We start from the raw sequence: 115,343 nt of genomic DNA, 5'->3' as shown, positions 1-115,343 counted from the left end.
TTCCACCGCCGATGCGATCGTCGAAGCGATCTCGGACATCCGGCCGATGGTGTCCCCGATCTCCTTGATCGCACCAACCGATTCCTGCGTCGCCGCCTGGATGCCGGAGATCTGCGTCGAAATCTCGCCGGTGGCTTTCGCCGTCTGCTCGGCCAGCGCCTTCACTTCCGATGCCACCACCGCGAAGCCACGACCGGCCTCGCCGGCACGCGCTGCTTCGATAGTTGCGTTGAGCGCCAGAAGATTGGTCTGGCCGGCGATGTTGTTGATCAGCTCGACGACGTCACCGATGCGAGCTGCCGCACTGGCAAGTGCGCTGACGCGATCGTTGGTCAGGCGTGCCTGATCGACGGCCTGATTGGCGATGCTGGCCGATTCCTGCACCTGACGGCTGATTTCGTTCACCGACGAGGCCATCTCCTCGGTCGCCGAAGCAACCGACTGCACATTGGTTGAGGCTTCCTCCGAAGCGGCTGCCACGGTCGTTGTCAGCTCCTGCGAACGTTCGGCGGTCGCAGTCAGCGTGCTGGCAGAGGCTTCCAGTTCGGTCGAAGCCGACGACACCGTCTCGACGATCTCGCCGATCATCGTTTCGAATTCGCGGGTGATGCTATCGACGCGGCGACCGCGCTCGATCTTGGCTTCTGCATCAGTTGCTGCTGCTTCGTCCGCGGCACGCTTGTCGATCAGCGCCTGCTTGAAGATCTGCAGCGCGTCTCCCATCGTGCCGATCTCGGTCTTCATGCCCTGATGCGGCACGACGGCGGTCAGATCGCCCTGGCCCAACGCCTGCATCGGCTTGACGATCGATGCGATGCCGCTGGAGACGTCCCGCACGAGATAAATGCCAATACCGATGCCGAGCAACGCCGAGACGACGAGGATTGCGACAACCATCATGAAGGCAGCATCGTAATTGGCCAGGGCGTCTGCACCGGCAGTGTCGGAGCCCCTGAGATTGAGCTCGATGTCCTTGTTCAGGACTTCGTCAGCTTTCAGGCCGATCGGATTCACAGTTTTCGTGTTCAGCGCATTGGCTTCCTGCGGCATCTTGCCGGCGCTCTTGCGCGACAGATCCATCACATCGAGCGTGCCCTTCTTGTAGCTGTCCCAGAGCTTGCTCCATTCCTCGTAGAGCGCGCGCTCTTCCGGCGAGGTGATCAGCTTCTCATACTTCGCGCGGATAGCGGTGTTGCTCGCTACCACCGTCTCGAGCGTTTTCTCATTGGCCAGCTTCTCCTCCAACGTCTCGGACAGCATGTGCTGACGGATCACGTTGCGATAGGTGATGACGCCGGAGCGCAGATCGCCGAGGAAACGCACGCTTGGCAGCCAGCTGGTCTGGATATCCACCGCATTGGCGTTGATCGCCTGCATCTTGCGAACCGCGACCAGGCCCAGACCCGTCATCGCAAGCAGCAAAAATGAAAGAACAATGGTGATCTTGGCGCGAATAGACAGGCTGGCGAGCATGACGAAGGGTCCCTCGGTTTTCGACCGTTGGTCCGCAATGTGCGGGGTGTCGTGGAAATGAAGCAGTCAGCAGAGGTGCAATTGGCAGAGCGACGAACACGGGGTTTGATGACTTTCTTGTTATCAAGTCCCGTTCCTGCAATTTGTAGGTATTATGTAAACTGTTGGTAAAGGTGCGACATTCTGACTGAACAAAAGTGAACTGAAGCTCTCTTTTTCGATGGCCTGCAATATCAGCCAGTTAGCAACGAGTATCTGAGGTTGACAGCCACAACTCCACTACTTGTGGAGGCGTGCCGGCGTAAGCTAGCGACGACGTAGTGCCGTTGGGTAAAGTAGCGAATCAAAATCGCAACTTTTGGTTCCAGCCGCCGACATACCGACCTGAAGTTTATCCGTCGCTCGACGTGGGGACGACGCGGCGTGCGAACACGACTGAGCGTGCCGGCTGGAGAATCAGGAGCAATCTGGTCCGGATATTTTCCAGTCAGATTATAGCCGCCCAATTGCATCTCAATCCGAAGATAGTAGCTGCGCCCCGTGCCGGTTGATTTGGTAGGTCTGGGACGACATGCAGCTGGGACACCGGAACGTCCTCCGATCGCCGGGCAGACTGGCTCTGGGCTGTGCCACAATCTTGATAAGAGTGCGTGCCCCCCCGCAACGGCGGCACAGCAACAGATCGACTGCTGGTAGTTTCGTTGCTCTCACATCGATACCTCCGCGGAGTGAAGTCATCGACTCAAGTCCGGTTGTCTTACTCCGTTCCACAACTTTTACTATGCGGTACTCCGTTGCAGCGCTCCTGATGATCGCCCGGCAGCTTTCAAAGAGTTCCTTCGCCTCAGCTTGGAGCGGGCCCGGTCATTGGTGAAGGTGCGGCCCTCAAGCACCTTTCTGAACATGTTCCGGACGACATACTGCACCAGTCGTCATTACAGCGCTGGGCATTCATATCGAGCTGGTGTTCACAGCGCCTGGCTTGCTACTTTCCAGCAACACGGAACCAAGCGCCTCGATCATCGCGTGCTCGTGAGAATGAGCAGCAATCCCGCCGTGCCAACCCGGGATGATCGCGGAAATCAATGAAGCTCAGCGGCAGCGCCACCGCGACATAATGGCACACCGTTGTCCCATCTGTCGGCGACGTCCTTCAAACGCAGGATGTCGAAATTTCCATGCCCGGCGATAACAAGCTTTAGGCTCGGCAGGTGACCTATGGCTCGGACTTATCTCCAACCAGAAGTGGTGGAACGACCGGCCGACCCGTTCGTCAACCAGAGGCTGCGGCCCTCATGGGCGCAGGGACGCGAGCCGACGATCTATCAAATCGTGCGGGATGCCCAGTCCACGAGTTTCAACACCCCCAAGATGCCTGGAACCTCGGAGGAAGCCGACGATTTATCAAGGCTGCAGCGGTGCATTCAGGAAATAGAGAGCGCCACCGGGCTGGAGCTCTCGGTCGCACACTTCGCGCTCGATATGACAGCCGCGGAGATGGTCAAGGCGATTGTGTCCGGGAAGGCAACCGCCAAAGCCGTGGGCGTGCAAGCCGATCTGCGTCCCATCCTGTTCCTGTTGCCAGGGTCCCTCGGTTACGGTCCGAGCATGGCCGCTTTTGCAGCGGGGCTCGGCAAGATCGCCCGGATCGTCCCGATCAAATACCCCGACCTGGGGAGCATCCTCGCCGGAAACAACACGGTCGCCTCTATGGCAGATGCCGCGGTGGAGCAAATCCGCCGGAGCCAACCTGTCGGACATGTTCGCCTTCTCGGCCATTCCCTTGGTGGTGTGGTGGCATTCGAAGTTGCGGCGCGGCTGCTGGAAGCACGGCGGTCCATCAAGTTCCTGGGGATTCTCGATACAGCGATTATCAACGAGGGCCGCGATTACCGGGAGACGCTCGCCCGAACGTTGCGGCGGCTCCGCGCCAATCGTGTGAACATTTCGCGGATAGCCTGCCGAGCACTCGCAAAGGTTACGGCAGCAATCGGTGGCGAGGCCCCCCTTACCTGGATGCTTCATCGCTATGCTCGAGGGAAGTTCAACGCCACCTGCTTCCGAATTAGGCTTGAGCTGCAAGAGGTGTTGCGGTCGCGAGCTTTCTACCAATGGCTGGCGTCGCCCAGGCCGTCTTTGCCGATCGGAGCTACACTGTTTCGCTGCAACCGAGATGGAGCGCCGCAATCGCTCGGCTGGGATTGCTCACTCGCAAGCCTGGACGTGATCCCCGTCGCAGGCACGCATATCGAGCTCGTCGTCGAGCCCTACCTCGCCACCAACCTCCCCTTGGTCGAGAGTGCGGTCGTGCAAACCTACACGCCGGCCGAATTTTGCAAGCGGAAAGCGCTGTCATGACCCTTGCTGCGCACATTCCGACTGCGCGGGAGTTTGGCAACAACGTATTGGCGCTCGATCCCGCTGCCGAAGTCGAGAGGATTGTCCAGACGCTACGCCAACAGGTCTTGGGCGTGTTAGGGCGCCGCGGCGCCGTCGTTGGTCTTTCCGGCGGCATCGACAGCTCCGTCGTCGCGGCGTTGTGCGTGCGTGCATTCGGCAACGACAAGGTCTTGGGCATCTTCATGCCCGAGCACCATTCTTCGGACGACTCGCTGAGGCTCGGCCGCAGCTGGGCGGCACAGCTTGGCATCGATACTGTGTTGGAAGACATATCGGCCGCCCTCGAGGGGCTCGGCGCCTATCGCCGGCAGATCGAGGCAATCCGGACCGTCGTTCCCGAATATGACGACGGCTGGAAATGCAAGCTGGTGCTACCGTCGGTTTTCGCGAGCAACGGATTGAATATCACCCGTCTCACGGTTCAGAGCCGCGACGGCAGCACCCGCACCGTTCGTCTTTCGTCAAACGCCTATCTCCAGATCGTCGCCGCGACCAATTTCAAGCAGCGCGTCCGCAAGATGACGGAGTACTACCACGCCGACCGCCTCCGATACGCGGTCGCCGGCACACCGAACCGTCTCGAGCACGACCTGGGCTTTTTCGTCAAGCAGGGCGACGGAATTGCGGACGTGATGCCGATCGCCCATCTCTACAAGACACAGGTCTATCAGCTCGCGGAATATCTCGAGGTCGAGGAGGAGATCCAGCGCAGGCCACCGACCACGGATACGTTCTCGATGCCGCAGAGCCAGGAGGAGTTCTATTTTGCGCTGCCTTATCACCAGATGGATCTGTGCCTTTACGCGGTGAATCACGGGATTCAGTCAGACGAAGTCGCAGAGGCTATCGGACTGACAGCAGCCCAGGTCGATTTAGTATTCAGGGATATTGACGCCAAGCGTCGTGTCACGCGCTACCTCCACGCACGACCCCTGCTCGTCACTCAAGTGTTCGAGGACTAACCTGCATGTGCGGTGTCGCGGGCATAGTGTCAGTAACCGCCGCCGCAGGGGCCCCCTCCCGCGAAGCCTTGATGCGCATGCTCGGCGCGCTGGCCCATCGCGGCCCGGACGAGCGCGGCCTATACCGGGACGAACGCGCGGGATTGGCACATGCCCGCCTGTCCATCATCGACATTTCGAGCGGTCAGCAGCCTCTCGCGGACGCGAGCGGCACGACGTGGATCGTCTTCAACGGCGAAATCTTCAACTACGTTGAGTTGCGTGAGAAGCTGATCAGGCTTGGCTACAGGTTCCGAACCCGCAGCGACACGGAGGTCATCGTCAACGCCTATCGGGCCTGGGGCGAGGACGCCTTCGAGCGGATGACCGGTCAGTGGGCGCTCGCGATCTGGGACTCGGTAGCCCGTCGTCTGGTGCTGGCGCGCGATCGCACCGGCATTTGCCCTTTGCATTTCTGCGAGCGCGAAGGTCGACTGTATTTCGCCAGCGAAGTGAAGGCCATCTTCGCGGCGGATGCAGCGATTCCCCGCACCTTCGATCCAGTCGGCATCGATCAGACATTCACTCTCTGGACCGTTGTGCCGCCGCAGAGCGTGTTTCAAGGGATCAAGGAGCTCGTCCCGGGACATTTCCGCATTTATGAAAACGGAAACATTCGCGAGAAAGCGTTCTGGAAGCCGCGATATCCCCAATTGTCCAGCTCGCGCGACGGCCAGTTTGCCGGTTCACTCGACGATGCCGTGAAGCAGGTGCGCAGCGCTTTGGAATCCGCGACGTCGCTTCGAATGGTACGCTCCGACGTAAGCGTCGGCAGCTATTTGTCCGGCGGGCTCGACAGTTCACTTATTGCGGCAATGGGATGCCACTTTGCCGGCGAACGCTTCCAAACTTTCTCACTGCGTTTCGCTGACGCCGAATATGATGAGACCGACTTCCAGCGACTGGTCGCCCGTGTCACCGGGAGTGAGCACCATGAAGTGGTGGTCTCGCGCAGCGACATCGCCGAGATTTTTCCGCAGGTCATCTATCACACCGAGCGTCCGATCTTGAGAACGGCGCCGGCGCCGTTGTTCCTGCTGTCGCGCCTGGTGCGCGCCTGCGGCGTCAAGGTTGTGCTGTCCGGCGAAGGCGCCGACGAAATGTTTGCCGGCTACGATCTCTTTCGCGAAGGCAAGGTCCGCCGGTTCTGGGGTCGGCAACCCACGTCGACACGCCGCGCGCGGCTGCTTGAGCGTCTCTACCCTTATCTCACACGCTCGCCGGTACGGCAGCAAGCAATGGCCCGGCAGTTTTTTGGGCGCAATCTGTCGGAGCACGCCGCGCCGGGCTTCGCGCATGACACCCGCTGGCGAACGACCAGCGGCATCAAACGACTGTTCTCCAGCGACATGTGCGCGGAGTCGGCAAAGCACGATGCGGTCTCCAATTTGATCGCCAGTCTACCTCCGGAATTCACGCAATGGAGCTCCCTTGCGCAGGATGAATATCTTGAAATCCAGACACTGCTGTCGGGATACCTCCTGTCTTCTCAGGGCGACCGAATGCTCATGGCGCATTCAGTTGAAGGACGCTTTCCTTTCCTTGACGAGGATGTGGTCGCGCTGGCGAATTCGCTGCCGCCCGCCTACAAGCTCCGCGTCCTTGACGAGAAGCACGTTCTGAAGCGCGTTGCAGAGCCGATCGTGCCGTCGGAGATCATCGCCCGCAAGAAGCAGCCATTCCGCGCGCCCGACGCTCTCTGTTTCGTTGGCCGCGATACGCCCGCCTATATCGACGACGCGCTTTCGGAAACGGCTATTCGCGAAGCAAACGTCTTCGATCCTGACGCGGTCGCGCGCCTGCGGAGCAAGTGCCGGACACAGGCCGCAACCGGCAACGGCGATCTCTCCAACTCCGACAACATGGCGATGGTCGGCGTGCTATCGACCCAGCTCCTGCACCAACAATTCATCGCAAGCCGTCCTGGTGGGCGCCACGCTCTGGAGCTGACCGTCGATATCGATCGCGAGCACCGGGTTGAGGGAGCCCTTTCCTGATGCATGGTCCTGTACCGCTCCTGCACGATTACCTCATCCACTCCGCCCGTCATCTCGGTGGAAAGGTGGCGCTGGTGTGCGGCAAGCATCGCGTCAGCTATGGTGAGATCGAGGCACGCTCCAACGCAATCGCGAATTATCTGGTCGCGAGCGGAGTCGAACGTGGCGATCGGGTGATTATCTTCGCCGACAACACTGTCGAGACCGTCGTCAGTTTCTGGGCCGTGCTGAAAGCGAATGCCGTGGTGTGCATCGTCAATCCGCTCACCAAGCGCGACAAGCTTGGCTACCTGCTCAATGATTGCCAGCCGACGGCGCTTATCACCGACAAACATCTCTTGCCGATATTCAAGGAGCCCGCGCAGGCATGCCCGTCATTGCGCCGAGTGATCGTTTCCGGGCCCGTCGACGATGTCGAACTGACGGGGCTGCCCCATGCGGTACGCTGGAGCGAGGCAGGCGCCGCCAGCCACGACGTAGCTCCCGCGCGCCACTGCATCGATATCGATCTCGCAGCCATCGTGTACACCTCCGGATCGACGGGCGATCCCAAGGGCGTGATGCTGACGCACCGGAACATGTTGACCGCGTGCACGTCGATCGCATCATATCTCGCGCTATGCGAAGACGAGGTCATTTTGAACGTCCTGCCGCTCGCCTTCGATTACGGCCTGTATCAGATGATCATGGCGTTTCGCACGGGCGCGCGGCTGGTCCTCGAACGGTCGTTCGCTTTTCCGGCACAGATTCTCGGGCTTATCGCCGAGGAGCGAGTGACCGGCCTGCCCGGCGTGCCGACGATCTTCTCGACGCTGTCGGGGCTCAAGTCGATCAAGGAGCACGATCTCTCGAGTATCCGCTATGTCACGAATACCGGAGCTGCACTGCCGATGAAGCATATTCGTCTGCTGCAGGATCTATTCCCGGATGCCCGCATTTATTCCATGTACGGCCTCACCGAATGCAAGCGCTGCACCTTTCTGCCCCCGGAGGATATCGATCGAAAGCCGCTGAGCGTAGGGATCGCCATCCCGAATACCGAGATGTGGATTGTCGACGAGCGCGACAGACGCGTGGGGCCCGACGTGGTCGGCCAGCTTGTCATTCGCGGCGCGACGGTGATGCGAGGCTATTGGGGCAAGCCAGAGGCCACGGCCAGAAAACTCAAGGCTGGTCCGCTGCCAGGCGAGCAGGTTCTGTACACCGGCGACTACTGCCGGATGGACGCGGAAGGCTACCTCTACTTCGTTGGCCGCAGCGACGAGATCATAAAGTCCCGAGGCGAGAAGATCGCTCCCAAGGAAGTAGAGAACGTGCTGATGGATATTCCGGGCGTGAGGGAAGCCGCGGTCATTGGCGTTCCCGACGAGCTCCTTGGGCAGGCGGTTAAGGCGTTTGTCGTTATCGAACAGGGAACAACACTGAGCGAGAAGCAGATTCAGAAAGAGTGCCAGCGACGCCTCGAAAGCTTCATGGTGCCGAAGTGTATTGTGATCGTGCCTAGCCTGCCGCGAACGAATACAGCGAAACTCAACAAGAGAGCACTGCAGGAGTCGATTTCCGAATGATCCGATCGTGACTTTTCTTTACGCATTGGAGTTGAAACATGTTGCTAGTCAGGGAACCACTCGAGACCTATCGAAGGCAAGTTCGCGATTTCTTGCTGTCGAACTTCTACATTGCTGAAGCCAACTCGCTCGAGGTCGACACATCGCTGCTCGATCAAGGCATCATCGACTCGACCGGAGTGCTCGAGGTCATCGGGTTCATCGAGGAGACCTTCGGCATCACGGTCGAAGATAGCGAGCTCTTGCCTGAGAACCTGGATTCCATCGAGGGAATTTCACGCTTCGTCATGAGCAAGAAGAGCTGATGTTTGTCTGCAGCGTCCAGACCGCGTCGCGAACGCCACCGTAGCGGTTCAGGTTGTTGCGCCTTTGCGGTATCCCATAACGACGCGGCCTTCGCCCGTTTCGTTCGTCACCACCCTGATGCTCTCGTAGCTCTTGTTGCGCTCAAGAAGGGTTGTCACCTGCCGCTCCTGACCGGAGCCGACCTCGAACAAGAGGATGCCGCCCGGCCGCAGATATCGGACTGCGTCCTTCGTAACCCTCATATGGATGCTCAGCCCGTAAGGACCGGCTGCGAATGCCTCACGTGGTTCGAGTTCGAGCAAGGGGGCCCGGTCGCCTCTGAGCCGCGTTTCCGAAATATAGGGTGGGTTGCAGACGATCAGGTCGATGGTCCCATCCAGCGACAGACCTGAAAAAGCGTCGAACAGATCGCCCTGAAGCACCGACATGCGTTGCGTGAGTCCGTGATAGGCGACATTGCGACGCGCGACAGTGACACATCCATCGGTTAGGTCGCTCGCCCAGACGCGTGCGTCGGGGATCTTGAGAGCGATGGCGCATGCCAGATTGCCTGCACCGCAGCACATGTCGATCACCCGCGGCTCCGCCACGTTTAACTGACGCAGAGCATCGACAGCGCTCGCGCAAAGCAATTCGGTTTCCGGCCGGGGGACGAGCGCACCGGGCGCGACCAGCAGCTCTATTCCCATAAACAGAGTGCGTCCCTCATCGTAAGCTTTGGCGACGTTGATCACTTCGCTCATTGCGGTCACCCTGCCTGGACGTTGCGCGACAACTGTTGCATGCGGCGTGATCATGCACCGGACAGAACCATGCCCTGTCCATGTGGCAATGGCGGTAGTCACAATGAGGTAGATGGGCCGATAGCGGCAATGCAGTTGTTTTCGGCAGCGCTCCTTACGCATTTTGGCGATGCGGCAACCCACCGGCTGCATGGTCATCCGACGACGCAGACCTCGCTCTGACTTCGGCCAGTTCGAGGCTGAGTGGTATTTGTCTGTTCTGCTTTCGAGTTCTTATGAACGGGGCCGCGGCGATCCGGCACCCTGTCCGGCGAGCTAACGATTCGTGACGATGGCTTCGTTGGCCGTTTGCTGCTATGGCGTTCTTGGTATCAACGAGGCTGAGGCCTTACGTTGTTTTTTATATTGTCCAAGACTCTTGGCAACGCACTTGCGCCGGTCAATTTCCTGGTCGGCCTCGGTGTGCTCGGCGCGGTTCTTTCGGCAACACGGCTTTCTTCGCTTGGCCGCGGGCTTATGATCGCAGCCGCCGTGCTGCTTGCGGTCGCCGCGTTTTCACCGGCTGGAAGATTGCTGCTCTATCCGCTTGAATCGCGCTTCCCGCCCTGGGATCCGGGACAGCGTGCGCCTGACGGCATCATCGTGCTCGGCGGCTCGATCGACGCCGATGTTTCGCTTGCGCGTGACACGCCGGTCGTCCGTCGCTCGCCCGACCGCATCATCGCAGCCGCAGCGCTGGCGCGACAGTATCCGAATGCACGCGTGGTGTTCACCGGCGGCAGTCCGAGGCTGGTGTCGGATGCCAGGGAGGCCGATTACGCCGCCGCGCTCTTCGAAAGCCTTGGAGTCGACAGGTCGCGATTGATCATGGAGCGGCAATCGCGCAACACGCATGAGAACGCCGAGTTCACCAAGGCGCTCGTGGCGCCGAATCCGGGCGAGCGCTGGGTTCTGGTGACATCAGCGTTCCATATGCCGCGATCGATTGGCCTGTTTCGCAAAGCCGGATTTCCGGTCGAGGCTTATCCAGTCGACTGGTGGGTCGGCGGTCGGCGCGCCGCACTTTCCTTCACCACCCTCGCCCTTGACGGGCTGTCGCGGACCGACATTGCGGTGCGCGAATGGTTCGGGCTCATTGCCTATCGAGTCACGGGGCGGATCGATGACTTGCTGCCGAGGCCGATGCACATTGATTCTCCGGGCCCGAGATAAGGCAAGCGCCGCAGGCCGTGGGAAGCCAAAAGCCATCTATGGCCACGCCGTCGCAGGTAATGCCCGGACGCCATTCGAGCCCGGTGTGGACCATTGTTGTGGACCACCGGATTTTCTCGAAAAGGCTGCGGGTTAGAAGTCTTTGATCTACGAAGGGAAATTCGAGTGTGGCTGGGGAACTAGGATTCGAACCTAGACAAACAGAGTCAGAGTCTGTTGTGCTACCGTTACACCATTCCCCAAACGATTCAGAGACTTACAGAAAAATCCAGTCTGGAATCGGTCGGAACAGAGATGCGCATCTCGTTCGGGCGCGTTCTAGCCCGTCCGCCGGACAAAGCGCAAGGCCTCTGGACGGAAATGACGGCTCATTGACACCACTGGCAATGGACAGGCCACGCCGAGCGCGGCCTGCCCGGTCGCCTCGCCCTATTCGCCCGGCCCACCGACCGGGATGGCCATCGGCTCCGGCGCCAGGCGCCTGTTGAGCGCCAGATAGACACCGCCGCCCACGACGATGCCCGCCAGCCAGCTCAGATCCGCGCCGCCGAGAAGGTTGATCGAGATCGGCCCCTGCAACGCGGGCACCAGGCCATCCTGGAACAGCCAGGTGGCGATCAGGCCGGCGAAGAACGCGATCATGCCGCTCCAGTTGATATCGCCATAGATGCTGGTCTCCGGCGACTTGTAGAGTTCGGCGATGTCGATCTGGCTCTTCCGCCTGACGAAGAAGTCGGCCAACACCACGCCGGCATAGGGGCTCATCCACATCAGCAGGCTGATCAGCCAGTTGTCGAAGGCCTTGGCAAAAGACGGCGCGAAGATGAAATACACCGTCACCGCATAGCCCGCGATGCCAACGATCAGCGCCAGCGCCGTGCGCGAGAAGCGGACACCCATGCTGAGCGCCGCCAGCGCCGACGAATAGACGTTGAGGATGTTGGTGGCGATCGGCCCGTGCAGCACCAGCAGCAGCACGAGAATACTGGCGATGCCACCGAACACGGCCGAGACCATCTTGGCCGGATCGGTATCGAGCGTCACCGACGCAATGGTGGCGCCGAGAATGGCCAGCCACACCGACGGCACGAACATGCCGACATAGCTGTACCAGAACACGGCTTTCGACGAGGTCGAGCGCGGCACGAAGCGCGAATAGTCCGACGCCCAGGTCACCCAGGAAATGCCCCAGCCAACGCCGACGGCAGTCATCAGCAGTGACAGCATCGCCAGATGCGGCCCCGGCGGCAGCGACGTCGTGTGATTCCAGTTGACGACGCCGGGCTGGCTCCAGGCCAGCACGCTCATCAGCACCATGATCACCACCGTGACTGGCACGGTGTATTTCTCGAAGGTGCGGATCGCATAGAAACCGTAAGTGCCGATCACTACCTGCGTCACCATCACGATGGTGATGACCACGAGATTGGCAAACCAGCTATCGGCGATGCCGAACTGGCCGAGGATGGCCATGGAGATCTTGACCGGGAAATAGGTGTTCACGCCGATCCAGCCGAGCGTCATCAGGAACATCAACAGGCTCGGCAGATAGGCGCCGCGGCGTCCGAAGGCCGAGCGCGCGAGGACCATCTGGTTGACGCCGGTCTTGTGGCCCATGACCGTGAAAGCCGCGAAGATCGCCGAGCCTGCGGCATTGCCGATGACGATGACCGCGATGGTTTCCCACAGACCGAGCTTGAGAATGATACCAAGGGCGCCGAGCGCCCAGTTCACCGGCGCGATATTGGCGCCGGCCCAGATCCACATCTGCTGCGGCCCGGTGGAATCCCGGTCGGCATCGGGGATCGGTTCGATACTGTGGATGTCTGCCCGCAACTCAGAGTTAGTCATGCTCGCCCCCACGTCAGAAACAACCTGAGGTCAACAAAGCAAGACGCGTACCAATCCCGGCAGAGCGGCTTGCTACTTGTGGGGCACCGGCGGCGTGCCGTGGGTGTGGAATGACTCGATGGTCTTGAGGCCCCAGGCCTGCCCCTTCTTGCGCTCCTCCTCGGTCCAGACGATAGGCTTCCAGTCCGGCGCCAGGATCAGCCGCGCGCCGGCATTCGCGACTTCGACGCGGTTGCCGCCGGGCTCATAGACATAGAGGAAGAAGGTCTGCTGGATCGCATGTTTGTGCGGGCCGGTCTCGATGAACACGCCGTTTTCCAGAAAGATATCAGCCGCGCGCAGAATGTCTTCGCGGCTGTCCAGCGCGTAGGTGACATGGTGGAAGCGTCCCTTGGTGCCGGAGTGATCGCGCGAATAGGCGAAGTCGTAGCTCTTGTTCGACATGGTCATCCACATCGCGGCTTCCGTGCCGTCATTGAGCACGATCTGCTCGGTCAGGCGAAGCCCCATATAGTGCTCGAAAAACTCGCGGTTGGCCTTGATGTCCACCGCGAGGCAATTGAGGTGATCGAGCCGCCGCACATTGATGCCCCGCCCCGGATAGCGCTGCGCCTGATTTTTAAGCGCCGGCTTGAGTTCCGGCGGCGCCTCGTACCATTCGGTCTCGTAATAGAGTTCGACGATGTGCCCGTCGGGATCGCGGCAGCGAAATGCCGGCCCATGCCCGAGATCGCCGTCGGTCCACCCGATATCGTAGCCGGAGCCTTTCAGCGCCGCCACGCGGCGCTCCAGCGCCTGCGGGCTGCGTGCGCGCAGCGCCATATGCTCCATGCCCGACGTGTTCGACGCCGTCAGCTTCAGCGAATAGCGCTCATAGTCATCCCAGCCGCGCAGATAGACCGACTCGCCCTGCCGGCCGGACACGGTCATGCCCATCACGTCGACGAAGAATTTGAGACTCTCGTCCGGCTTCGGCGTCAGCAATTCGAGATGGCCGAGATGCGCGAGATCGAAAATGGGTTCGGGAGTCATTGGTCGTTTCCTCCAGTATTCTAGTCGAGCTTACTCGATCCCCTCATGGTGAAGAGCGCGTCTTCGCGCGTCTCGAACCATGAGGAATTGGGCGCTCATCCTCGAGACGCGGTCGAAGACGACCGCTCCTCAGGATGAGGGCGACGGCGCGCTATCGCAACGCGCGCGTCACGTCGTCGAACAGCTCATCAACGCTGAACCTGCGCGGGATCAGCCCCTGCTGCGCAGAATAGTCTGTAATGAGAGCCAGCGAACGATTCATGGCATCCGCATCGAAAGACAGGCTCTTGCCGACTGCCGCCGCCCTGCTCGCCTCCAGCATACGGTGGACTTCGCGCACCACATCGGGGCGCGTATCGGACAATTGCTTGCTGACCACCACCATGTGGTTGATCGGCACCACGCCATGCCTGGCAAGCCAGGCTTTCTCTGCAGCGGCCACGTCTGGGAACAACTGCGCCACCCGTGGATCGTCGCTCTTCTCGCCGAGCACGGCGTCCAGTTCGCCGTCGAACAACATCTGCATGATCGCCTTGCCGGCAGGCGCCTTGGTGGTGCTGTCGACATATTCGGCGACATGCGGATCCTCGAAGGTGATCCATTCAATCGCGTCGAGATTGACGCCGTAGTCATTGGCGAGCATACCGCGCAGCCACACGCCCGTCGTCGTCGTAAACGATCGAATGCCGACGCGCTTGCCTTCCAGATCCCGCGGCTTGGCAATGCCGGCCGCCGGGCTCGTGACCGCAAAACCAAATTGATGCCGCGCCATCATCACATCAGGCAGCAGCACCATCGGCTTGTCGTAACTCCTAGCCATCAGATAGGTGACGATGGCCATTTCGGCGATGTCGAAAGCCCCGTCGCGCACCATAGGCTTGAAGCCCTTATTTGTGGGCTTGTAGTCCGCGAAGTCCAGTTCGACGAGATCAGACGTGATCGCGCCGGATTTCAGCGCTGCCGTATGCGGATGATCGCCGAGCAGAATACGAAGCCGCATGCCAGCCTCCTCCCCGCTCAGGCCTGATCGGGATCGTCGACGTAAACCAGGCCCGCTTTGGCGAGCGGCTCCCGCATATTGTACATGTCGAGGCCGAGAATGCCGGAAGCCAGCTTCTGGCGCTTGGCGTCTTCTTCCGCGAAACGCTTCTCGCCTTTCACCGCAACCTCAGCAGCATCTTTGCGCGGGATCACCACAACGCCGTCTTCGTCGGCGACGATGACGTCACCCGGCACCACCTGCGCGCCGGCGCAGACCACCGGCACGTTCACCGCACCGAGCGTCGCCTTGACCGTCCCCTTCGCCGAGATCGCGCGTGACCAGACCGGAAAGCCCATCTCGCGCAGGGTTTTGATGTCGCGGCAGCCGGCATCGATGACAAGACCGACGCCGCCGCGCGCTTTCAGCGAGGTCGCGAGCAGATCACCGAACATGCCGTCGGTATTGTCCGTCGTGCAGGCCACCACCAGCATGTCGCCGGGTTTGCACTGCTCGATGGCCACATGCAGCATCCAGTTGTCGCCGGGCTGCGCCAGCACCGTCACGGCGGTGCCTGCAGCCTCCGCGCCGGACCACACCGGCCGCATATAGGTCTTCATCAGACCGAAGCGGCCATAGGCCTCGTGCACCGTGGAGACACCGAGCGCGCCGAGCCGCTGTACGACGTCGGCATCCGCGCGTTGAATATTCCTGACGACGACGGGTTTCATGCCAGCGTCTCCACGGTCATCGGGAACAGGCGCTGATAGGCCTCGCCATAGGTCATGGCCGCGCCGGTGTTGCGGCCGCCCTGCATGCCGCGCTGCAAAGCCACCCGCTCGTAATAGGCCCAGAGATGCTTCTGAGCGGCCAGGATCTCGAACGTCTTGCGCTTGATGTCCCAGACCTCATCGATGTTGAGGATCACCTGCGGCTTGAAATTGCACATCTCCGGCTGATGCGGCTCGAACAGGAACACCGGCGGCGCGGAGTAACTGTATTCCGCTTCAGGCTTGTGCCCCATCGCCTGCGCGATGATGCGGGCTTCCTGTGCGGCGGCGGTCGCCGCGGGATGATCGACATTGTAGGGATCTTCGAGCGAATGCGTCAGTACGAAGCTTGGATTGAGCTCCCGATAGATATCGATCAGCCGCTCCTTGTGTGCTTCGGTCAGATGCAACGGATAGTCGCCGGCATCGAAGAATTCGATCTCGGCGCCGAGCGACGCCGCCGCACGCTCGGCTTCGTCTTTCCGGCCAGCCTTGACCTTGTCGAGCGTCATGCCAGCCTGCTTCCAGGCAAATTGCGACTCGCCGCGTTCGCCATATGCAAGACAGACGATCTTCACGCGATAGCCCTTCTTGGCATGCAGCGCGATCGCGCCGCCGGCGCGCCAGACGAAATCGCCGGGATGGGCGGAGACCACGAGGCCGGTCTTGGCTTTGGACATCGGATGTTTCCTATCGCTTAGGTATCGAATTCGAAGAGACGCGCGGGATTGTCGACGAGGATCTTCTGCTGGATCACCGGATCCGGCGCGAAGAGCGGGATCAGATCGACCAGATCGCCGTCGTTCGGCATCGCCTTGACGTTGGGATGCGGCCAGTCGGTGCCCCAGATCACGCGATCGGGCGCAGTCTCGCAGATTGTCTTCGCGAACGGCACCGCATCGGTGAAAGGCGGCCCCAGCGAGGTGACGCGCTCGCAGCCGGAGACCTTTACCCAGCATTTCTCGTCGCGCTTCATCAGGTCGATCAGGGTGCGGAGCGGCGGCTGCTCCAGGCCATCGGCGGCCTTGACGCGCCCCATATGATCGATGGTGTAACGCACCGGCAGCTTTGCCAGCAGGTCGGCATAGTCAGGCAGATCGACCGCATCGAAATGCAGATCGACATGCCAGTTCATCGGCGCGATCATGTCGATGATGCGGTGAAACACTTTCATGTCCGGCGTGCCGCCAAGATGCCGCACGAAGTTGAAGCGGCAACCACGGAAGCCACCTTCATGCAGTTCGCGCAGCCCCTTCTCCGTGATCGTGCCATCGATATTGGCCACCGCGCGGTAACGCCCGCCGCTCACCGCAATGGCATCGAGCGCCACGCGGTTGTCCGTGCCATGCACGCTGGCATTGACGATGACGGCGCGGCCGATGCCGAGCTTCTTGTGCAGCGCCTGGAAGTCCTCCAGCGGCGCGTCCGGCGGAATGTAGGAGCCGACATATGGGTACTTAGCGCCGGGGCCGAAGATATGCGTATGCGCGTCGCAGGCCAGCGGCGGCAGCTTGAACTTCGGCGTTTTAGTATGCGGATCGGGACCGGGAACGGTTGGCTTCGTCATTGTTTCGGAATTCCTGCCTTATCGATGACGGCGGTCCATTTCGCGATGTCGTCGACCAGCCGAGCCTTCAATTCCTCCGGCGAGCTGGCTTTCGCCTCGATGCCGAGATCGAGCAACTTTTGCTTCACATCGGGCATCGCCAATACTTCGCGCAGGCCCGCATTCAACCGCGCAATCGCTTCGGGCGGCGTACCTGACGGTGCGAACAGCGCATTCCATGACACGACGTCATAACCCTTCACGCCGCCCTCGATCATCGTCGGCACGTCCTTCAGGATCACCGAACGGGATTCGCCCGTGGTCCCGACGGGACGCATCTTGCCATCCTGCAGCGCGGATTTCATCCCGACATAATTGTCGATCATCACATCGATGTCTTCGCGCAGCAGCCCGACAATGACTTCCGGCGTTCCGCGATAGGGCACGATCTGGAAGTTGATCCCGGCGGTGGATTTGAGCAATTCGGCCGACAGGTTCTGGGTGCTGCCCACGCTGATGGTGCCGACATTCAATTTGCCGGGATTGTCGCGCGCGAACTTGATGACGTCGGCCAGCGTCTTGTGTTGCGAATTCGTATTGGTGCCGACAATGAAATCGAAGAAGCCGATGCTGGAGATCGGCGCAAAGTTCTTTACGGGATCGAATGGCAGGTTCTTGAACAGCGGTACGCTGACGGCGGTGCCGTTGCTGAGCAGCGCCAGCGTATAGCCATCCGGCTGCGACGACAGTACTGCGCGCGCCGCAACGACTCCGCCAGCGCCCGGCATGTTCTCGATCACGAGACGCTGGCCGAGATTGTCGCCGAGTTTTTCGGCCACGATCCGGATGGTGATGTCAGCGACACCGCCGGCCGCAAACGGCACGATCACGCGAATGGGCTTGGTCGGATAGCCGGACTGGGCCTGCGCCACAGGTACCGCGTTGGTGAGGAATATCGCACCGAGCGCCAAATGCGCGGCGCTCAGCAGATGCTTGAGCCTGGTCGGGAAGCGGAGCGTCATGATGGATTGAAGACGCCTGATGCGTCCACCCTTGCCGTTTTTATGTCGGTACCCGTGGCCGTCACGTCATCGCGACAGGGCTATGGACCGTTCTGCTCCCGCAGTAGCCAATTCCGATATATGAAACAAATGAGAAATCTGGGATAATCGTGCAGTCTCCTGCATATATCCTGCCGGGCGGACTATCCCGCAGCCTGGAAGTATTTCCGGGTCAGGTCGATCAGCGCCTGCGCCGGCTTGCTCACGGGCTGTCCGCGCTTGACGATGATGCCCACCGTGCGGCTGACGCTGGGATTACGCAGTGGCACAGCGACCAGTCCGGCAGTTCCCTGCGTCGCCACCGCGATGCTAGGCACCACGGCGATGCCGAGCTTCTCGAACACCATGCCCACCGCCGTCTGCAGATGCTGCACCTCGTAGCGCCAGTTCAGCTTATCGCGGCGATGGCCGAGCGCGTCGTCGATCAGGGCCCTATTGCCGGCCTGCGGACTGATGCGGATCAGCGGCATATCCTCGAGATGCGACCAGGCTACGAACTTGCGCTGCGCAAAGGCATGGTCCTTGGTGCACAACAGGACGAAGCGCTCCTTGATCAGCGGGGTCACAGCCAGATCCCATATATTGGTCGCCGTGATCGTGATGCCGAACTCCGCCTGGCCGGACTGCACCAAAGTGGCGATCTCGCTAGCTGAGTTATCGTGGATCTTGATCGAAATCCCCGGGTGCACCGCATTGAACTGCTTCAGCACCCGCGGCAGATGATAGGCGGCGATGGTCGGCAGGCAGCCGAGCGCGATGTGCTCCTGCCGCTTGCGGCCCCGCGCCCGCAGCAGATCGATGGAATCGGACAACTCCCCGATCATCCGCCGCGCAGTCGGCAGCAGTTCCAGCCCGGCGGGGGTCAGTGCCACCTGCCGCGTGGTCCGGGCCAGCAGCTGAAAGCCGAGATCCTCTTCCAGTTTCTTGATCCGGTGGCTTAGCGCCGTCTGCGACAGATTGAGGTGTGCGGCCGCGCGCGAAAAGCTGCCCCGCTCCGCGATGCTCAGAAACGCCTGCAGGCCGGGAAAATCGATGCGCATGAGAGGTCCGTGCACGGCCGAAGACGACCGCGCTGAGATAACGCGGCGACGACGACCCATGCAAGGTCAGGACACCAGCCTATGCCGACCTCGCGGGCTGGTTAAAACCGCGTAAAGCCAGATCGCCAGCCACGAGCGACAAGGTATCCAGTGCCGGAGTTTCCGCGTTCCAGTGCGGAGCTAATTCCGCAATGCAAGTTTGACGAGCAGAGCCCACCGATAGCCCGCGGACGCGCCTTAACAATTTGTCCAGTCCCTGACCTGCATAGTCGGTCCAACCGGGGCGTGAGACGCGAATTCATCAATGACCAGTTTAAACGCAGCGGCGTCGTTCGGGCGCATTATCTCAGTCCGCGGCTCGCTGGCCCGGGTCGGCTTGCTCGCCGTGAACCCGATGACACCCTCGGAGATGCGCGGCACCGTCGGCCGCTTCGTCAGCATCCGTTGCGCCTCCTCGACCATCATTGCCATGATCACGGAAGTGTCCGCTGAGAACATGCATGCATCGGACATGTATATCGCGAGTGCCTCGGTCGATCTGCTCGGCGAAATCATGGGGCACGGAGACAAGGCCAAATTCCAGCGCGGCGTCACCAACTATCCCACCATCGACGACATCGTCGATCTGATCAGCAATCACGATCTGCGCACGGTCTATGCGCCGTCCGGCTCCGAGCAGATCAACGTGGGCACGCTGCAGCAGGACAAGTCGGTCGCCGCTTATGTCGACGTCGAGGAAATGCTGAGCAAGCACTTCGCGGTGCTCGGCTCCACCGGTGTCGGTAAATCCACCGGCGTGTCGCTGCTGCTCAATGAAATCCTGAAGTCGCGCCCGCATCTGCGCATTTTCCTGCTCGACGTGCATAACGAATATGGCCGCTGCTTCGGCGATAAGTCGCTGGTGCTGAACCCGCGCAATCTGAAACTGCCGTTCTGGCTGTTCAATTTCGAGGAAATCGTCGACGTGCTGTTCGCCGGCCGCCCCGGCGTGCCCGAAGAGCTCGAAATCCTCTCGGAAGTCATCCCGATCGCCAAGGGCGTCTACACGCAATACCAGAACGCCGACCGCATTGGCCTCAAGCGCATCGATCCCAAGACCATCGGCTACACCGTCGATACGCCGGTGCCTTATCGCCTGGTCGATTTGATCTCGCTGATCGACGAGCGCATGGGCAAGCTCGAGAACCGCTCGTCGCGCATCCAGTATCACAAGCTGATCTCGCGCATCGAAGCGGTGAAGAACGATCCGCGCTACGCCTTCATGTTCGACAACGCCAATGTCGGCGGCGACACCATGGCGGAAGTGATCAGCCATCTGTTCCGCCTGCCCGCCAATGGCAAGCCGATGACCATCATGCAGCTCGCCGGCTTCCCCGCGGAAGTCGTCGATAGCGTGGTGTCGGTGCTTTGCCGGATGGCATTCGATTTCGGCCTGTGGAGCGACGGCGCCTCGCCGCTGCTGTTCGTCTGCGAGGAAGCGCATCGCTACGCCTCCGCCGACCGCAATATCGGCTTTGGCCCGACCCGCAAGGCAGTGTCGCGCATCGCCAAGGAAGGCCGCAAGTACGGCGTCTATCTCGGCCTCGTGACGCAGCGTCCGGCAGAACTCGACGCCACGATCATTTCCCAGTGCAACACACTGTTCGCCATGCGTCTCGCCAATGAGCGCGACCAGGCGCTGCTGCGCTCCGCGGTGTCGGATGCCGCTGCCAACCTGCTGTCCTTTGTGCCGTCACTCGGCACGCGCGAAGTGCTCGCCTTCGGTGAAGGCGTCGCATTGCCGACCCGGCTTCGTTTCAAGGAAGTGCCGCCGCATCAGCTACCGCGCTCCGAAGCCACCATCGCGACGGTGCCGTCGGTGGCTGCCGGTCACGACATGCAGTTCGTCAGCGCGGTGCTGGAACGCTGGCGCGGCGCCACCTCGCATCGCGAGGTACCGAACGATCCCGGCTTCATCGAACGCCCGCTGGCGACGCCGAGCCGCAGCGTCGAAGCCCCAATGCTGCAACCCTCGCTCGGCCTCGATCCGGATCGCTTCTCGCTGCTCAAGAAGCCGCTGCGCTAATCGCATCGGCATGCATTGCCGCAAGCGCTTTGCGGTGACGGTGTGATCGCCTATGGTCTCGTGAAACAGAAACGTTCACGGGAATGCCAGATGACCCAGCCGATTGCGCAACGCTTTCCGACACCCGCCCTCGACAAGCTGCCCGAGGACATCCGCACGCGCATTATGGGCGTGCAAGAAAAGTCCGGCTTCGTGCCGAACGTGTTCCTGTCGCTGGCCTATCGCCCCGACGAATTCCGCGCGTTCTTCGCCTATCACGACGCGCTGATGGACAAGGACAGCGGGTTGACCAAGGCCGAGCGTGAGATGATCGTGGTCGCGACATCAGCTGCCAACCAGTGCCATTATTGCGTCATCGCGCATGGTGCGATCCTGCGCATTCGCGCCAAGAACCCGACCATCGCCGACCAGATCGCCGTCAACTACCGCAAGGCCGACATCACGCCGAAGCAGCGTGCGATGCTGGATTTCGCCATGAAAGTGAGCCGGTCCGCCGAGACCATCGGCGAGCAGGATTTCGCCGAGGTCTCCGGCCACGGCTTCAGCGACGACGATATCTGGGACATCACCGCGATCTCGGCCTTCTTCGCGCTGTCGAACCGGATGGCCAATGTCACCAACATGAAGCCGAATGACGAATTCTATATGATGGGCCGGCTGCCAAAGTAACGGCACGGGGTTTAGAAGGATCTCGCATTGCTCGACTGGTCGGACATCATCCTACGTCTCGGCATCGCCGCCCTGGTTGGCGGAGCCATCGGCCTCAACCGCGATCTGCACGGCAAGCCCGTCGGCGTACGCACGCTGGGGCTCGTCAGCCTGGCCACCGCGATGATCGTGGTGCTGGCCGATCCGCTCGGCAAAGGCGGCTTCACGGATGCCGGGAGCCGGGTCATTCAGGGCATACTCACCGGCGTCGGCTTTCTCGGTGCCGGCGTGATCTTTCATGCCGAGCGGCATTTCCGTGTCCGCGGCCTGACCAGCGCCGCCTGCGTCTGGCTGACCGCCTGTGTCGGCATCATGTGCGGCGCCGGTCACTGGCGCATCGTCACCGTCTCGGTGGTGATCGCCTTCCTCGTGCTGCTGCTCGGCGGAAGGATCGAACGCGCCCTGCATCGCGTGCTCGGCGGCAAAGGCGACCCCGCTGCGATCCCGATGGATGCGCCTCAGTCGTCGGACGCCGGTCCGCACCAGCCGGGCAAATAGATCGCATCCTTGCTTTTGGCGATCGCCAGCGCTTTCTCCAATGCCTTGGCGAAATCTGCATCGATCTCCTTGGTGGAGAGCCGGCTGCGAAACAGGTCCGCCCACAGGAATTCGCTGAACGGCGTGGTGTCCTTGGCATAGCCGCCGGCGCGGCGAATTTCGCCGGCCAGACTGCGGAACGGATCGTCCTTCAGGCCCGTCACCGATTTCGGAATATCCTTGAACTGTCGGCGCTCGCCCTTGGCGTCATAGGGATAGGCCCAGCGGCGGTGATCGAGCACGCCCCAGAAGGCTTTCATATCGACCATCGTAAGATCCGCGATCACGGTGACGAGCACATCCTTCACGCCTTCGTCATGCAACGCACGTGCGAGATGATGGTGATCGACCACGTAGTGACGCTGATCCGGCCCCAGCACCACGGGGATCATGTGCTGGCCGAGCAGTTCGGCCTGTTTGCGCTTGGACTTATGGGCGCGCCAGCGTTTGCGCTTCTCCTTCACCTCGCGCATGCCCACCGTCATCTGCGTTGGCCGCAGCGACAGGATCGGGACCGGATGCAGCAACGGTTCGCGTGTGTTCGGCATGTGGCCTCCCATCTATCCGACGTTTCATCGGAGCGAAGTATGGCATGGCCGCCGCGCCGAGGCGGATCAGTTCCACGTCATTTCTGACGATTGCCGCATCCGTGCCATGCGGACTTTATCTGCGCGAAGCAGCCGCCTCGTGGTACACTGCGACATTGCATGCGCAGACCCACGACCATGAAGACCCAGCAGCCGATTATCAGAGAAGATGACGAGCACCGCGTGCTTCGCTTCGTGCCCCGCACCTCGGCTACGCTGCCACACCATCCCACCGCTCCTGCCGACCAACCGCGCCGCCGCCAAACCACCGGCGCCAGCGACCTGTCCCGCTATCAACAGGCACAGGACGACCCCGACGACTTCCGCCACCGGATGCTGGCCAATAGCGCAGCCTTCGGCTTTACGGTGATCCTGGTGGGTGTCGGGATCTGGCTCGCGGTTAGCATCGCGGATCTCCGCAAAACCCAGGATTGCGTGTTGATGGGCCGCCGCGACTGCGCCCATATTGTTGCGCCGCACGGCTGAGGCGCGCCAGCCCCTCTTTCCACAGCCCACAGGGGCTGGTGAGCGGGCGCTCAACTGCATTGAACTGCCGCCCCCGCTCCGATATACGGGCAATCGACTCTATACGGCGGACCGGGACTGCCCCGGGGCGAAGCCCTGTCTTTGCGCGCGCCGATCGAACATTATCTTCAATATATCAAAGGCTTAGTAATGTCCTCCACATTCGATCAGGTCGCCACAATCATCGCCGAGACTTGCGACATTCCCCGCGACACGATCACACCGGAAAGCCACGCCATCGACGATCTGGGGATCGACAGCCTCGACTTCCTGGATATCGCTTTCGCGATCGACAAGGCGTTCGGGATCAAGCTGCCGCTCGAAAAATGGACCCAGGAGGTCAATGACGGCAAGGCGACCACCGAGCAGTATTTCGTCCTGAAGAACCTCAGCGCGCGCATCGACGAATTGGTCGCGGCCAAGGGCGCGTAACGCCCCGCCATGAACCTCGAATATTTTCACCTGATCGACCGCATCACCGACCTCAATGTCGGCGAACGGACGATCACGGTCGAAGCCAACGTCCCCGAGACCAGTACCATCTTCGAGGGCCACTTCCCGGGCTACCCGCTGATGCCCGGCGTGCTGCTGATCGAGTCGATGGCGCAGACTTCGGGCTGGCTGCTGATCGCGCTGATGAAGTTCGAGCGTATGCCCTTCCTCGCCGCAGTGAAGGAAGCCAAGATGCGTACCTTCATCACGCCCGGCACGAAGCTGGACATCACCGCCAGCGTGCTGCACGAGGGCGACGGCTTCTACATGACCACTGTCAAGATCAAGGTCGACGGCAAGCTGACCTGCAACGCGCAGCTCACCTTCAAGACCGTCCCGTTCCCCCATCCGGATCTGCGCGGGCACATGGACATCGTGGCCGAGCGCATCGGATTTCCCCTACAGGCAATCACCAATGGCTGAAACCCGACCGATGACATCCGAGCCGGTGGAAGCGTGGATCACCGGCATTGGCCTCGCAACGTCATTGGGCGAAGGCCCTGACGCGCATTGGGATGCGTTGAACAACAAGCGCATCAATGTCGATGAAACCGGCTTCGCTCCGAACATCGTCCACCCCCTCGCGCCGGTCTCATACGACGCGCAGATCCCCAAGAAGGGCGATCAGCGTCAGATGGAAGCCTGGCAGCGGATCGGCACCTATGCCGCCGGCCTCGCGCTGGATTCAGCTGGCGTCAAAGGCAACAAGGACATCCTGTCGAGGATGGACATGATCGTTGCCGCCGGTGGCGGTGAGCGCGACCTGGCCGTCGATTCCGGCATCCTGAATTCGGACGGCTATGGCGCTGCGACACCGGGCCTGCTCAACGAAAAACTGCTCAACGACCTCAGGCCGACTCTGTTTCTGGCGCAGCTCTCCAACCTGCTCGCCGGCAATATCGCCATCGTGCACGGCGTCACCGGTTCGTCCCGCACCTTCATGGGCGAGGAAGCGGCTGGCGTGGACGCCGCGCGCATCGCACTGGCCCGCATCGCTGACGGCCAGAGCGACATCGCGCTGATCGGCGCCGCACATAATGGTGAGCGCAAGGACCTGCTGCTGCTGTACGAATTCGACGACTTCAACCTGAAGAACAAGTTCGAAACCGTCTGGGCGCGCGAGAAGAATTCCGGCTTTGCGCTCGGCTCTGCCGGCGCATTCCTCGTCATTGAATCCAGGGCGCATGCAGAAGCGCGCGGTGCCAAGCCTCTCGCACGTCTCAAGAGCGTGGTCGCCGATCATGCCCGTCGCAAGACTCCCGGCGAAGTCACCGCTTCGCTGCAGGGGTTGTGGTCGAAGCTCGGCGCGAGGAGCGACGCTGCGATCATCACCGGCGCGACCGGTGCGGAACCCGTGACAGCGGAAGAGCGCGCCTTCCTGAAGGATCATGCGGATGTCGCCATCCGCGGCACCGGCACTCTCTTCGGTCATACGCTCGAAACCCAATTCCCGCTTGGCCTCGGCCTTGCGGCGTTGGCGATCTCGCGCGGCGCAATGTTTCCGCCGAACGATTCAACCGGCCTCGAGATTGAAAAGTCCGGCAAGCCCACCCAGATTGTGGTGATCGGCGCCGGCCACTGGCGCGGCGAAGGCATGGCGCTGGTTGAAGCCATCTAGAACCCATCTGGGCTCTAGATTTTTCTTATGTTTGAGCAAGATCTTATCCGAAAACCGGCATCCACTTTTCGGGATCATGCTCAAGTTAAGCGGTCGACGCGGCCGACGGAGAGAGCATGACTGCAACGCGCGATAAATTCGGCCGACCGATCGTTGTCGTCACGGGCATGGGTGTTGCGACATCGCTCGGCGCCGGCAAAGAGGACAACTGGGCCAAGCTCACCGCTGGCGAGTCCGGCATTCGCACCATCACGCGTTTTCCCACCGACGGCATGAAGACGACGATGGCAGGAACGATCGATTTCGTGCCGGTCGAGCCGTTTTCCTCCACCGACCTCTCCGAGAAGCTCGGCGAGCTCGTCACCGAGGAAGCCATCGCGCAGGCCAATATCGGCAGCAAGGGCGACTTCCCGGGCCCGCTGTTCCTCGCGGTTGCGCCTGTCGAAGTCGAGTGGCCGCAGCGCCAGGTGTTGGCCAAGGCCGCCGGCGCCAATAGCGATATCAATTACGACACACTGCTGCGCGTCGCCGGCGGCGGCAAGTTCGTCCAGTATCACCGCCGCTTCCTGTTCGGCTCGGTTGCCGACCATCTCGCGGACACGTTCGGCACCAAGGGCTCGCCGATCTCGCTGTCCACCGCGTGTGCCTCCGGCGCGACTGCGATCCAGCTCGGCGTCGAAGCGATCCGCCGCGGCGAAGCCGATGCGGCGCTGTGCGTGGCCACCGACGGCTCGGTGAACCCGGAAGCGCTGATCCGTTTCTCGCTGCTATCGGCACTCTCGACCCACAACGACCCGCCACAGAAAGCTGTCCGTCCCTTCGCCAAGAACCGCGATGGTTTCGTGATGGCCGAAGGCGCCGGTGCGCTGGTCCTGGAAAGCCTGGAAGCCGCCACCGCGCGCGGCGCCAAGATCCTCGGCATTGTCGCCGGTTGCGGCGAACTCGCGGACTCGTTCCACCGCACCCGTTCCAGCCCGGACGGCAAGCCGATCATCGGCTGCGTGAACAACGCACTGGTGGATGCCGGTCTGACGTCGGACCAGATCGACTACATCAACGCCCACGGCACCGGCACGCCGGAAAACGACAAGATGGAGTATCTCGGCATTTCCAGCGTATTCGGTGAGCGCGCCAAGGAAATTCCGGTCTCGTCGAACAAGTCCATGGTCGGCCACACGCTCTCCGCCGCCGGCGCTGTTGAGGCGGTGTTCTCGCTGCTCACCCTGGAACACCAGCGGATCCCGCCGACGATCAATTACGATGTTCCCGATCCGGCCATTCCGTTCGACGTGGTTCCCAATACCGCCCGCGATGCACGCGTGACGGCCGTGATGTCGAATTCCTTCGGCTTTGGTGGCCAGAATGCCTCGCTGATCCTCACCGGCGAGCCCGTTTAAGGCTCCCCGGCCCCGTTGGCCGCCCCTCGCCGGTTGACGTCATGACGTGAACCGGCGATACGCAGGCCATCCGAAATCAACCTTTCTTGCCGGAGACGCGGTTCATGCGTGCGCTCAATCTTGTTGCCGATCGTGAGCTCGTCGTCGTCGACGTGCCACCGCCCCCGCCGCCTGGTGCCGGCGAAGTGCAGATCCGCGTCAAGGCTGTCGGCCTGAACCATATCGACGTCTGGGGCTTCCGCGGCATGGCCTTCGCCAAGCGCAAGCTGCCGCTGTCGATCGGCGCCGAAGCCTCGGGCGAAGTCGCTGCGGTCGGTGAAGGCGTCACCCATGTGAAGCCCGGCCAGAAGGTCGTGATGTATGGTGCGCTGACCTGCGGGCACTGCAAGGCCTGTCAGGAAGGCCGCGACAATTTCTGCGAAAATGTCGGCGGTCTCTATGGCTTCCACATCGACGGCTTCTCGCGCGAACTGATGAACATGCCGGCGCGTCTGGTGATCCCTGTCCCTGACGGCATCAGCTTCCGCGACGCCGCCTGCGCCCCGATCGCCTTCTCTACCGTGCAGCACATGCTGTTCGACAATGCCAAGCTGCAGCCCGGCGAAACCATTCTGGTCCATGCCGGCGGTTCCGGCATCGGCACCGTGGCCATCATGATGGCCAAGAAGATCGGCTGCACCGTCATCACCACCGTGGGCGACGATTCCAAGATCGAGGGTGTGAAGGCCCTCGGCGCCGACCACGTCATCAACTATCGCAAGGATCGCTTCGAGGGCGAGACCCGCAAGATCACCAAGAAGAAGGGCGTCGATGTCGTGTTCGAACACGTCGGCGCTGACACCTTCAATGGTTCGCTGCTGGTGATGAAGCGCGGCGGACGTCTGGTCACCTGCGGTTCGACCTCGGGCCCGACCACGACGATCAACCTGATGCAGCTGTTCCAACAGCAATACCGCATCTTCGGATCGTTCGGCGCCACCATGAAGAACATTGCCGAGAGCCTCGACAAGATGGCTGACGGCATGCTGCCGGTGATCGATACCGAAGTGCCGATCAGCGATGTCGAGACCGCGCTGAAGCGGATGGAAACCCGCCAGGTGTTCGGCAAGATCATCGTTCACTTCTGATGCTTCGCCTGCTGCTTCGCACCAAGGCGCGCATTCGCGATGCCCTGAAGCCTGCAGGCGACGCTGCTGTCGGCGCACTGACGATCGGCATCCTGCGGACCACGCGCTATTTCGATCCGGTCAAAACCGCCAACCGGTTCGGCAAGATCACTCAGCGCATCGGCCCGCTGTTTCGCGAAGACAAGATCGGCCGCGCCAATCTCACCGCCGCCTTCCCCGAGAAATCACCGGAAGAAATCGAGAAGATCCTCGCGGGTGTCTGGGACAATATGGGGCGCATCGGTGCGGAATTCGCCCATCTCGACAAGATCTGGGACTATGACCCGGCCAATCCGACCAAGCCGAGCAATGTCGAATTCTCCGCGCGCACCGGCGAGATTTTCGATCAACTGCGCGACGACGGCAAACCGGCACTGATTTTCGCCAGCCATCTCGGCAATTGGGAAATTCCTGCGCTCGCCGCCGTGGCCCACGGCCTCGACGCCGCCGTGCTCTATCGCCGGCCGAACAGCGCCGCCGCAGACCGCGCCATTCATCAGACGCGCGCGATCAACATGGGCAATCTCATCCCGGCCAGCCATGACGCACCGCTCAAGCTCGCGCACGCGCTGAACGAGGGCAAGCACGTCGCCATGCTGGTGGATCAATGGTTCACCAATGGCGTCCCGGTGGATTTCTTCGGCCGCAAGACCAATGCCAATCCGATGCTGGCGCGGCTGTTGCGTCAGGTCGATTGCCCGATCCACGGTGTTCGTATCATCCGCCTGCCCGATCATCGCTTCCGCATCGAAGTCTCCGAAGAGGTGAAACCGGTGCGCGATGCCAATGGCAAGGTCGACGTTCAGGGCACCATGCAGGCGGTGACGTCCGTGCTGGAAGGCTGGATCCGGGAATATCCCGAGCAGTGGCTGTGGCTGCACCGGCGCTGGCGATAGCGCTCAGCGCCCCGTCTTTACCTTCGTCCACAGCCGGTTGATCACGCGTTGCGTCGCCGGATCGCGTGCGGTGATGACGAACAGCTTCTGAAGCATCGCCTCATCCGGATAGATCGTTTTGTCGTTCAGGATCTTCGGATCGATCAGCTTCTGGCTGGCGAGATTGCCGTTGGCATAGCCGAGGAAGTCCGAATTCTTCGCCGCGACATCCGGCCGGTAGAGGTAGTTGATCAGCTCATAGGCTTCATTGACGTTCTTGGCATCGGCCGGGATTGCCAGATTATCGAAGAACATCTGCGCGCCCTCCTTCGGCACGGCATAACCGATCTCGACGCCGTTCTTCGCTTCATCCGCCCGCGCACGCGCCTGGATGATGTCGCCGGACCAGCCGACCACCAGACAGATCTCGCCGGTCGCTAGCGCGCTCAGATATTCCGAGGAGTGAAACTTGCGAACATTGCCTCTGATCTTGCCGACGAGATCGGCGGCCTTTTCGAGATCCGGCTGCTTGGTGGAATTGGGATCGAGACCCAACGCATTCAACGCCGCCGGCAGAATGTCATCGGCGGAGTCCAGCATATGGACGCCGCAATCCTTGAACTTCGCAAGGTTCTCCGGCTTGAAGACGATATCCCAGCTATCGATCTTCGCGTCGGGCCCGAGGATTTTCGCGACCTGCTTGACGTTGTAGCCGATGCCGGTGGTGCCCCACATGTAGTTCGCGGCAAACTGATTGCCGGGATCGTAGATCGCGAGGCGCTTTGTCACCTCTGGCCAGGCATTGGCGAGGTTCGGCAGCTTCGCCCTGTCGAGCTTCTGGAACACCTTTGCGGTGATCTGCCGCTGCAGGAAATAAGCTGTCGGCACCACGACATCGTAGCCGGATTTGCCAGCCAGGAGACGCGTCTCCAGCGTCTCATTGGCATCGAAGGTGTCGTAGACGACCTTGATGCCGGTTTCCTTTGTGAACGCCTCCAGCACGCCGGGCGCCATGTAGTTCGACCAGTTGTAGAAGTTGACGACGCGCTCTTGCTTCTGGTCTTGCGCCTGCACGGGCAAGGACCACAGCAGCGCCGCTCCGACGACCCACGCGATCCCCTGCTTGCCCATGCGCATCAATTTCCCCTAGCGGCGATGAACGGCGTTGTGCAGACGCTCCAGCGCCGTATCGAGCGTTGCGTCGTTCTTGGCGAAACAGAAACGCACCACCGAGGTCACCTTGTCCTGCTCATAAAAGGCCGACACCGGAATGGCCGCGACCTTGTAGTCGTAGACGAGACGCAGGCAGAATTCCTCGTCGGTCTCGTTCAGTCCCAGCGGCGACAGATCGACGGTGAGGAAGTACGTGCCCTGCGACTTGATGACGGGAAAGCCGATACTTTCCAGACCTGCGGCCAGACGATCGCGGCTACGCGCGAGATCGGCGCGCATCGTCTTGAAGTAATCGTCGGACTTGCCGAGACCATAGGCCACCGCAACCTGCAGATTTGGCGCCGTCGTGAAGGTGAGAAATTGATGCACCTTGGCGCAGACGCGCAGGAGATGCGGCGCGGCGCAGACGAAGCCGATCTTCCAGCCGGTGAGCGAGAAGATCTTGCCGGCGGAGCCAACCTTGATGGTGCGATCGCGCATGCCGGGAATGGTGATCAGCGGGATATGGTCGTGGCCGTCGAAGGTCACATGTTCCCAGACTTCGTCGCAGATCGCGATCGTATCGAATTCCTGACAGAACTTCGCCAGCAGTTCGAGATCCTCGCGCGGCGACACCACCGCAGCCGGGTTGAGCGGGCTGTTGAACAGCACGGCCTTGGTCTTGTGATTGAAGACCGCGCGGAGATCTTCTTCCGTGAGACGCCAATGCGGCGGCTTGAGGCTGACCAGACGCGGAATGCCGCCGGCCTGCCGGATGATCGGCAAATAAGAATCGTAGACCGGCTGGAAGCACACGACTTCGTCGCCGGGCTCGACCACCGCGAGGATCGACGAGGTCAATGCCTCGGTACCGCCGGAGGTCACCATGACCTCCGTCATCGGATCAAGCGAGAGCTTGTGCCAGTGCTGGTAATGCGTGGCGATCGCCTGACGCAGCTCCGGGATGCCCATCATCGACGGATACTGGTTATAGCCGTTCAGCACCGCATCGGCGGCCGCCTGACGGATATCGTCGGGACCGGGATGATCGGGAAAGCCCTGCCCGAGATTGATGGCGTTGTGATCGCGCGCAAGCTGCGACATCGCCTCGAACACCGTGACGGGCAGCTCAGAGAAGATCTTGTTCATCGAGCGATCAGCCAACCTTTGTCGGCAGGCCTGCGGCCTTCCATCCAAGGATTCCACCGGCGAGGTGCTTGTCATAGGCAAGGCCATCGGCCTGGGCGGCCAGCGAGGCCGTCACCGAGCGCTTGCCGGAGCGACATGCGAAGACGATCTGCTTGCCCGCAGGATCGGGCAGATCGGCGCTATCGAAGCCCGACAGCGGCACCACGACGGCATCCGGATAGGCCTCAACCGCGACCTCGTTGGGTTCGCGCACGTCAACCAGCAAATACTTGCCTTCAGTGATCCCCTTGGACACTTCCTCGGGCGTCAAATCGTGAACGGTATGAGCTTCGCCTGCCACCACAACCTCCTGCCGCCCCGGTGTCCGGAGCGAATGCGAAGGGGCGGAAACGCCCCTGTTTTCGGGCGCCAACGTCGCCTCTCGCGCGGCGAAAATCAAGCGTTGGAAGAGCTTATTGTCGGGCCTGATCTTGCCCGAAAACCGCAAGCCCACTTTTCGGGATCAGGCCTAGATAGTCACCTGCGTACCCACCTCGACCACCCTCCCCGTGGGGATCTGGAAATAGTCGGTCGCGTCATTGGCAGTGCGGCTGAGCGCGATGAACAGATGATCCTGCCAGCGCGGCATGCCGGAATGCACCGCAGGCTTCAGCGCCCTGCGCGACAGGAAGAACGAGGTCGACATGATGTCGAACTGCCAGCCGGTCTTGCGCGCAATCGCCAGGGATTTCGGCACATTCGGCGATTCCATGAAGCCGAAGCGCAGCGTCACTTTCGAGAAGGTCGCGCTGATCTCTTCCATGCGCACCCGCTCACTGGGGTCGATGCGCGGCGTCGGTGCGGTTTCGATGGTGAGAATAACGTTCTTCTCGTGAAGCACTTTGTAGTGTTTCAGACTATGCATGAGCGCCGTCGGCGCACTCTGCGGATCGCTGGTGAGAAATACCGCCGTGCCGGCCACGCGCTGCGGCGGACGTTTCTCCAGCATGGCCACAAGATCGGCCAGCGGAAACTCCAGCTTGCGCGACTTCTCGAACAGCAGGCGGCTGCCGCGCCGCCACGTATACATCATGAGAATGATCACGCCGCCCATCACCAGCGGCACCCAGCCGCCGTCGAACACCTTCAAGAGGTTCGCGGTGAGGAACGTGACGTCGATCACCAGAAACGGCACGATCAGTGCCGCAGCCGCGATCGGCGACCACTTCCAGCCGCGCCAGATCACCACAAAGCCCATCATCGCAGTGACGACCATGGTGCCGGTGACCGAGATGCCATAGGCCGAGGCCAGCGAGCTCGATGACTTGAACAGCACGACAAGCACGATCACTGCGATGAACAGCAGCATATTGACGCGCGGAATGTAGATCTGGCCGGAATGCGACTCCGATGTGTGCCGGATTTCGAAGCGCGGCAGCAGGCCAAGCTGGATCGCCTGCTGCGTCAGCGAATAGGCGCCGGTGATCACGGCCTGACTGGCAATCACGGTGGCAGTCGCCGCGAGGATCACCATGGGGATCAGCGCCCAGTCGGGAAACATCAGATAGAACGGATTTTCCAGCGCAGTGGGATCATGCATCACCAGCGCAGCCTGGCCGAAATAGTTGATGGCCAGCGACGGCAGCACGAGAAACAGCCAGGCCAGCTGGATCGGCTTTTTGCCGAAATGGCCGAGATCGGCATAGAGCGCTTCGGCGCCGGTCACGGCGAGAAACACTGCGCCCAACGTCACGAAGGCGATGATGCCGTGATGGAACATGAAGTAGATCGCATGCACGGGATTGAGTGCCGCGAGCACTTCAGGATGCTTCACGATCTGCGGAATGGCCGCTACCGCGATCACGATGAACCATAGGCACATGATCGGTCCGAAGAACGTCGCGACCTTCGCAGTGCCACGCGATTGCACGGCGAAAAGCGCCACAAGGATCACGATGGTGAGCGGTACAACATAGGGATCGAAGGCGGTGGTGACGAGCTTGACGCCCTCGATGGCCGAGAGCACGGACAGCGCCGGCGTGATCACCGCGTCGCCATAGAACAACGCCGCGGCGATGATGCCGAGCATCACCACCACCGGCCCGCTCGATCCGATCGCGCGCTGGGCCAGCGCCATCAGGGCCAGCGGGCCACCCTCGCCGTTATTGTCGGCGCGCAGCAGCAGCACGACATATTTGAGCGTCACGACGATGATCAGGGCCCACAGGATCAGCGAGAGGACGCCCAGGATTGCTTCATTGTCGATGCCGGGCGCCTTGTGGCCCCCGGCCGCGACCAGCGCCTCACGGAGCGCGTAAAGCGGGCTGGTGCCGATGTCGCCATAGACGACACCGATACTGCCCATGACGAGCGAGCCGAAGCTGGCCGTCGAGTGCCCATGGGTAGGGTCCGCCGGGGATGCCGCGGCGGGAGATGCGCTATCGATGGTCATGGAAACGGCCTCGAAGACTTCTGAATCGCAGGTCTCTGAACAGCGGGGCAGCGAGGCCGTTCCCGGCCCCAATGATCACACTCGTTATAGCGTAAATCGGGGAACCGGACATGACAAAAGATGCTTAGATCGTCACCTGAGTACCGACCTCCACCACGCGTCCGGTGGGGATCTGGAAATAGTCGGTGGCGTCGTTCGCCGAACGGCTGAGCGCGATGAACAGATGGTCCTGCCACAACGGCATGCCGGATTGCGCCGACGGCTTCAGCGAGCGCCGCGACACGAAGAACGACGTCGCCATGATGTCGAACTGCCAGCCGAGTTTACGCGCGACGACGAGCGCCTTGGGGACGTTCGGCGATTCCATGAAGCCGAAACGCAGCTTCACCATCGAGAACTTATCACTGATATTCTCCATGCGGACGCGTTCTGCCAGATCGACCTTCGGCGTCTGCGCGGTCTCGATGGTCAGGATCACATTGTGTTCGTGCAGAACCTTGTTGTGCTTCAGATTATGCAGCAGCGCCGTCGGCACGAATTCGGGATCGCTGGTGAGAAACACCGCGGTGCCCTTTACGATATGAGGTGGGCGCTTTTCCAGGCTCTTGATGAGATCGCGCAGCGGCACTTCGATACGGCGCGTCTTGGTGATCAGGATCGCCGCGCCGCGGCGCCAGGTCCAGATCATGCCGGCCATCAGCACGCCGAACAGTAACGGCACCCAGGCGCCTTCCAGCAGTTTCAGGAGATTGGCACTGAGGAAGGCCAGATCGACGAACACCAGCGGCGCGATGATCGCAGCGGCAGTCGCGGCTTTCCAGTTCCACAGCTTCCAGATCACCACAAAGCCCATGATGCCATCGGCGACCATGGTGGTGGAGACTGCGATGCCATAGGCCGACGCAAGACCGCTCGACGATTTGAACAGCAGCACCAGCAGCAGTACGCCGATCAGCAGCAGACGATTGACCCGAGGCAAATAGATCTGGCCGGCATGGGTCTCGGAGGTGAAGCGCACTTCGAAGCGCGGCAGCAGCCCAAGCTGCACCGCCTGGCGCACCAATGAATAGGCGCCGGTAATCACTGCCTGGCTCGCGATCACGGTGGCGGCCGTCGCCAGCGCGATCAACGGCAACAGCATCGATTCTGGTGCCATCCGATAGAACGGATTTTCGATCGCGGCCGGGTTCGACAGCACGAGCGCGCCCTGCCCGAAATAATTGATCATCAACGCCGGCAGCACGAAGAAGAACCAGCCGTATTGAATTGGTCTGCGACCGAAATGGCCAAGATCGGCATAGAGCGCCTCGCCGCCGGTCACGGCGAGGAAGACTGCGCCCAGGGTCACCAGACCGATGGTCCCGTGGGTCAGCATGAACTGCACGGCATAGTACGGATTGATCGCCTTCAGCACCGTCGGATCATCGAAGATATGCGAGGCGCCCATTAGCGCGAGCGCCGTGAACCAGATGATCATCACCGGACCGAAGGCGGAGGCCACCTTGGCGGTGCCAATCCGCTGCACCGAGAACAGCACGACGAGAATCGCGACCGTGACCGGCACGACATAAGGTTCGAGCGCAGGTGCCTTGAGCTTGAGGCCTTCCACTGCCGAGAGCACCGAGATCGCCGGGGTGATCATGGAATCGCCGATGAACATCGAGGCGCCGATCACGCCCAGTACCATCAGCGGCAAACTCCGCCGACCCAAGGCACGCTGGCCGAGCGCCATCAGCGACAGCGTTCCACCCTCGCCATTGTTGTCGGCGCGCAGTAGGAACAGCACGTATTTGGCTGTCACGACGATGAACAGCGCCCACAGGATCAGCGAGAGCACGCCGAGCACGATGACGGGCGTGACCGGGGCGCCATGAGATGCGCCGTGTACCGCCTCACGGAATGCGTAAAGCGGCGACGTTCCGATGTCGCCGAACACGACGCCGATACTGCCGACCGTGAGCGACCAGAAGCCGGTATGAACCGGAACTTCGATCGGTCCCTCGCCTGTTGTTTCCGTAACGGCCATTCTGCTCGTAACGCCTCTGGACAATCCGGACCCGGCTATGGCGCGCCGGGCAATGCCAGTCAACCGGGACACTAGCCTATCCTGCCGCAGATCGCTTATCGGGAGCGCAGCAAAAATCGGCATTGCCCAGCAAAAAAAGAGGCTGGAGCAGTAAAAAAGGAATTGACTGTTTTACGGCTTGAGGTTTGGCGGCAGCGGCGGGTCTTCCCGCATCAGCGTAATGGTCACCCGCCGGTTGGCAGCCATGGTCGGATCATCGGGGAATAGCGGCTGGCTGTCTGCCTTGCCCGACACCGAGAAGATATGGGACGACGGCAAGCCTTCCCGTTCGAGAATCTGCCGAACGACATTGGCGCGATCGGCCGACAGATCGAATGCATCATATTCGCTGCGCGCCGGCACGAAGCCCGCGGCGGTGTGACCGACGATAGCCACGCGCAGCGGCGTTGCCTTCAGCGGTCCGGCGAGTTTCTGCAGCAACAGGCGGGTGCGCTCATAGGGAACCTTGGATCCGTCAGCAAACATCGAGCGGCCGTTCTGGTCGATAATTTCCAGATTGAGGCCCTGCTTGGTTTCCTCGAACATGATGTTCTTGGAGATCTCGTTGATCTCCGGCATGTCCTGCAGCGCCTGCCGCAGTGATGCCGAGGCGAGCGCGAATTCGCGGTCCATCTTCAGCTTGGCGCCCGCGGGACGGCCGCCCTTCTCGCTCGGACTGGTGATGTTCGACGCATCGTCCGGCGACACATGGTCCTTGTTCTTCGTCTGACCGCGCGTCGGCAGACCATCGGATTCGATCACACCTGAGTAACGCGCATCGGATTGCACGCCGAATGCTTCGCGAACCGAGCCGGCAACGATCTTGAGTTTGGCGCCATCAGGGCTGGAGAATGCCACCAGCATGACGAAGTAGCTGAGCAGCAGCGCCATCAGGTCGGCGAAGGTCACGAACCAGCCATGGCCGCCGTGTGCTTCTCCGCGTTTTTTCTTCGCCATCGGACGTGCTCCGAGCCTGCCTCCAGTGTGTTACGCTGGGACCGGCTCACTTTCGTCATGGCGGTGCTTCTCGGGCAGATAGGCCAGCAGCATTTCGCGGACCAGCGCCGGGCTCTTCGAGTCGCGGATCATCAGGATGCCGTCGATGATGAGTGTGCGGTTGGTTTCCTCATCGAGCACCTTGACGTGCAGCTTGTCGGCAATGGGCAGACAGATCAGGTTGCCGACGATCGCACCGTACAATGTGGCGAGTAGCGCGACAGCCATGAAGGGGCCGAGCTTGGACGGATCGGACATGTTCGAGAACATCTGCACCATGCCGAGCAGCGTGCCGATCATGCCGAAGGCCGGCGCGCAATCGCCGATGGCGCGGTAGATCTTCGAGCCTTCGTCGAGATGCATGAGGAAATTGTCGCGGTCGCGCTCGAGATTGTCGCGGATGAATTCGAGATCGTAGCCGTCGGCAACGAAGCGGATTCCCTTGGCAAGGAATGCGTCATCAGTTTCGACTTTTTCGAGTCCGACCGGTCCCTGCTTCCTCGCGATTTCCGCGATGCGGGCGAGTTCGTCAACGAGGTCACGCGCGTTCAGGCGGCTCAGCGTGAATGCAAATTTGGCGCCGAGCGGAATGCCATGAAGGATGGACGAGAGCGGAAAGCGGATCAGAGTCGCAGCAAACGAACCGCCGAAAATGATGATGACGGCGTGGATGTCGTAGAACATCCCGAAGCTGCCGCCCATGAGGACCAGGGTACACAGCACAATGATGCCAGCGACAAAACCGACGAGTGTTGTGATATCCATGTCAACTCCGACGCTATACACGTATCGAACGACGCCCGTCCTGGACGGCGGCACGCCTCGAGATCAGGCCGCGCGAAGGTACCTTAGCGATACTGCGATTAAGGACGCGTTACCGCTTCACGGTTCATTAACGACAGATTAATGACGTGCGAGCACGCGTGGAACGATACGGAAAGTTCGTTCAGCAGACCGATTGAGGATGATTGTGCGGCGTCAAACAGCGCGCTGGACGACCACGAAGGTACGTGACCCCGGCGCGTGGGTCGGGTCATCGAGAAACTCGATCGGCTTGAGGCCGGCGGCCACGCAGAAGTCGGCGATCGTATTCTTCGGCAACGGCTTTGCACCCCGCCACGACGTATCCGCCGTCAGCGGATCCTTGCCGAGCAGCGCCTTGATCCTCTGGATGACAGGTGTCGGGACGAACTTGGCGATATGCCAGAGGATCGTCGGATATTCGTGCGCAGTTCGGAAGTGAATGAGTCCAAGCGCGGATGGACGCAGGATGCGGGCAACCTCGACCAGATTGGCCTTCACGACGTCATGCGACGGCATGTGCTGAAAGACCTCATATGACCACACGAAGTCCGCGGTCTCGGACGCACACGGAAACACGACGCCATTGCCGGCGAGGAAGTCGAGATTGCTGAACGCCGCTGCCGCCGCCTTGGCCTTTTCCACCATGACGTCGGACACATCGATGCCAACAGCCCTGGTGAAACGCCGGCCAAGCGCCTGCGTGAAACGTCCGACACCGCAGCCGATATCGACCGCCGTCTTGCCGACGGGATCAACTGCATATTTTGCGAGAACAGGATCGATCAGCAGCGTCGCGCGTTCACGACCGAGTGCGAAGAATTTTTCGGGATCGTGATCCCACAGCTCGGTCTCGACGTAAAAGAACGGGTCACGATTTGCACGCTCATTCCAGGCTTTCTTCATATCCTTGGTCTGAGGCAATACCGTCTCCAATGTCCGTTTTAACGGCGGAACCGGCAGTTAGCCCGAAGCCCTCCGGCCGCGCAAGCAACCGGAGCTGGTTCGGGTTGATCGGCATCTAACCTTTATCGTTAGTCTTAATAGCCCCGGATTTCAGTGTATTTCCGACGAGCGCGCCATCGCCTCTTTCAGCTTCTCGAGCGTGAATGACGGGCTGCGCGCGATATCGAGAATGGGTGTCTCGCGCCGCCCGCATAGCTCTGCCGCTTCCGGCAGTTTCGCGGCGACATCGAGCGGGATCACAACCGCGCCGTGTTGATCGACATGGATCAGATCGTCCGAACGGACACTCATGCCAGCCACGCGGACCTCATGACCGAACTCGCTCACATGCACATGCGCGTGCGACGGGCCGATCGTGCCGGCGAGCGCCTGGAAGTCCGGCGCCCATTGGGGGATATCGCGGATCGAGCCATCGGTGACCACACCGAGGCAACCGAGCGCCCTGTGGACGGCGCTGTTCACCTCGCCCCAGAACGCGCCATAGCCCGCGTCGGGCCCGTCGATATCCTGGATCACGCTGATGCGCGGACCGATGCCCGTGCCGACATAGTCGTAGTAAGCGAGCCGCCGCGCCTTCTGCTCCGCGGCAGGCAGGCCGGAGGCTATGGTCGCGCGAATGGTCGCGGTGCGCGCATAGCCGACGATGGGCGGCAGATTGGGAAACGGACAAACCAGCGGACGCGTGGTGTAACCGATCAACCGGCGCTCGGGGGCGACGATCTCCATCGCATTGCAGATGGTCGGCGTGTCGTAGCGGCCCAGTGCTTCCAGAACGGATGCGGGCAGCGGACCGGTCGCGGAATTCGTCACGGCGTTTCTCCTGTGGGTGATTATCGCATCCCGTCTTCGCGGGACGTCGTCGTCGCTGAGTGACTCCGGATATAGCCGACTTCACTGCATGCCCAAAACGAAATGCAGCCGCTTTCGTCGGGGCTGCTATCGCAGGGGAAAGCGGCTGCATGAATTGTTCGCGAGATGGACAATCAGTTCAGGCGTGCGGGCCGATCATCCGGTGCGATCTCGGGTGCACCCGGCGTATAGGGCGGCGATGCATGGGGCGCCGCCGGATCGACAGGGACCACCGACTGCGCGGTCAGCGCACGTTCCTGATCGCGATACGATTTCCAGCCCAGCGGAAGGCTCAGTAGATACATGATGGAGAGCGCCGACAGGATGTGCCAGGGGTAACCGATCAGCAGCGCGATGAAGAGCACGACGCCGACGAACACTGGCAGCACCAGCTCGCGGGGCACCCGCATGTTCACGGCTTTGCCGGAGAACACCGGCAGCCGCGACACCATCAGGAAGCCAACCAGCAGCGTGTAGAGGGTCGTCAGGATGGCCGGCGGCATCGGCATGCCCAGGAAGCCCAGATAGATCGGCAGCATCACGGTGAGTGCGCCCAGCGGCGCCGGCATGCCCGTGAAAAAGTTCGCGGCAAAGGCCGGCTTGTCCGGATCGTCCATGGTGGCGTTGAAACGCGCCAGCCGCAGACTGCCGGCGATGGCGAACACCATCGCGGCGATCCAGCCGGCATTGCTGAGATCGTGGAGCTGCCAGAAATACAGGATCAGGCCGGGTGCCACGCCGAAATTGACGAAGTCAGCCAGGCTGTCGAGTTCGGCGCCGAATTTGGACTGGCCCTTGATCATGCGGGCGACACGGCCGTCGACACCATCGAGCACGGCGGCGAACACGATGGCCGCCACGGCCAGTTCCATCCGCCCCTCGGTGGACAGGCGGATCGCCGTCAGGCCGGCGCAGATCGCCAGCAGCGTGATCATGTTCGGCACCAGCATCCGGATCGGAATGGTCCGGAACCGGCGGCGGCGCGTCTCGGGAGACTGGTCAGGAGGCATTTGCATGGCGTGATCCTAGCAAATCCCACCCTGCTCCGCCATTGTGGCGTCCTGCCGCCCAAACCGGCAGGAAATCGGGGTTAATCGACGCGGTAGGTGCGGCCGCCGTCACCGATCCTGAAATCGGCCAGCACGGTCTCGCCGGCAATCGCGGTCTGCCCCACGGCCACCAGCGCCTTGCTGCCTTCCGGCAGGTAGATATCCAGCCGGGAGCCGAAACGGATCAGGCCAAAGCGCTCGCCGGCGCTCAGGGTCTGGCCCTCGCGCACGAAGGACACGATCCGGCGCGCCACAAGCCCGGCGATCTGCACCACGCCGATCCGGCCGCCGGGGGTCGAAATAACCAGCGAATTGCGCTCGTTGTCCTCGCTGGCCTTATCCAGCTCGGCATTGATGAACTTGCCCGGCCGATAGGCAATGCGCTCGATCCGGCCAGCCACCGGGCTGCGGTTCACGTGGACGTTGAAGACGCTCATGAACACCGAAATGCGCAGCAGCGGCTGATCGCCGAGGCCGAGTTCAGCCGGTGGCAGCACCGGCTGCACCATCGACACTTTCCCGTCGGCGGGCGACACCACGACACCCTCGCGGGTCGGGGTCACGCGGACCGGATCGCGGAAGAACAACGCGCACCAGACCGTCAGCACCGTGCCGATCCAGCCCAGCGGCGTCCAGATCCAGAACAGCACCAGGCTCGCCAGCGCAAAGGCGCCAATGAACGGATAGCCTTCCTTGTGGATCGGCGGGATCTGGCCACGGATAGAATTTGCGATGGACATTTAAGCTCTATCTTTCTTCCCCTCTCCCCCAAGCAGCGAAGCTGCGCAGGCGGGAGAGGGTGGCGCGACGCGCAGCGGCGTGCCGGGAGAGGGGGCTGGCGCGGAATGGCCAAGATGTTCAACGATCACCTCAAGCACTCCATCCGTGTTGTTGAACACCTCATTATTCCAGAACCGCAGAACGCGAAACCCTTGTTGTTGAAGCCATTGGTCTCGGGTTTGATCCGGTTTGCTGTCAGCATGCTGCCCGCCATCGACCTCAATGACGAGGCGCCGTTCAAGGCAGACGAAATCAACGATGTATCGCCCAATCGGCACCTGACGCTTGAATTTGAAGCTCTGAAATCGGTGGGCGCGCAGCCGATACCAGAGCTGCCGCTCGGCATCCGTCATATTGGCGCGCAAAGCTTTGGCCTGATCCCTCGCCATGCCCCCTCTCCCGTCTCGCCCGCTAACGCGGGCGATCCACCCTCTCCCGCCAAGCGCAGCTTCGCCGCGCTCGGGGGCGAGGGAAAGAGAAAGAATCACTCCGCCGCGTCAGGCGTCATCAGGCGATCGTCGTCGACCGGCGGCGGGGTGCGATTGGGGGCGATGGCATCGTCGCCGATCTGGGCCAGCCGCTCACGGGCCTCCTGGGCCTCGCGCTGCCGGTTCCACATGCTGGCATAGAGACCGCCCGCGGCCAGCAACTGGCCATGGGTACCGCGCTCGGCGATCCGGCCCTGATCGAGCACGATGATCTCGTCGGCGCCGACGATGGTGGACAGCCGATGCGCAATCACCAGCGAGGTGCGGCCCTGCGAAACCTTCTCCAGCGCGTCCTGGATCTCCTGCTCGGTATGGCTATCGAGCGCCGACGTCGCTTCATCGAGCAGCAGGATCGGTGGCGCCTTGAGCACGGTCCGCGCAATGGCCACGCGCTGCTTCTCGCCGCCGGAGAGTTTCAGGCCGCGCTCACCTACTTCGGTCTCATAGCCCTTTGGCGACATCCGGATGAACGGGTCGATCTGCGCCATCCGGGCGGCTTCCTCGACCTCCGCGTCGGTTGCGTCCCAGCGGCCATAGCGGATGTTGTAGCGGATGGTGTCGTTGAACAGCACGGTGTCCTGCGGGACCATACCGATTGACTGGCGCAGCGAGGCCTGCGTGACATTGCGAATGTTCTGGCCATCGATGGAGATCGTGCCACCGGACACGTCATAGAGCCGGAACAGCAGCCGCGAGATCGTCGACTTGCCGGCGCCCGACGGGCCGACGATGGCGACGGTCTTGCCGGCCGGCACCTCGAAGGAGAGCCCCTTCAGGATCGGCCGCTCCGGGTCATAGGCGAAACGCACGTCGTCGAAGCGCACAGCGCCTGATGTCACCAGCAGCGGCTTGGCGCCGGAGATATCCTTCACCTCCGGATTGCGGTTCAGGACACCGAACATCTTCTCGATGTCGATGATCGCCTGCTTGATCTCGCGATACACCATGCCCATGAAATTCAGCGGCTGGTAAAGCTGGATCATCATGGCGTTGATCATGACGAAATCGCCCACCGTGTGGGTGCCGTTGCGCACGCCGACCGCGCACATCAGCATCGTTGATGTCAGACCGAGCGTGAAAATGATCGCCTGCCCGGTATTGAGCACGGCCAGCGACGTATAGGTCTTGACGCTGGCGCGCTCGAAGCGTTCAACCGTCTTGTCGTAGCGTTCGGCCTCACGCGTTTCGGCGCTGAAATATTTGACCGTCTCGTAGTTCAGCAGCGAGTCGATCGCCTTGGTATTCGCCTCGGTATCGGACTCGTTCATGTTGCGGCGGATCGCGATGCGCCACTCGGTCGCGAGATAGGTGTAGTACATGTAGACGACCACGGTGATCGCCACGACCAGCACATAGCGCCAGTCGAACTGCCACAGCAGCACGCCCATCACCAGCAACAGCTCGACGATGGTCGGCACCAGTTGCAGGATCACCATGCGCACGATGACTTCGATGCCTGCGCGGCCGCGTTCGAGCACACGCGTTAGGCCACCGGTCTTGCGCTCCAGATGGAAGCGCAGCGACAGTTCGTGCATATGGACGAAGGTGAGATAGGCCAGCTTGCGCACCGCATGCATCGCCACCTTGGCGAAGATGCCGTCGCGCCATTGCGTGAAGATCGCCATCAGCACGCGGATCGCGCCGTAGCTGACGGTCATGGCGACCGGCGATGCGATCAGCCACAGCGTCCAGTTCGAGGACTGGACCGGAGCCGTATCGGCACCGGTCAGCGCATCGATCGCCCATTTGAAGGTGAACGGCACTGTCAGTGTGGCCGCCTTGGCGACCAGTAGCAGCAGCATCGACCAGACGACGCGCATCTTCAGGTCGTCGCGGTCGCCCGGCCAGATATAGGGCCACAAATGGGCGAGCGTTCCGAACAGCGTGCCGCGTTCGATATGGGCCGGGTTAGGAACTGTCTCGTCGTTCAGCGCGGGATCGGAATCAGACATGCACGGCGCCTGGAACGAACGGAGCTGCGGCCCGGGGCCGGCTCAAAATGGAGGTCGATTTCATTAGAATGCATATAGGCGCTTTGCCGGAACGTCGCACCCTCGCAGAGCATTCTTTTCCCTGCGGAGAGGTGTCCCGGGCAGGAATTTCCCGTATCACGTTCATTCCGTGTCTTGACGCTGTTATCCCGCAGTGCCACATGGAATCTATGAGCACAATTAAAACGATCTGCGTCTATTGCGGCTCCGGCCCCGGTACCAATCCCAGTTTCGTCGAATCAGCGGTCGCGCTCGGCAAGATCATGGCCGAGCAAGGCATCGGCTTGGTCTATGGCGGCGGCTCCATCGGCCTGATGGGCGCGGTCGCCAAGTCCGTGCTGGACAATGGCGGCCGGGTCACCGGCATCATCCCGGAATTCCTGACCAAGCGCGAAAACGCGCTGACCGCCGCCCAGGAACTGATCGTTACCCACGACATGCATGAGCGCAAACGGCTGATGTTCGAGCGATCGGACGCCTTCGTCGCTCTGCCCGGCGGCATCGGCACGTTGGAAGAGCTGGTCGAACAGCTCACCTGGCAGCAGCTCGGCCGCCACAGCAAGCCGATCCTGATGGCCAATATCGATAACTTCTGGGAGCCGCTGCTCGAGCTGCTCAAACACATGCGCTCGACCGCCTTCATCCGGCCGACACTGCCGCTGGACGTGCTGACGGCCGACCGTGCCGAAGACATCCTGCCCCGGCTCCGCACCGCTGCGGCGCTGGCTTCCGACGAAGCCAAGAAGCTGGCTCCGGACGTCGCGACGCGGCTCTGAGACCTGCTACGACGTGGTGGCGTCGTCCTTCGGGAACGTCACCACCTCGATGCGATTACCATCGGCATCGGCGATGAAAGTCGCATAGTAGCGCACGCGATCATGCGGCCGCAGCGAGGGCGCGCTTTCCGAGACGCCGCCAGCGGCCACGGCTGCCGCATAAAACGCATCCACTTCATCCGTCGTCCTCGCGCGCAGGCAAAGATGCACGCCGCTATCAAGCGGCAGCGGCACCATGCCTGCACGCAGATTGAGCCAGACTTCCGGATAGGTCTTGCCGAACCCGACCATTGCCGGACGTGTTACCAGTCGGGTCATGCCAAGCGGCGCGAAGCTGCGCTCGTAGAATGGCACGGCCCGTTCGAGATTGCTGACCGCGATGGAGATGTGATCGATCACCGGTCTTCCTCCCCTGCCTTCTTCGATTTAGGACGCCCCGGATTCACCCAGCGTCTTCTGCATCGTGGTGTTGGCAAGCCACTCGTCATTAACAGGCACGCTGTTGCGCTGTGTCGGGATATACCCCCGCTTCTTGAAGAAGGGCTCGGCGGTGTCGCTGGCATCGACGGTCAGCAGCTTTGCGCCGCGCGCACCGGCCAGCCTCTCGATCGCATCGATCAGCAGTGATGCCACACCCCGAAGGGCGGCATTGGGATGCACGTAAAGCAGGTCGATGTGATTGGCGCCCTTCAGCGATGCAAAGCCGACCGGCACGCCGTCCAGCGTCGCAATCAGCGTGAGTTGCGACGCCAGCCGCTTGCCGAAGGCCACTTCGTCATCGACCGTAGCGGCCCAGGCTTCCTGCTGCGCTTCGCTGTAGTCCTCGCCCGTCAATTCCTCGATGCTGGCCACGTAGATCGCAGCCGCAATCGCGGTGTCATCCGGCAGGAACGGCCGCAATGCCGGTTTCGCCTCGCCCATCGCGCTCACCAGAAATCCACCAGCTTCAGCGCCAGCGCGATGGCGCCGATGATCAATGCCCACTTGAGGGCGATGTAATATTTCCAGTGCTTTGGAAACGGTGTGTCGGGTCGGCTCATCGCGCGATCTCCCAGGTGGTGCCTTCCTTCGAGTCTTTGATGACGACGCCCATGGCGGCAAGTTCGTCGCGAATACGATCCGACTCCTTGAAGTCCTTGCGGGCCCGTGCGGCTGTACGATCCGCAATCAAACCATCGACCTTTGCTGCATCGATCCCGCTGGCCTGTTGTTTGCGTCCATTCCACTCTGCTGCCGTTTCCGACAGGAAACCGAGCGCACGCAACGACGCTGCAAACTGGCTGCGATCGCCGTCATTGCCTGCGGCCGCACTGTTGCGAAGACCGTGCAGCGCTGCAACAGCCAGCGACGTATTCAGATCGTCGAACATCGGCTCCATCACCTTGTCGGAGACGTCGCCACCTGTTGCATCCGCTGCGACCCAATACCAATCATCGAGCGTCTTGGCGCTTTCTTCCAAACCTTTCACGGTCCAGTCGATCGGCGAACGATAGTGTGTCTTCAGCATGTTCAGGCGCAGCACTTCGCCCGGCCAATCTTGCAGCAGTTCACGGATCGTGAAGAAGTTGCCGAGGCTCTTCGACATCTTCTCGCCTTCGACCTGCAGGAAGCCGTTATGCATCCAGTAATTCGCCATCGCATGCGTACCGTGCGCGCAGCGCGACTGGGCGATTTCGTTTTCATGATGCGGGAAGATCAGGTCGAGGCCGCCGCCATGAATGTCGAAGATCGTGCCGAGATAGGCCTCCGCCATCGCCGAGCACTCGATGTGCCAGCCCGGACGGCCCCTGCCCCACGGACTGTCCCAGCCGGGCTCTTCCGCGGATGACTGCTTCCACAGCACGAAGTCGGTCGGATGCTTCTTGTGCGCATCGACGGCGACGCGCGCACCGGCCTGCTGGTCTTCAAGTTTGCGGCCGGAGAGTGCGCCATAGTCGGCCATAGACTGGGTGTCGAACAACACTTCGCCCGCAGCCTCATAGGCGTGGCCGCGCGCGATCAATTCCCTGATCAGCGTCACCATATCGGTCTTGCCGTCGGGTCGCGGCAGCACGAAGTCCGTGGCCCGCGGCTGCACCGTCGGCGACAGGCAGCCTAGCGCTTCGACGTCGGCCTGAAACTGATTGGCCGTGGTCTCCGTGACCCGGCGGATCGCCTCGTTCAGGGGCAGGCCCGGAAAGTCGCGCAACGCGCGATCGTTGATCTTGTCATCGACGTCGGTGATGTTGCGGACATAGGTGACTTTGTCGACTCCGTAGACGTGTCGCAGCAGCCGGTACAGCACGTCGAACACGATGACCGGGCGCGCATTGCCGATATGGGCGAAGTCGTAGACCGTCGGCCCGCAGACATACATCCGGACATTGTCGGCATCGATCGGCGTGAAGACGCGCTTCTCGCGGGTCAGAGTGTCGTAAAGGCGCAGTTCCATGGATGTCCGTCCCTAGCGGCCGGGCGTCCTCTCATCCCTCTTGAGATTGATCTCGTGTGAGAAAAGACGGCCTCAGCCAGCGAATCGCTAGCTCTTAATCTCGCGGCAAATGCCACAAATGGCGAGAGAACCGTTCATCGGGGCACCATGGGGCAACCCCAGGTGGCCCGTCAAGGGTGTGGAACTATGCCGCAAAGGGCTGATTTCGGCCTCAATCCATCGCTACGCCGCCCATGGTTAATGATTATTAATCTTTGGGGCGTATCGAATGAGGGCGAATTTCCTCATTCATTCGGTGAGTTATGAAATCCATTTCAGTCGTTCTGACGGCGGCATTTGTTCTGGCCGCTTCCTCGGCCTTTGCCGATTCCCGCGTCTTCATCATCGCCAACCAGTCTGACGGTTACGGTATCGACCAGTGCCTCGCCCGCGGCGAGAAGTGCGGCGCGCATGCCGCCCTGTCCTATTGCAAATCGCGCGCCTTCGACCAGGCGGTGGCCTATCGCCGCGTCGATCCCGATGAAGTGACCGGCTCGGTCCCGACGTCAGGCAGCGCCTGCCATCACGGCAAATGCGACGAATTCGTTGCGATTACCTGCCAGCGCTGACATCCCCCTGCCTGCGACTTTCTCGCGTCACGCTTGCGGCCACAGTGAGGCCCCGGAAACGACGTGACCCTGCCGCGAGAAGCAGCTATGGAAAGCCGCGTTCGCCGCCGCATTTTCATCGCGCGCGTCTGGCAACGTCAGCGAGAGGTTGGCGGCGGTATCGACGCGCGATGCCGCACCCACCCCGCTTGTTTCTGTCTCGCTCGCTTCTGACTCGCGCATTGGCCGGATATGTCTGACACTGTGACTGCTTCCCTTTCTCGCTGGGCTTTCGTTGGTGCCGCACTGGTTGGTGCGCTGTCGCTGGGCACTCCTGCATCGGCGCAGAACGGACCGCCCCCGGGCTATCCCGCGCAGCAGGTCTATCCACCAAGCCAGGCGCAGCAACAGGGCTCTGCCAATCCGATGTGCGGGCGCCTCGAGGCGCAGCTGGCGACCATCGATCGCGGCAACGGCCTCGATCCCGCGCGCGCCGAACAGCTTCGCCGCTATGAGGACGCCGCGTCCAAGCAGCAGAGCGAGCTCGACCGCGTCTCGGCGCAGGCCAAGCGGATGGGCTGCGACAGTTCCGGCTTCTTCTCGCTGTTCAACGGCCAGTCGCAGCAGTGCGGCCCGGTCAATAACCAGATCCAGCAGATGCGCGGCAATCTGGATCAGATCACCAGCAATCTCGAACGCCTGCGCGTCGGCACGCCCGGCAGTTCGGACCGTGATACCCAGCGCCGCTCGGTGCTGCTGGCCCTCGCGCAGAACAATTGCGGCCCGCAATACTCCGCCGCTGCGCAGCGCGCCGCGCCGCAGAACTCAGGCCCCGGCGGCTTCCTGAGCAATCTGTTCGGCAACAACGAGCCAAGCCCCGGCGCACCGCCGCTGGACGGCAATATGTCGCCTGTTCCGTCCGGCACCTATCGCACCGTCTGCGTGCGCACCTGCGATGGCTTCTATTTCCCGATCTCGTTCGCGACAATCCCGGCGCGTTTCGGCGATGACGAGCGGACCTGCAAGAATCTCTGCCCGGCCTCCGACGCCAACCTGTTCACCTATCGCAATCCCGGCGAGGATATGAACTCGGCCGTCTCTGTTTCGGGACAGCCCTATTCGTCGTCGCCGAACGCTTTCAAGTATCGCACTGAATTCAATCCGTCGTGCTCCTGCAAGGCGCAAGGCCAGACCTGGTCCGAAGCGTTGAAGAATGTCGACGACAAATCGGCAGCGGAGAATGGCGACATCATCGTCACCGAGGAACGTGCCAAGCGGATGTCGCAGCCGCAGGCCAAGGGCACACCCGCCGCATTGAAGAAGGGTGCGGCGACCGATGCGCCTGCAGCAGCTACGCCCGCGCAACCGGCGGCGCCGTCCACTCCTGGCCAGATCCGGACCGTCGGCCCGCAATTCCTGCCAAATAACGCGCCGCGGTAGGCCCCATGACGTCGCCCAGCCAGACAGGGCGACGAGCGCACGGCCCCTGCGTCCAGCTTCGGACAACCTACGAACGGTAGGCTCACGCCAAACCGCGAGGGTGTTCGGATGGTCTCGACTTATCTCAATTATAATATCGTCTCCCGCAATCTCACCCAATCGCTGACGCGGGTCTCGCAACAGGCCACCGTCTCGCGGGATACGGCCTATTACAAAGAGAACATCGGCAAGGTGAAAACCGTCGATGATCTCCTGAACGACTATCGGCTCTATACCTATGCGACCACGGCCTATGGTCTGGAGGACATGGCCTATGCCAAGGCCTTCCTGCGCAAGGTGCTGGAAAGCGATCTCTCCGACGCCAACAGCTTCGCCAACAAGCTGAGCGACAAACGCTACCGGGATTTCGCGGCGGCCTTCCCCTTCGGGACCACTAGCAGCGGCACCAACGCTGCCCAGTCCGAGAACCAGACCGACGACATGATCGGTCTGTACACGGCCGTAGCGAAGCGCGGGGTCGATGCTATCGACGCGAACAAGAACTACTACAATCTCGCGATCGGAAAAATCACCAACGTCAATGACCTGCTCGCCGACGACAAGCTGCGCGATTATGTTTTCTCGGCCTTCGGCATCGACAAGAATCGCTGGTCCCACGACACGATCAGCAAGGTGCTGAGCAGCGATCCGTCCGATCCGAACAGCTATGTCAATTCCGTTTGGGTGTCGCAGAAGGACGACATCAATGCGAATATCACCAAGGCCCAGGCAGCGATGCTCGATGCCGCCGGCAAGATCGACACATACATGGCGGCATTGAAACAGCCGGGCGCCGATATGGCCGATCTGCGCCGGAAGATCGATCTGGAGCGCACGCGCGGATCGATGAATGAGGTCAGTATCCTCAGCTATAAGGATGCACTCAAGACGATCGACAGCTATGTGGCGCTTGCCGGCGCTTTCGAGTTCTCGCCCGACGGCACATTGCCCACCGGAACGTCTGCCCAGACAGCCGCGCAGCTGAGCGACACCCATACCAAATATGTCAACAGCCAGGGCGCGGCCTATCTCGCAGCGGATGAAAATTACGCGGCATCGCTGATCAAGCAGTATCGCGCGGGCATCGCCAATGTGACTACGGTCGATGCCTTTCTCAAGACGCCAAACGTCTATAATTTTGCTCTGAAAGCATTTGGCCTTGATCCCGAAGAGGTGTCGCCGACAATCATCAAGAACGTGCTCAAAAGCGATCCGGACGATCCGACGAGCTACGTAAACAAGCTGCACGACGACCGATACGTTCAGCTCGCTCGGGCATTCAATTTCGACAGCAGCGGACATATCACGACGCCTGTGGTGGCGCAGGACGCGGCGGAAGTCACCCTGGTGATGAAGGACTACATCATCGCCAAGACCCGTTTCACGAGTGGCAAGGAACAGACCGAGCTGCGCAAGGCGGCCGACAAGGACGCTGTCTATTATCAGAACAACATCGCCAATATCGAGAGCGTGAAGGATCTGCTTGCCGACAGGAAGCTCATCGACATCGCGCTCGTCGCCAAGGACCTCGACCCCGCCAAGGTGACCACCGCCGATCTGCGCAAGATGTTCGATTCCGACCTGAACGATCCCAAGAGCTTCGTCAACACGCAGAAGGATCCGCGTTTCGCGGAGCTGGTGGCCTCGTTCAATTTCGACGACGACGGCGAGATCGCGCGGCTACCGAAATTCGGGCCGCAGACCCGCGACCAGTTCATGGAAACCGAGCACAAATATCTGCAGCAGACGCTGGAGACGCAGCAGGGCGAAAGCAATCCCGGCGTGCGGCTCGCGCTCTACTTCGAGCGCAAGGCGCCGAGCATCACGTCGGCCTACGACCTGCTTGCAGACAAGGCGCTGGCGGAAGTGTTCCGCACCATCTTCAGCCTGCCGGATGAGGTCGGCGCCATGGATATCGATCAGCAGGCCAAGGTGGTGGAGAAACACCTCAATCTGAAGGACCTCGCCGATCCCACCAAGCTGGCCAAACTGCTGAACCGTTTCTCCGCGCTGTATGACATCAAGAACGACACCAGCACCGCATCCTCATCCGTCGTTACCCTGTTTCAGCGCGGTGGCCTTTGAGCCAATTGACCTTTTGCGGCGGTGGCCAAAACGGCGCGTTGACATGATCACGCGCTAATACGCGACGAGTTTGTAAGGCGTCATTCGCCCTACAGTTTCACTCAAACGCTTCGCTAGTACCCTTGCCGGGCCGAGTCACCAAGTCCTCATCGGGCTTCGGCAATGGATTGGCCAGATCGCGAAACTTGTTGGTGATCGGATAGCGGCGATCCCTGCCAAAGTTCTTCCGCGTCACTTTCACGCCCGGTGCCGCCTGCCGGCGCTTGTATTCGGCGATGTTGAGCAGCCGATCGATGCGCGTCACGACGTCTTTCTCGTAACCGGCCGCGACGATCTCCGACAGCGGCTCTTCGCGTTCGACGAGGCGTTCGAGAATGCCATCGAGAATATCGTAGGGGGGTAGCGAGTCTTGGTCGGTCTGGTTTTCGCGCAGTTCGGCCGTGGGCGGACGGATAATGATGTTGTTGGGGATCACTTCGCCATCAGGACCGAGCGCGCCTTCGGGCTTCCATGAATTGCGCAAGGTCGAGATACGGAACACCTGGGTCTTGTAGAGATCCTTGATCGGATTGAATCCGCCATTCATGTCGCCATAGAGCGTGGCATAGCCGACCGACATTTCCGACTTGTTACCTGTCGTGACGACCATCGCGCCGGTCTTGTTGGAGACGGCCATCAACAGCGTACCGCGGGTGCGCGCCTGCAGGTTCTCTTCGGTGATGTCGCGCGCGAGACCCTTGAAGGTATCGGCAAGGATCTTCTCGAAGCCGTTGACCGCATCGGCGATGGGCAGGATCTCGTAACGGAAACCCAGCGCCTTCGCGAGCTTGTCGGCATCGTCGAGCGACACCTGCGCGGTGTAGCGGAATGGCAGCATGATGCCGCGCACGCGGTCGGCGCCGAGCGCATCCACGGCGATCGCGGCGCAAAGCGCAGAGTCGATACCGCCGGAGATGCCCATCAGCACGCCGGGGAAGCCGTTCTTGTTGACGTAATCGCGCAAGCCAAGCACACAGGCGGCGTAGTCGCCCTCGTCGCCTTCCGGTACCGGTGCGATCGGTCCGTCGCAGCGCCAGTGGCCGTCGATCTTCTCGAATGTCAGCGTCGTGATGCTCTCGGTGAAGGACGGCAATTGTGCCCCCAGCGAGCGGTCGGCATTGAGCACAAAGCTCGCGCCGTCGAACACTAGTTCGTCCTGACCGCCGACCTGATTAAGGTAGATCATCGGCAGATGGCTCTCGGTAACGCGGGCGACCTGCACCGACAAGCGCAGATCCGTCTTGCCGCGGGCATATGGCGAACCGTTCGGCACGATCAGGATTTCGGCGCCGGTCTCGGTCAGCGTCTCGACCACGTCTTCGTAGTCGGCGGACTCTTCCATCCAGGTATCTTCGCAGATCGGCACGCCGACGCGCAGGCCGCGGATGGTGACGGGTCCCGAGACCGAGCCGCGCGCGAAGACGCGCTTCTCGTCGAACACGCCGTAATTCGGCAGATTGACCTTGAAACGGATCGCGCTGATGCGGCCGTCGTCGAGCAGCGCGCAGGCATTGTAGAGCTTGCCGCCATCGACCCAGGGCGAGCCGATCAACACAGCCGGACCCCCGTCCGCGGTCTCGCGCGCCAGCTCCTCGATGGCCGCACGGCAGGCCGCCTGAAAGGCCGGTTTCAGCACCAGATCTTCCGGTGGGTAGCCGGCGATGAACAATTCAGGAAACACGATCAGCGTCGCGCCGTCGGCTTTGGCCTGCGCCCGCGCAGCGCGCGCCTTGGCGGCATTGCCGGTGATGTCACCGACGATGGGATTGAGCTGGGCGAGTGTGACCGTGAAGCGCGTCAATTCTGTCATGGAAACATCCAAGCCTACCGGCTCATCCTTCGCAACTGCAGGATTAGAAGATGCCTATGCGCTCACCGAGCGCATACAGCCAGGTCATGCCGGCGATCACCAGCGCGACGCCGACGGCCGCCGATCCCATGTCCTTCACACGCCCGATCTGCGGATCGTGTTCGGTGGTGAGCCGGTCGGCCAGTTTCTCGATGGCAGTGTTGAGCAGTTCGACGGTGAGCAGCAGCAAAACCACCGCCACCAACTCGAGCCGACGCGCTGCGGTGGTGCCGATGAGAAACGACAAAGGCACCGCGAGGAGCAGTGCAAACAGCTCCTCGCGAATGGCCTGCTCCGATCGCGTCGCGAAGGTCAGGCCATTCCAGGTGTTGATGCAGGCCCGCCAGAGGCGCGACAAGTTTAGAGACCCGATGCCACCGGCAGCGGCTCCGCCCTGTCGACGCGGGACGTCTTCAGCAATTCGGCGATCAGGAACGCCATGTCGATGGACTGCTCGGCATTCAGACGGGGATCGCAGACCGTGTGGTAGCGGTCGTTGAGGTCCTCGTCCGAAATGGCGCGCGCGCCACCGGTGCATTCCGTCACGTTCTGGCCGGTCATCTCCAGATGCACGCCGCCCGGATGGGTGCCTTCGGCGGCATGGATCTGGAAGAACGACTTCACCTCGGACAGGATGCGGTCGAACGGTCGGGTCTTGTAGCCCGAATTCGACGTGATGGTGTTGCCGTGCATCGGATCGCACGACCATACCACCGAGCGCCCTTCCTTCTGCACCGCGCGGATGAAGCCCGGCAGATGCTCCCCAACCTTCTCGTGGCCGAAGCGGTTGATCAGCGTCAGGCGTCCGGGCTCATTGTCCGGATTGAGGACGTCGATCAGCTTCAGCAGTTCATCCGGCTTCAGCGACGGGCCGCACTTCAGGCCGATCGGATTCTTGATGCCGCGGAAATATTCCACATGGGCATGATCGAGCTGCCGCGTACGGTCGCCGATCCAGATCATGTGGCCCGAGGTCGCGTACCAGTCGCCCGTCGTGGAATCGACGCGCGTGAAGGCCTGCTCATAGCCGAGCAACAGCGCTTCGTGGCTGGTATAGAAATCCGTCGACCGCAGTTCCGGGTGGCTTTCCAGATTGAGGCCGCAGGCGCGCATGAAGTTCAGCGCGTCCGAGATGCGGTCAGCCAGTTCCTTGTAACGGCGCGACTGCTGCGAATCCTTCAGGAAGCCGAGCATCCACTGGTGCACGCTGCCGAGATTGGCGAAGCCGCCGGTCGCGAAAGCGCGCAGCAGATTCAGCGTCGCCGCCGACTGGCGATAGGCCATCAGCTGGCGCTGCGGATCGGGCACGCGGGATTCTGGCGTGAAGGCGATGTCATTGATGATGTCGCCGCGATAGCTCGGCAGTTCGACGCCGTTGAGCTTCTCCATCGGCGACGACCGCGGCTTGGCGAACTGACCGGCGATACGGCCGATCTTCACCACGGGCAGCGCGCCGGCATAGGTCAGCACCACCGACATCTGCAGGAAGGCGCGGAAGAAATCGCGGATATTGTTGGCGCCGTGTTCGGCAAAGCTCTCGGCGCAATCGCCGCCCTGCAGCAGGAAGGCTTCGCCGGCGGCCACGCGGGCGAGCGACTTCTTCAGATTGCGGGCTTCGCCTGCAAAAACCAGCGGCGGAAACGTGGCAAGCTGCGCCTCGACATCGCCAAGGGCCTTGAGATCCGGGTATTCCGGCATTTGCAGCACGGGCTTGCCGCGCCAGCTATCGGGCGTCCACCGCTCGGACATCACTTCTCTCCTGAAAACCGCGCTTTATGGCTGCGGAGGCCGCGTTATACACAGCACAGATGGGGATCGCCAGTTCGAAATCCACATTGCGCCCCAAGCCCTTGCAGCCAAAGCCGAATTCGCATTTGCTAGGCCCGGGTAAGGAACATATGGGACACCATGGGAGAAACTGCGGTGTCGGAGGCTGCACTGGACGACGCTTTTGCCGATGACATCACCTTCCAGGCGACCGACGGCTATTCGTTGGGCGCGACGCTATACCTGCCCCGCGGCGCCCGTACCCACGCGGTTCTGATCAATTCCGCAACCGCCGTTCCCCGCAAAATCTACAGAGGCTTCGCCAGCTACCTCGCCAGCCGCGGCTGCGCCGTGCTGACCTATGACTACCGCGGCACCGGGGATTCGCGGCCCAAGGCCGATCCCCTGTCCGGCCGGTCGAACGCGCTGGTGGGCTTCAAGGCGTCCATGACCGACTGGGCTGCGCTCGATGTTACCGCCGCGGTGACTTGGATGCGCGAGCGCTACAAGACGATGCCGCTCGCCTTTGTCGGGCATTCCTTCGGCGGTCAGGCGCTCGGCCTGATCCCCAACAATTCCGAAGTATCGCGCGCCCTGCTCATCGCGGCACAGGCCGGCACCTGGCGACTGATGACGCCGCCTGAGGGCTACCGCATCTATGCGCTCATGAAATTCGTCGGCGCGCCGCTGGCGCGCGTCATCGGCTATGCGCCCGGCAGGATCGGCCTCGGCTACGATCTGCCACGCGACGTGTTTCTGGAATGGGCGGGCTGGGTCACCAGCGATCGCTACTTCTTCGACGACAGCAAACTGCGGGCACTCGTGAATTTTCCACGTTACCGCGGCGAGATGCGGGCGCTGAGCTTCTCGGACGATCCATGGGCGACACGCGCCGCCGTCGAAATGCTCTGCGCCGGCTTCACGTCGATCAAGCCGGAGATCGACAGTATCCGCCCCATCGAGGCCGGCTCGAAAAAGGTCGGCCATTTCGGCTTCTTCCGGCCGGAGCACCGCGACACACTGTGGCGCGGCGCCGCCGAATGGATCCAGATGGAAGATTAGGGGCACATCATTGAAGCCGCAGATCATCGATCCGCCCTCATCCTGAGGAGCGGTCGTCTTCGACCGCGTCTCGAAGGATGGCCACAAACACCGATACGTTGCATCTCATGGTTCGAGACGCGCGCAAGGGCGCGCTCCTCACCATGAGGGCTGGTGTTACTCCGCGGCTTCGCGCACGTAGCGTGCGGTGGGCGTGCGCATCGTCACCAGCTCCTCGGCCGCACTCGGATGCACAGCCACGGTGGCGTCGAAGTCAGCCTTGGTGGCCTTCAGCTTCACGCAGATGCCCAGCACCTGGATGAGTTCGGCCGCTTCCGGTCCGACTATATGGGCGCCGACCACGATATCCGTCGCACCGTCGACCACCAGCTTCATCAGCACGCGGCTTTCGCTGCCTGAAATCGTCGATTTGATCGACCGGAAATTGGTCTTGTAGATATCGACGTGGCTGAAGATGGCGCGCGCCTCTTCTTCGCTCATGCCGACAGTGCCGACTTCCGGCTGGGTGAACACCGCGGTCGGGATATTGCTGTGATCGACCTTCACGGTCTTCTTGCCGAACACCGTATCGGCAAAGGCATGGCCTTCGCGGATCGCCACCGGCGTGAGGTTGACGCGATTGGTGACGTCACCGACCGCGTAGATATGCGGCACATTGGTTTGCGAGAACTCGTTGACGATGATGCCGCCATGGGCGGGCTTGAGCGCAACGCCAGCCTTCTCGAGGCCGAGATTGGCGGTGTTCGGATTGCGCCCGATCGCGAACAACACCTGATCGGACGCGATGCTTGCGCCGCTGGACAGATGCGTCGTGAATTCGTGCCGGTGTTTCTCGACCTTGGTCACCGTGCAGCCGGTCAGGATGGTGATGCCATCCTTTTCCATCTCGCTGCGGACATGGGCGCGCACGTCTTCATCGAAGCCGCGCAGGATGTTGTCGCCGCGATAGATCACCGTCACGTCGGAGCCCAATCCTGCAAAGATGCAGGCAAATTCCAGCGCGATATAGCCGCCGCCCTGGATCACGATGCGCCTCGGCAGTTCAGGCAGATGAAACACCTCGTTGGAGGAGATCACATGCTCGATGCCGGGAATCGCCGGCCCATGATTGGGCGCGCCGCCGGTCGCAATCAGGATATGCTTGGCGTTCACCGTCTCGCCGGTGCCGAGGCGCAGCGTGTGCGGATCCTCGAACACTGCGCGGGTCTTGACGGTCGTCGCGCCGGTCTTCTCCACATTGGACTGATAGATGCCCTCAAGCCGGGCGATCTCCTTGTCCTTGTTGGCGATGAAGGTCGACCAGTCGAATGTTGCCGTCGGAATGGTCCATCCGAAACCGGCGGCATCGTCGATCTCGCGCTGGACATGCGAGGCATAAACCATCAGCTTCTTCGGCACGCAGCCGCGGATCACACAGGTGCCGCCGAAGCGATATTCCTCGGCCACCATGACCTTTGCGCCGTAGCCGGCCGCGATACGGGCGGCGCGCACGCCGCCCGAACCACCACCAATGACAAACAGATCGACGTCGACGTCAGCCATGATCGCTCCGAACTGCGGACTGAGGCCCGGGATAGCGGGCCTCAGCTTACGCCCTTAGATTTCCTTGCCGCGCTTGCGCATTTCAGCGCGGAACAGGCCGTTGACCTGCTCCGAAAACTGCTGCGCCCACTGCTGCATATAGGTCATGCTGGCGGAAATCGACTGGGGCTCCTGCACCAGAAGTTTCTGGCCGAGCGGCGACTTGTAGAAGGTCGCAAGATCCTTCAACTCCGCCTCGGTGAAGTCGCTGGCATAGATCTTCGCCATCTGCTCGGTGATCTCCTTGTCGCGCCCGGCCATCGTCTGCGCGATGGTGATGGCGACCTCATTGAGATCTTTCTGATAGTTCAGATTGCTCTGCAGCAGCGAATCCTTGACGCGCTGAACCATGTTCGGCACGGCATTGGCATACATCGCGCTGGCGTTCTTCATCGCCAGAATTTCCTTGGCGTAAGCGATCGCAGCTGGCGACGCCGGCTTGATCGGCCGCGCCTGTCCTTCCGGAGACGCCTGCTGCGCGGAGACCGGCAGCGCGATCACTGCAACGCTGAGCGCTAGACCAGCGGACAGCAGCATGTGCGAGAGCTTCTTCATTCCAATTCTCCTTGATTGCGCCGTTACGGACGCTCGAAAACGCGAATTCCCTGCGATCCTGCCAGCATGGCGGTGCTTGCCAGGCCGATAAACAAACCGTGCTCGACCACGCCCGGAATGGCGCCGAGCAGCCCGGCCAGTCGGGGCGCATCGGTGATGGTCCCGAGCCGGGCGTCGATGATCCAGTGGCCGCCATCGGTGACGAAAGCATGACCGTCCTTGCCGCTGCGAATGGCCATTTCGCCGGATAGGCCGCACTTGGCGAACACATCGGCAATCGCGCGGCGCGTGGCCGACAGGCCGAACGGGATCACTTCCACAGGCAGCGGGAAGCGGCCGAGGGTCGGCACCCATTTGGAATCGTCGGCGATGACAATCATGCGGTCGGACGCCGCCGCCACGATCTTCTCGCGCAGCAATGCGCCGCCGCCGCCCTTGATGAGATTCAGCGCCGGATCGACTTCGTCGGCACCGTCGACCGTGAGATCGAGCCGATCGACCTCGTCGAGTGTGGTCAACGGTACGCCGCAACGCTGCGCATCGGCCCGCGTGGCCTCAGACGTCGGAACGCCAATAACCTTGAGACCGCCCGCCACGCGTTCACCGAGCAGTTCGACGAAGTGCTTCGCTGTCGATCCCGTGCCGAGTCCGAGCTTCATGCCATCACGCACATGTTCGAGCGCCTTGGCGGCAGCCTGTCGTTTCAGCTCGTCCATATTCATCGGCGCGGCGGTCCTTGCAGTTCAAAAACGGTCCCGCGGACGGGATGAGCCGCATATCTAGCGACGTTTGGGGGCAAGGAACAGGGCGAAGGACGTGCTTTCCCTGGGAATGCAGGCCTGCATTCCCAGGGGGATGCTGGGCTACGTCCGCCCCCCTTGCGGGATCGGCCGCGGACCGGTAGCGATCCCTGCATGACAGATGCTTCCCCTGCTCCCCTCGTCGTTTTCGACCTCGACGGCACCCTCGTCGATACCGCCCCTGATCTCATCAGCGCGCTGAATCATGTGCTTCATCAGGAGGGGTTGGCCCCCGTCCCGCTGGAATCCGCAAGGAAAATGATCGGCCAGGGCGCCCGGCGCCTGATCGAACGCGGGCTCGAGCTCGAAGGGCGCGAAATGAGCCCGGATGAGGTCACACGCCTGACCGAGGATTTCATCGCTTATTACGCGGAGCATATCGCCGACGAGTCGCGCCCCTTCGAGGGCCTGATTGCGGCGCTCGACGAAATGGCGGGGCGTGGCTACCGCTTCGCGGTTTGCACCAACAAGCTGGAATGGCTGTCGAAGCTGCTGCTCGAAAAGCTGGAGCTGACCAACCGATTTGCGGCGATCTGCGGCGCCGACACGTTCGGCGTCGCGAAGCCCGATCCTGTCATCCTGCAGCAGACGGTAGCGCGTGCCGGTGGCGTGATGTCGTCCGTTGTCATGGTCGGCGATGCCGGCCCCGATGTCGGTGTGGCGCGGCGGGCCAATGTCCCGGTGATCGGCGTTACATTCGGCTATACCGATGTCCCGATTATCGAGCTCAAGCCCGACATCGTGATCGACCATTTCCGCGATCTACCGGCGACTGTCGACCGCCTGTTGCCCCGCCGCCTCGCCTAGCCTGTTCAGATAATTGAGTTTCTCAGGTTGTCTGGCGACTTCATTAACCATCAATTAACTATAAGCGGCCTGCGTGTTGCGTCATATGTGCGACGCTCCTATGGTTGCCCGGGGATGGCGGCTAGCCGCAAAACGTGACGGATATACCCATGCGTAGAGTAATAGTTTTGGCAGCGGCAGGCCTGAGCCTGGCCGGTTGCACGTCGTTCTCCATGGACGCATTCAAGTCGGCACCGGAACCGGTTACCGTGCAATTCGACTCGGTTCCGCCCGGCGCAGAGGTGGTCACGTCCATTGGCCCGAGCTGCAAAACCCCCTGCTCGCTGCCTCTGGCAACGGAAACCGGGTTCAGCGCGACCTTTACCCTCGCAAAATTCCAGCCGATGACGGTTCCAGTGACCGTTACCCGCGTTCCCGGGGATTTCACCTCGCCGGCACGGACAACGGTCGATCCGAGCCCGGTCGTTGCCGAGCTTCAACCCGCAACGCCGCCGCGCCGCGCCCGCAAGGCCGCCAAGCGCGCAGCAGCGCCTGCCGCGGCCCCGGCCACCGCAGCTGCGGCGGGCTCGCCGTTCCCGGCACCTCGCTGATCCACCAAACATATACGTTGGCGTGATTGTGCCAGCTGCAACCCGTGACTAGATTGAACGTGCGGCGTTTTTCGCCGCGCGAGCAATTCATGTTTTGCAGTCAGGCATCTGAATGACCGTCTCCGAGCTGAGCCCTGCCCTGGCCTCCTCTGCCATGACCGACCCGTTCGGCCGGCGGATCAACTATTTGCGTGTCTCGGTGACGGACCGCTGCGATCTGCGCTGCTTCTACTGCATGTCGGAAGACATGACCTTCCTGCCCAAGGCCGACCTGCTGACGCTGGAAGAGCTCGACCGGCTCTGTTCCGCATTCATCGCCAAGGGCGTTACCAAGCTGCGGCTGACCGGCGGCGAGCCACTGGTCCGGCGCAATGTGATGGGCCTCGTGCGTTCACTGTCGCGCCACCTCAAGACCGGCGCGCTGAAAGAGCTGACGCTGACCACCAACGGCTCGTTGCTCGCCAAGTATGCCGATGAACTGGCCGATTGCGGCGTGAAGCGCATCAACGTCTCCCTGGACACGCTCGACCCCGCGAAATTCCGCGCCATTACGCGCTGGGGCGACCTCAACAAGGTGCTGGCCGGTATCGACGCGGCGCAGGCTGCGGGCCTGGCCGTGAAGATCAATGCCGTCGCCTTGAAGAACATGAATGAGGACGAGATCCCCTCATTGATCGAATGGGCGCACGGCCGCGATATGGCGCTGACGCTGATCGAAGTGATGCCGATGGGCGATATCGGCGAAGGCCGCATCGACCAGTATGTGCCGCTGTCTATGCTGCGCGCACGCCTGGCCAGTCAGTTCACGATGACCGATCTGCCCGACGATACCGGCGGTCCTGCCCGCTATGTCCGCGTCGCCGAGACCGGCGGCAAGATCGGCTTCATCACGCCGATGACCCACAATTTCTGCGAATCCTGCAACCGCGTCCGCATTACCTGCACCGGCACGATCCATACCTGTCTCGGACACGAGGATGCATCCGACCTGCGCAAGCCGCTGCGGGCTTCCGCCGACAACGACCTCCTGAACGCCACGATCGACCGCGCCATCGGCCTGAAGCCGAAGGGGCACGATTTCATCATCGATCGCCGCCACAACCGGCCGAGCGTCAGCCGGCATATGAGCGTGACCGGGGGGTAACCCACCGGCGGTGCTCCGTCCTTTCCCTCGACCAATGGCCTGCGACAAACCGTCAATTTCCGATTGACGATTGCATGACGCGCTGAAATGGTGCCGCCGAATTCTTTCGCCCAGCGGAAAAAGCTGCGCTTTCTCAGTGAGAAAGACGTGATGAGCGGACAGCGGGGCGACTTTCGGGGGGAACTGTGGACGTACTCAAATTCACACGTGCGATCGATGCACTGAGCGATGTGTTCGGCTTCATCGCCAAGTGGCTCGTGCTGCTCGCCTGCCTCGTCAGCGCCGGCAACGCCACGATCCGTTATCTCTTCAACTATTCGTCGAACGGCTGGCTCGAAATCCAGTGGTACATGTTCGCGGGCATCGTGTTCTTCGGCGCGGCGCAGACACTGCGCCTCAATGAGCATGTGCGCGTCGATCTGCTCTATTCGGCGGTCTCCGATCGCGCGCGGCTGTGGATCGATATCATCGGCCTCTGCATCTTCCTGCTGCCGGCGATGACATACCTCACTTACATGACGTTCCCGTTTTTCCTGAATTCATGGAATTCGCAGGAGGTCTCCAGCAATGCGGGCGGCCTGATCCTGTGGCCGGTGAAACTGGTGCTGCCGCTCGGCTTTGGTCTGCTGCTACTGCAGGGTGTGGCCGAACTCGCCAAGCGCATCGCCGCGCTCGCCGGCGTCGTCAAGATCGACACCCATTACGAAGCGCCGCTGCAATAGCGGCGTTCGCTTTTTCAGCCTCTCGCATTTCGACCAATCCGTTCGATAGAACCAGTTCGATAGTCAGGACCACCGATGTTTTCCTACGGCGTGTTCCCCCCGCTGATGTTCGGCACCATGATCTGCTTCATGGTGTTCGGCTTCCCGGTCGCCTTTTCGCTGGCCGCGGTCGGCCTGTTCTTCGGCATTCTCGGCATCTTCACCGGTCACTTCGATCCGTCCTTCCTGCAGGCGCTGCCGTTCCGCTTCTACGGCACGATCTCGAACGACCTGCTGCTGTCGATCCCGTTCTTCACCTTCATGGGCGCGATCCTCGAGCGCTGCGGCCTTGCTGAAGATCTGCTCGAAGGCACCGGCCAGTTGTTCGGCAAGATCCCAGGCGGTCTCGCTTATGCGGTAATCCTCGTCGGCGCCGTGCTCGGCGCCATCACCGGCACCGTTGCTGCTTCGGTCATCGCCATGGGCGTGATCTCGCTGCCGATCATGATGCGCTACGGCTACGACATGAAGCTCGCCACCGGCGTCATCGCCGCATCGGGCACCATCACGCAGCTCATCCCCCCGTCGCTGGTGCTGATCGTCCTCGCCGACCAGCTCGGCCGTTCGGTCGGCGACATGTATCTCGGCGCCATCGGCCCCTCGATCATCCAGGTCGTGATCTTCATTCTCTACATCGTCGTGTTGTCGATCCTGAAGCCGAGCGCGATGCCGCCGATCCCGGAACATGCGCGCGAGCCCATGAACTGGAAGCTCATCAGCCGCGTGCTGTGGGGCATGATCCCTTCGATCGTCCTGATCTTCCTGGTGCTCGGCACCATCGGCCTCGGCCTCGCGACGCCCACCGAAGCCGGCGCCATGGGCGCGGTCGGCGCAATGGTGCTCGCCGCACTGCATCGCCGCCTGACCTGGCCGCTGATCGACCAGGCGATGACATCGACCATGCGCCTGACCTCGATGGTGGTGTTCATCCTGATCGGCTCGACCTGCTTCAGCCTCGTCTTCCAGGGCATGGATGGTGCGCGCTGGATCGAGCATCTGCTCACCGGCCTGCCCGGCGGCGCGATCGGCTTCCTGATCTTCGTGAACATCTTCGTGTTCTTCCTGGCGTTCTTTCTCGACTTCTTCGAGATCGCCTTCATCATCATCCCGTTGCTGGCTCCGGTCGCGGCCAAGCTCGGCATCGATCTCGTCTGGTTCGGCGTGCTGCTCTGCGTGAACATGCAGACGTCATTCATGCATCCGCCGTTCGGCTTCGCACTGTTCTATCTGCGCGGCATTGCACCGCCCGAAGTGAAGAGCCGCGATATCTATCTTGGCGCCCTGCCATGGGTCGGGATGCAGATCATCCTGGTGATCATCGTGATCTACTGGCCCGGTCTCGTGACTTACTGGATCGACAACACGGCTGTGGATACGTCCAACGTGAAGATCGAGATCCCGCAGATCGAAATGCCGGCGATGCCGGACTTCGGGCCCCCGAAGTAACGGGAAAGTCGGGCTCAGCCGTCGAACACCACTTCGGCTTCGCCCAGCCCCTCGAACCGGACGGTGCACCGATCGCCCGGTTTGAAGAACGGCAGTCCGGTCCAGCTGCCTGTGGTCACGACCTGGCCGGCCTTCACGCCGTCGCGCATCATGTTCACCAGCGCGACAGCGCCTGCGATGGGATCGTCGGTGGGGTGGCCACCCTTGCGCGCAATCTGCGTCTCGCCATTCACGATAAAGGTCATCTGCAGGTTCGGCAGATCGAGATGCGACCAGTCGGTGCGTTCGGGACCGGTGACCAGCCCGGCATTGATGCCGCAATCGGCAAGCTGCTCCATCTTCGGTCGACTGAGCGGATCGCGGAAGCGGCTTGAAACCACTTCGATCACCGGAAGCACCGCGACGGCCTTCACGACCTCGTCGCGCGTGTAGGGCACACTGCGCGCCGGCAGATCGCGGGTAAAGCGGAAGGCGACCTCGCCCTCGACGCCGAGATGCGGGACTTCAGCCACAGACATATGTGCCGGGCTCGAACGGATCATCCGGGCTTCGATCAGACCGCGTGTCGGTTCGCCCTCGGGCGGCGCACCGGCTTTGAAGGCACCGATGGACTCCCCGACCAGCGCAGCAACCCGATCCTGAATCTCGTGCGCCTCCGCAACCGAAGATGGCGTGACCGGAAGTCCCTCAATCTGCATGCCGCTGCGGCGCGCTTGGGCGAGAATTTCGGCAGCTACGGCGATCTCGGGTTCGGTCATGACGGCATCTCTCAAGGACAAAAGCTCTGCGGCGTCCATGAGACTTAGCGGATTTCCGTGCCCGGCAATACCGCGCGGCATGCGTGCGTGCCCCAACAAAAAGCCCGACCTTCTCGCGAAGGCCGGGCTTTATGTTTGATCGAGGCTTAAGATCAGCCGCGGGTACGCGAGCGGATCATGAAGCTGTCGAAGGTGTATTCGGCGACCTGCCACCACAGATATTCGTCCGAACGATAGGCCTGCATCGCGTCGATCGACTTCTTGAAGTCGGCGTTCTTCGCGGAGATTTCAGCCCAGAGTTCGTTGGTGGCCTTGAGGCAGGCGTCCAGAACTTCATTGGTGAACGGACGCAACTGCGTGCCACCCGCGACGAGCTGCTTCAACGCCGCCGGGTTCTGCATGTCGTAACGAGCGGCCATCCAGCTGTTGGCATTGGCGCAGGCATTGGTGAGGATCGCCTGATAGCTCTTCGGCAGCGCGTTGTACTTCTCGAGGTTGGTGAAGGCGTGGACCGTCGGGCCACCTTCCCAGAAACCTGGATAGTAGTAGTACTTCGCGACCTTCTGGAAGCCGAGCTTCTGATCGTCATAGGGGCCGACCCACTCGGCAGCGTCGATGGTGCCTTTTTCCAGCGACGGATAGATGTCGCCACCGGCAAGCTGCTGCGGCACGACGCCGACCTTCTGCAGCACCTGACCGGCGATGCCGCCGATGCGCATCTTGAGGCCGGAGAGATCGGCAACGGTCTTGATCTCCTTGCGGAACCAACCGCCCATCTGCGTGCCCGTATTGCCGCAAGGGTGACCGATGACGCCAAATTTCTTGAAGAACTCGTTGCCGAGCTGCTCGCCGCCGCCCTGGTACCACCAGGAATTCTGCTGACGTGCGTTCAGGCCAAACGGCACCGACGCATAGATCGCGAAGGTCGGATCCTTGCCGACATAGTAGTAGGACACAGTGTGGCACATTTCGACGGTGCCGTTCGAGGTCGCATCGAGCGCCTGCAGACCGGGGACCAGTTCTCCGGCCGCGAAGACCTGGATCTGGAATTTGTTGTCAGTCATTTCGGCGACCTGCTTCGCCATCATCTCGGCGCCGCCATAGATGGTGTCGAGCGACTTCGGGAAGCTCGATGCGAGGCGCCATTTGACCTCGGGCGCGGACTGCGCGATCGCCGGCGAGGCAACGGCGGCCACCGCGGCGCCGGCCGTCGAAACCTTCAAAAACTCACGACGCTTCATTCAAGCTCTCCTTTTGCGGGCGTTTTCCCTAGAATTCCTTTGAGCATATTCAGCGGCAAATCGTTGCGCGATTCAACCGAAGACGCTCTGGTGCAGAGGCTGTCTAACACGGTTATTCGACCGCGGAAAACACGACGAACGTCGTTGCCAGCCCAATTGAACGAAAGTTCTATGCGACATCTCGGCCCCGGCCACCGGCCGGGTTACGCTGCCGCAATAACGCCCTGCAACCGGTCGCGGATCTGCGTGCCGATGGCCCGATAGATCGCGGCGTGCGGGCCGTCGGGCTCGCTCACGACCACCGGCGTGCCGGCATCCGACATGGCGCGGATGGACATATGCAGCGGCACTTCGCCGAGGAACGGCACCTTGAGCCGCTCGGCCTCATGACGGGCGCCGCCATGGCCGAAAATGTCGGAGCGCGTGCCGCATTCCGGGCACTGGAAATAACTCATATTCTCGATGATGCCGAGCACGGGCACATTGACCTTGGTAAACATCGCAAGGCCGCGCCTCGCATCGATCAGCGCCAGATCCTGCGGCGTCGAGACAATCACAGCGCCCTTCAGGGGCACGTTCTGCGCCAGCGTGAGCTGTGCATCTCCGGTGCCGGGGGGCATGTCGACGATAAGGACGTCGAGCGTACCCCAGGCGACATCGCGCAACATCTGGGTGATCGCCGACATCACCATCGGCCCGCGCCAGATCATCGCGGTCTCTTCCTCGACCAGGAAGCCGATCGACATGATCGACAGGCCAAAGCGCTCGATCGGGATCATCTTCCTGTTGTCGTCGAGAACAGGCTTTTCATTGATGCCGGTCAGCCGCGGCACCGAAGGACCATAGATATCTGCGTCGAGCAGACCGACCTTCAGGCCGAGATCGCGCAGGCCCAGCGCCAGATTGAGCGCCGTCGTGGACTTGCCGACACCGCCCTTCCCCGAGGCCACCGCGATGATCGCGGCAACGCCAGGAATTTCAGCCTGTTTTGACATTGGCGAGTTGGCCGGGTTCGCATGCGGGCGATGCGCCGAGACCGGCTGTACGCCGCCGGACTGCGGACCATGCGAATGCCCACCGGGACCATGGGAATGTCCTGCGTGGTCGTGGCGCTGCGGCGCAGGCGGTGCGCTGCCCGGCTTTCGCTCGGCGGTCAGCGCGACCATTGCACCGGTGACACCAGGGATCGCCCGCACCGCGGCTTCCGCCTGCGCGCGCACGCTTTCCCAGGCCCGCGCTTCAGCGGCGTCCACATTGATCGAAAACAGCACCTTGCCGTCGGTTACGACGATCTCGGACAAAACATCCGCATGGATCAGCGGCACGCCGCGCGGCGATGTCACCTTGGCCAGACCATCCAGAACCTGCTGCTGCGAAACGCTCAATGCGTGTCTCCCGATCGACGGACAAACTAGACCGCACAGATAGAGAACTTCCGCCCTAAGTCCATGCCGTTTCTAGGCTATGTTGAGAATTCCGAGATTGCTCTGGCACAAGACCGGCACCAGATTTTCTTTTGCAGCGCACCATAAGCGGCTGCAGCCATGAGCGGTAACGGGGGCTTTGCCGCGTCCTGTGCAGCGACTATGCTGGCGCTCCTCATCACCAGCGATCTCGCCGCCACCAACCAGGGCGGCGCCTCACTTCCCAACAGTCGACGTTCGGCAGCAAAGCCGACAGCATCCAAAGGGTACGGACATGGCCAAAGTTGCATTTATCGGTCTCGGCGTCATGGGTTTCCCCATGGCCGGTCACCTTGCCACCAAGGGCGGCCACGAGGTCACCGTCTACAACCGCAACGCAGCCAAGGCCAAAGCATGGGTGGAGAAGTTCGGCGGCAAGTCCGCAGCAACCCCGAAAGCGGCTGCCGAAGGCCAGGACTTCGTGATGTGCTGCGTCGGCAATGACGACGACCTGCGCTCGGTCACCATCGGCGCTGACGGCGCATTCAGCGGCATGACCAAGGGCGCGATCTTCGTCGATCACACCACCGCCTCCGCCGAAGTGGCCCGCGAGCTCGATGCGGCTGCGACCAAGGCCGGCTTCCAGTTCATCGACGCGCCAGTGTCGGGCGGCCAAGCTGGCGCAGAGAACGGCGCCCTGACCGTAATGTGCGGCGGCACCCAAGCTGCCTATGCCAAGGTCGAACCGGTGATCACCGCCTACGCCAAGATGCAGAAGCTGCTCGGTCCCGCAGGCTCCGGCCAGCTCACCAAGATGGTCAACCAGATCTGCATCGCCGGCCTCGTCGAGGCACTGTCCGAAGGCATTCACTTCGCCAAGAAGGCCGGTCTCGACGTCAATGCGGTGGTCGAGGTGATCTCCAAGGGCGCCGCGCAGTCGTGGCAGATGGAGAACCGCCACAAGACCATGAATGACGGAAAATTCGACTTCGGCTTCGCCGTCGAATGGATGCGCAAGGACCTCTCGATCTGTCTCGCCGAGGCCCGCCGCAACGGCGCCAGCCTGCCGGTCACGGCCACTGTCGATCAGTTCTACGGCGAGGTCGAAGCACTCGGTGGCAAGCGGTGGGACACTTCAAGCCTCTTGGCAAGATTGCCCCGGTAACCATCTAGGTTTACTGAACAAATCACGGCGGAGCGGCGCCCGACAGGCGCCCTCCGTCGATACCATTTTTATTGAATATTAACCGGATTACTTCGTTCTTTAAGGCACCTCTTAATGATTGTGCGGCACAGATAGGGTCTGTGAAAAACCGCGCGCGTTTGCGTGCAGGATTTGTGTACGAGTGATGAGTGAGCCCGCCGCCAGGCCCGAGGTCGTCCAGCTTCCGGCTGAAACGCCCGTCGCTGTTCCGCCGCGCAATCGCCGGGCGGCACAACAGCGGGTGCGCGAAGCGCGCGACCGGCTGACCTCGACTTCAGGAACACGCCCCGCATTCGATCGCGAACTGCTCCGCCAATACGCCCAGACCCGCCTCTCCGCCTCGCTCGTCATCACGCTGCTGGTGGTCGGCACAGGCATCCTGTTCGGGTTCTGGATGCAGCCGCTGCCGGCCGCCGCATGGTCATGCGGAATGCTGTGCATTCACGCGGTGATCCTGCGCGCCTGCAATCGCTATCTGGCGGAAACACCGACACCCAACAGCACGCATAAATGGCGGCTGCGCTTTATCTTTTTGGACCTGCTCTACGGCCTGTCGTGGACGGTGATCCTGGTGCATCCGACCGGCGTCGACGTCGTCTCCAATTCGCTGATGATGTTCCTGATGCTGCTGGTGGTCGCGGTCTCCAGCATGCTCGCCGCGAGCCTGCCGATTGCCGCCTTTGCCGCCACGGCGCCAGTGACCCTCGGCGTCGCGCTGAGCTTCATCCTGCGCGGCACCTTCGACAACTACGTGCTGGCCGTTCTGGCTGTCGCAGCCGAAGGCTATTTCGCGCTTCTGGCGCAGCGCCTGCACTCGACAACGCTCGCGACACTGGAAGCCCGTGCCGAGAAAGATGCCCTGATCGGCGAGCTCGAACAGGCCAAGGCCATCTCCGACGAAGCGCGCCACCGCGCCGAAGCCGCCAATGTCGCCAAGTCGCGCTTCCTCGCGCAGATGAGCCATGAATTGCGCACGCCGCTGAACGCCATTCTCGGCTTCTCCGAAGTGATGAAGAGCGAGATCTTCGGTGGCCATGCCGTGCCGGTCTACAAGGACTACTCGGCCGACATCCATAATTCCGGCGTGCACCTTCTGAATCTCATCAACGAGATCCTCGACCTGTCGCGCATCGAAGCCGGCCGCTACGAACTCAACGAAGAAGCCGTCTCGCTCGTGCATGTCGTCGCGGACTGCCATCACCTGTTGAAGCTGCGCGCATCGAGCCGCGGCATCACCATCCACGAAGTGTTCGAACACGGCATGCCGCGGGTCTGGGGCGACGAGCGCGCTTGTCGGCAGATCGTGCTGAACCTGCTGTCGAATTCGATCAAGTTCACGCCGCAGGGCGGGGAGATCTGGCTCAAGGTCGGCTGGACCGCCTCCGGCGGTCAGTATCTAAGCTGCAGGGACACCGGTTCGGGCATCGCCGAAGACGAGATCCCGATCGTGCTGGCCTCCTTCGGCCAGGGATCGAACTCGATCAAATCGGCTGAACAGGGTGCCGGTCTCGGTCTCCCGATCGCCAAGAGCCTGATCGACATGCATGGCGGCACCTTCACACTGAAATCGAAACTGCGGATCGGCACCGAGGTGATCATCACTTTCCCGCCGGAGCGTGTGATGTCCGCGCTTGCGCCGATGGCGCCCGATGGGCCACCGCTGCAGCCCGATTACGAGATGAACGTCGCCGACGAAAAACGCCGAGCCCGTAACAAACCCATCATGAATGCAGGAACCGGGCTGTGATTTCGACGCTTGCGCAAGCGAGCGGATCCGCTTCAATATTACTGGATGAGCAAAGAAACGCCGTGCATCGCAGTCTGCTTCATCGACCCCAAGACCAAGCTCTGCCTCGGCTGCGGACGCACGCTGCCGGAGATCGCGCGCTGGGGAAAAATGGACAGCGCGGAGCGTCTGGACACGATGGCGCTGCTGCCGGCCCGCATGGCCGAGGCGGGGCTGGAGCCTTCGTCGACATACGCAGCGAAGAGGACATCCGCGGCCACCTGAGAGGCTCGCCATGAGCCGGGTTTTTCTTCTCGTCATCGTCATTGTCGCGACGGCAGGCGCCGCCCTCGCCTATGGCGATCCCAAGCAGATCTCCAAGGCCGGCAATCTCGTCACAGAAATTTTGCGCAAGCAGAGCCCGCCGCCACTGCGGCTGGTCGACGTCCCGCGCGGCAACACTGGCGAGTTCGGGCTTCAGGCCAAGATCAACGGCGTCCAGACGGCGATGGTGATCGATACCGGCGCAACCTCGGTGGTGCTGACTTATGAAACCGCAAAGGCCGCGGGCCTGCCGCTCGAATTGCTCGACTACAATGTCGACGTCGAGACTGCGGGCGGCCGCACCAAGGCGGCGCGATTGACGCTGGATCGCCTCGCTGTTGGCAAGCTGGTCGAGCGATCCGTCCCGGCACTGGTGGTGCCGCGCGGACAGATGAAGACCAATCTGCTTGGCATGAGCTTTCTCGATCGCCTGGAAAGCTGGGAAGTCCGCGCCGACAGACTGATGCTGCGCGGCTATCCGTAACTAAGCCGCGACCGACTCCGCAGGCTCGTCCTCGACCTGCGCAATGGCTTCTCGGAGCACATTGATGCTCGCACCATGCTTGACGCCATTCTCCGCCAGATAACGCCGGAAGGCGCGTGCGCCGCGCACGCCGTGGAATGCGCCGACAAAATGCCGGGTGATCGAATGCAGCCGCGTGCCCTGCGCGAGTTGATCCTCTATATAGGGCATCATCGCCGCGAAGGCGTCTTTCATCGTCGCATGCGGCGCGGGCTCGCCGAACAATTCGGGATCCACCGACAGCAGCCGCCACGGCTCCTGATAGGCCGCGCGGCCGAGCATCGCGCCATCCACATGCGCGAGATGAGCAGCGGCTTCAGTGATGCCGATGATGCCGCCATTGATGACGATCGGCACGTCGGGCATCGCCGCCTTGAGCCGATAGACGCGGTCGTAGTTCAGCGGCGGAATGTTGCGGTTCTCTTTCGGCGACAGGCCGTTGAGCCACGCCTTGCGCGCATGCACGATCAGGCCGTCGGCGCCGGCGGCGACCACCGCGCGTGCCAGCGTATCGAGTGCGACTTCGGGATCCTGATCATCAATGCCGATGCGGCACTTGACGGTGACCGGCACATCGACAGCCTGCTTCATCGCGGCCACACCGCGCGCTACCAGATCCGGCTCGGCCATCAGGCAAGCACCGAAGCGGCCGTCCTTCACTCGATCCGAGGGGCAGCCGACATTGATGTTGATTTCGTCATAGCCGAAATCCGCGCCGATCTTCGCAGCCTCTGCGAGGTGCGCCGGCTCCGAACCACCAAGCTGCAGCGCCACCGGATGTTCGCTGACGTCAAAGCCAAGCAACCGCGCGCGGTCGCCATGGATCACGGCGCCCGTCGTCAGCATCTCCGTATAGAGCCGCGCCCGTCGCGACAGCAGACGATGGAAGACGCGGCAATGCCGGTCGGTCCAGTCCATCATCGGGGCAATGGAGAAACGGATGTCCTCGTGCTTCAAGCGTCTATTCCATGTCGTTCGTTGAGCAGAACCAGGGCTCAGTCCTTGTATTCATACAACAAGCGGGCGCGGATCGTACCTTCCAGCGCCCGAATATCCGCCAGCACCCGCTCGCTATCCGCCGCCGATGCATCGGCATCGAGAACGACATAGCCGATGTCGTTGTTGGTCTCGTAATATTGCGCGGCAATGTTGACCGCATGGCGCGCCAGCACCTCGTTCAGCCGTCCCAGCATGCCCGGAACGTTGCGCTGGACCTGGATGAACCGGGTACCTGACGGGCGTGCCGGCAGTTGTACCTGCGGGAAGTTCACCGTGCCCATAGTCGACCCGCTGTCGCTGTAGTCGATCAGTTTGCGTGCGACTTCCGCGCCGATGCGCTCCTGAGCCTCCTCGGTGGAGCCGCCGACATGCGGCGTCAGGATGACGTTCTCCAGACCCTGCAGCGGGGTAACGAAACGCTCCTGATTGGAGCTGGGCTCGACGGGGAATACGTCGACGGCCGCACCGCGCAGTTTGCCCTGGCGCAGTGCATCGGCGAGCGCATCGAGATCAACCACCGTGCCGCGGCTGTTGTTGATGAAATAGGCGCCGTCCTTCATGGCGGTGAACTCGTCGCGACCGATCATCCCCTGCGTGGCCGGGGTTTCCGGCACATGCATGCTGACCACATCGCTCTGCGCCAGCAGTTCCTGCAGGCTTCCGACAGGTTCGGTGTTGCCGTGACGCAGTCGATCGGTGTGATCGTAGAAGATCACGCGCATGCCCAGCGCTTCCGCCAGGTTCGAGAGCTGCGAGCCGATGCTGCCGTAGCCGACGATGCCCAGCGTCTTGCCGCGTACCTCATAGCTGTTATTGGCCGATTTCTCCCAACCGCCTTCATGCGCCAGATTGGAGCGCGAGATGATCCGGCGGAACAGCATGACGATCTCGCCGATCACCAGTTCGGCAACCGAGCGCGTATTCGAGAACGGCGCGTTGAACACCGGAATGCCACTACGGCGCGCCGCGTCGATATCCACCTGATTGGTGCCGACGCTGAAGCAACCGATCGCGATCAGCCGGTCCGCGGCATCGAGCACGTCCTGGGTGATCTGCGTGCGCGACCGGATACCGAGAATGTGTACGCCCTTGAGCGCTTCCTTCAGCTCATTGCCACCGAGCGCCTTGGAGAGCCGCGTCACGCTCGAATAGCCCGCCGCCTCGATCAGCTCGACCGCGCTGTCGTTCACGCCTTCGAGCAGAAGGATTTTGATCTTGTCTTTCGGGAGGGAAAGCTGCGGCAAAGGCAGGCTGTTCATGGTCACGGTCGCGGCGTCCTTTGAGCAATGAATGAGATAGAAACCACGCTGGAGCGGTAAAGCCCCGGTTGGTCCGGCTCACATCGTCTGGTTTGGTTTGGCGCCTGTTTAACGTCACCGCGCCGATCTTGCTACGGGTATCTAACCCATTGAAATCACTTATCTCTGATCCAGGGTCATAGAGAAGCCGGCTCGGGACCGCGCTGTGGCCTGCGAGAATCTGGAGCAGCCTGCGCGCCCGCGCGCTCCCCCAGGGAACGGAACAGGACCCGGGAAATTGTCACGTGACTTCGATACGAGGCGCGGACAGCGCCTTGCTTCCCCAGCCTCATGGTGCCCCATTTCCGATCTCGATCCCGATACCACCGAGCATGCTGATTTGCGCGGCGGACATTCGCCGTGGTTTGCCGGCCTGCAGCATGCGCCCCGTCAGCCCCTCACCGAAGACATCACGTGCGATGCCCTGATCGTCGGCGGCGGCATCACCGGCGCCTTGATGGCCGAGCAACTGACGCGGCAGGGACTGGATGTGGTCATCGTCGATCGCGAATTGCCTGGGCGCGGCAGTACAGTAGCGAGCACGTCGATGCTGCTGTGGGAGATCGATCGTTCGCTGCAGGAGCTGACACATCTCTATGGCTATGAGCGCGCCGCGCGTGCCTATCGCGCCAGCTATGACGCCGTCCATGGATTGAAGGCGCTGGTCCGGACGCTCAACCTGCGATGTGACATGCGCGCGAAGAACTCGCTCTATCTTGCCGCAGGCGAGAGTGCTAAAGGGCTGATCGAGGAACACGCGCTTCGCGCGCGCGCCGGCCTGCCCGGCACACTCCTCGATCACAAGACCCTCCTGTCCGAATACGACATTGCCCGGGCGGGTGCCATCATCTCGCCGGACTCGGCAGATTCCGATCCGTTGCAACTGGCACTGGGGCTGATGAATGTCGCCACGGCGCGCGGCGCGCGATTATTCGAGGCGGAGACGACCGCGTTCGACTCCGCAGGCCACGCCGTCGGCGTTCAATTGACTGACGGCCACACCATCGAGGCCCGCCACGTCGTGCTGGCCACCGGCTATGTTATGCCCGATATCGTGCACACAACGGTACAGAAACCCTCTTCAAGCTGGGCGATCGCGACCAAGCCGCAGCCGGACAGACTCTGGCGCGACGGCGTACTGATCTGGGAAGACAGCAAGGATTATCTCTACGCCCGAACCACCGCATCCGGCCGCATCATCATCGGCGGCGAAGACAGCGATGAGATCATCGATCCCGATGCACGCGATGCCCTGATCCCTGCCAAGGCACGTTCGCTGAAGGAGAAGCTCGCAGCGCTCTGGCCACGTGCCGAACTTGCCATCGACTATCGCTGGGCCGGCACTTTCGACACCACGCGCGATGGCCTGCCCCTGATCGGCCCTGTCCCCGGCCATCCGCATCTCTATGCCGCCTATGGTTATGGCGGGAACGGCATCACCTTCAGTTATCTCGCAGCGCAACTGATCGGCGGGATGATCGCGGGCAAACGCTCGCCATTGCTGGATGACTTCGCGCTGCAGCGCGATATCGCCTGAAACTTAGCGCGCTCGACTCGGCGAATTCAGCTATCCCCGTGTGATCAAAACGCAGGCGGCGAACGCCCCGTTTTGCGTCAGCGACACTGATTGACTTCCAAAAGACGATTGTTAGCATACAAGTGAATTTTGGCCCTCCTGCCCGGGGTTTTTCCATATGAAGCCGGCGCCGTTCACGCGACACGTCCCACGCACCGTGGATGAAGTTGTGAGTGCATTGGCCGAGTTTGCGCCGCTCGATGGCCGCATTCTGGCGGGCGGCCAGAGCCTGGTGCCGATCATGGCGTTCCGCATGGCGCGGCCAGCACACTTGATCGATATCAATGAGGTCGAAGGGCTCGACCGCCTCGCTGTCGACGGCGACTATCTCTCGATTGGCGCGCGGGTGCGCCACGGCGCATTCCACAAGCCTGTCATCGACGGTCCGCTTGGTAAGCTCCTCGCTTTCGTGGTCAGCCACATCGCGCATTATCCGATCCGGATGCGCGGCACGTTTTGCGGCAGCCTCGCCCATGCCGACCCTGCATCGGAATGGTGCCTCGTCGCGGCGACGCTGGACGCTAAGCTGGTCGTGAAGAGTGTGCGCGGCGAACGCATCGTGCCGGTCACCGATTTCCTCGAAGGCATCATGTCGACATCGCTGGCCGAGGATGAGTTCCTCGCCGAAGCGCGCTTGCCGCTGCTGCCCGACGATACCAAGTTCGGCTTCTATGAATTCAGCCGCCGTGCGGGCGATTTTGCGATGTCTGCCGCACTCGTTACCTATCGTCTCGTCGATGGCCTGATCGCCGATGCACATGTCGGCATTGGCGGTGCCGAGGATCGTGCGCGACGGATCACTGAGGCCGAAGACGTGTTGAACGGTCAGGTTCCCTCGCCGGACCTGTTCGTCGCCGCCGGTGAAGCCGCAGCGAATGCAATCGAGCCGCTGGAGGATATCCAGACCACTGCGGAATATCGCTGCGATCTGGTCCGCGCCGTGACGCGGCGCGCACTGGAGCGGTCGGCACAATGACGGTCCACACCAAGGGCACCGGCACGACCTGGGTCGGGCGTTCGATCCGCAGGCTCGAGGACCCCGCCCTCGTCACCGGCCGCGGCCGTTTCACGGCGGATATGCCGGCCACACACTGGGTGCGCTTCGTCCGCAGCAGCGTGGCTGCCGGAACGATCGAGAATATTACTGCACCAGAGGGCACAGGCATCGTCACGGCCAAGGACCTCGCAAAGCTGAAGCCGATCCGGCCGATGCTGAGCAAGTTCAACTATGTCGCGGTCGGTCAGCCGATCCTTGCCGATGGAGTCGTGCGGTTCACAGGTGAGTCCATCGCGGCCGTCTACGCGCCAAGCAAGGATCAGGCGGAGGACATCGCCGATCAAGTCGAGGTCGAGATATCCGAAGGCGCACCGCTGATCGATGCGATGGATGCGCTTGCCGAAGATGCTCCGCTGGTTCACGCCGACACCAAGCACAACGTCATCGTCGAAGGTCGCATCGCGACACCCGGCTTCGAGGATATCTGGAAGACCGCACACAAGGTGCTGCACGTTGAAGCGCGCTCGCACCGTCAGAATGCGACGCCTATGGAGGCCCGCGCAGGTCATGCCTCCTATGACGGATCGACCGGTCGCGTGACACTGACCTGCACCACGCAGATGCCGCATCTAACGCGCACGGCGGTGTGCGACATCCTCGGCATTCCGGAATCGGATCTGCGTGTCATCGCGCCTGACGTCGGCGGCGGCTTCGGCCAAAAGATGTCGCTGGCGCCGGAATATGTGCTGCTGGTCTGGCTGGCGCGCAAATTGCGCAGCTCCGTGGCCTGGACCGAGGATCGCCGCGAAAACCTGATTGCGAGCTTTCACAGCCGCGATCAACACGTCCAGCTCGAAGGCGCATTCGACAAGAGCGGAAAGCTGCTCGCTTTGCGCGGCGATATCGTCGCCAATATCGGCGCCTATTCCTGTTTCCCGACGACCTGCGGCGTCGAGCCCTTGATGGCACTGGCCGAACTCCCCGGCCCCTATGACGTCCGCGCCTATGATTGTCGCTCGCGCGGCGTGATGACCAATACCTGTCCGATGGCGCCCTATCGCGGCGTCTCGCGGCCGGTCATCACCTTCGTGCTCGAACGTCTCATGGACAAGGCTGCCGCCGCCTTCGGCATAGAGCCGACCGAACTGCGGCGTCGAAATCTCATCGACAAGTTTCCCTATACGTCGGCGACCGGGCTCGTCTTCGATGACGGTAGCTATAAGGAAACCATGGAGATGGCCATCAAGGCCATCGACCTCGACGCATTCCGCAAGCGCCAGAAAATCGCGCGCGATGCCGGCCGCTATCTCGGGATCGGCTTTGCCACCTTCTCCGAGCGCACCGGCTATGGCAGTCCCGCTTTTGCGGCGCGCGGCATGGAGATCACGCCGGGCTTCGAGACCGTGTATCTCACCATCGATCCCTCGGGCTTCGTCGAAGCACGGATCGGCTCGTCGCCGCATGGCCAGGGACTGCGCACATCACTGGCGCAGATCATCGCCGACGAGATCGGCATCGATCCGGAATTCATCAAGGTGGTTCACGGCGACACAGACCGCTCGCCCTATGGTTGGGGCACATTTGCCAGCCGTTCGTTGGTGCTGTCGGGCGGCGCCAGCCTGCTGGCCGCGCAAAAGATCCGCGCCAAACTGCTGAAGATGGCGAGCCATTTCCTTGAAGCAGCGCCCGAAGACATCGCGCTGCAGTCCGGCTCGGCGCATGTCATCGGCACCGATCGCTCCGTCACCATCGCATCGATGGCGCGTGCGGCCTATCACCAGACCCACATCTTCAAGGGCGAGATCGAACCGGGCCTCACCGAGACCGGCACCTACGATCCGTCGGGCACCTTCTCCAACGCCTGCCATGTCGCGATCGTCGAGGTCGATATCGAGACCGGCCGCGTCGAGATGGAGAAATTTCTGGTCGCGGAGGATGCCGGGCTGATCATCAATCCGATGATCGCCGACGGCCAAGTCCATGGCGGCGTCGCGCAGGGCATCGGCAACGCGCTGCTGGAAGAGATCATCTATGACGAGACCGGAAACATCCTGACCAGCACGCTGGCGGATTTCCTGCCGCCGACGACACACGAAATTCCCGAGATCGAGCTGCATCACGTCGAGACCCTGACCGGCAATTCGATCACCAAAGCCAAGGGCCTCGGCGAAGGCGGCGCCATCGGCGCGCCGGCAGCGGTGATCTCCGCAATCAACGATGCGCTGTCGCCATTCGGAATCTCCATCGACGAAATGCCGGCAACGCCGCAGCGCATTCGTGCGGCCCTGCGCAGCAGCGGAAAATTGCCAAGCAACGGAAAACTTGCATGAGCGACAAGACCGATATCACCCTCATCATCAACGGTCAGTCCCACGCCATTCGCGTGGAGTCGCGCCGGACCCTCGCCGACGCGATCCGCGAGGACTGTGGCCAGACCGGCACGCATATCGGCTGCGAGCACGGCGTGTGCGGCGCCTGCACCGTGCTGGTCAATGGCGAACCAGTGCGCTCATGTCTGATGTTCGCACAGCAGGCGGACGGCAAGCAGATCCGCACCGTCGAAGGCCTCGCCGATGGCGACGAGATGCACCCGATGCAGCGCGCCTTCATGGAGAACCATGGTCTGCAATGCGGCTTCTGCACACCCGGCTTCCTGATGCTCGCCGTCGGCGTGCTGGAGCGTGAACCAGATATTTCCGATCACGATCTGATCGACGTGCTGTCGTCGAACCTGTGTCGCTGCACCGGGTATCAGAACATCATCAAGGCGGTCCGCGCCGCCGCGGTGGAGATGCGCCAGTCGTGACTGCTGCCGCCAAACCGGGACTGGTTGGCCAATCCGTCACTCGCAAGGAAGACGGCCCGCTGCTGCGCGGCCAGGGCAAGTTTGCCGCCGATATCAACTTCCCGAACCAACTCTATATGCGTGTGGTGCGTTCGAACTACGCGCACGGCAATATCGTCTCGGTCGATCTCGCGCCGGCTCTGGCGATTCCGGGCGTGGTCGCCGCCTGGAGCTTTGCCGATGTCTCCGAGATTCCGCCGATTGATTTCCGTCTGACGCGGCTGGAGCAACTCGCCGCCTATCGCCAGACCATTCTGGCCAAGGACAAGGTGCGCTATGTCGGCGATCCCGTCGCCGTCGTGTTCGCCGAAGACCCCTATCTTGCCGAAGACGCCGCCGAGCGTGTCGAGGTCGAGATAGAAGAACTGCCGGTGATCCTGCAGGCCGATGGCGAGATCGGCGAGTTCCGCGACGGACTACCGACCGAGACCGCGCTGATCGAGAAAGGTTATGGCGACGTCGATGGAGCGTTCGCCAAAGCGCATGCCGTAGTCAGCCTTTCGCTCTCCATCGGCCGTCATTCCGGCGTTCCCCTGGAGACGCGCGGGGCCATTGGCCGTTACATCGCCGAGACCGACATGCTGGAAATGTACGGCGCTGCGAAAGTGCCGCACTGGAATCGCGACCAGCTTGCGAAAATGTTTGGCCGCACCGCTGCCAACACCAATCTGTTCGAAGGCCATGTAGGCGGCGGCTTCGGCATTCGCGGCGAGATGTATCCCGAGGACGTACTGGTGTGTCTGGCCGCGCTGCGCCTCGGCCGCCCGGTAAAATGGATCGAGGATCGCCGCGAGCATCTGATCGCGGCCAATCACTCGCGGCAGCAGACCCATCACATCCGCGCGGCGATCGATCGCGACGGCAATATTCTGGCCATCGACAACGAGTTCTTCCACGATCAGGGCGGCTACATGCGCACGCATGCCGCCACCGTGCCCGACCTCGCCGCTGCGATGCTGCCCGGCCCCTATCGCATTCCCGCCTATCGCGTGCTCGGCCATATCCGCCTGACCAACAAGACGCCTGGCGGCACCTATCGCGCGCCCGGCCGCTATGAGAGCACCTTCGTGCGCGAACGCTTGCTGGATGCGGTCGCGGCCAAAGTGGGGATCAGCGGCGTCGAGGTCCGCCGCCGTAACCTCATCGCGACCAGCGAGATGCCGGTCACGCGTGCATTGGAAACGCTCGGCACCGACATCGTGCTGGATTCAGGCGACTATCCGAAGTTGCTGGACAAGGCGCTGAATGGCATCGGCTGGGACCACCTGCAGACGCAGATTACATCGCGTCGCAAGGCGGGCGAACTGGTCGGCTCCGGTGTCGCCATGTTCGTCGAGAAAAGCGGTCTTGGCCCATTCGACGATGTGCGGATCAATGTCGGGACCGACGGGCTCGTGGAAGTCGTCACCGGCGCCGCTTCGGTCGGCCAGGGCGTCGAAACTGTCATCGCTCAGATTTGCGCAGAGAAACTCGGCGCCAGCTATGACAATGTCAGCGTGATCCACGGCCAGACCAACCGTATTGCCAGGGGCCTCGGCGCCTTCGCCTCGCGCGTCTCCGTGATGACAGGCGAAGCGACGCGGCAAGCCGCACTGAAGCTGCGCGACAAGGCTCTCGCGGCCGCAGCTGAATTGATGCAGTTGACGGCCGATCAACTCGATATCGTCGATGGCGAGATTGTCCGCCTTGATGGCAGTACCGGCCCATCGATGACGCTCGGCGAGATCGCAAAGGCGCTCGAACCGGGAGGCAATCTGGTCGGTGATAGCGAACCTGGCCTGTTCGCCGAAGCGTCGTTCGAATCCAAGCATATGACCTACCCATACGGCGTCCATGTCGCCGTGGTCTCGCTGGCGCGCGATACAGGCGGCATCAGCGTCGAGCGGTATCTTGTCGCCTATGACATCGGCAAAGCGATCAACCCGATGCTGGTCGATGGCCAAATCGTTGGCGGCGTGGCCCAAGGCATCGGTGGTGCGCTTTATGAAGAGTTCACCTATGACGACCGCGGCGAACCGCTGGCGGTAACCTTCGCGGACTATTTGATGCCGACGGCCCGCGAAGTACCTGATGTCGAAGTGATCATTTCCGAGGATGCGCCGAGCCCGCTGAACCCGATGGGGCTCAAGGGCGCCGGCGAAGGCGGCACCAATGCCGTCGGCGCGGCGATTGCAGCGGCCATCGACGACGCGCTCGGCCTGCCCGGGGCCATCACGCAGCTGCCGGTCTCGCCGCAGCGCGTGAAGGCGCTGCTCAACGCCAAAGTCTGATCAGGTAATCTTCTTCAGCAACCGCGTCAGCGTGCGCTGCTCTTCGGCCGTCAACGGTCGCAGCGTCTTGGCGCTGACCTCCGCTGCAACGCGGATTGCCGCATCGACCACACGGGCGCCCTTCTCGGTCAGCGACACCGCACGGCGACGGCGATCCGTAGGGTCACTACCGGTGGTGATGAAGCCGCGCAGACCCAGCCGATCCACAACCCCCTTGATGGTCGCGGCATCGAGATAGACCAGCCGCCCCAGATGGTTCTGTGAACTCGGGCCGACCTCATGCAGCTTCGCCAGCACGGCGAATTGCGTCTGGGTCAGATCCTCGATCATGTTGGACATGAAGATGGAGGTGTGGCGCTGCATCGCCACGCGCATCAGGAAGCCGACCTGGGAGTCGAGGACATAGTCCGGCGATGGCTCCGCGGTCGGAAGGGCCTTCAGCTTGGTCGGTTTCTGCGCCATGTCGTCCCCGATGATCTCTTGCTAGTTATGAACGATCTTCGGTTGCCGCGACAGTTGAAGTTTTGGTCGTTACACCGTCAAATAAGCGCGTTGAATGTCAATATTCTCCGCCAGCTCGGTCATGGTGCCGTTCCATTGGATCTGGCCCTTTTCGAGGACGTAGGCCCTGTCCGAGACCAGTTCGGCGAAATGCACGTTCTGCTCCGAGAGCAGAATCGACACCCCGGCCTTTTTCAATTCGAGAATGGTATTGGCCATCAACTCGACGATCAGGGGCGCAACGCCCTCGGACGGCTCGTCCAGCAAGATCAGCAGCGGGTTGCCCATCAGCGTCCGCGCCACGGTGAGCATCTGCTGCTCGCCACCGCTCATTCGCCCTCCCGGACGGTTCGGCATTTCGCCCAAGTTCGGGAAGAGCGCCAGCAGCTTCTCCTCGGTCCAGACCGGCGCCGGCACGCCGTCGCCGAACTTGCGCGGCGGCTGACGGCCGATATCTAGGTTTTCCAGCACCGTGAGGTCCGAGAAGATGCGGCGGTCCTCCGGCGTGAAACCGAGGCCGAGCCGCGCAATCTCGTAAGGCTGCCGGCCGGAGATATCGTGGCCATCGAACCGGATCTTGCCGGTAGACTGCGCCATCAGGCCCATGATGGCTTTCATGGTCGTGGTCTTGCCGGCACCGTTGCGGCCCATCAGTGCGACGACTTCGCCGCGCCCGACATTCAGGCTGAGGTCATAGAGGATCTGCGCGGCTCCGTAAGACGCACCGAGATTTTCGACCGAGAGCATCGGGGCGCTCATCAATGTGCCTCCGATTTCTGGAATGTCTTGCCGGTGCCGAAATACACTTCCCTCACCTGCGGATTGTCGCGGATCGACTTCGCATCGCCGTCGGCGATCAGCCGGCCCCGCGCCAACACGATGATGCGATCAGCGAAGGCAAAAACCACATCCATCGAATGTTCGGTGAACAGCACGGAGATGCCCTTCTCGATCACCAGACGTTTCACCAGCGCGATCAGATCGTTGCGCTCCTTGGGCGCCATGCCGGCCGTCGGCTCGTCCATCAGCAGCAGCCGTGGATCGTTGGCGAGCGCAATCGCCAGCTCGACACGCTTGACGTCGCCATAAGCCAGTTCACGGCTCGGCCGATCAGCGGCGTCCTGCATGCCGACCTGGGCCAGCAACTCCAGCGCGCGCTCGCGATGCAGCGAGGATGCCGGCTTCCACAGCCGGTAGACCTGATTGGCGTGGGAGATCAGCGCCATCTGCACATTCTCGACGACCGTCATCGAGTTGAAGGTGGCGGCGACCTGAAAGGTACGACCAATACCAAGGCGCCAGATATCGCGCGGTTTCCTGCCGTTGAGCTTGGCGCCCTCGAACCAGATCTCGCCGGAATCCGGCGGCAACTGGCCGTTGATCATGTTGAAACAGGTCGACTTTCCGGCGCCATTCGGGCCGATCAGCGCGAGGAATTCACCACGCTTGATGTCGAACGACACTTCGTTGACGGCACGCACGCCGCCGAAGGATTTCGAGAGGGAACGAATGGCGAGGTCGCTCATGATGCGGCCTTCGATGTTGTCTTTCGTCGTGAGATCAGCTTGACGAAGCCGCCGACGATGCCACTCGGGAAGGCCAGCACCAGCAGCAGGATGATGCCGCCAAGCAATGCACGCCAGTATTCCGTCGAACGCATCATGAAATCCTGCAGCACCGCATAGACCGACGCACCGACGATCGGGCCGGTCAGCGTCTGGATGCCGCCGAGAAGAACCATGACGAGACCATCAATGGAGCGGCTAACGCCGATGGTCTCCGGCGAAATCGAGCCCTTGGCGAAGGCGAACAATCCACCGGCAATGCCGCAGACTGCACCGGCAATGGCGAAAGCGAGCCAGTGCACGCGCTTGACGTCGAGACCGATCGCTTCGGCGCGCAAGGGAGAGTCACGCCCTGCCCGCATCGCGTAACCGAATGGCGCGAACAGGAATTTGCGGAGCAGCAACACCCCGAGCGCAGCGAGTGCGAGTGTCAGGAAATAGAATGCCCCACGGCTGTCGAATGGCGCCGACGGCCACACCCCAAGCACGCCGTTGGAGCCGCCTGTGAGTGTTTCCCATTGGAACACGGCCGCCCATACGATCTGGGCGAAAGCCAGCGTGAGCATCGCCAAATAGACACCGGACAGCCGCACCGCGAACCAGCCGAACAGCAATGCGCCGAACAGCGCCAACACCGGCGCCGCGGCGAGTGCGAGCCCCATCGGCGCAGCAAACCATTTCACCAGCAGCGCTGCGCCGTAAGCACCGAGGCCGAAATAGGCCGCGTGGCCGAACGAATGCATACCGCCCGGCCCCATGATGAAATGAAGGCTGGTCGCGAACAGCACGGCGATCAACACGTCGATGCCGAGCACCAACGTATAGGGCGAGCTCTTGGCGATCAGCGGCAGGCACACGAGGACAACGAGAAGAATGAGGCCGGCAATCTTCGTGGCCGTTGTCGCCGGACGTAGCGGCTCTTCGGGCTCCGCGACACCGCGCACAGCCACCTGCTCCCGACCGAGCAAGCCGTAGGGCCGTGCGATCAGCACCGCGGCCATCACGAGAAATTCGGCAACCAGCGTCATCTTGGAGAAATTGACCGTGAAGCCGCCAAAATTCACAACGCCAAGGCCGATACACAACGCCTTCACCTCGGCGATGATGACCGCCGCAAGATAGGCGCCGGAGATCGAGCCCATGCCGCCGACCACAACGACGACGAAGGCGTCGCCGATCACGATCAGGTCGGTCGCCAATGTTGCGGGCTCACGCGCGATCTGCAGCGCGCCGCCAAGGCCTGCGAGCAAAGCGCCGAGCGCGAACACGCCCGTGAACAGCATGGCCTGGTTGACGCCGAGCGCGCCCACCATCTCACGGTCCTGCGTGGCCGCGCGCATCAAGCGACCGAAGCGGGTCTTGGCCAGCGCCAGATGCAGCATCCACAGCACGAAGGGGCCGACGAAAATCAGGAAGATATCGTAAGTGGGCAGCCGGCGGCCGAGCACCTCGATGGAGCCGGTCAGGCCTGGCGCGCGCGGGCCAAGCAAATCCTCAGGACCCCAGATCCACAGCGTCGCGTCGTTGATAACGAGCACCAACGCGAAAGTGGCGAGCAATTGAAACAACTCAGGTGCGCGATAGATCCGCCGCAGCAGAAGGATCTCGATGGCAGCGCCGATCAAGGCCACCAGCAATGCGGTCAGAACAATGCCGCCCCAGAAGCCGACGGCACCGCCGACCTTGGTGGCGATGCTGTAGGCGATATAGGTCCCGATCATATAGAGGGACCCGTGAGCGATATTGACGATCCGGGTGACGCCGAAGATCAGCGACAGCCCGGCGGCCACGAAGAACAGGCCGGAGGCGGCCGACAGGCCGTTCAGTGCCTGAAACAGAAACGCGTTGAAACTCATCGGAGGAATCCCCCTCCCCGCGTTGAACATGCGGGGAGAGTATCAACGGCGATCATCGTCGTACTTCCTGTTACTCGGTCGCGGGACGGAGCTTCTTCACTTCGGCGTCGCTGGGCAGCACCGATGCACCATCGACATATTTGAAGTCGGCCATGGTGCCCTTGCCGCCCTCAAGCGCGATCTTGCCGACATAGGCCCCCATGGTCGCCTGGTGATCGCTGGCGCGATACATGAACGGACCGAACGGGCTGTCGAGCTTCAGACCTTCGAAGGCCGTAATCAGCTTGTCGGTGTCCGTCGAACCTGCCTTGGCGATACCGGCAGCCAGAGAAGTCATCGTGACATAGCCGACGATCGAACCAAGACGCGGATAGTCGTTGTACTTCTTCTGATAGGCCGTCAGGAACGCCAGGTATTCCGGGGTCTTGATCTTGTCCCAGGGATAGCCGGTGACGATCCAGCCGACCGGCGCTTCTTCCTTCACCGGATCGAGATATTCCGGTTCGCCCGACAGCAGGCTCACGACGGTGCGATCCTTGAACACGCCACGTGTGGTGCCTTCACGCACCAGCTTGGAGAAGTCCGCGCCGAACAGCACGTTGAAGATCGCATCCGGCTTGGCATCGTCGATGGCCTGCACCACGGCGCCGGCATCAACCTTGCCGAGCGGCGGTGCCTGCTCGGTGACGAATTCGATGTCAGGCTGCTTCGCCTTCATCATTTCCTTGAAGGTCGCGACCGCCGCCTGACCGTATTCGAAGTTCGGATAGACCAGCGCCCAGCGCTTCTTCTTGGCAGCCAGCGCATCCGGCAGCAGCATTGCGACCTGCATATAGGTCGTGGCACGCAGGCGGAACGTATACTTGTTGCCGTTCTGCCAGGTGATCTTGTCGGTCAGCGGTTCTGCAGCGAGGAAGAACACTTTCTTCTTGCCGGCGAATTCGGTCACCGCGAGACCGATATGCGAAAGGAACGTGCCGGCGATAATGTTGACGCCTTCGCGCGTCACCAGCTCATCGGCCACGCGCACGGCATCGCCCGGCGTCGAGCCATCATCGCGCGAGATCACTTCAAGCTTCTTGCCAAGCACGCCGCCCTTGGCATTGATCTGTTCGATCGCCAGCTCCCAGCCCTTCTTGTAGGGATCAAGGAATGCGGTCTGTGTCTTGTAGCTGTTGAGCTCACCGATCTTGATCGTGTCCTGCGCGAGAACCGCGTGGCCGAACGACAATGTCAGTGCGCCGGCCATTGTGCCGGCAATCGCGAGTGAGTGAAGGGAACGAGCCGTCATCATGATCGAACTCCGTTGTGATCGACGTTTGCGATAGAAGTGATTCTCGCCGAAGCCTTCGCAAGAAACGGATCAACCGTTCGCCCTTGCGTCGCTTACAGCCCCATGTTTGCAACGCGAATTAGTTTGTACGCAAATAGTCCGGCGCACCCTCTTCGTTGTCAAGACCGGTCTTGGTGCAACATGCCTAGCACATCGCCGAAGTTTTGATCATCTGATGTCGGTCGATGCGCGCGCATCTGCGACCGAATTTCGCAGAGCTGCGCGGCAGCGATATTCCGCCGCCGCGCGTCCTGTTTTGACGACTACCGGTCGCGGAAGCGATCCATCAGCGCCTTGTCCTGACCGCCATCGATTTCGATCATCGTGCCGTTGGCCATCTGCACGAGTGGTGACGCGAGCATGACGACGAGATTTGCAACTTCCTCGACTTCCGCGATGCGGCCGAGCGGGATCGAGGCCGGCGCAAGCTTGTCGGCTTCCTCGTAGGAGATCTTCATGTCGCGCGACATGGCGTTGACGAGGCCAGCCCAGCGCTCGGTGCGAACCGGGCCTGGATTGACGGCGCAGAACGAGATGTTGTGACGGCCGTACTGACCGGCGAGCGACAGGGTCATGTTCTGACCAGCAGCGTTCGCAGCACCCGGTGCGATTTCCCAATACGATGGCTTGACGCCGTCATTGCCGATCAGATTGACCACGCGGCCACCACCCTGCTTGACCATGATGGGCAGCGCGTAGCGCAGGCAGCGCACATAGCCCATGAATTTGAGCTGCAGCGCCTGTTCCCAGTCGGCTTCGGTGAGCGTCTCGATCACGCCGCCCGGCGCCGAACCGGCATTGTTGATCATCAGATCGATGCTGCCGAGTTCCTTGGCGGCCTTCTCGACGAAAGCCTTGGCATCCGCATCCTTGGTGAGGTCGGCGGTAATCGCGACCACCGTCACCCCGTAGGCGTTGCGGATTTCTTCAGCCGTTTTCTCCAGCGGCTCCATGCGGCGGGCGCAGATGGCGACATTGACGCCCTCCTTTGCCAGCGTCATGGCAATCGCCTTGCCGATACCTTCGCTGCCGCCGGTGACGAGAGCGCATTTGCCTTTGAGTTGGAGATCCATGTGCGTGTCCTTCTGAGGTTGGCGGAAATGAAAACGAAAATTCTTAGGTCAATCAGCTTCCTGTAAAGCGCGGGGGTCGTTTCTCGGCAAAGGCCTTGCGGCCTTCGGCGTAGTCGGCGCTGGCGTCCGCTGCGGCATAGAACTGCTCGGCTTCAGCCAGGAGTTCGGCGTTGTTGGTGCTCAGTGCACGGATGGCAGCCTTGGCCGCCTTGATGGTCAGCGGCGCATTGCCGGCGATCTTCCTTGCAAGCTCCCCAGCCAGCGATTCAATGTCAGCCTTCGGTGCGATGACATGTACCGCGCCCAGCTTATGAGCGCGCATGGCGGGCAGACGATCGGCCGTAAACAAGACTTGTCGCGTCGCGCCGGCGCCGAACACGCGGATGAAGCGCGCAATGCCGCGCGGATCGTAGCCCAGACCGAGCTTGGCGGCGGGTACTGCGAAGAAGGCATCATCCGCAGCAACGCGCATGTCGCAACTCGCAGCAACGGATGACCCGGCGCCCATGCAGCCGCCATAGATCAGGCCGATGGTCGGCTGCGGGATCGCCTCGATCGCCAGGCAGGTATTCTCGACCAGATCGTCATAGGCCCGGGCATTGCCCTCGCCTGATCGAGCCGTGGCAAAGTCGGAAATGTCTGCGCCCGCGGAAAACATTAGCTCGCCCTCGCCGCGGATGACCACGACACGGATATCCTTGCGGGTGGCGACGTCGCCGGCAAAGGCGGCGATCTTGTTCCACATCGCCGTGGAGATCGCGTTACGTCGTGCCGGATTGGCCAGACGCAACGTTGCGATGCCGTCCGCAATATCAATGACGATATCGCCAGGCGTGCTCATCGCTCAGGCCGCCGGCTTGTGCGACATCCAGCGACCGGACTCGGCCGCCGGAAAAAGCTCCGCCAGCGCTGCATTGAATGCCGCCGGCTCTTCGCTGGTGATGGTATGGCCGGCACGCGGCAATACCAGAAGACCTGCCGTCGGCACCGTGCGCTTGAGAAAGATGCTGGGATCGAGGCACCAATCGTCCTCGTCGCCAACGATGATCAGCAGTGGCGGCGTGAATGTCTCGAGTTGCGGCTTCATCTCCCACAGCATCGGCCGCTTGGCCTGCAGCTCGCGCATGGTCAGCGCGTGCCCGACCGGCGAATGATCCGCCAGCATCCGCGCGAACTCGGCGAAACCACGCGGGTCCTTGTTCTTGTGCGTCTGACGCGTTGCACCATCGGCATAGCGCGCCGCAGCTGTCGGGAAATCGACCGTCTCGAACATTTTTGCGGTTTCGCGTGAGGCTGCACGGCCCTGCTCCACAAAGGCAGGATCGGGACTGGAGCCGTAACCGCAGCTTGCAGCGGTTACCGACAAACAGCGATCCGGATAGTGAATGCCGACATGCAGCGCCGTCGATGCGCCCATGGAATGACCGACGATATGCGCCTTGTTGATCTTCAGTGCATCCATCAATGCGATGACGTCATCGCGTGCAATATCCTGGCCGTAACGCGCGGGATCGGTCGGTACATCCGACGGCGGATAACCGCGCTGGCTGTAGGTGACGCAACGATAGGAGCGCGAGAAGTAACGAAGCTGGGGCTCCCAGGTGCGGTAATCTCCCGCATACTCATGAACGAAAACCACAGGACTCCCGGTGCCGACTTCCTCATAATAGAGCTGCGTCCCGTCGGGCGTCGTCACGTGCGGCATCGTCGCCTCCTGCAGTCAGAGCAGATTTCATTTGCACACAAACGAAATGCTAGTAGCGTTATTTCACGACTGCAAGAGGATTTAGTGGATTCAATTTTGGCATATCATTTGCTTACAAACAAATATCGCAACGCCGCATAAACCGATCGAAAAGCCACGCGCCACAACGTTTCTTGAGGAGATGTCATGACCGGTCTTTCGCGACGCGCCTTCACAATGGGCACGGCTGCTACGCTGATGAGCAGCGCGCTCGCAACAAATTCGCAGGCGCAGGCGCCGACAAAAATCCGCGTGGGTAGCCTGACACTTCCCGTCTTCGCGCCGATCATCATCAACATCATGAAGGCGCAGAAGTTCGACACCAAGAACGGTTTCGAGGCCGAAGTTCAGGTCTATCCTTCTTTCTCCTCTTATTATGCGGGCCTCGCCACCGGCGAAATCGACACGCTGATCGGCGGGCCCACCTACTTCCAGAAGCTGCGCCTCGAAGGCGTGCCGCTGCAAATCGTCGCAACAGGTGCCACGCTCGCCGATCTCGTCATCATCACCAAGGACCCGGCCATCAAGTCGCTGGCCGACCTGAAAGGCAAGCAACTCGCCGCCGACATGGGCAGCGGGCAATTCCAGATCCTGTCGATCTACGCGAAATCCAAAAAGATGGACCTCGCCAAGGACATGACATTGGTCAACGCGAACTTCGCTGTAGCGCGTGCGCAACTTGCCGCCGGCCGCGTCGATGCCGCGATGATCATCGAGCCGATCGCCACCATGATGATGAAGGACGATCCGTCGCTGAAGATCATCTTCAACGCCAATGACGGATGGAAGGAGATTGCGGGCACCACCGGCTGGGAGCTGGTCTATGCCATGCGCGAGGATACCATCAAAAAGTCGCCGGACGCGCCCAAGAAATTCGTCGCTGCGCTGGCGGACGTCACCAAATATCTGCGCAGCGATCCGGATGGTGCCGACAAGATCGCGGTCGAGACCGTGAAGCTGCCGCCCGGCATCTTGAAGGAAGCCGTGCTCGCCAAGCGCTGGGACTTCGACGCCAAGCCAGCCTGGGACGCCACCGAACGCAAGAGCATCTGGGATACGTTCGAGCGCGCCGTCGCCGCCGGCTTCCATCCAAAGCTGCCTGACGAAGCGATCATCTATGCCCCCTGACGAGCCGAGACCTGCCACGCCATTCGAGGAGCCGATCTTCGAAAGGTCACCGCGAAGCCTGATGATCTCCAGCCTGCCGCGCGAGACGATCATATCGATCGTGCTCTTCGCCGCGGTCTGGCAGGTCATGTCCTATCTGGCACCGTCGCTGGGTATCCCTGCTTTCGCAATCCCGGGCCTCGGCCGTATTGCCGAAAGCCTGACCAAGATCACCCCGCTCGACGTCGCGGTGACGCTCGGCCGCGTGCTGCTGTCGCTGGTCGTGTCTTTCGTCATCGGACTACTGGTGGCAGTGCTGATGTATCTGTCCGAGAGCGTCGAGAAATATCTGCGCCCGATGGTGCGGATCCTGATGGCCGTGCCGGTTGTCTCCTGGATCCTGTTCGCGGTGCTGTGGTTCAAGGGCGTCGAGTTTCGCATCGTCTTCGTGCTGGTTGTGGTCTGCGCTCCGGTCTTCACCGTCGATTCCCTCGACAACATGCGCGAGGTGTCGCGCGATCTGAAGCAGATGATCCGCTCCTTCCGGCCGACGCCATTGCAGTTCTTTCACAAGCTGATGCTGCCTGCGATCACGCCGGGGATCATCACGAGCTGGAAGATCACGCTCAGCCTCGCCATTCGCGTTGTCACCATCGCTGAACTCGTCGGCGCAGTGACCGGCATCGGGCATCAGCTCTCGGTCGCACAGGAATTGTTCTCGGTGGCCGACGTATTCGCCTGGACGCTGGTGCTGGTCATATTGCTGTTCTTCCTCGAAGCGCTGCTCGTCAGACTCGAAACACACGTATTGCGGTGGCGGGCATGACGGCAGCTTCAGCGCCCATCGAGATCGCCGGCCTGCGCAAGGTATTTCGCCAGACCACCTCCGGCCAGTCGATCACAGCCATCGACCAGTTGTCGCTGCGGATCGAGCCCGGCGAACTCATCGCCATCGTGGGCAAGACCGGCTGCGGAAAATCAACGCTGTTCGATCTGTTGATCGGCCTCGAACATCCCACCGCCGGCAGCATCAGCATCGGCGGCAAGACACCCTATGATGACTTCAACGCCTTCCGCGGCAAGATCGCGACGATCTTCCAGCAGGACCGGCTGTTTCCGTGGCGCTCCGCACTCGACAACGTCAAGCTTCCGCTCGAACTGATCGGCATCGCCGAAGATGTTCAGCAGGAGCGCGCGCTGACGTGGCTGAAACGGCTGGGATTGGAAAAATTCGCTAACGCCTATCCGCGCGAACTTTCCGGCGGCATGCGCCAGCGCGTGGCGATTGCGCGCGCCTTTGCGGTGCAACCGGAAATCCTGCTGGCGGATGAATCCTTCAGCGCGCTCGATGAAGTTACGGCCAATGAGCTGCGAAAGACCTTCGTCGATCTGGCTCGCGAGTTTAAATCGACCGCGATCCTGATCACGCATCAACTCGAAGAAGCCATGGCCGTGGGTGACCGCATTGTTGTGTTCGGCAAGTCGGCGACGCTGCTCGCCGATATCAGGATGGCGGACTGGAATCGCGCCAACTATCCCCTGCTCCGCGAAGCGATCCAGAATACGCTGCAGGCGAACGCACCTGATGCGAGACTAAGGCGCTAGAAAACGATCAACCGACCTCTCCACGTCTTGCCCGGGCTTGTCCCGGGCATCCACGACTTGGCCGCTATCCAGACAGACGTGGATGGCCGGGACAAGCCCGGCCATGACGGCGTGGGCCTAAACTACATCACCCCATGATCGCCTTCGCCGCGTTCCCCATGGCTTCCACCGAGGCATCGCCCGTATCTGTGAAGCACAGGATACGACACGGGCATGACTCAAGCCCATCATAGCGCCACGGGAAGGCGCCGATCAGGCAACGCTGGTTGAGCATGAGCTCGATGTCGCCGCCGATATTCTCGGCATGCAACAAGCCTTCCTGGAACGCGTAATTGTGGAACGGGAACATGTCGGCAGTCACGTGGCGGCCCGAGAGCTTGTGATTATACTCAAACGTGCCGAAGAATTCCGCTGGCGTCTTGCCGTGCTTCTTGGTGAACTGCGCAGCGATGTCCGGCCGCATGTTGCGGATCGAGGTGTTCATCGAGTGATCGCAGGAACCCGTGTCCATGCCGAACCATTTGATCTTCTTCTCCAGCATCCAGTGCAGCGTGTCGAGATTCGGACCGGGGTGATAGCAGAAGTATTTCACCAGATCCTGCTGCGCCTGGCCTTCGTAATATTTGTGCCAGCCGGTGTGCAGGATCAGAATGTCACCTTCGCGAATATCTGCCCCTGACTTTTCGAGCATCTCAGGCGTGATCACCGCCCAGTCGTGCATCTGGCTGGAGATATCGACGACAACGCCGCGATTGAACAGGTAGTCCAGCGGCAGCGAGGCCATGTCGCCCTTGCGCCCGTCGGTGGCGTGCATCGCGCCGTCGAAATGGGTGCCGGCATGCAGCGCCGTCTCGATCCGCTGCGCCACGATCATCTGCGTCTGCAGGTTCTGCGCATAATACATCTTGTTGCCGGCATAGCCGACCCAGCCGGGCGTGTGGATGTTCATGACGTGGGAGAGATCGACGACTTTCATGGTGCTGTCCTTCATCGTTTCGGGGCGCCCACCGGCAGGTGGAAATCGTAAGCATGCAAACAATTCTGCGCAATGCCCGCAGATGCAGGATCAAGGCCAAAAACAGATGGACAAACGCTGGGCTGCCACGACAATCCTCGATTGTGAAAGCGCGGTTCAGCGCTTGCGTTGACATCGATAAACCCGGCGGATACGCCAATTTAATGAACTGCTGCAAAGACAGCGTCAGCGATGCGGCCACTGCCGTTTCGGTGCAGGTGCCACGATCAGGCACGTTACCAGGAGTGGCGTTGCCATGATGGATTTCGCCACCCGGGTCCACAATCACAACTACCGGCTTGATCCGATCATCCGGTCGCTGCTGGACACCGACTTCTACAAATTCCTGATGCATCAGTTCATCTGGATGCTTTATCCGAAGGTGCCCCTGACCTTCGGCCTGATCAACCGCACCAAGACCGTCCGCCTTGCCGAGATCATTCCGGAAGCGGTGCTGCGCGCGCAGCTCGATCATGCCCGCACGCTCTCATTCCGCGAGAACGAACTGATCTGGCTGGCCGGCAACCGCTTCTATGGCCGCCGCGACATTTTCCGTCCTGAATATATCGAATATCTGCGCAGCTTCAGGTTGCCTGACTACAAGCTTGAGACCATCGATGGTCAATATGTCCTCACCTTCGAAGGTGACTGGGCTGAAGTCACGATGTGGGAGATCTACGCCCTCGCCATCGTCAGCGAATTGCGATCGCGGATCGCCATGGCCACGCTGGACAAGTTCGAGCTGGATATTCTCTACGCCCAGACCAAGACCAAGATCTGGAACAAGATCAAGAAGCTGAAATCCTATCCGGACATGCGGCTCGCCGAATTCGGCACCCGTCGCCGCCACGGCTTCCTGTGGCAGGAATGGGTGACGGACGCGATGGCCAACGAGCTTGGCCGCAGCTTCGTCGGAACGTCAAACGCCCTGCTCGCCTTCAAGCATTCATTCGAAGCCATCGGCACCAATTCGCACGAACTGCCGATGGTGTTCGCCTGCCTCGCTGAAAACGACGACCAGCTGAAGACCGCGCAATATGACGTGCTGGCGAAATGGCAGGAGGTCTATGACGGCGAATTGCTGATCATTCTGCCCGATACGTTCGGCATGACGCAGTTCCTGCGCGACGCACCGCCCTGGGCCTCACAATGGACCGGCATGCGCATGGACAGCAAGGAGCCGGTTGCGGCGGGCGAAGAGATGATCGCCTGGTACGCCATGCGTGGCGAGGATCCGCGCAAGAAGCGCGCGATGTTCAGCGACGGTCTCGAAGTCGATCTGATGATCGATCTGCATCAGCGTTTCCGTGGGCGCATCCGCGAGAGCTTCGGCTGGGGCACCATGGCCACCAACGACTTCCGCGGCGCGCATCCGCGCGGGCTCGATTCACTCGACCCGATCAGCCTGGTCTGCAAGGTCACCTATGCCAACGGCCGCTCGGCCGTGAAGCTGTCGGACAATCCCGCCAAGACCACCGGCAGCAGCCCTGCAGAGATCGAACGCTATCTGCGCATCTTCGGCCGCGAGGGCGTCGCCGAACAGCCGGTGATCGTCTAGCCAGAACCGCAAACGCAAAAAAGCGCCGCCCGGTTTCCCGGACGGCGCTTTGTTTTTGTGTATAGATCGAAGCTGCTTACAGCAGGCCCGCTCCGCGTGCCCACTTGTACTTGGCACCAAGCACCTCGACCGGGAGTTCGGTCGAATAAGCGTAAGCCGGAATGCCGTTCTGGTAGAGATATTCGGCGGCTTCCTCGACTTCCACGTCGCCCGCGAGCGAAGCCACCATCGGCTTCTCGATGCCCTTGGCCTTCATCTCGTTCTTGATCTCGACCATGTTGCGCGCGAACACCATCGGCGGCGTCACGATCGTGTGCCAGTAGCCGAGGATCAGCGAGTGGATGCGATCATCGGTGAGGCCCAGCTTCACGGTGTTGACGTAAGTGATCGGCGGTTCGCCACCGGTGATGTCGACCGGGTTGCCGGCAGCGCCGAACGGCGGGATGAACTTGCGGAACGCCGCATCCAGATCCGGCGGCATCGCCATCAGCGACATGCCGTTATCGACGACCGCATCCGACAGCAGCACGCCCGACCCACCGGCACCGGTGATGATCAGCACGTTCTCGCCCTTCGGCGTCGGCAGCACGGGAATGCCACGCGCGAATTCGAGCAGCTGGCGCAGCGAGCGGGCGCGAATGACGCCCGACTGCTTCAGCACGTCCTCATAGATCTTGTCGTTGCCGGCAAGTGCGCCGGTATGCGACGAGGCCGCCTTGGCGCCGGCCGAGGTGCGGCCGGCCTTCAGTACGACAACCGGCTTGATCTTGGAGACGCGCTTGGCGGCTTCGGCGAAGGCACGACCATCCTTCAGATCCTCGCAGTGCTGCGCGATGATCGTGGTGTTCGGATCCTGCTCGAAGAACGCCAGCAGATCGTCCTCGTCGATATCCGACTTGTTGCCGAGGCCAACGATCGCCGACACGCCCATCTTGGCAGAGCGCGAGAAGCCGATGATCGCCATGCCGATGCCGCCGGACTGCGACGACAATGCCGCCGAGCCCTTCACGTCGTAGGCTGTACAGAAAGTCGCGCAGAGATTGGCCGGCGTATAATAGAAGCCATAGATATTCGGCCCCATCAGACGGACGTCGTATTTCTTGCCGATTTCGACAATCTCTTCCTGCAATGCAGGCTCGTTGGCTTCGGCAAAGCCCGACGGGATCAGCACCGCGCCCGGAATTTTCTTCTCGCCGCATTCGATCAGCGCACCTGCAACGAACTTGGCGGGAATCGCGAATACCGCCGTGTCGATCACGCCCGGAACATCCTTGACGCTCTTATAGGCCTTGCGGCCCATGATCTCTTCGGCCTTCGGATGGATCGGGTAGATGTCGCCCTTGTAGCCGCCGTTGATGAGGTTCTTCATCACCGAATTGCCGATCTTGCCATCTTCGGCGGAAGCGCCGATCACAGCGACGGCCTTCGGCATCATGATGCGGTTCATCGCCGTGACGATTTCGGCGTTGGAGCGCGGCGCAGGGCGCGGTTTGTAGTCGAAGTCGACGACGATGCGCACGTCGGCGGCAATCGCGTCTTTCTTGGTGGCGAAGACCGGGTTGAGATCGAGTTCGACCATTTCCGGGAAATCGCTGACGAGCTGCGATACCTTGACGATGATGTCGGCCAGCGCTTCGCGGTTGGCGGGATCGCCGCCGCGCACGCCATGCAGCATCTCGGCGGCCTGAATGCCATCGAGCATCGACAGCGCGTCATCATTGGTGGCGGGCGCGAGGCGGAAAGTGACGTCCTTCAGCACTTCGACGAGCACACCGCCGAGGCCGAAGGCCACCAGCTTGCCGAACGAACCATCGGTGATCGAACCGATGATCACTTCGGTACCGCCCATCAGCATCTGCTGAACCTGGATACCTTCTATCTTGGCATCGGCCTTGTACTTCTTGGCATTGGCCAGAATGGTGTCGTAAGCTTTCTGCGCGTCTTCGGCGGTCTTGACGCCGACAATGACGCCGCCCGCTTCGGTCTTGTGGAGAATGTCCGGCGAGACGATCTTCATTACGACCGGGAAGCCCATGCCGCTTGCCATCTTGGCAGCGTCAGCGGCTGAGGTGGCCACGCCTTCTTTCGGCACGGGAATGCCGTATGCGTCACACACAAGCTTGCCCTCGGGGGCGGTCAGGCTGGTGCGCTTGTCGGCTTTGACCGCATCGAGAACTTTGCGGACGGCCTGTTTCGCCGATGGTGTTGCTTCTTTGACGGCAAGATTCGATTGGGACATGGCTTCCTCCTTCACGTCTTTTCCAATAGACGGATTGATGGCATTTGGTATGCCAGAAACTTGATTGTCAAGGCGCGTTGCAGCGCAAAATTGCTGAAATAGCTGTCATCTTGACATGCTGGCATCTGGTATGCCAAAAATTCTTGACGTTATTTCTGTGGTAGGACATCTCGACTGGAGATGATTCATGCCCACGCGAAAACAAACCAAGGCGCCGCCCGTCATGTCTGAAGCCGATATCGCGATCGTTCGGATTGCACCGGAGACCAGCTTCAAGACCAAGGCCTATGAAGCCTTGAAAGAAGCCATTCTTAAGATGGACATCTACACCTCGCCCGATCCGGTGATGCTCGATGAGCGCGCCCTGTCGGAACGGCTCGGTGTCAGCCGCACACCTATCCGCGAAGCCATTGCGATGCTGGAGCAGGATGGCTTCGTAAAGACTGTGCCACGCCGCGGCATCGTCGTTGTCAGAAAGACGAAGGTCGAGATCGTCGACATGATCCGCGCCTGGGCGGCGCTGGAAAGCATGGCCGCGCGTCTGATCACGACCACCGCGCGCAAGAAAGATATCTCGGCGCTGCGCGACTTCTTCAAGGACTTCAACAAGGACCGTCTGCCACAGGACCACGTTGAGGAATATTCGAAAGCGAATATCGCTTTCCACCAGGCACTGATCTCGCTCAGCGAGTCGCCAGTGCTGGTCGATATGACCAACGATATTCTGCTGCATGTGCGTGGCTATCGTCAGCTGACGATCGGACGCACGGACCGTACCGCGACGTCCCTGCCCGAACATCTGGCCATCATCGAAGCGCTTGAGGAGCGCAACACCGAGCTCGCGGAAAAGCGCGCGCGCGATCACACGCTCGGTCTGGCTTCTTATGTCGAAGCCCACGGCCAGGAATTGTTTACGTAAGCGCCGTCTCGCGACGGTTCACCACTCCGCACCACGTCCAATTGAGCAACGACCAACAGTCACAAGAAAAGTCAGGGAGAGCGGGATGTCCGCAGTAGTCCAGAGCATCGATACCAACGCAGCCGCCGAGCAGGAATTGACCGATGGCTTCCATCTGATCATCGATGCACTCAAGCTCAATGGCCTCAACACGATCTATGGCGTGCCGGGCATTCCGATTACCGACTTCGGCCGCATGGCGCAGGCCGAGGGGATCCGGGTGCTGTCGTTCCGTCACGAACAGGCCGCCGGCTATGCCGCATCGATCGCCGGCTATCTCACCAAGAAGCCTGGCGTCTGTTTGACCGTGTCGGCACCCGGCTTCCTCAACGGCCTTACGGCGCTGGCCCATGCTACCACCAACTGCTTCCCGATGATCCTGATCTCCGGCTCGTCCGAGCGCGAGATCGTCGACCTGCAGCAGGGCGACTATGAAGAAATGGATCAGCTCGCGATCGCCAAGCCGCTCTGCAAGGCCGCGTTCCGCGTGCTGCATGCGGCCGACATCGGTATCGGCCTCGCCCGCGCGATCCGCGCCGCGGTGTCCGGTCGTCCCGGCGGTGTCTATCTCGATCTGCCGGCCAAGCTGTTCGGTCAGGTGATGAATGCCGATGCAGGCAAGAAGTCGCTCGTGAAGGTGATCGACGCCGCGCCGGCGCAGATCCCTGCCCCGGATTCGATCAAGCGCGCGCTCGACGTGCTAAAATCGGCCAAGAAGCCACTGATCATTCTTGGCAAAGGTGCAGCCTATGCGCAGGCCGACGATGCCGTGAAGGCACTCGTCGAGACATCCGGCATTCCGTTCCTGCCGATGAGCATGGCCAAGGGCCTCCTCCCGGACACGCATCCGCAGTGCGCGGGCGCTGCGCGCTCCACCGTGCTGAAGGATTCGGACGTCGTCATGCTGATCGGCGCACGCCTGAACTGGCTGCTGTCGCACGGCAAGGGCAAGAGCTGGGGTGATGCACCGAAGAAGTTCATCCAGATCGACATCGAGCCGAAGGAAATGGACTCCAACGTCGAGATCGTCGCACCTGTTGTCGGCGATATCGGCTCCTGTGTCGCCGCTCTGCTCGATGGCATGGGCAAGGGCTGGCAGAAGGCGCCGGTAGACTGGGCCAATGCCGTCACCAAGAAGCGTGAAGAGAACGTTGCCAAGATGGCGCCGCGCCTGATGAACAACAACTCGCCGATGGATTATCACGGCGCGCTCGGCGTTCTCCGGACCATCATCGCCGAGCGTCCCGACGCGATGCTCGTCAATGAAGGTGCCAATACGCTCGATCTCGCCCGCGGCATCGTCGACATGTATCAGCCGCGCAAGCGCATCGATGTCGGCACCTGGGGCATCATGGGCATCGGCATGGGCTATTGCATCGCCGCTGCGGTCGAGACCGGCAAGCCCGTGCTCGCGATCGAAGGCGACAGCGCCTTCGGTTTCTCCGGCATGGAGGTCGAGACGATCTGCCGTTACAATCTGCCGGTCTGCATCGTCGTCTTCAACAATGACGGCATCTATCGCGGCACCGATGTCAATCCGACCGGCGGCTCCGACGTGGCGCCCACGGTCTTCGTCAAGGGCTCACGCTACGACAAGATGATGGAAGCCTTCGGCGGCGTCGGCATCAACGCGACCTCGCCCGACGAACTCAAGCGCGCCGTCAATGCGGCGATGGATTCCGGCAAGCCGACGCTCATTAACGCGGTGATCGATCCGGCGGCCGGCAGCGAGAGCGGCCGCATCGGCAACCTCAATCCGCAGAGCGTGCTCAGCAAGAAGAAATAACACCGCATCAGGCGGGGTCGCGAGACCCCGTCTCCTTTTCTCATATGCCGAGGCGGCAAAACTAGTTTACGGGAGCAAAACAATGACACAGGCGCTCAAAGGCGTTCGCATTCTGGACTTCACCCACGTTCAATCCGGCCCAACCTGCACGCAGTTGCTGGCATGGTTTGGCGCTGATGTGATCAAGGTCGAACGGCCCGGCGTTGGCGACATCACCCGCGGCCAATTGCAGGACGTGCCGAATGTGGACAGCCTGTATTTTACCATGCTGAACCACAACAAGCGCTCGATCACCCTCGACACCAAGAACCCGAAGGGCAAGGAAGTGCTCACCGCGCTGATGAAAGAGTGCGATGTTCTCGTCGAGAACTTCGGACCGGGCGTACTCGACCGCATGGGCTTCCCGTTCGAAAAGATTCAGCAGATCAACCCGAAGATGATCGTCGCCTCGATCAAGGGGTTTGGTCCTGGTCCCTATGAGGACTGCAAGGTCTATGAGAACGTCGCGCAGTGCACCGGCGGCGCAGCTTCCACCACCGGCTTCCGCGATGGTCTGCCGCTCGTCACCGGCGCGCAGATCGGCGATAGCGGCACTGGCCTGCATCTCGCACTCGGCATCGTCACCGCGCTGTATCAGCGCACGCAAACCGGCAAGGGCCAGAAGGTCACCGCCGCGATGCAGGACGGCGTGCTCAACCTGTCGCGCGTCAAGCTGCGCGACCAGCAGCGCCTCGCTCACGGTCCGCTCAAGGAATACAGCCAGTTCGGCGAAGGCATTCCGTTCGGCGATGCCGTGCCCCGCGCCGGCAACGACTCCGGCGGTGGTCAGCCCGGCCGCATCCTGAAGTGCAAGGGCTGGGAAACCGACCCGAACGCCTACATCTACTTCATCACTCAGGCGCCTGTGTGGGAGAAGATCTGCGACGTGATCGGCGAACCGACCTGGAAGACCGACCCGGCCTATGCCAAGCCGGCGGTGCGCCTGCCCAAGCTCAACGCGATCTTCGCGCGCATCGAACAGTGGACGATGACCAAGACCAAGTTCGAGGCGATGGAAATCCTCAACAAGGATGACATCCCCTGCGGCCCGATCCTGTCCATGAAGGAATTGGCCGAAGACCAGTCGCTCCGCGCCACCGGCACCGTGGTCGAGGTCGATCACCCCGAGCGCGGCAAGTATCTGTCGGTTGGTAATCCGATTAAGCTATCGGCCAGCCCCACTGAAGTGACTCGCTCGCCGCTGCTCGGTGAACATACCGACGAAATCCTCAAGCAGGTGCTGGGCTTCAGCGATCATCAAGTGGCCGAAATCCACGACTCCGGCGCACTCGATCCGCCGCGGAAGGTCGCAGCTGAGTAATTTCGGCAGCGATTTCATATAATTAGATGCGAAAGGCCGCCGATTGGCGGCCTTTTTCATTTACGGTGGCCGATGCGGAACTTTAATAAGAAAATCAAATCGACCCATACCGCGCTGCAAAATCCTCATGCTGCTATGCAAACAAGACAATTGTCCTTGGCATCTGGTATACGTAAATTGATCCCAGATGATGAGGCGCCAAGACGCGGCGGCCTCCAGCAAAGGATCAGATCAATGTCGAAGACTGCTTCTCTCGACCTCACCACATCCACCAGCTTCTTCGCTCGTTTCATGGCCTCGCTCGATCGCGCGCTGATGGCCAGCGCACGCATCTCGGCCCGCAACGGCGACCTGCCCCGCTTCGGCCTGTAAGGCTGCGACGTCACTACGTTTGCGCGGCTAGCCCGCGCAAAATTCTCTGCGTTCCTCCCGACGACTGGCCCCGGATTTCCGGGGCCTTCTTTTTTGTTTGTGTAGTTGCATCGCAGCGACGTCTCGCGTTCCCTGCGACATTTCAGCCTCCCCGGCTTTTAACGGCTCTAATCGCTTGCCGCTTGGCATATCGCATACCAAAATGCGCGAACGGTAATGCTTCACGTCTGAATAGAAAGCATACCTGGGGAGGACAAAGGCTGCGCTGCCTTCGCGGGCACGCAATCCCGTATGCGCAATGACAGAGCGATCCAGACCCACTCATCCTTTTTGCAGGCGAGCCGCTTCGATGCTCGACAGTCTGACGTGCGCATATGGCGCATGCAAGGGCGCGTTTGAACACCTGCAGTCAGGACATTCGAAGGAAGACCCGACCACGCACTGACGATTTCAAAGTCGACGAACGATCGACGCTATCAAAACGAATGGGAGAGAAACAATGAAACGCCTTGGTTCATGTCTCACGCTGGCCGCCGCTGCATCCATTCTCTGCCTGGGAGCGTCTCTCCCGGCATCTGCTGCATGGGAGCCGACGCGCCCCGTCGAATTGATCGTTCCCGCAGGCACCGGCGGCGGCGCCGATCAGATGGCGCGCACCATTCAGGGCATCATCACAAAGCACAGTCTGATGAAGCAGCCGCTTGTCGTCATCAACAAGTCGGGTGGTGCCGGCGGTGAAGGTTTCCTCGACGTGAAGTCGGCGAACAACAATCCGCACAAGATCATCATCACGTTGTCGAACCTGTTCACGACACCACTCGCCACCGGCATTCCCTTCAACTGGAAGGATCTCACGCCGGTCGCAATGCTGGCGCTCGACGAGTTCGTATTATGGGTAAATGCCGACAAGCCCTACAAGACGGTGAAGGACTATATCGACGCCGTGAAGGCCGCACCGGCCGGCACGATCAAGATGGGCGGTACGGGCTCGAAGCAGGAAGACCAGATCATCACGGTCGCGGTCGAGAAGGCGATCGGCAGCAAGTTCACTTACATCCCTTACAAGGGCGGCGGTGAAGTCGCAGTACAGCTCGTTGGCCAGCATGTCGATTCAACCGTGAACAATCCGATCGAGGCAGTCGCGCAGTGGCGCGGCGGCAAGGTGCGTCCGCTCTGCGTCTTCGACAGCAAGCCGATGGCCTATGACGAACAGGTTGCCGACGGCAAGGGCTGGAAGGACATTCCGACCTGCAAGTCGCAGGGACTCGACATCGAATATGTGATGCTGCGCGGCATCTTCATGGGGCCGAAAGCGACGAAGGATCAGATCGATTATTATGTCGAACTGTTCAAGAAGGTCCGCGCGACGCCCGAGTGGCAGGACCTGATGAAGAGCGGCGCCTTCAACACGACCTTCATGACCGGTGGTGAATATGCCAGCTGGGTTGGCACCGAAGAGAAGCGCCACGAGACGCTGATGAAGGAAGCCGGCTTCCTCGCGCAAGGCAATTGACGCGGCACCATGACGCCGGACCTGATCGCACATCAGGTCCGGCGCATGCAACACGCTGATCGACGCTGATCTCTCACACAGAGTTGTCCATGACCACGCAGCAATCTCACAACGCAGGCCCGTCCCACAAATCCGTCGAAGCCGGCGTCACCACCGTCATCGGCCTGTTCGGCGCCATCGTCGTCTATGGCAGCGTCAAGGCCGGCATCAACTGGGGCGCAGAGGGACCGAAAGCCGGATTCTTTCCGTTCTATATCGGGCTGTTCATCATCATCTCCAGCCTCGTCAATATCTGGAACACGCTGCGCGAGGACGACGGCAGCCTTTTCGCCGAATGGGGCCAGTTGCGCCAGGTTTTCAGCGTCGTCATTCCCACCGGCATCTATGTCGGCGTCCTGCCGTTCATCGGACTCTACGTGTCGTCGATGATCTTCATCGCATGGTTCATGCGCTGGCTCGGCAAATATGAGTGGCCGATCATCGCCGCTATCTCTCTTGGCATGCCTGTCGTTACCTACCTGATCTTCGAACGCTGGTTTCTCGTGCCGCTCCCCAAGGGGCCCCTCGAGGATCTGCTCGGTCTCTGATTTCCGCGATCTTTAATTCCGTTGCGTCTGCCGGTCTCTTTCTGAGGACTACTCGAAATGGAAGAAATTGCTAATCTGTTCCAGGGCTTTGCGGTCGCGCTGCAGCCATTCAACATCGCGGTGATGGTGCTCGGCATCGTGCTTGGTGTCATCATCGGCGTGCTGCCCGGCCTTGGCGGCGCCAATGGCGTTGCGATCCTGCTGCCCCTCACCTTCAGCATGCCGCCGACATCGGCCATCATCATGCTGTCCTGCATCTATTGGGGCGCATTGTTCGGAGGTGCGATCACCTCGATCCTGTTCAACATCCCCGGAGAGCCATGGTCGGTGGCCACGACATTCGACGGCTATCCGATGGCCCAGCAGGGCAAGGCTGCCGAAGCACTGACCGCCGCCTTCACGTCCTCTTTCGTTGGTGCGCTGTTCGCCGTCGTCATGATCACCCTGGTCGCGCCGCTGGTCGCAGGCTTCGCCTTACGATTCGGACCCGCGGAGAAATTTGCGGTCTATTTCCTGGCGTTCTGTAGTTTCGTCGGGCTGAGTAAGGAGCCCCCTTTCAAGACCATTGCGGCGATGATGATCGGTTTTGCCCTCGCCGCGGTCGGCCTCGATTCCATTACCGGACAACTGCGACTCACGTTTGGCTCGACCGAACTTCTCAATGGCTTCGACTTCCTGATCGCAGTCATCGGCCTGTTCGGCCTCGGCGAAATCTTCCTCACCATGGAGGAAGGACTGCGCTTCCAGGGCGGCAAGGCGAAGATCGATCTTCGCGTCGTGCTCCGTACCTGGATGAGCTTGCCGCAATACTGGATGACCTCGCTGCGCTCCTGCGTCATCGGCTGCTGGATGGGTGTTACGCCCGCAGGCGCGACACCCGCGTCGTTCATGAGTTACGGGATCGCCAAGCGCGTCTCCAAGAACGGCAATAACTTCGGCAAGGGCGAGATCGAAGGCGTCATCGCTCCGGAAACGGCCGCGCATGCCGCCGGTACCGCAGCCCTGCTTCCGATGCTCTCACTCGGCGTCCCCGGTTCGCCAACTGCCGCTGTGCTTCTTGGTGGTCTGCTGATCTGGGGCCTGCAGCCCGGCCCGATGCTATTCGTCGAGCAGAAAGAGTTCGTCTGGGGCCTGATCGCCTCGATGTATCTCGGCAACCTCGTCGGCCTGATCATCGTGCTGACCTGCGTACCGATCTTCGCAGCGATCCTGCGGGTTCCATTCAGCATCATTGCACCGCTCATCCTGGTGCTCTGTGCGATCGGAGCCTATTCCGTCCACAACTCGACCTTCGACGTGGTGATGATGCTGGTATTCGGAATCATCGGTTACGCACTGAAGAAGTGTAACTATCCCCTCGCCCCGCTGGTGCTCGCCATCGTACTTGGCGACAAGGCCGAGGAAGCCTTCCGGCAGTCGTTGCTGGGCTCACAGGGATCGCTTGGGATCTTCTTCTCGAACACACTGGTCAGCAGCATCATGATCCTCGGCCTGATCGCGCTGTTCTGGTCGGTGATCCAGAACGGCTTTACCCGGCTGCGTACTCGCACTGCAGCAGCGTAAGTAACGATACAAATAACTGTTCAAACCCAAAAGCCGGCGGTCTGGACCGCCGGCTTTGTGCTGTCTTGTAGTATCGCAGTACAGCATTCAGTCATGCGAAACTTGCAGCGGCAAAATGGCAAGATTTCGCTTGTTAGTTGGCATATCATATACCAAACTATCCTTCGCAGCTGTCGAGCTCTCAATAGAACAGCGCTTTAGGAGGAACTATGACTGATGCAGTTCACGGGGTGGCGCCAGCTGCCGCACGTGTCAGCGATGCCTACCGCTGGACACAACTCGCCATCGGCGTTGGCGCGATGGTGATGATCGCCAACTATCAATACGGCTGGACCTTCTTCGTCCCCGACATCCAGAAGAAGTTCGGCTGGGATCGTGCGTCGATCCAGTGGGCCTTCACCCTCTTCGTTCTGTTCGAGACCTGGCTGGTGCCGGTCGAAGGATGGTTCGTCGATAAATACGGCCCGAAGCTCGTCGTCCTTATCGGCGGCATCCTCTGCGGCATCGGCTGGGCGATCAATGCACAGGCGGAAACGCTCAACGGCTTCTATCTCGGCATGATCGTTGCGGGCATCGGCGCTGGCGGCGTCTACGGCACCTGCGTCGGCAATGCGCTGAAGTGGTTTCCTGACAAGCGCGGCCTCGCGGCTGGCATCACCGCCGCAGGCTTTGGTGCCGGCTCCGCCCTCACGGTCGCGCCGATCCAGGCCATGATCCAGGATTCCGGCTTCCAGACCGCATTTCTGTATTTCGGTCTCGGACAAGGCATCATCATCGTGATCCTCTCCTTCTTCCTGTTCGCGCCAAAGGCTGGACAGGTACCGGCGGTCACACAGAACGCCAACGTGATCCAGACCCGCCGCAACTACGCGCCGACAGAAGTCATCCGCCATCCGATCTTCTGGCTGATGTACTTCATGTTCGTGATCGTCGGTGCCGGCGGCCTGATGGTGACGGCCAACCTGAAGCCCATTGCGGCCGACTGGAAGATCGACAACGTACCCGTCACGCTGATGGCCATGACGATGACGGCGGTCACCTTCGCCGCCACCATCGACCGCGTACTCAACGGCCTGACACGCCCGTTCTTCGGCTGGATCTCCGACATGATCGGCCGCGAGAACACGATGTTCATCGCCTTCGGCATGGAAGGCGTCGGCATCTGGGCGCTGTATATGTGGGGTCACGATCCGCTGTGGTTCGTGCTGTTGTCGGGCTTCGTGTTCTTCGCCTGGGGTGAGATCTATTCGCTCTTCCCATCGACCTGCACCGACACCTTCGGCTCCAAGTTCGCAACGACCAATGCCGGCCTGCTCTATACGGCAAAGGGGACGGCAGCACTTCTGGTGCCGGTCGCGAACTATATGCAGCAGTCGTCGGGCACGTGGGACAGCGTGTTCCTGATCGCCGCCGGTGCCAATATCCTGGCATCACTGCTCGCGATCGCGGTGCTGAAGCCTTGGCGTAAGGTCGTCGTCAGCAAGGCGCTGGCGACCTAAAAAACGCAAAAAGCCTCAAGAAAACAACGCGCTCAGCCCTGGCTGGGCGCGTTTTGCGTGGGCGATGCGCTGCTCGCCAAGGCGTGATCGCCTTCACGCAACAATCGGCCAAGACCACCTTGCATCGTGGAATATAATATACCAGTCTCCGACCAAGCGACGCCTGCGGCAATACGCCACAACCTTAGCGACACCACGCCGCAAGGGAAAAAGCGCGCATCGGAGGAAACACGATGGCTCAGCCAGACTTCACCACCGCGTCCAACCCACCCGGCAGCTTCCGCTGGATCCAACTCGTGATGGGCATCGTCTGCATGGCGATGATCGCCAACCTGCAATACGGATGGACGCTGTTCGTCGATCCCATCGACGCCAAGTATCACTGGGGTCGCGCCGCGATCCAGCTTGCCTTCACGCTGTTCGTCGTCGTCGAAACCTGGCTGGTGCCGGTCGAAGCGTGGTTCGTCGACAAATACGGTCCCCGCGTCGTCATCATGTTCGGCGGAACCATGATCAGCCTCGCCTGGGTGCTGAACTCCTATGCGGACTCGCTGGTGATGCTTTACGCCGGCGCCGTCGTCGGCGGCATCGGCGCCGGTTCGGTCTACGGCACCTGCGTCGGCAATGCGCTGAAGTGGTTTCCCGATCGCCGCGGCCTTGCCGCGGGCGCCACGGCGGCAGGCTTCGGCGCAGGCGCTGCGATCACCGTCGTGCCGATCGCGCATATGATTGCCGAGAGCGGCTATCAGCACGCATTCTTCACCTTCGGCATCGGCCAGGGCCTGATCGTGTTCATGCTTGCCTTCTTCATGCGCCCGCCTCTGCAGGCCATGCCGGTGACGAGGAAACAACTCAATCTGCCGCAGACAAAGACGGACTTCACGCCGCCGCAAGTGCTGCGCAGCCCGATCTTCTGGGTCATGTATCTCGTCTTCGTGATGGTCGCCGCCGGTGGCTTGATGACCGCAGCGCAGATCGCGCCCATCGCCCACGACTACAACATTGCGAATTCTCCGGTGACATTGGCCGGCTTCCAGATGGCAGCACTGACCTTCGCCATCTCGCTCGATCGCATCTTCGACGGCTTCGGACGCCCGCTCTTCGGTTGGTTGTCCGATCAGATCGGTCGTGAACACACCATGTTCATCGCCTTCGGCACGGCCGCGCTGATGCTGCTGACGCTGTCGGCCTATGGCCACAACCCACTCGTCTTCGTGCTAGCGACGGCGGTCTATTTCGGCGTCTTCGGTGAGATCTACAGTCTGTTTCCGGCGACGTCAGGCGATACGTTCGGCGCCAAATACGCCGCGACGAATAACGGCATGCTCTACACCGCAAAGGGCACGGCGGCATTGTTGGTACCGCTCGCGAGCCTGATTGCAGCGAGCTATGGATGGCAGGCCGTGTTTGTGATCGCCGTTGCACTCAATGCCACGGCTGCATTGCTCGCTTTGTTCGTCATCAAGCCGATGCGGCGCGCATTCATTCTGGGAAGCGAACCTGTGGTGACGGAAGCGGCACCGCAGAGCGCCAAAACCGCCTGATCGATCGGGCTATGCCGAGAAGGGTCGCACGCGAGTGCGCCCCTTCTTTCATGCCCAACTGGCATGCCAGACCTCCAACTGGATTCGCGGGTGCGACAGAAGCACGTCGAAAAACACGCGCCACGCAGCAATAAACGTCAGAAATACTGACTTTCTTTCTTGACCACCGGGCTTCGATATCCTCGTTTCCGCGTTGACAACTGGCATACCGTATACCAATCTTGCGCCTACAAGATCGATCCTCAGCCGATCAGCCAAGGGAGGTTATTGCCATGCAAGTCGGAGATATCCTGCGTAGGAAGAGCACCCGTATCGCCACTGTCCGCATGAACGAGACCGTCGCCATCGCGGCGCAGTTGCTCCGGACGGGCAATATCAGCGCACTGGTCGTGAAGGACGTGTGCCGCACCGAGGGCAACACCGCGGTCGGCATGTTCTCGGAACGCGACGTGGTGCGCGCGATCGCCGAACACGGCGCCGCCGGCGTCAATCGCAAGGTCTCGGATATGATCTCGGTCCAGGAATTGATTTCCTGCCACTCGACCGACACGCTCGAACATGTGCGACACCTGATGAACAAGCATCACATTCGGCACGTCCCGGTCATCGACGATCACACGCTGATCGGCGTGATCAGCATCCGCGACATCAGCAGGGCGCTCGATCATGAGGATGCACCGCAAGCGCATGCAGCGGTCGCCTGAGGCCTAGCCTCAAGCTCACTTCAGCTCACTTCGCGTTTCATACCGGCATCGACACGGACCGCCAGCGGTCCGTGATGCCAGTTCTTTTGCCTTGTCCGCGCTGCGCGCGATCGAGATCCTTCAATCGCCGAGCAGCTTGTCCGGCGTCAGCGGCAGATCGCGGACGCGTTTTCCGGTCGCGTTGAACACCGCATTGGCGATGGCGGCGGCAACACCGGCGATGCCGATCTCGCCGATCCCGCGCGCGCCCATCGGCGTGCGAGGGTCCGGAATGTCGGTCCACAACACATCGATCTCCGGCACGTCGAGATGCACGGGCACGTGATAGTCCGTCATCGACGCACTCATGATCCGCCCGTTACGTTTGTCGAGTAGCGTCTCTTCGGTGAGCGCCATACCAAGCCCCATGATCATGCCGCCGCGAAACTGGCTGGTCGCCGTCTTGGGATTGAGGATGCGGCCGCAATCGAACGCTCCAACAAGACGGGTGATCCGGACCTCGCCGGTCACCTCGCTAACGCGGAGTTCACAAAAGATGGCCGATCGGCTGTGCATGGAGAATTTCAGGATTTCGAGCGGTGCCCCGCTCTCTCCCATCGCGCTGATCTCGCTGCGCGACGCGCGCTCAAGGATCGACGCGAAGCTCTCGTAGCGCGATGGCTCGCCGATCTTGCGGAGGCCGTGATTGGCGAATTCGATCTCGTTCGCCCGCAATCCCGCCAGCGGCGTGTCGTTACCAGCCAGCCGCAGCAGATCTCCGGCCAGTTTCACGCTGGCCGCGTTGATCGCAGCGCCGAGCGAAGCTGTCTGCGATGAGCCACCCGCAAAGCTGCCGAAAGGCAGATCGGTGTCGCCGATCCGCACGGTGACGTGATCGAGCGGCAAACCGAGACGATCCGCAGCATGCTGTCGCTGCACCGTCGCAGTGCCCATGCCCATCTCATGCGCGGCACTCGACACCGTGGCGTGGCCATTGCTGTCGATCGTGATTCGCGCCGACATGCCGGGCATGCGCACATAGGGGAAAGAGCCGGTGGCACAGCCCATGCCGATCAGCCATTCGCCGTCCTGACGCGACTTTGGTGTCGCCGCGCGGCGATCCCAACCGAACTTTTTCGCGCCGAGCTCATAGGCCAGCGTCAGGTCACTTTGGGAATGCGGCGCACCGCTGACCGGATCGGTATCGCCGATATTGCGCAGCCTCAATGCGATCGGATCGATGCCGAGATCATGCGCGAGCTCGTCCATCGCGCTCTCGATGGCAAAGGTGCCGACCGCCTCGCCGGGCGCGCGCATGAATGTGTTGGCCAGCAGATCGAGATCGAGCGTGTGCTGCACGATATCGTAGCTCTCCGATTCATAAAGCGAGCGGCCTGACAGGGTGAAGGCCTCGTCGCAGACGCTATGCGGGGGTTTGACGGAGAAACCTTGATGCAACAGTGCCTTCAGCTTTCCGGTCGCATCGGCGGCCAGCGCCACGCGCTGCTCGGTCTGGCTCCGGCCGCCGATCAATCGATGCATGCTGGCACGCGACAATGCGATCCGCACCGGTCGGCCGGCGAGTTTCGATGCTGCAGCGCCCAGTATCTGGTGATCCCACAGCGCCTTGCCACCGAAAGCGCCGCCGACGAAGGGGGAGCTGACAAAGACTTGCGTATCCTTGATGCCGAACACTTTGGCGAGCGAACCCGCGGTGCCATTGAGCATCTGCGTCGCGTCATGCACGATCAGGCGGTCGCCTTGCCAGGTAGTCGTCGCGGCATTGGGCTCGATCGGATTGTGATTATGCCAGGGCGTCCGATAGACCGCATCGACACTGCCCACGGTATTTCGAAATGCCGCGTCCGTATCGCCGCGCTTCAGCCGGTTGCGTTCGATCATCAGCGAGTCCGGCGTCGTCGCGTCAGCCTTGGCATCCTCGAACCGGGTGCGTGCGGCAGCTTGCTCGTAACGAACCACAATAAGCGACGCCGCATGGTTCGCCTGCTCCTGGGTCTCGGCCAGCACCAGAGCGACCGTCTGCCCGTTCCAGCGGATGTCTGCATCCTGCATGATCGGGAGAATGTTATTTCCTGCGGCCTTGAGATTGGTCATGCCGATCGGCGGCGGCAGCGCCAGTTTCGGCGCATTGCGATGGGTCATCACCAACACCACGCCCGGTGCGGCTTCCGCGGCAGCAAGATCGAGTTCGGTGATCTTGCCGCGCGCGATGGTCGAATGCACGCAGGCTGCATAGACCAGCCCGTCCATTCGCACTTCCGCAGCAAAGCGTGCAACGCCCTGCACTTTGTCGGGACCATCGACCCGCGACTGCTGCGTGCCGAGGGTGACGCGCTTATCGATCAGCGGATCGCGCGTGCCGCCCGGCAGCCAGCTCGATGGCACATACCCCATCGCCGTGCGAACACCACCGACGATCGCATTTTGCAGCTTGCTCATGCGCCTGCTCCTGTCAGATCGCCGAGAACGGCGGCCATGGTTCGCTTTGCGAGTTCGATCTTGAAAGCGTTGGCTTCGGTGGGTTTAGCCGCAGCGAGTTCGACATCAGCGGCGCGCAGAAAGTTCTCCCGGGTCGGCGCCTCGCCGCGCAGGACGTCTTCGGCCTGCAAAGCGCGCCATGGCTTTGCGGCGATACCGCCCAGAGCAATCCGTACGTCCCTGATCCGGCCGTCGGCGACATCCAGCCCCGCGGCGACGGACACCAGCGCGAAAGCGTAGCTCGAACGATCGCGGACCTTGCGATAGCGCGAATTGGCTGCGGCAGCGCTGGGAGATATCGCAATTGCGGTGACGAGCTCGCCGGGCCGCAAAACGGTCTCGATGTGCGGCGTCGTCCCCGGCAGTTGATGGAAATCCAGCAGCGGCACGCTGCGTGGGCCCATTGGGCCATCAAGATGCACAGTGGCATCCAGCGCCGCAAAGGCCACACTCATGTCCGACGGAAGCGTCGCGATACAATGCTCGGAAGTGCCGAGGATCGCATGATTGCGGCTGAGGCCGTCGATGGCATCGCAGCCGGCTCCGGGATCACGTTTATTGCATCGTGATCCCGCAGCGTCATAGAAATAGCTGCAGCGCGTTCGCTGTAGCAAATTGCCGCCGACGGTGGCCATGTTGCGAATCTGTGCCGACGCGCCGGCCAGCAGCGCGCGGGACAGCATCGGATAATGCGCACGCACGACGGGATGCGCGGCCACCGCGCTGTTGCGAACGGCGGCGCCGATGATCAGGCCGCCTTCGGATGTCACATCGATAGTAGCAGGCAATCGGCTGACATCGACGAGCGCCGCGGGCGCTTCGATATTCTGCCGCATCAGATCGACGAGATTGGTACCGCCGCCGAGAAAGCGGCAGCGTCCGCCCTCAGCGAGCGACAGGGCTTCAGTCTGGTCGGCGGCGCGCCTATAATCGAACGGCGTCATGCGGCGTCTCCAACCAGCTGTTCTTCGATCGCTTCGACAATGCCGTGATGGGCGCCACAGCGGCACAGATTGCCGCTCATGCGCTCGCGGATTTCCTCGCGGGTGGTGCTGCCCTGCCCCGCAACGAGATCGGCGGTGACATAACTGGGATCGCCGCGGCGCATCTCGCCGAGCATCGCGACCGCTGAGCAGATCTGCCCGGGCGTGCAATAGCCGCACTGCAAGCCATCGTGCTCGATGAATGCGCGCTGCAGGGGATGAAGGTCACCCTGCTTGCTCAGGCCTTCGATGGTGGTTACCGCGCTCCCGTCCGCCTGCACCGCAAGTGTCAGACAGGACAGCACTCGCTCGCCATCGAGAATGACGGTGCAGGCGCCGCAGGCGCCCTGATTGCAGCCCAGCTTGGTGCCGGTCAGGCCGATCCGTTCACGCAGAAGGTCGAGCAGCGAAACCCGGGGATCGTCGGGCAATGAGTAGTCCGTACCATTGATGGCGATGGCCATGAGCGCCTCCGTCAGGAACCGGCTTACGGCCGGCGGCACGCCCAAGATAGTACGAATTTCGTAATGTTCAAGTTTCGTTGTCGGCGATTTTTTCCGTCAACCGGATCAATTCGTTACGCTCGATCGGGTCGAGTGACCGCAGCATCATCTGACAGGCCGCGCGATAGCCGGCGACCTGTTCTTCCACCACCTGCTTGCCCTTCTCGGTCGCGGTCAACGCCACGGACCGGCGATTGTCTTCGGGCCGGCGACGCTCGACCAGGGCCTTTTTGACGAGCCGGTCGATGGCAGAGGACATGGTGGTCATAGCGACATTGAGATAGCGGGCGACATCGCCTATCAGGCAGCCGGGATTGTCACCGACAAACACCAGCGTCTGCGCGTCGAGCGCATTGAGCGCGTTGTCGGCGGCAGCGGCTGCCTCCGCGACTTTGAATTTGCGCGTAAAACGTTCGAAGGCGCGCGTGAGTTGTTCGATCTGTTGCGGGGTCGGCTCGGTCATGCGCGGGAGAAAAGCATGTTCGCGCCGCGAGTTCCAGCGATCACGACGGCGCGCCCCACGCGTCAGACCTGCATCGGCGGCGCATGGGGCCGTGTCCCGTGGCGGTAGACATTGCTGCGCCCCACCGGCATCCTTCGGCCCGAACAAGCAAGAACCATTCGGCGCCAAGCGCGTCTCCGGGGAAACAAGAGGACCAATCATGATCAAGACGCGCTTCACCGAGCTCGTGGGTGTCGAACACCCGATCGTCCAGGGCGGCATGCAGTGGGTCGGCCGCGCCGAGCTCGTCGCCGCAGTGGCCAATGCCGGCGCGCTCGGCCTGATCACCGCACTGACCCAGCCGACGCCGGAAGACCTCACCAAGGAAATCGCGCGCTGCCGTGACATGACCGACAAGCCGTTCGGCGTAAATCTCACGATCCTGCCGACCATTAAGCCACCGCCTTATGCGGAATATCGCCTGGCCATCATCGAGGCCGGGATCAAGGTGGTCGAGACTGCCGGCAACAAGCCGCAGGAACACGTCACCGAATTTAAGAAGCACGGCATCAAGGTCATTCATAAATGCACCAGCGTGCGCCACGGCCTCTCCGCCGAGCGGATGGGCGTCGATGCGATCTCCATCGACGGCTTCGAATGCGCCGGCCATCCCGGTGAGGACGACACCCCCGGCCTGATCCTGATCCCGGCCGCGGCCGACAAGATCAAGATCCCGATGATCGCCTCGGGCGGCTTCGGCGACGGCCGCGGCCTTGTCGCCGCGCTGGCGCTTGGTGCCGAGGGCATCAATATGGGCACCCGCTTCATGTGCACCAAGGAAAGCCCGATCCATCAGCTGGTGAAGGAACGCATCGTTGCCAATGACGAACGCGAGACCGACCTGATCTTCCGCACCATGCGCAACACCTCGCGCGTCGCCAGGAACGCGGTGAGCAAACAGGTCGTCGCCATGGAGAAGGAAGGCGCCACTTTCGAACAGATCAAGGAACTCGTCGCCGGTGCCCGCGGCAAGCTGGTCTATTCGCACGGCGACGCCGAAGATGGCATCTGGTCGGCCGGCCAGGTCCAGGGCCTGATCCACGACATCCCGAGCTGCCAGGAACTTGTGTCGCGCATCATGCATGATGCCGAGACGATTATCCGCGCACGCTTCGAAGCCATGCTTGATGGCAGCCAGCGCCAGGCCGCTGAATAGACGGAACGGAAAGCAGAGCCATGAAAGCTTATGTCTACGGCGCCAATGGCGCTGCGATCGGTGATGCCCCGAAGCCCTTGCCCACCGGCACGCAGGTGCTGGTCAAGGTGAAAGCCTGCGGCCTCAACCGCGCCGACCTCGGCATGACCAAAGGCCATGTCCACGGCGCTGCCGGCGGCGTCGGTACGGTGCTGGGAATGGAATGGGCGGGCGAGATTGCCGAACTCGGCCCGGAGGCCAAGGGCGTCAAGGTCGGGGATCGCGTGATGGGTTCCGGCGGTGCGGCCTTTGCCGAATTCGCCGTCACCGATCACGGCCGGCTATTCCACATGCCAGCCAGCATGAGCTTCGAGGATGCCTGCACCCTGCCCGTCGCCATCACCACGATGCACAATGCTCTGGTGACCAATGGCGGACTGCAGCCCGGCCAATCCGTCCTGATCCAGGGCGCCAGCTCCGGCGTCGGCCTGATGGCGCTGCAGATCGCCGGGCTCAAGGGCGCAAAGACGGTGATCGGCTCATCCACCGACCCCGCACGTCGCGCCCGGCTGAAGGACTTCGGCGCCGACCTCGCCATCGATTCGAAGGATGCCGGCTGGGTCGATCAGGTGCTCAAGGCCACGGACGGCGACGGCGTCGATCTGATCGTCGACCAGATCTCGGGCCCCGTCGCCAACCAGAACCTGAAAGCCACGAAGGTGATGGGACGCATCGTCAATGTCGGCCGGCTCGGCGGCACGCATGGCGATTTCAATTTCGATCTCCATGCCGCCCGCCGCATCACCTATATCGGCGTGACCTTCCGCACGAGGTCACTGCAGGAGGTTCGTGACATCTTCAGTGCGGTGCGTGCGGACATCTGGCCCGCCGTCGAAGCGGGCCAACTAAAACTGCCGATCGACAAGGTCTACGCATTCGACGACATCGGAACGGCGTTCGACCACATGGAAGCAAACAAGCATCTCGGCAAGATCGTGGTCACGTTGTAACGCGCGTTCTGCGAGTCATTGATTTCAACGCCGCGCGATTCTCATGCGCGGCGTTCCTGTTTCGGACTCATGCAAGTACCGAACAGTGATGAAATTCTCCGGTGGATACGATTTATTTCACGTTAACGTTTCGTTGACTCTCGACAGCCCTGGCAAAGTGGATTCTTATTGGTCTTGCGATTCGAAGTGGCGGGGCAGTTGTTTCGAGCGACGCGGGCGAGATTCTTCGAGGGGGCTTAGGTATGGCGCGTGCGCATGCGGACAACGCATGCGTCCAATCCGATTCGATCAAAGGATTGGCGCAGTCTATCGCGAAGCCGGCCTATCACAGGCTGCTGATCGCAGAGCCGGCACTTCGCCGGGCCGTCCCTACACTCATCATCGCTTTTCTTATCACGATCTTCTTCGGCGCCTTCGTGCAGGTGGTCGATCAGAGCCGGCAGAAGCAGGCATCGATGAAGCGCGATCTCGCAGCGCTCGCCGATCTGCTCGCCGAGCGTCTCGAACGCAACGGCACCATCCGTCAGGATCGTTCTGCCGCCGTCGAGCGCCTGCAGAGCCTGCTGCCCAGTCTGATTCCATCCTGGGGGATCGCGGGGGGACGCCACGTCATCGTGCTGGGTGCCGATCAAAGCATTCTCGCGCGCGTGCCGATCGACCT

General features: G+C 61.6%; 104 protein-coding genes and 1 tRNA gene (2 of these 105 running past the window's edge). 52 read left to right on the top strand and 53 right to left on the bottom strand.

All coding sequences use genetic code 11. The features are described 5' to 3' along the window. On the bottom strand, positions 1-1,473 hold the 5' portion of the coding sequence (locus tag AB8A50_RS03280) for a methyl-accepting chemotaxis protein (RefSeq protein ID WP_439063628.1). It extends 219 nt beyond the left edge of the window; only the first 1,473 of its 1,692 coding nucleotides appear in the window; it begins with the start codon at positions 1,471-1,473; the stop codon falls past the left edge of the window. 1,218 nt (positions 1,474-2,691) lie between these two features. Here AB8A50_RS03280 and AB8A50_RS03275 point away from each other — a divergent pair. From AB8A50_RS03275 to AB8A50_RS03255, 5 genes are read left to right on the top strand one after another with little or no spacing between them, the layout of a single operon-like run. Then, positions 2,692-3,831: a thioesterase domain-containing protein gene (locus AB8A50_RS03275; RefSeq protein WP_439076827.1), complete on the top strand. Its 1,140-nt coding sequence runs from the start codon at positions 2,692-2,694 to the stop codon at positions 3,829-3,831. Beyond that, complete coding sequence (gene nadE, locus AB8A50_RS03270; protein WP_439076825.1) at positions 3,828-4,835, top strand: NAD(+) synthase; 1,008 nt, start codon at positions 3,828-3,830, stop codon at positions 4,833-4,835. The genes AB8A50_RS03275 and nadE overlap by 4 nt, the downstream gene beginning before the upstream one ends. Before the next feature lie 5 nt (positions 4,836-4,840). Next, a complete protein-coding gene (gene asnB, locus AB8A50_RS03265) occupies positions 4,841-6,871 on the top strand; it encodes an asparagine synthase (glutamine-hydrolyzing) (RefSeq protein WP_439076823.1) in 2,031 nt (676 codons plus the stop codon). Continuing rightward, a complete protein-coding gene (locus AB8A50_RS03260; RefSeq protein WP_439076821.1) occupies positions 6,871-8,439 on the top strand; it encodes a class I adenylate-forming enzyme family protein in 1,569 nt (522 codons plus the stop codon). Before asnB ends, AB8A50_RS03260 begins: the two co-directional genes overlap by 1 nt. A gap of 38 nt (positions 8,440-8,477) precedes the next feature. Next, positions 8,478-8,744 (top strand): acyl carrier protein, encoded by a 267-nt coding sequence (locus tag AB8A50_RS03255; RefSeq protein WP_089267182.1) that lies wholly within the window; start codon positions 8,478-8,480, stop codon positions 8,742-8,744. Positions 8,745-8,792: 48 nt separating this feature from the next. Here AB8A50_RS03255 and AB8A50_RS03250 read toward each other — a convergent pair whose 3' ends face one another. Then, positions 8,793-9,488: a N5-glutamine methyltransferase family protein gene (locus AB8A50_RS03250; RefSeq protein WP_093759137.1), complete on the bottom strand. Its 696-nt coding sequence runs from the start codon at positions 9,486-9,488 to the stop codon at positions 8,793-8,795. A 393-nt stretch (positions 9,489-9,881) separates the two neighbouring features. On the opposite strand from AB8A50_RS03250, the gene AB8A50_RS03245 reads away from it, so the two are divergent. Next, positions 9,882-10,700: a YdcF family protein gene (locus tag AB8A50_RS03245; protein WP_439076819.1), complete on the top strand. Its 819-nt coding sequence runs from the start codon at positions 9,882-9,884 to the stop codon at positions 10,698-10,700. 168 nt (positions 10,701-10,868) lie between these two features. On the opposite strand, the gene AB8A50_RS03240 is transcribed toward AB8A50_RS03245, so the two are convergent. From AB8A50_RS03240 to AB8A50_RS03200, 9 genes are all read right to left on the bottom strand, one after another. Continuing rightward, a tRNA-Gln gene (locus AB8A50_RS03240) sits at positions 10,869-10,942 on the bottom strand. A gap of 187 nt (positions 10,943-11,129) precedes the next feature. Further along, on the bottom strand, positions 11,130-12,551 hold the full coding sequence (locus AB8A50_RS03235; protein ID WP_439076817.1) for a cytosine permease: 1,422 nt from the start codon (positions 12,549-12,551) through the stop codon (positions 11,130-11,132). A 72-nt stretch (positions 12,552-12,623) separates the two neighbouring features. Beyond that, positions 12,624-13,583 (bottom strand): catechol 2,3-dioxygenase, encoded by a 960-nt coding sequence (locus tag AB8A50_RS03230; protein WP_439076815.1) that lies wholly within the window; start codon positions 13,581-13,583, stop codon positions 12,624-12,626. 151 nt (positions 13,584-13,734) lie between these two features. Next, positions 13,735-14,583 (bottom strand): ABC transporter substrate-binding protein, encoded by an 849-nt coding sequence (locus tag AB8A50_RS03225; protein WP_439076813.1) that lies wholly within the window; start codon positions 14,581-14,583, stop codon positions 13,735-13,737. A 17-nt stretch (positions 14,584-14,600) separates the two neighbouring features. Beyond that, on the bottom strand, positions 14,601-15,293 hold the full coding sequence (locus AB8A50_RS03220) for a 4-carboxy-4-hydroxy-2-oxoadipate aldolase/oxaloacetate decarboxylase (protein WP_439076811.1): 693 nt from the start codon (positions 15,291-15,293) through the stop codon (positions 14,601-14,603). After that, entirely contained in the window at positions 15,290-16,012 is a 723-nt protein-coding gene (locus AB8A50_RS03215; RefSeq protein WP_089267177.1) for a PIG-L deacetylase family protein, read from the bottom strand. Before AB8A50_RS03215 ends, AB8A50_RS03220 begins: the two co-directional genes overlap by 4 nt. Positions 16,013-16,029: 17 nt before the next feature. Beyond that, on the bottom strand, positions 16,030-16,899 hold the full coding sequence (locus AB8A50_RS03210) for an amidohydrolase family protein (RefSeq protein WP_439076810.1): 870 nt from the start codon (positions 16,897-16,899) through the stop codon (positions 16,030-16,032). Then, positions 16,896-17,900: a Bug family tripartite tricarboxylate transporter substrate binding protein gene (locus AB8A50_RS03205; protein ID WP_439076808.1), complete on the bottom strand. Its 1,005-nt coding sequence runs from the start codon at positions 17,898-17,900 to the stop codon at positions 16,896-16,898. The genes AB8A50_RS03210 and AB8A50_RS03205 overlap by 4 nt, the downstream gene beginning before the upstream one ends. A 182-nt stretch (positions 17,901-18,082) precedes the next feature. Then, complete coding sequence (locus tag AB8A50_RS03200) at positions 18,083-18,979, bottom strand: LysR family transcriptional regulator (protein WP_068730595.1); 897 nt, start codon at positions 18,977-18,979, stop codon at positions 18,083-18,085. 304 nt (positions 18,980-19,283) lie between these two features. Here AB8A50_RS03200 and AB8A50_RS03195 point away from each other — a divergent pair, with 304 nt between their 5' ends. From AB8A50_RS03195 to AB8A50_RS03185, 3 genes are all read left to right on the top strand, one after another. Beyond that, the gene (locus tag AB8A50_RS03195; protein WP_089267173.1) at positions 19,284-21,044 is read left to right on the top strand and encodes an ATP-binding protein; all 1,761 of its coding nucleotides are present in this window, start codon (positions 19,284-19,286) and stop codon (positions 21,042-21,044) included. A 90-nt stretch (positions 21,045-21,134) separates the two neighbouring features. Then, complete coding sequence (locus tag AB8A50_RS03190; protein ID WP_439076806.1) at positions 21,135-21,713, top strand: peroxidase-related enzyme; 579 nt, start codon at positions 21,135-21,137, stop codon at positions 21,711-21,713. A 27-nt stretch (positions 21,714-21,740) separates the two neighbouring features. Further along, positions 21,741-22,250: an MgtC/SapB family protein gene (locus tag AB8A50_RS03185; RefSeq protein ID WP_089267172.1), complete on the top strand. Its 510-nt coding sequence runs from the start codon at positions 21,741-21,743 to the stop codon at positions 22,248-22,250. Here AB8A50_RS03185 and AB8A50_RS03180 read toward each other — a convergent pair. Continuing rightward, complete coding sequence (locus AB8A50_RS03180) at positions 22,211-22,837, bottom strand: ParB-like protein (RefSeq protein WP_089267171.1); 627 nt, start codon at positions 22,835-22,837, stop codon at positions 22,211-22,213. The genes AB8A50_RS03185 and AB8A50_RS03180 overlap by 40 nt on opposite strands. A 177-nt stretch (positions 22,838-23,014) precedes the next feature. Between AB8A50_RS03180 and AB8A50_RS03175 the strand changes: the two genes are divergently transcribed. From AB8A50_RS03175 to AB8A50_RS03145, 7 genes are all read left to right on the top strand, one after another. Further along, complete coding sequence (locus AB8A50_RS03175) at positions 23,015-23,362, top strand: hypothetical protein (RefSeq protein WP_089267170.1); 348 nt, start codon at positions 23,015-23,017, stop codon at positions 23,360-23,362. Positions 23,363-23,551: 189 nt separating this feature from the next. Continuing rightward, positions 23,552-23,833, top strand: a complete 282-nt coding sequence (locus tag AB8A50_RS03170) for an acyl carrier protein (protein ID WP_002711294.1) — start codon at positions 23,552-23,554, stop codon at positions 23,831-23,833. A gap of 9 nt (positions 23,834-23,842) precedes the next feature. Beyond that, a complete protein-coding gene (locus tag AB8A50_RS03165) occupies positions 23,843-24,316 on the top strand; it encodes a 3-hydroxyacyl-ACP dehydratase FabZ family protein (RefSeq protein ID WP_089267169.1) in 474 nt (157 codons plus the stop codon). Beyond that, positions 24,309-25,511 carry a beta-ketoacyl-ACP synthase gene (locus tag AB8A50_RS03160; protein ID WP_089267168.1) on the top strand — a complete coding sequence of 401 codons (1,203 nt, stop codon included), beginning with the start codon at positions 24,309-24,311 and terminating at the stop codon, positions 25,509-25,511. Before AB8A50_RS03165 ends, AB8A50_RS03160 begins: the two co-directional genes overlap by 8 nt. A 116-nt stretch (positions 25,512-25,627) precedes the next feature. Further along, positions 25,628-26,908, top strand: coding sequence for a beta-ketoacyl-ACP synthase (locus AB8A50_RS03155; protein ID WP_089267167.1), 1,281 nt, complete (start codon positions 25,628-25,630; stop codon positions 26,906-26,908). A gap of 104 nt (positions 26,909-27,012) precedes the next feature. Beyond that, on the top strand, positions 27,013-28,035 hold the full coding sequence (locus AB8A50_RS03150) for a zinc-binding dehydrogenase (RefSeq protein ID WP_089267166.1): 1,023 nt from the start codon (positions 27,013-27,015) through the stop codon (positions 28,033-28,035). Next, positions 28,035-28,970: a lipid A biosynthesis lauroyl acyltransferase gene (locus tag AB8A50_RS03145; protein WP_089267165.1), complete on the top strand. Its 936-nt coding sequence runs from the start codon at positions 28,035-28,037 to the stop codon at positions 28,968-28,970. Before AB8A50_RS03150 ends, AB8A50_RS03145 begins: the two co-directional genes overlap by 1 nt. A gap of 3 nt (positions 28,971-28,973) precedes the next feature. Here AB8A50_RS03145 and AB8A50_RS03140 read toward each other — a convergent pair whose 3' ends face one another. The 13 genes from AB8A50_RS03140 to AB8A50_RS03080 all read right to left on the bottom strand — a co-directional run bounded on the left by AB8A50_RS03140 (position 28,974) and on the right by AB8A50_RS03080 (position 43,627). After that, positions 28,974-30,086 (bottom strand): polyamine ABC transporter substrate-binding protein, encoded by a 1,113-nt coding sequence (locus tag AB8A50_RS03140; RefSeq protein WP_176454709.1) that lies wholly within the window; start codon positions 30,084-30,086, stop codon positions 28,974-28,976. Between the two features lie 9 nt (positions 30,087-30,095). Continuing rightward, positions 30,096-31,250 carry an aminotransferase gene (locus tag AB8A50_RS03135; RefSeq protein ID WP_439076802.1) on the bottom strand — a complete coding sequence of 385 codons (1,155 nt, stop codon included), beginning with the start codon at positions 31,248-31,250 and terminating at the stop codon, positions 30,096-30,098. Positions 31,251-31,257: 7 nt separating this feature from the next. Further along, positions 31,258-31,590, bottom strand: coding sequence for a rhodanese-like domain-containing protein (locus AB8A50_RS03130; RefSeq protein ID WP_093758906.1), 333 nt, complete (start codon positions 31,588-31,590; stop codon positions 31,258-31,260). A 168-nt stretch (positions 31,591-31,758) separates the two neighbouring features. Further along, positions 31,759-33,681, bottom strand: coding sequence for a potassium transporter Kup (locus AB8A50_RS03125; protein ID WP_231080935.1), 1,923 nt, complete (start codon positions 33,679-33,681; stop codon positions 31,759-31,761). A 124-nt stretch (positions 33,682-33,805) separates the two neighbouring features. After that, a complete protein-coding gene (locus AB8A50_RS03120; protein ID WP_120291028.1) occupies positions 33,806-35,707 on the bottom strand; it encodes a potassium transporter Kup in 1,902 nt (633 codons plus the stop codon). 171 nt (positions 35,708-35,878) lie between these two features. After that, positions 35,879-36,703: an OmpA/MotB family protein gene (locus AB8A50_RS03115; RefSeq protein WP_068730582.1), complete on the bottom strand. Its 825-nt coding sequence runs from the start codon at positions 36,701-36,703 to the stop codon at positions 35,879-35,881. A gap of 30 nt (positions 36,704-36,733) precedes the next feature. Next, on the bottom strand, positions 36,734-37,507 hold the full coding sequence (locus AB8A50_RS03110) for a motility protein A (RefSeq protein ID WP_068730581.1): 774 nt from the start codon (positions 37,505-37,507) through the stop codon (positions 36,734-36,736). 213 nt (positions 37,508-37,720) lie between these two features. Then, complete coding sequence (locus AB8A50_RS03105; protein ID WP_439076800.1) at positions 37,721-38,467, bottom strand: class I SAM-dependent methyltransferase; 747 nt, start codon at positions 38,465-38,467, stop codon at positions 37,721-37,723. Between the two features lie 132 nt (positions 38,468-38,599). Further along, entirely contained in the window at positions 38,600-39,319 is a 720-nt protein-coding gene (locus tag AB8A50_RS03100) for an RraA family protein (protein ID WP_439076798.1), read from the bottom strand. A gap of 173 nt (positions 39,320-39,492) precedes the next feature. Next, positions 39,493-40,368, bottom strand: coding sequence for a CDP-diacylglycerol--serine O-phosphatidyltransferase (gene pssA / locus AB8A50_RS03095; protein ID WP_175367517.1), 876 nt, complete (start codon positions 40,366-40,368; stop codon positions 39,493-39,495). An 80-nt stretch (positions 40,369-40,448) separates the two neighbouring features. Continuing rightward, entirely contained in the window at positions 40,449-41,147 is a 699-nt protein-coding gene (locus tag AB8A50_RS03090) for a phosphatidylserine decarboxylase (protein ID WP_068730577.1), read from the bottom strand. Further along, complete coding sequence (locus AB8A50_RS03085) at positions 41,148-41,576, bottom strand: endonuclease domain-containing protein (protein ID WP_089267158.1); 429 nt, start codon at positions 41,574-41,576, stop codon at positions 41,148-41,150. Between the two features lie 95 nt (positions 41,577-41,671). Further along, complete coding sequence (locus AB8A50_RS03080; RefSeq protein WP_439076797.1) at positions 41,672-43,627, bottom strand: ABCB family ABC transporter ATP-binding protein/permease; 1,956 nt, start codon at positions 43,625-43,627, stop codon at positions 41,672-41,674. Between the two features lie 209 nt (positions 43,628-43,836). Between AB8A50_RS03080 and AB8A50_RS03075 the strand changes: the two genes are divergently transcribed. After that, the gene (locus AB8A50_RS03075; protein ID WP_089267321.1) at positions 43,837-44,442 is read left to right on the top strand and encodes a TIGR00730 family Rossman fold protein; all 606 of its coding nucleotides are present in this window, start codon (positions 43,837-43,839) and stop codon (positions 44,440-44,442) included. A gap of 6 nt (positions 44,443-44,448) precedes the next feature. Here AB8A50_RS03075 and AB8A50_RS03070 read toward each other — a convergent pair whose 3' ends face one another. The 3 genes from AB8A50_RS03070 to cysS form a co-directional block, all read right to left on the bottom strand. Beyond that, on the bottom strand, positions 44,449-44,841 hold the full coding sequence (locus tag AB8A50_RS03070) for a VOC family protein (protein ID WP_439076795.1): 393 nt from the start codon (positions 44,839-44,841) through the stop codon (positions 44,449-44,451). Between the two features lie 27 nt (positions 44,842-44,868). Continuing rightward, a complete protein-coding gene (locus tag AB8A50_RS03065) occupies positions 44,869-45,363 on the bottom strand; it encodes a GNAT family N-acetyltransferase (RefSeq protein WP_439079911.1) in 495 nt (164 codons plus the stop codon). 115 nt (positions 45,364-45,478) lie between these two features. Then, on the bottom strand, positions 45,479-46,873 hold the full coding sequence (cysS, locus tag AB8A50_RS03060) for a cysteine--tRNA ligase (RefSeq protein ID WP_439076794.1): 1,395 nt from the start codon (positions 46,871-46,873) through the stop codon (positions 45,479-45,481). 302 nt (positions 46,874-47,175) lie between these two features. On the opposite strand from cysS, the gene AB8A50_RS03055 reads away from it, so the two are divergent. The 3 genes from AB8A50_RS03055 to AB8A50_RS03045 all read left to right on the top strand — a co-directional run bounded on the left by AB8A50_RS03055 (position 47,176) and on the right by AB8A50_RS03045 (position 51,024). Beyond that, the gene (locus AB8A50_RS03055) at positions 47,176-47,481 is read left to right on the top strand and encodes a hypothetical protein (protein ID WP_089267154.1); all 306 of its coding nucleotides are present in this window, start codon (positions 47,176-47,178) and stop codon (positions 47,479-47,481) included. Between the two features lie 231 nt (positions 47,482-47,712). Continuing rightward, complete coding sequence (locus AB8A50_RS03050) at positions 47,713-48,900, top strand: DUF2865 domain-containing protein (protein WP_439076792.1); 1,188 nt, start codon at positions 47,713-47,715, stop codon at positions 48,898-48,900. A 108-nt stretch (positions 48,901-49,008) separates the two neighbouring features. Beyond that, positions 49,009-51,024 carry a DUF1217 domain-containing protein gene (locus AB8A50_RS03045; RefSeq protein ID WP_439076790.1) on the top strand — a complete coding sequence of 672 codons (2,016 nt, stop codon included), beginning with the start codon at positions 49,009-49,011 and terminating at the stop codon, positions 51,022-51,024. A 97-nt stretch (positions 51,025-51,121) separates the two neighbouring features. On the opposite strand, the gene AB8A50_RS03040 is transcribed toward AB8A50_RS03045, so the two are convergent. From AB8A50_RS03040 to AB8A50_RS03030, 3 genes are read right to left on the bottom strand one after another with little or no spacing between them, the layout of a single operon-like run. After that, entirely contained in the window at positions 51,122-52,873 is a 1,752-nt protein-coding gene (locus AB8A50_RS03040) for an NAD+ synthase (protein ID WP_089267151.1), read from the bottom strand. A gap of 43 nt (positions 52,874-52,916) precedes the next feature. Next, positions 52,917-53,270, bottom strand: coding sequence for a diacylglycerol kinase (locus AB8A50_RS03035; RefSeq protein ID WP_120291006.1), 354 nt, complete (start codon positions 53,268-53,270; stop codon positions 52,917-52,919). A gap of 2 nt (positions 53,271-53,272) precedes the next feature. Then, positions 53,273-54,661, bottom strand: coding sequence for a class II 3-deoxy-7-phosphoheptulonate synthase (locus AB8A50_RS03030; protein ID WP_120291004.1), 1,389 nt, complete (start codon positions 54,659-54,661; stop codon positions 53,273-53,275). 159 nt (positions 54,662-54,820) lie between these two features. Here AB8A50_RS03030 and AB8A50_RS03025 point away from each other — a divergent pair, with 159 nt between their 5' ends. Beyond that, positions 54,821-55,741, top strand: coding sequence for an alpha/beta hydrolase family protein (locus tag AB8A50_RS03025; protein ID WP_089267148.1), 921 nt, complete (start codon positions 54,821-54,823; stop codon positions 55,739-55,741). Positions 55,742-55,897: 156 nt separating this feature from the next. Here AB8A50_RS03025 and gor read toward each other — a convergent pair whose 3' ends face one another. The 3 genes from gor to rpiA are packed head-to-tail and all read right to left on the bottom strand — an operon-like array spanning position 55,898 to position 58,599. Next, positions 55,898-57,283: a glutathione-disulfide reductase gene (gene gor, locus AB8A50_RS03020; RefSeq protein WP_439076788.1), complete on the bottom strand. Its 1,386-nt coding sequence runs from the start codon at positions 57,281-57,283 to the stop codon at positions 55,898-55,900. Between the two features lie 54 nt (positions 57,284-57,337). Further along, entirely contained in the window at positions 57,338-57,877 is a 540-nt protein-coding gene (locus AB8A50_RS03015) for a DUF2059 domain-containing protein (RefSeq protein WP_093758922.1), read from the bottom strand. Between the two features lie 23 nt (positions 57,878-57,900). Beyond that, a complete protein-coding gene (rpiA, locus tag AB8A50_RS03010) occupies positions 57,901-58,599 on the bottom strand; it encodes a ribose-5-phosphate isomerase RpiA (RefSeq protein WP_184515683.1) in 699 nt (232 codons plus the stop codon). A gap of 192 nt (positions 58,600-58,791) precedes the next feature. On the opposite strand from rpiA, the gene AB8A50_RS03005 reads away from it, so the two are divergent. The 5 genes from AB8A50_RS03005 (at position 58,792) to AB8A50_RS02985 (ending at position 63,425) form a co-directional block, all read left to right on the top strand. Then, a complete protein-coding gene (locus tag AB8A50_RS03005) occupies positions 58,792-59,484 on the top strand; it encodes an HAD-IA family hydrolase (RefSeq protein WP_439076786.1) in 693 nt (230 codons plus the stop codon). A 149-nt stretch (positions 59,485-59,633) separates the two neighbouring features. Beyond that, positions 59,634-60,074, top strand: a complete 441-nt coding sequence (locus AB8A50_RS03000; protein WP_439076784.1) for a hypothetical protein — start codon at positions 59,634-59,636, stop codon at positions 60,072-60,074. A gap of 112 nt (positions 60,075-60,186) precedes the next feature. Next, positions 60,187-61,218, top strand: a complete 1,032-nt coding sequence (gene moaA, locus AB8A50_RS02995; protein ID WP_093758925.1) for a GTP 3',8-cyclase MoaA — start codon at positions 60,187-60,189, stop codon at positions 61,216-61,218. A 185-nt stretch (positions 61,219-61,403) separates the two neighbouring features. Further along, complete coding sequence (locus tag AB8A50_RS02990) at positions 61,404-61,940, top strand: TRAP transporter small permease subunit (RefSeq protein ID WP_089267141.1); 537 nt, start codon at positions 61,404-61,406, stop codon at positions 61,938-61,940. 75 nt (positions 61,941-62,015) lie between these two features. Beyond that, positions 62,016-63,425 carry a TRAP transporter large permease gene (locus AB8A50_RS02985; protein WP_093758926.1) on the top strand — a complete coding sequence of 470 codons (1,410 nt, stop codon included), beginning with the start codon at positions 62,016-62,018 and terminating at the stop codon, positions 63,423-63,425. A gap of 14 nt (positions 63,426-63,439) precedes the next feature. On the opposite strand, the gene AB8A50_RS02980 is transcribed toward AB8A50_RS02985, so the two are convergent. The 3 genes from AB8A50_RS02980 to apbC form a co-directional block, all read right to left on the bottom strand. Continuing rightward, positions 63,440-64,183 carry a 2-keto-4-pentenoate hydratase gene (locus tag AB8A50_RS02980; RefSeq protein ID WP_439076782.1) on the bottom strand — a complete coding sequence of 248 codons (744 nt, stop codon included), beginning with the start codon at positions 64,181-64,183 and terminating at the stop codon, positions 63,440-63,442. Between the two features lie 152 nt (positions 64,184-64,335). Continuing rightward, complete coding sequence (locus AB8A50_RS02975; protein WP_089267138.1) at positions 64,336-65,424, bottom strand: TRAP transporter substrate-binding protein; 1,089 nt, start codon at positions 65,422-65,424, stop codon at positions 64,336-64,338. A gap of 203 nt (positions 65,425-65,627) precedes the next feature. Further along, the gene (gene apbC, locus AB8A50_RS02970) at positions 65,628-66,809 is read right to left on the bottom strand and encodes an iron-sulfur cluster carrier protein ApbC (RefSeq protein ID WP_439076780.1); all 1,182 of its coding nucleotides are present in this window, start codon (positions 66,807-66,809) and stop codon (positions 65,628-65,630) included. Between the two features lie 313 nt (positions 66,810-67,122). Between apbC and AB8A50_RS02965 the strand changes: the two genes are divergently transcribed. The 4 genes from AB8A50_RS02965 (at position 67,123) to AB8A50_RS02950 (ending at position 70,565) form a co-directional block, all read left to right on the top strand. Continuing rightward, positions 67,123-67,992: an NAD(P)-dependent oxidoreductase gene (locus AB8A50_RS02965; protein ID WP_439076778.1), complete on the top strand. Its 870-nt coding sequence runs from the start codon at positions 67,123-67,125 to the stop codon at positions 67,990-67,992. A gap of 184 nt (positions 67,993-68,176) precedes the next feature. Beyond that, positions 68,177-69,778 (top strand): sensor histidine kinase, encoded by a 1,602-nt coding sequence (locus tag AB8A50_RS02960; RefSeq protein WP_439071241.1) that lies wholly within the window; start codon positions 68,177-68,179, stop codon positions 69,776-69,778. A gap of 45 nt (positions 69,779-69,823) precedes the next feature. Further along, positions 69,824-70,042, top strand: coding sequence for a DUF1289 domain-containing protein (locus AB8A50_RS02955; RefSeq protein ID WP_068730727.1), 219 nt, complete (start codon positions 69,824-69,826; stop codon positions 70,040-70,042). A gap of 10 nt (positions 70,043-70,052) precedes the next feature. Then, positions 70,053-70,565: a TIGR02281 family clan AA aspartic protease gene (locus AB8A50_RS02950; protein ID WP_439076777.1), complete on the top strand. Its 513-nt coding sequence runs from the start codon at positions 70,053-70,055 to the stop codon at positions 70,563-70,565. Here the strand turns inward: AB8A50_RS02950 and dusA are convergent, their stop codons facing one another. Beyond that, positions 70,566-71,561 carry a tRNA dihydrouridine(20/20a) synthase DusA gene (gene dusA, locus AB8A50_RS02945; protein ID WP_439076776.1) on the bottom strand — a complete coding sequence of 332 codons (996 nt, stop codon included), beginning with the start codon at positions 71,559-71,561 and terminating at the stop codon, positions 70,566-70,568. Between the two features lie 38 nt (positions 71,562-71,599). Beyond that, positions 71,600-72,862 carry a phosphoglycerate dehydrogenase gene (gene serA, locus AB8A50_RS02940; protein WP_439079910.1) on the bottom strand — a complete coding sequence of 421 codons (1,263 nt, stop codon included), beginning with the start codon at positions 72,860-72,862 and terminating at the stop codon, positions 71,600-71,602. Positions 72,863-73,241: 379 nt separating this feature from the next. Between serA and AB8A50_RS02935 the strand changes: the two genes are divergently transcribed. From AB8A50_RS02935 to AB8A50_RS02915, 5 genes are all read left to right on the top strand, one after another. Beyond that, positions 73,242-74,438: an NAD(P)/FAD-dependent oxidoreductase gene (locus AB8A50_RS02935; protein ID WP_439079909.1), complete on the top strand. Its 1,197-nt coding sequence runs from the start codon at positions 73,242-73,244 to the stop codon at positions 74,436-74,438. A 157-nt stretch (positions 74,439-74,595) separates the two neighbouring features. Next, entirely contained in the window at positions 74,596-75,453 is an 858-nt protein-coding gene (locus AB8A50_RS02930; protein WP_439076775.1) for an FAD binding domain-containing protein, read from the top strand. After that, positions 75,450-77,804 carry a xanthine dehydrogenase family protein molybdopterin-binding subunit gene (locus AB8A50_RS02925; RefSeq protein WP_439076773.1) on the top strand — a complete coding sequence of 785 codons (2,355 nt, stop codon included), beginning with the start codon at positions 75,450-75,452 and terminating at the stop codon, positions 77,802-77,804. The genes AB8A50_RS02930 and AB8A50_RS02925 overlap by 4 nt, the downstream gene beginning before the upstream one ends. Beyond that, complete coding sequence (locus tag AB8A50_RS02920; protein WP_439076771.1) at positions 77,801-78,280, top strand: (2Fe-2S)-binding protein; 480 nt, start codon at positions 77,801-77,803, stop codon at positions 78,278-78,280. The genes AB8A50_RS02925 and AB8A50_RS02920 overlap by 4 nt, the downstream gene beginning before the upstream one ends. Then, positions 78,277-80,589 (top strand): xanthine dehydrogenase family protein molybdopterin-binding subunit, encoded by a 2,313-nt coding sequence (locus AB8A50_RS02915; protein WP_439076770.1) that lies wholly within the window; start codon positions 78,277-78,279, stop codon positions 80,587-80,589. Before AB8A50_RS02920 ends, AB8A50_RS02915 begins: the two co-directional genes overlap by 4 nt. Here AB8A50_RS02915 and AB8A50_RS02910 read toward each other — a convergent pair whose 3' ends face one another. The 8 genes from AB8A50_RS02910 to AB8A50_RS02875 form a co-directional block, all read right to left on the bottom strand. Further along, entirely contained in the window at positions 80,590-81,051 is a 462-nt protein-coding gene (locus AB8A50_RS02910) for a MarR family winged helix-turn-helix transcriptional regulator (protein WP_120290968.1), read from the bottom strand. A 69-nt stretch (positions 81,052-81,120) separates the two neighbouring features. Beyond that, a complete protein-coding gene (locus AB8A50_RS02905) occupies positions 81,121-81,849 on the bottom strand; it encodes an ABC transporter ATP-binding protein (protein ID WP_439076768.1) in 729 nt (242 codons plus the stop codon). Further along, a complete protein-coding gene (locus AB8A50_RS02900; protein ID WP_231080961.1) occupies positions 81,849-82,616 on the bottom strand; it encodes an ABC transporter ATP-binding protein in 768 nt (255 codons plus the stop codon). Before AB8A50_RS02900 ends, AB8A50_RS02905 begins: the two co-directional genes overlap by 1 nt. Continuing rightward, complete coding sequence (locus tag AB8A50_RS02895) at positions 82,613-84,511, bottom strand: ABC transporter permease (protein WP_439076766.1); 1,899 nt, start codon at positions 84,509-84,511, stop codon at positions 82,613-82,615. The genes AB8A50_RS02900 and AB8A50_RS02895 overlap by 4 nt, the downstream gene beginning before the upstream one ends. Before the next feature lie 70 nt (positions 84,512-84,581). Then, positions 84,582-85,802: an ABC transporter substrate-binding protein gene (locus tag AB8A50_RS02890; protein WP_120291209.1), complete on the bottom strand. Its 1,221-nt coding sequence runs from the start codon at positions 85,800-85,802 to the stop codon at positions 84,582-84,584. A gap of 305 nt (positions 85,803-86,107) precedes the next feature. Continuing rightward, positions 86,108-86,917 carry an SDR family NAD(P)-dependent oxidoreductase gene (locus AB8A50_RS02885; RefSeq protein WP_089267123.1) on the bottom strand — a complete coding sequence of 270 codons (810 nt, stop codon included), beginning with the start codon at positions 86,915-86,917 and terminating at the stop codon, positions 86,108-86,110. A 52-nt stretch (positions 86,918-86,969) separates the two neighbouring features. Then, positions 86,970-87,758, bottom strand: coding sequence for an enoyl-CoA hydratase-related protein (locus AB8A50_RS02880; RefSeq protein ID WP_439076764.1), 789 nt, complete (start codon positions 87,756-87,758; stop codon positions 86,970-86,972). A gap of 3 nt (positions 87,759-87,761) precedes the next feature. Beyond that, positions 87,762-88,622 carry an alpha/beta fold hydrolase gene (locus AB8A50_RS02875; RefSeq protein WP_439071227.1) on the bottom strand — a complete coding sequence of 287 codons (861 nt, stop codon included), beginning with the start codon at positions 88,620-88,622 and terminating at the stop codon, positions 87,762-87,764. A 186-nt stretch (positions 88,623-88,808) separates the two neighbouring features. Here AB8A50_RS02875 and AB8A50_RS02870 point away from each other — a divergent pair, with 186 nt between their 5' ends. From AB8A50_RS02870 to AB8A50_RS02860, 3 genes are all read left to right on the top strand, one after another. After that, positions 88,809-89,789 (top strand): ABC transporter substrate-binding protein, encoded by a 981-nt coding sequence (locus tag AB8A50_RS02870; protein ID WP_439076762.1) that lies wholly within the window; start codon positions 88,809-88,811, stop codon positions 89,787-89,789. Positions 89,790-89,850: 61 nt separating this feature from the next. Beyond that, the gene (locus AB8A50_RS02865; RefSeq protein WP_439076760.1) at positions 89,851-90,594 is read left to right on the top strand and encodes an ABC transporter permease; all 744 of its coding nucleotides are present in this window, start codon (positions 89,851-89,853) and stop codon (positions 90,592-90,594) included. Then, positions 90,591-91,373, top strand: coding sequence for an ABC transporter ATP-binding protein (locus AB8A50_RS02860; RefSeq protein ID WP_439076758.1), 783 nt, complete (start codon positions 90,591-90,593; stop codon positions 91,371-91,373). The genes AB8A50_RS02865 and AB8A50_RS02860 overlap by 4 nt, the downstream gene beginning before the upstream one ends. 127 nt (positions 91,374-91,500) lie before the next feature. Here AB8A50_RS02860 and AB8A50_RS02855 read toward each other — a convergent pair whose 3' ends face one another. After that, positions 91,501-92,349 carry a cyclase family protein gene (locus AB8A50_RS02855; RefSeq protein ID WP_170849696.1) on the bottom strand — a complete coding sequence of 283 codons (849 nt, stop codon included), beginning with the start codon at positions 92,347-92,349 and terminating at the stop codon, positions 91,501-91,503. Positions 92,350-92,644: 295 nt separating this feature from the next. Here AB8A50_RS02855 and pncB point away from each other — a divergent pair, with 295 nt between their 5' ends. Beyond that, on the top strand, positions 92,645-93,946 hold the full coding sequence (gene pncB / locus AB8A50_RS02850) for a nicotinate phosphoribosyltransferase (protein ID WP_439076757.1): 1,302 nt from the start codon (positions 92,645-92,647) through the stop codon (positions 93,944-93,946). A 76-nt stretch (positions 93,947-94,022) separates the two neighbouring features. Here the strand turns inward: pncB and AB8A50_RS02845 are convergent, their stop codons facing one another. Then, a complete protein-coding gene (locus AB8A50_RS02845) occupies positions 94,023-96,185 on the bottom strand; it encodes an acetate--CoA ligase family protein (RefSeq protein ID WP_093759141.1) in 2,163 nt (720 codons plus the stop codon). 187 nt (positions 96,186-96,372) lie between these two features. Here AB8A50_RS02845 and AB8A50_RS02840 point away from each other — a divergent pair, with 187 nt between their 5' ends. The 10 genes from AB8A50_RS02840 to AB8A50_RS02795 all read left to right on the top strand — a co-directional run bounded on the left by AB8A50_RS02840 (position 96,373) and on the right by AB8A50_RS02795 (position 108,071). Next, positions 96,373-97,104, top strand: a complete 732-nt coding sequence (locus AB8A50_RS02840; protein WP_439076755.1) for a GntR family transcriptional regulator — start codon at positions 96,373-96,375, stop codon at positions 97,102-97,104. 85 nt (positions 97,105-97,189) lie between these two features. Continuing rightward, positions 97,190-98,929, top strand: coding sequence for an oxalyl-CoA decarboxylase (gene oxc, locus AB8A50_RS02835; RefSeq protein WP_439076753.1), 1,740 nt, complete (start codon positions 97,190-97,192; stop codon positions 98,927-98,929). 82 nt (positions 98,930-99,011) lie between these two features. Then, positions 99,012-100,289: a formyl-CoA transferase gene (gene frc, locus AB8A50_RS02830; protein WP_439076751.1), complete on the top strand. Its 1,278-nt coding sequence runs from the start codon at positions 99,012-99,014 to the stop codon at positions 100,287-100,289. A 234-nt stretch (positions 100,290-100,523) separates the two neighbouring features. Beyond that, a complete protein-coding gene (locus AB8A50_RS02825) occupies positions 100,524-100,661 on the top strand; it encodes a hypothetical protein (RefSeq protein ID WP_170849697.1) in 138 nt (45 codons plus the stop codon). 499 nt (positions 100,662-101,160) lie between these two features. Beyond that, positions 101,161-102,174: a Bug family tripartite tricarboxylate transporter substrate binding protein gene (locus tag AB8A50_RS02820; protein WP_089267115.1), complete on the top strand. Its 1,014-nt coding sequence runs from the start codon at positions 101,161-101,163 to the stop codon at positions 102,172-102,174. Positions 102,175-102,263: 89 nt separating this feature from the next. Next, entirely contained in the window at positions 102,264-102,761 is a 498-nt protein-coding gene (locus tag AB8A50_RS02815) for a tripartite tricarboxylate transporter TctB family protein (RefSeq protein ID WP_089267114.1), read from the top strand. A 57-nt stretch (positions 102,762-102,818) separates the two neighbouring features. Then, the gene (locus tag AB8A50_RS02810) at positions 102,819-104,324 is read left to right on the top strand and encodes a tripartite tricarboxylate transporter permease (RefSeq protein ID WP_089267113.1); all 1,506 of its coding nucleotides are present in this window, start codon (positions 102,819-102,821) and stop codon (positions 104,322-104,324) included. A gap of 209 nt (positions 104,325-104,533) precedes the next feature. After that, a complete protein-coding gene (gene oxlT / locus AB8A50_RS02805) occupies positions 104,534-105,823 on the top strand; it encodes an oxalate/formate MFS antiporter (RefSeq protein ID WP_089267112.1) in 1,290 nt (429 codons plus the stop codon). A 233-nt stretch (positions 105,824-106,056) separates the two neighbouring features. Next, entirely contained in the window at positions 106,057-107,367 is a 1,311-nt protein-coding gene (oxlT, locus tag AB8A50_RS02800; RefSeq protein ID WP_439076749.1) for an oxalate/formate MFS antiporter, read from the top strand. 272 nt (positions 107,368-107,639) lie between these two features. Further along, entirely contained in the window at positions 107,640-108,071 is a 432-nt protein-coding gene (locus AB8A50_RS02795) for a CBS domain-containing protein (protein ID WP_089267110.1), read from the top strand. Between the two features lie 120 nt (positions 108,072-108,191). On the opposite strand, the gene AB8A50_RS02790 is transcribed toward AB8A50_RS02795, so the two are convergent. The 4 genes from AB8A50_RS02790 to AB8A50_RS02775 form a co-directional block, all read right to left on the bottom strand. Then, entirely contained in the window at positions 108,192-110,465 is a 2,274-nt protein-coding gene (locus AB8A50_RS02790) for a xanthine dehydrogenase family protein molybdopterin-binding subunit (protein WP_439079908.1), read from the bottom strand. Positions 110,466-110,506: 41 nt separating this feature from the next. Then, positions 110,507-111,493 carry an FAD binding domain-containing protein gene (locus AB8A50_RS02785; RefSeq protein ID WP_439076747.1) on the bottom strand — a complete coding sequence of 329 codons (987 nt, stop codon included), beginning with the start codon at positions 111,491-111,493 and terminating at the stop codon, positions 110,507-110,509. Next, positions 111,490-111,996 carry a (2Fe-2S)-binding protein gene (locus tag AB8A50_RS02780; protein WP_439076745.1) on the bottom strand — a complete coding sequence of 169 codons (507 nt, stop codon included), beginning with the start codon at positions 111,994-111,996 and terminating at the stop codon, positions 111,490-111,492. Before AB8A50_RS02780 ends, AB8A50_RS02785 begins: the two co-directional genes overlap by 4 nt. Before the next feature lie 67 nt (positions 111,997-112,063). Next, positions 112,064-112,498, bottom strand: coding sequence for a MarR family winged helix-turn-helix transcriptional regulator (locus AB8A50_RS02775; protein WP_089267107.1), 435 nt, complete (start codon positions 112,496-112,498; stop codon positions 112,064-112,066). Between the two features lie 199 nt (positions 112,499-112,697). On the opposite strand from AB8A50_RS02775, the gene AB8A50_RS02770 reads away from it, so the two are divergent. The 3 genes from AB8A50_RS02770 to AB8A50_RS02760 form a co-directional block, all read left to right on the top strand. Further along, positions 112,698-113,693, top strand: coding sequence for an NAD(P)H-dependent flavin oxidoreductase (locus AB8A50_RS02770; RefSeq protein WP_439076744.1), 996 nt, complete (start codon positions 112,698-112,700; stop codon positions 113,691-113,693). 20 nt (positions 113,694-113,713) lie between these two features. Further along, complete coding sequence (locus AB8A50_RS02765; protein WP_439076743.1) at positions 113,714-114,682, top strand: zinc-binding dehydrogenase; 969 nt, start codon at positions 113,714-113,716, stop codon at positions 114,680-114,682. A gap of 242 nt (positions 114,683-114,924) precedes the next feature. Next, positions 114,925-115,343: the 5' end (the start) of a PAS domain-containing sensor histidine kinase gene (locus AB8A50_RS02760; RefSeq protein WP_439076741.1), read on the top strand. Its footprint extends 1,906 nt past the window's final position; only the first 419 of its 2,325 coding nucleotides appear in the window; the start codon lies at positions 114,925-114,927; the stop codon falls past the right edge of the window.

The organism is Tardiphaga sp. 841_E9_N1_2, from assembly GCF_051811065.1.
Taxonomy (GTDB): domain Bacteria; phylum Pseudomonadota; class Alphaproteobacteria; order Rhizobiales; family Xanthobacteraceae; genus Tardiphaga; species Tardiphaga robiniae.
Note: the sequence above shows the minus strand (reverse complement) of the source record. Positions and strands in the feature narration are given on the sequence as shown.

Bases quoted from the DNA above. Each gene is read 5' to 3' on its own strand.
- AB8A50_RS03275 (WP_439076827.1), top strand. From the start codon at position 2,692: ATGGCTCGGACTTATCTCCAACCAGAAGTGGTGGAACGACCGGCCGAC.
- nadE (WP_439076825.1), top strand. From the start codon at position 3,828: ATGACCCTTGCTGCGCACATTCCGACTGCGCGGGAGTTTGGCAACAAC.
- asnB (WP_439076823.1), top strand. From the start codon at position 4,841: ATGTGCGGTGTCGCGGGCATAGTGTCAGTAACCGCCGCCGCAGGGGCC.
- AB8A50_RS03260 (WP_439076821.1), top strand. From the start codon at position 6,871: ATGCATGGTCCTGTACCGCTCCTGCACGATTACCTCATCCACTCCGCC.
- AB8A50_RS03255 (WP_089267182.1), top strand. From the start codon at position 8,478: ATGTTGCTAGTCAGGGAACCACTCGAGACCTATCGAAGGCAAGTTCGC.
- AB8A50_RS03250 (WP_093759137.1), bottom strand. From the start codon at position 9,488: ATGAGCGAAGTGATCAACGTCGCCAAAGCTTACGATGAGGGACGCACT.
- AB8A50_RS03235 (WP_439076817.1), bottom strand. From the start codon at position 12,551: ATGACTAACTCTGAGTTGCGGGCAGACATCCACAGTATCGAACCGATC.
- AB8A50_RS03230 (WP_439076815.1), bottom strand. From the start codon at position 13,583: ATGACTCCCGAACCCATTTTCGATCTCGCGCATCTCGGCCATCTCGAA.
- AB8A50_RS03225 (WP_439076813.1), bottom strand. From the start codon at position 14,583: ATGCGGCTTCGTATTCTGCTCGGCGATCATCCGCATACGGCAGCGCTG.
- AB8A50_RS03220 (WP_439076811.1), bottom strand. From the start codon at position 15,293: ATGAAACCCGTCGTCGTCAGGAATATTCAACGCGCGGATGCCGACGTC.
- AB8A50_RS03215 (WP_089267177.1), bottom strand. From the start codon at position 16,012: ATGTCCAAAGCCAAGACCGGCCTCGTGGTCTCCGCCCATCCCGGCGAT.
- AB8A50_RS03210 (WP_439076810.1), bottom strand. From the start codon at position 16,899: ATGACGAAGCCAACCGTTCCCGGTCCCGATCCGCATACTAAAACGCCG.
- AB8A50_RS03205 (WP_439076808.1), bottom strand. From the start codon at position 17,900: ATGACGCTCCGCTTCCCGACCAGGCTCAAGCATCTGCTGAGCGCCGCG.
- AB8A50_RS03200 (WP_068730595.1), bottom strand. From the start codon at position 18,979: ATGCGCATCGATTTTCCCGGCCTGCAGGCGTTTCTGAGCATCGCGGAG.
- AB8A50_RS03195 (WP_089267173.1), top strand. From the start codon at position 19,284: ATGACCAGTTTAAACGCAGCGGCGTCGTTCGGGCGCATTATCTCAGTC.
- AB8A50_RS03190 (WP_439076806.1), top strand. From the start codon at position 21,135: ATGACCCAGCCGATTGCGCAACGCTTTCCGACACCCGCCCTCGACAAG.
- AB8A50_RS03180 (WP_089267171.1), bottom strand. From the start codon at position 22,837: ATGCCGAACACACGCGAACCGTTGCTGCATCCGGTCCCGATCCTGTCG.
- AB8A50_RS03175 (WP_089267170.1), top strand. From the start codon at position 23,015: ATGAAGACCCAGCAGCCGATTATCAGAGAAGATGACGAGCACCGCGTG.
- AB8A50_RS03170 (WP_002711294.1), top strand. From the start codon at position 23,552: ATGTCCTCCACATTCGATCAGGTCGCCACAATCATCGCCGAGACTTGC.
- AB8A50_RS03165 (WP_089267169.1), top strand. From the start codon at position 23,843: ATGAACCTCGAATATTTTCACCTGATCGACCGCATCACCGACCTCAAT.
- AB8A50_RS03160 (WP_089267168.1), top strand. From the start codon at position 24,309: ATGGCTGAAACCCGACCGATGACATCCGAGCCGGTGGAAGCGTGGATC.
- AB8A50_RS03155 (WP_089267167.1), top strand. From the start codon at position 25,628: ATGACTGCAACGCGCGATAAATTCGGCCGACCGATCGTTGTCGTCACG.
- AB8A50_RS03150 (WP_089267166.1), top strand. From the start codon at position 27,013: ATGCGTGCGCTCAATCTTGTTGCCGATCGTGAGCTCGTCGTCGTCGAC.
- AB8A50_RS03145 (WP_089267165.1), top strand. From the start codon at position 28,035: ATGCTTCGCCTGCTGCTTCGCACCAAGGCGCGCATTCGCGATGCCCTG.
- AB8A50_RS03140 (WP_176454709.1), bottom strand. From the start codon at position 30,086: ATGCGCATGGGCAAGCAGGGGATCGCGTGGGTCGTCGGAGCGGCGCTG.
- AB8A50_RS03135 (WP_439076802.1), bottom strand. From the start codon at position 31,250: ATGAACAAGATCTTCTCTGAGCTGCCCGTCACGGTGTTCGAGGCGATG.
- AB8A50_RS03125 (WP_231080935.1), bottom strand. From the start codon at position 33,681: ATGACCATCGATAGCGCATCTCCCGCCGCGGCATCCCCGGCGGACCCT.
- AB8A50_RS03120 (WP_120291028.1), bottom strand. From the start codon at position 35,707: ATGGCCGTTACGGAAACAACAGGCGAGGGACCGATCGAAGTTCCGGTT.
- AB8A50_RS03115 (WP_068730582.1), bottom strand. From the start codon at position 36,703: ATGGCGAAGAAAAAACGCGGAGAAGCACACGGCGGCCATGGCTGGTTC.
- AB8A50_RS03110 (WP_068730581.1), bottom strand. From the start codon at position 37,507: ATGGATATCACAACACTCGTCGGTTTTGTCGCTGGCATCATTGTGCTG.
- pssA (WP_175367517.1), bottom strand. From the start codon at position 40,368: ATGCCTCCTGACCAGTCTCCCGAGACGCGCCGCCGCCGGTTCCGGACC.
- AB8A50_RS03090 (WP_068730577.1), bottom strand. From the start codon at position 41,147: ATGTCCATCGCAAATTCTATCCGTGGCCAGATCCCGCCGATCCACAAG.
- AB8A50_RS03085 (WP_089267158.1), bottom strand. From the start codon at position 41,576: ATGGCGAGGGATCAGGCCAAAGCTTTGCGCGCCAATATGACGGATGCC.
- AB8A50_RS03080 (WP_439076797.1), bottom strand. From the start codon at position 43,627: ATGTCTGATTCCGATCCCGCGCTGAACGACGAGACAGTTCCTAACCCG.
- AB8A50_RS03075 (WP_089267321.1), top strand. From the start codon at position 43,837: ATGAGCACAATTAAAACGATCTGCGTCTATTGCGGCTCCGGCCCCGGT.
- AB8A50_RS03065 (WP_439079911.1), bottom strand. From the start codon at position 45,363: ATGGGCGAGGCGAAACCGGCATTGCGGCCGTTCCTGCCGGATGACACC.
- cysS (WP_439076794.1), bottom strand. From the start codon at position 46,873: ATGGAACTGCGCCTTTACGACACTCTGACCCGCGAGAAGCGCGTCTTC.
- AB8A50_RS03055 (WP_089267154.1), top strand. From the start codon at position 47,176: ATGAAATCCATTTCAGTCGTTCTGACGGCGGCATTTGTTCTGGCCGCT.
- AB8A50_RS03050 (WP_439076792.1), top strand. From the start codon at position 47,713: ATGTCTGACACTGTGACTGCTTCCCTTTCTCGCTGGGCTTTCGTTGGT.
- AB8A50_RS03045 (WP_439076790.1), top strand. From the start codon at position 49,009: ATGGTCTCGACTTATCTCAATTATAATATCGTCTCCCGCAATCTCACC.
- AB8A50_RS03040 (WP_089267151.1), bottom strand. From the start codon at position 52,873: ATGACAGAATTGACGCGCTTCACGGTCACACTCGCCCAGCTCAATCCC.
- AB8A50_RS03030 (WP_120291004.1), bottom strand. From the start codon at position 54,661: ATGTCCGAGCGGTGGACGCCCGATAGCTGGCGCGGCAAGCCCGTGCTG.
- AB8A50_RS03025 (WP_089267148.1), top strand. From the start codon at position 54,821: ATGGGAGAAACTGCGGTGTCGGAGGCTGCACTGGACGACGCTTTTGCC.
- gor (WP_439076788.1), bottom strand. From the start codon at position 57,283: ATGGCTGACGTCGACGTCGATCTGTTTGTCATTGGTGGTGGTTCGGGC.
- AB8A50_RS03015 (WP_093758922.1), bottom strand. From the start codon at position 57,877: ATGAAGAAGCTCTCGCACATGCTGCTGTCCGCTGGTCTAGCGCTCAGC.
- rpiA (WP_184515683.1), bottom strand. From the start codon at position 58,599: ATGAATATGGACGAGCTGAAACGACAGGCTGCCGCCAAGGCGCTCGAA.
- AB8A50_RS03005 (WP_439076786.1), top strand. From the start codon at position 58,792: ATGACAGATGCTTCCCCTGCTCCCCTCGTCGTTTTCGACCTCGACGGC.
- AB8A50_RS03000 (WP_439076784.1), top strand. From the start codon at position 59,634: ATGCGTAGAGTAATAGTTTTGGCAGCGGCAGGCCTGAGCCTGGCCGGT.
- moaA (WP_093758925.1), top strand. From the start codon at position 60,187: ATGACCGTCTCCGAGCTGAGCCCTGCCCTGGCCTCCTCTGCCATGACC.
- AB8A50_RS02985 (WP_093758926.1), top strand. From the start codon at position 62,016: ATGTTTTCCTACGGCGTGTTCCCCCCGCTGATGTTCGGCACCATGATC.
- AB8A50_RS02980 (WP_439076782.1), bottom strand. From the start codon at position 64,183: ATGACCGAACCCGAGATCGCCGTAGCTGCCGAAATTCTCGCCCAAGCG.
- AB8A50_RS02975 (WP_089267138.1), bottom strand. From the start codon at position 65,424: ATGAAGCGTCGTGAGTTTTTGAAGGTTTCGACGGCCGGCGCCGCGGTG.
- AB8A50_RS02965 (WP_439076778.1), top strand. From the start codon at position 67,123: ATGGCCAAAGTTGCATTTATCGGTCTCGGCGTCATGGGTTTCCCCATG.
- AB8A50_RS02960 (WP_439071241.1), top strand. From the start codon at position 68,177: ATGAGTGAGCCCGCCGCCAGGCCCGAGGTCGTCCAGCTTCCGGCTGAA.
- AB8A50_RS02955 (WP_068730727.1), top strand. From the start codon at position 69,824: ATGAGCAAAGAAACGCCGTGCATCGCAGTCTGCTTCATCGACCCCAAG.
- AB8A50_RS02950 (WP_439076777.1), top strand. From the start codon at position 70,053: ATGAGCCGGGTTTTTCTTCTCGTCATCGTCATTGTCGCGACGGCAGGC.
- serA (WP_439079910.1), bottom strand. From the start codon at position 72,862: ATGAACAGCCTGCCTTTGCCGCAGCTTTCCCTCCCGAAAGACAAGATC.
- AB8A50_RS02930 (WP_439076775.1), top strand. From the start codon at position 74,596: ATGAAGCCGGCGCCGTTCACGCGACACGTCCCACGCACCGTGGATGAA.
- AB8A50_RS02925 (WP_439076773.1), top strand. From the start codon at position 75,450: ATGACGGTCCACACCAAGGGCACCGGCACGACCTGGGTCGGGCGTTCG.
- AB8A50_RS02920 (WP_439076771.1), top strand. From the start codon at position 77,801: ATGAGCGACAAGACCGATATCACCCTCATCATCAACGGTCAGTCCCAC.
- AB8A50_RS02910 (WP_120290968.1), bottom strand. From the start codon at position 81,051: ATGGCGCAGAAACCGACCAAGCTGAAGGCCCTTCCGACCGCGGAGCCA.
- AB8A50_RS02905 (WP_439076768.1), bottom strand. From the start codon at position 81,849: ATGAGCGCCCCGATGCTCTCGGTCGAAAATCTCGGTGCGTCTTACGGA.
- AB8A50_RS02900 (WP_231080961.1), bottom strand. From the start codon at position 82,616: ATGAGCGACCTCGCCATTCGTTCCCTCTCGAAATCCTTCGGCGGCGTG.
- AB8A50_RS02895 (WP_439076766.1), bottom strand. From the start codon at position 84,511: ATGAGTTTCAACGCGTTTCTGTTTCAGGCACTGAACGGCCTGTCGGCC.
- AB8A50_RS02890 (WP_120291209.1), bottom strand. From the start codon at position 85,802: ATGACGGCTCGTTCCCTTCACTCACTCGCGATTGCCGGCACAATGGCC.
- AB8A50_RS02885 (WP_089267123.1), bottom strand. From the start codon at position 86,917: ATGGATCTCCAACTCAAAGGCAAATGCGCTCTCGTCACCGGCGGCAGC.
- AB8A50_RS02880 (WP_439076764.1), bottom strand. From the start codon at position 87,758: ATGAGCACGCCTGGCGATATCGTCATTGATATTGCGGACGGCATCGCA.
- AB8A50_RS02875 (WP_439071227.1), bottom strand. From the start codon at position 88,622: ATGCCGCACGTGACGACGCCCGACGGGACGCAGCTCTATTATGAGGAA.
- AB8A50_RS02870 (WP_439076762.1), top strand. From the start codon at position 88,809: ATGACCGGTCTTTCGCGACGCGCCTTCACAATGGGCACGGCTGCTACG.
- AB8A50_RS02865 (WP_439076760.1), top strand. From the start codon at position 89,851: ATGATCTCCAGCCTGCCGCGCGAGACGATCATATCGATCGTGCTCTTC.
- AB8A50_RS02860 (WP_439076758.1), top strand. From the start codon at position 90,591: ATGACGGCAGCTTCAGCGCCCATCGAGATCGCCGGCCTGCGCAAGGTA.
- AB8A50_RS02855 (WP_170849696.1), bottom strand. From the start codon at position 92,349: ATGAAAGTCGTCGATCTCTCCCACGTCATGAACATCCACACGCCCGGC.
- pncB (WP_439076757.1), top strand. From the start codon at position 92,645: ATGATGGATTTCGCCACCCGGGTCCACAATCACAACTACCGGCTTGAT.
- AB8A50_RS02845 (WP_093759141.1), bottom strand. From the start codon at position 96,185: ATGTCCCAATCGAATCTTGCCGTCAAAGAAGCAACACCATCGGCGAAA.
- AB8A50_RS02840 (WP_439076755.1), top strand. From the start codon at position 96,373: ATGCCCACGCGAAAACAAACCAAGGCGCCGCCCGTCATGTCTGAAGCC.
- oxc (WP_439076753.1), top strand. From the start codon at position 97,190: ATGTCCGCAGTAGTCCAGAGCATCGATACCAACGCAGCCGCCGAGCAG.
- frc (WP_439076751.1), top strand. From the start codon at position 99,012: ATGACACAGGCGCTCAAAGGCGTTCGCATTCTGGACTTCACCCACGTT.
- AB8A50_RS02825 (WP_170849697.1), top strand. From the start codon at position 100,524: ATGTCGAAGACTGCTTCTCTCGACCTCACCACATCCACCAGCTTCTTC.
- AB8A50_RS02820 (WP_089267115.1), top strand. From the start codon at position 101,161: ATGAAACGCCTTGGTTCATGTCTCACGCTGGCCGCCGCTGCATCCATT.
- AB8A50_RS02815 (WP_089267114.1), top strand. From the start codon at position 102,264: ATGACCACGCAGCAATCTCACAACGCAGGCCCGTCCCACAAATCCGTC.
- AB8A50_RS02810 (WP_089267113.1), top strand. From the start codon at position 102,819: ATGGAAGAAATTGCTAATCTGTTCCAGGGCTTTGCGGTCGCGCTGCAG.
- oxlT (WP_089267112.1), top strand. From the start codon at position 104,534: ATGACTGATGCAGTTCACGGGGTGGCGCCAGCTGCCGCACGTGTCAGC.
- oxlT (WP_439076749.1), top strand. From the start codon at position 106,057: ATGGCTCAGCCAGACTTCACCACCGCGTCCAACCCACCCGGCAGCTTC.
- AB8A50_RS02795 (WP_089267110.1), top strand. From the start codon at position 107,640: ATGCAAGTCGGAGATATCCTGCGTAGGAAGAGCACCCGTATCGCCACT.
- AB8A50_RS02790 (WP_439079908.1), bottom strand. From the start codon at position 110,465: ATGGGGTATGTGCCATCGAGCTGGCTGCCGGGCGGCACGCGCGATCCG.
- AB8A50_RS02785 (WP_439076747.1), bottom strand. From the start codon at position 111,493: ATGACGCCGTTCGATTATAGGCGCGCCGCCGACCAGACTGAAGCCCTG.
- AB8A50_RS02780 (WP_439076745.1), bottom strand. From the start codon at position 111,996: ATGGCCATCGCCATCAATGGTACGGACTACTCATTGCCCGACGATCCC.
- AB8A50_RS02775 (WP_089267107.1), bottom strand. From the start codon at position 112,498: ATGACCGAGCCGACCCCGCAACAGATCGAACAACTCACGCGCGCCTTC.
- AB8A50_RS02770 (WP_439076744.1), top strand. From the start codon at position 112,698: ATGATCAAGACGCGCTTCACCGAGCTCGTGGGTGTCGAACACCCGATC.
- AB8A50_RS02765 (WP_439076743.1), top strand. From the start codon at position 113,714: ATGAAAGCTTATGTCTACGGCGCCAATGGCGCTGCGATCGGTGATGCC.